The sequence below is a fragment of the Marinobacter sp. V34 genome (assembly GCF_055524115.1).
The window spans coordinates 229,615-344,957 of the sequence record NZ_JBUPZY010000003.1; the positions used below are offsets into that span (position 1 = coordinate 229,615).

Genomic DNA, 115,343 nt, shown 5'->3' on the forward strand with positions numbered 1-115,343 from the left:
TCCCATGTTGCCGATATGGGTAATGGCAAAATCAGTTTCAGGGTCAGAGCCTTTTACATAGGCTCCGACACTGATCAGGTCCCTGGCCTGCTGATAACGCGAGTAGACCTGCTTGAAGCGCTGGGCGCGGGTAAAATGTTCTGCCTCGGTCACCTGCGGCATCACTCGGCTGATGGATGCCTCAACGTCAATGGCGGGGTAGTGCCCTTCTTCCGCCAATCGCCGGGACAGCACAATGTGGCCATCCAGGATCGCCCGCGCGGCATCCGCGATCGGATCCTGCTGGTCATCGCCCTCCGTCAGTACGGTATAAAACGCGGTAATGGAACCGCCACCAGGCCGGCCGTTACCAGTACGTTCCACCAGTTGTGGCAGTTTGGCAAACACCGAAGGCGGGTAGCCTTTGGTCGCCGGAGGCTCGCCCACGGCCAGGGCAATTTCCCGCTGGGCCTGTGCATAGCGGGTCAATGAGTCCATCAGCAGCAATACCCGCTTGCCCTGGTCCCGGTAGTATTCAGCAATTCGGGTGGTCAGCATGGCGGCACGCAGGCGCATCAGTGGTGAATCATCGGCGGGGGAGGCAACCACGACAGATCGGGCGAGCCCCTCATCGCCGAGAATGTCCTCAATGAACTCCTTCACTTCACGGCCCCGCTCGCCGATCAGGCCCACCACGGTGATATCCGCGTTGGTGAAGCGAGTCATCATGCCCAGCAACACACTCTTACCAACGCCGCTGCCTGCAAACAGACCCAGCCGCTGCCCCTGGCCAACAGTCATCAGTGAGTTAATGGCCCTGATCCCCACGTCCATGGACTGACGCACCGGCGCACGGTCCAGCGGGTTGATGATATCGCCACTGAGAGACACCCGGGCTTCCGCCTGTAACGGGCCCTTGCCATCCAGCGGCTCGCCGTTGCCGTTGACCACTCGTCCCAACAACTCGGGCCCTACCGGAACGCGGCTAGCCACCGACAACGGCACCACCCTGGCACCAGGGCGCAGCCCCTCTATGGCCGTGAGCGGCATGAGGTAGACACGGTCATCCTCGAAACCCACCACTTCCGCTTCCACGGTGCCGGCGCCCTGCCCGGTAATGACACAGCGGTCACCGACCACCATAGGGCAGCCCACACACTCCAGGGTAAGACCTACCATGCGCGTCAGACGGCCGGAAAGCTCCGGCAGGGGTTCATCGCTGAAATAGTCCTGCAGCCTTGTCAGGCGTTCAGCCAGGTGTGCTGTCATGGCCTTCATCCTCGTCGGAGTCAAGCACATCGTGCCGGAAGTCGGTAAGGTCGCCCATCATGGCGTCCAATTCTTCTCCTTCGCCGGCGGTTTCGGTATCCAGTTGTCGGTCCAGCATGCCCTGAACGGCCTTCTGGAATCGTTTCTCCACCGTGAAGTCAACCAGGCTGTGGCGGGTTTCCAGCTTACAGCCACCCCTGAGAACAGAAGCATCTTCAACAATGGAGGTGGCTGCCTCGAACCTATCGGCAACCTCACTCACCCATTGATAGTCGTCAGGGTGAATGTGAATACGCACGTTCTCAGACGTGGATGGTAGTGCAGTCATGGCTCGCCGAACCACATCGGTGATGTGGGACGAATCCAGAGAAAGCTCCCGGAACACCACTGAGCGAGCCAGAACGGTAGTCAGGTTGACCAGCGCGGTTTCCACCTCGTCTTCATGACGCTTGATCGGTTCCAGTAATTCACCAAGCAAATGCTCCAGCCGACCCAGCTTGGCATCCACCTCCTTGCGCGTGTCCGCCAGGCCTTCCTCGGCGCCCTGCCCGCGGCCCTCGGCAAGCCCTGCTTCCAAACCTTCCCGGTGCCCCTGTTCACGACCTTCATCAAGACCCGCCTGATACCCTGCGTCACGACCTTCTGCATGGCCGTCGTCACGGGCCGCCTGGCGGATCTCCTCAATATCAGCAGCGGTCAGCGGCTTAACGTCGCGATCTTCTTCCTGCGCCACTTCGTTCCCGCGCGCATCCAATAGCGGAAGCTCCCAACGCTCGTAGGCCGTAAGGTTTTCCTTGGGAATGCGATCGAGGTTACGACGGGGATCTTTCATCACATCATTTCTTCGCCAGCACCGCCAAGGGTGATCTCACCGGCTTCAGCCATACGACGGGCAACGGTGATGATGTCCTTCTGGGCGGACTCCACTTCACTGACCCGTACCGGCCCCTTGGCCTCCAGATCATCCTGCAGAAGTTCGGCGGCCCGCTTGGACATGTTCTTGAAGATCTTCTCCTGAACGGCGTCATCGGCGCCCTTGAGCGCGACAACCAGAACCTCGGAAGAGACTTCCCGCAGCAACGCCTGGATACCACGGTCATCAATGTCCTTGAGGTTATCGAAGACAAACATCAAATCCTCGATCGTTGAGGCCAGATCCGGGTCCATATCCTTGATGGAATCCATCAGGCCGCCTTCGATGCTGCGGTCCATGAAATTCATGATATCCGCTGCCCGCTTGACCCCGCCGATACGGCTGGTCTGGGCAGCCGAGCCACCAGAGAACTGCTTCTCGAGAATATCGTTGAGCTCCTGCAGTGCCTGTGGCTGGATACTTTCCAGTGAGGCCACCCGCATCATCACGTCCAGGCGCACCTTGTCGTCCAGCGTGCCGAGGATCTCCGCGGCCTGGTCCGGATCGAGATAGGAAATAACAATGGCCTGAATCTGGGGGTGTTCGTAGCGGATTATATCGCCCACCGCACGGGGTTCCATCCACTTCAGGGTATCCAGGCCGGTGGTGTTGCCACCGATGAGGATACGGTCGATCAGGCTGGAGGCCTTGTCGTCCCCCAGGGCCTGGGTGAGCATGGTGCGAATATAGTCGTCATTGCCAACCCCCAGACCGGTCTGACCGCCAACGGCCTCAACAAACTGGTTCAGGACATAGGTAACGTCGTCCTTGCTGACGTCTTTCATCTGGGCCATGGCCACGCCAACCCGCTGGACCTCTTTCGGCCCCATGTGCTTGAGCACTTCGGCAGCGTCGTTCTCGCCCAGTGACATCAGCAGGATCGCAGCCTGCTCCACCCGCGGAATCTTGCGCTGGGGCTTTTGCGGCGCATCTGGCTGGCGGTTGTTCTCATCAGTCATCGACATTCACCCACTGGCGCATCACCTGGGAGACCCGCGCGGGGTCTTCCGCAATCAGGCCTTTCAGTGCATTCAATTGCCTATCATAGCTGTCTGTCGCGCCGGGCAAAAGCAGATCGTCCTGTGAATGCATGGCCTCCCGCAAGGCGTCTCCGCCTTCAATGCCATCAAGCCCGTCATAGCCGTCATCGCCGGAGTCGCTCCTGCGCTCGCTGCGGCCACCGCCAGAAAGGCTTTTCAGGGTTGGTCGCAACAGGCCCAGAACCAGAACCAGAATAACCAGGCCTGCGAGAACCTGCTTCATCAGATCCCAGAACCACGGCTGTTCCCAGAACGCCGGTGCTTCAAACTCAATCTGCTCTTCGGCGGCAAACGCGGTATTCATCACCGTAACACTGTCACCCCGGGCTGCCGAATACCCCACGGCATCGCGTACCAGCATGGTCAGGCGCTGCAGTTCCTGTTCGGGCCAGGGTTCATAGCTGACTTCGCCGGTCTGGGGATCCACCACTTTCATGTCATCAACCGCCAGGGCCACCGACAAACGTTTTATGCGCCCAAGTTCCTGGCGGATATAGCTCACGGTGCGGTCCATTTCGTAGTTTCGGGTCGACTCTTCACGCACATTCACAGGTGGCGCCTGGACGTTGCCCTCGTCATCGGCCGTTGCCTGTTCCGGAACCGTCGGCTGAGCGGGCGGCTGGTTAGACAGCGCGCCGGGAATACCACTGGCGCCGCCACCGGCACGCCGCTCGGACATCTGGCGCTCGCTGCGCACGGCTTGCTGTTCGGGATTGAACAGCTCCTCAGCCTGTTCCACCGAAGAGAAATCAAGATCCGCCGTCACTTCCGCGCGAAAACGACCGTCGCCCACCACCGGCCTAACCATGGAGGCAACCCGGCGGGCCAGGCGGTCCTCTACACGGGAAGTGTAATCGTACTGGTCTTCAATCTGCTGGCTGTCACCGCCATCGTCACGACCGGTGAGCAGGTTGCCGCTCTGATCGACCACGGTCACGTTGTCCTTGCTCATTTCCGGAATGCTGCCGGCGACCAGGTTAACAATCGAGGCAATCTGCTCCTGCTCCAGGCGACGACCCGCAATCACTTCGAGGAACACAGACGCTGTCGGCGTGCGCGCATCCCGGACGAACACCGAGCGCTCCGGAATCGCCAGATGAACCCGAGCAGCGCGAACCGTGCGCATGCTGCCAATCGTTCGTGCCAGCTCGCCTTCCAGTCCCCGACGGAAACTGATGGTTTCCATAAACTGAGAGGTTCCAAGGCCCCTGTCCTGATCCAGCAGTTCATAGCCCATGGTCTGTTCGTCCGTGACGCCCTCCGCCGCGAGTTTCAGACGGGCGTTGTAAACCTCATCGGAGGGCACCAGCAATGCGCCCGTGCGTGGGTCCATACGGTAGTCGATACTGTTGGCGTCAAGAATGGTTGTGACATCCTGTGGATTGTAGCCGGACATATCCCCCACCACAGGCTGGTAATTAGGCTCCTGGGCCCAGAGAACCACGGCAACGCCAAGGGCGACACTGGCGGCAAGCCCTACCATCAAGCCCACCTGTCGCAGCAGGTTCAGCCGGTTGAAGCCGAATATCAGGTCGCTACGGCTTTCGCCGGTATCGTCTCCCCGCGACGCGGGCATGTTCGAGGATGAGGTTTCAGCAGGTACGCTGGCCATGGGTCCGCTCCGCTATCAAACCGGCATATTCATGATGTCTTCGTAGGCTTTCACCACCCGGTTACGAACCTGGGTCAATGCCTCGAAGGAGATGGATGCTTTTTCCGACGCGATCATGACGCGGGAGATATCCATGTTGGGGTCTCCCATTTCATACGCCGTCTTCATATCACTTGATGTCTGCTGGAGTTCATTCACAGAGCCCACAGCCTGGCTGAGCATGTCGCTGAATTTGGGAGTGTCCGAGGTTTCCTGGACCTTGGAAGGACCGTCCATCCGTCCCCGGATGTTGTTGTCCTGTTCAACCCGCTGATTCTCCATCATCTGCGAGCGCATATTGCGGATTTCTGAAAGGACACTGTTGATGTCAGCACGCTGAACCATGATTCACTCTCCCGGCCCGCCGTATAAATGGGCAAGCCATTGACCTGGACATATCTGAACAGGTCAAAGCAAACCACAGGCCAACATACATTAACTCTTGTTTTTCATAATGTTAATGAACAATCGGAGAGAAAGGCGAATGACAGCGACGATCTTTTGACGTGGGCACAAAAAACGGCACCCTTAGGTGCCGAACGAAGGAGCCGGTTGGCTGTGGTCAGGCAGCGGCCAGTTCTGCATCCAGATCGATGCCGGCATCGCGCATCTGGGCCAGTTTGTATCGGAGCGTGCGCGGGCTGATCCCCAACTGTTCCGCCGCCCGGTTGCGTCGACCACGCTCTTTTTTCAACGTTTGGATGATAATTCGGAATTCACGCTGTCGGACTTCATCACCCAGCGACGTGGAAGAGAGCGCTCCGAGGCCTGAAGAGCTTTCCTCGGTATAGGCATCCTGAGCATCCAGGCCAAGGGATTCGGCCCCGGATTCGGATACGACCGGATGTGTCGAGGATGGAGATGTCGTGCTGGCTGTGCCACTTTCCATACGCCCGGTGATTCCGAGTTCCAGGCAAAGGTCGCCAGCATGGACGACATTTCCCTGGTGCAACACCAGAGCCCGCTGTATCGCGTTGTCCAGCTCGCGAACGTTGCCCGGCCATTGATGGGCCATCAGCGCATCCCTGGCATCGGGCGCGAAGGTCACGCCGGTCAGTTTCATCTTGCGGCAATGATTTTTCAGCAACGCGTTCGCCAGCGGCATGATATCCAGTGTGCGTTCGCGCAGGGGCTGCCAGTGCATGGGAAAGACCGTCAGCCGGTAGTACAGGTCTTCGCGGAATTTATTTTCCCGCACGTAATCGGACAGATCTCGGTTGGTGGTGGCAATAACCCGCACATCCAGGGCAATGGTCTTGCGACCACCGACCCGTTCAACCTCACGCTCCTGCAACACCCGCAACAGCTTGGATTGCAGGCCGAGATCCATTTCCGAAATTTCATCCAGCAGGATGGTGCCACCGTTGGCCTGCTCGAACTTGCCCGGAGAGGATGCAACCGCGCCGGTAAAGGCGCCCTTTTCGTGGCCGAAGAGGATGGCCTCCAGCATATTCTCGGGAATTGCCGCACAGTTGATCGCCACGAACGCCTGGTCTGACCTGGGAGACTGCTGGTGAATATAGCGCGCCAACACCTCTTTACCGGTTCCACTTTCCCCGGAAATCATCACCGTTGAGTCACTGGCTGCCACTTTGGCCGCCAGCTGGAACATCCGCTTACTGATCGGATCCTCCGCGACGGGTTGATCGACATTTTTCTGGCGACCGCCGCCGACGACTCTCGTCACAGCATCCACGAGCACGGAGGGCTCGAACGGTTTGACCAGGTAATCGATGGCACCGGACTGCATCGCGGACACCGCATGGCTGATCTGGCCATAGGCGGTGATCAGCATGGTAGGCAGGCCGGGATACCGTCTTTGTACTTCATGCAGCAGTTCATGGCCGGACATTCCAGGCATGTTCACATCACTGACAACCATATCCACCGGCGACTCGGCCAGTTGCGCCAGGGCCTGCTCCGCATCAGCGGCTTCACGGACACGAAATTTTGCCAACTCAAGGGTCGTCACCAGGGCTTCTCGAAGATCCTGGTCATCCTCAACAATCAGAATTTGGGCTTTGGCCATAGTAGCCTCCGATCAGTCATTCTTTGGTGGCTGCTGCCGACGGTCACCTGTCGACAACGAACGCACCAATGGCAGGGAAATGATGGCAACAGCACCTCCGGCGGCAGGCGCATCAATCGCAAACCGACCCTGGTGCGCTTTGACCACTGCCTGGACCACGGCAAGGCCCAAGCCGGTGCCATGGGATTTTGTGGTATAGAACGCTTCCAGCAATTGACCCGCCTGCTCCCTGGTAAACCCGGGGCCGTTATCACTCACGCGCACCACCAGTTCCTCGTCGACGGACACAACAGCAACCTCAACCTTGGTCGCCCCGGCCTCAACGCTGTTGTTCACAAGATTGGTACAGGCGCCCACCAGAGCATCGCGATTGCACATCAGCGCTGCGCTATTGATCTGGTCGTTCAGCTCCACCGACACACCGGCAGGGAGTTTCAATCCTTCCAGTGCAGAAGCCAGCGCCTGGACCAGGGTGTCGGCAGACAACTCCTCGGCTAAGCGCGTCTCGCCTCGGGCGAAAATAAGCATGTCACGCACCTGTTGCTCCAGGTGCGTCAAACGGGACATCAATCGTGAGGCACAACGCTGACGCATCTCTTCGTCCAGATCTTCCTGGCTGAGGTGCCCGCCATAGAGAATGGCGGCCGACAGCGGGGTGCGAATCTGATGAGCCAGGGAAGCCACCATCTTGCCCATAGCGGAAAGACGCTGGGCATGGGCGAGCTGAGACTGCAGATGACGGGTTTCTGTCAAATCAGTTAACAGGATCAACTGCCCTGGCTGGTTTTCCATGGTACGAATTTCAATACTGACACGACGGCCGTCCTTGAGTGACACTTCGTGGCCATCATCACGGCGGGGTGCGAAACAACGGCGAATGACATCCACCCACCGCTCTCCATCAAGGGGCTCACCCAATAGCGTGATCGCCGCCGGATTGGTCTGGGTCACCACCCCCTGGCTGTCGAGCACCACAACCCCGGCCGGCAGCGCATGCAGAAGCGTCGAAAGCCGGTCTGCCAGCTCCTCCTTCTGCTCCAACTCCGCCTGGCGCTGCTGCGATTCCGCGGACAGTTCCCCGGACAACTGATTAACACGGGACTCAAGGGTGCGGTAGGAGTCAGTAATCTGCCGGGACATCTGATTAAACAGTTCCAACGCCGTACCCACAGCCTCATCGTCCTGCTCCGGGAACAACGCCGTCACCTTGTCATTGACATCCGCGGCCGCATTGGCCGACGCCTTCGCCGATGACAAACCCACAAATTGCAACTGACTCATAAACTCGCCCTCTGACCGGACTAACCCCCGGCCCGTACCAATCGGATGGATCGTTTGGACGAGACCAAGCCAGCACTGTGCCAACTTTAAATTTTGTTTATTTTTCAACAGGAAGGAAAAACAGAAGAAAGGGATGCGACGGGTTTCCGTCGCCTAAAAACAGCGACGGCGCCGAAGGTTACGAACCTTTGACGCCATCAGAAACCGGCTCTTTGGGGATTGATCAGCTCTCCTCGGACTCCTCATCCCGAAGCCCATACTTCCGAACCTTTTCAACCAGTGTCGTCCGACGAATCCGAAGCTTCTCGGCGGCCCGGGCCACCACACCCCCGGCTTCATCCAGCGCCTGCTGAATCAACTGTTTTTCAAGATTGGAGAGGTAATCCTTCAAGTCGATGCCGTTTACCGGCAGCAGAGCCGGCGCATCCAGCCCCACCAGCCCGGGTATACCAGAGGGCATTCCTGAATCTTCCACTGGACGGTTCTCATCGTAATCGTCCACGTAGCGGAACTTCTTGGGCAACTCCTGAACGCCGATGACGCCGTAGGGGTGCATAATCGCCAACCGCTCCACCAGATTTGCCAGTTCGCGAACATTCCCGGGCCAGTCGTGGCGGCAAAGGCTCATAATCGCCGCCGAGTTCAGCCTGAGTGAGCCGCGCTTTTCCTTTTCCATCCGCGATATCAGCTCATTGATCAGCAGCGGAATGTCTTCCACCCGTTCACGTAAAGCGGGCATTTCGATGGGGAAAACGTTCAGACGATAATAAAGATCTTCCCGGAAGTCGCCCGTTTCTATCATGTCTTCGAGGTGTTTGTGAGTCGCGGCAATGACCCTGACATCAGCTGACTGGGTCCGATTACTGCCAACACGTTCATACGTTCGTTCCTGCAGAACCCGCAGAATCTTCACTTGCATGTTCAACGGCATGTCGCCGATCTCATCCAGGAACAGAGTGCCACCCTCGGCCATTTCAAACCGACCTACCCGTGACGTGATCGCGCCGGTGAACGCGCCTTTCTCGTGCCCGAACAATTCACTCTCCAGCAGTTCCGCTGGAATGGCACCGCAGTTGACCGGCACGAAGGGCTTGTCGCGGCGGGAGGAATGGTAATGGAGGTTTCGCGCCACCACTTCCTTACCCGTCCCCGACTCGCCGGTAATCAGCACACTCACGTCCTTGTCGGCCACCTGCTCCATCAGTTGGCGTACCGATTGCACTTTCCGGCTCGTGCCCACAAGGCTGCGGAAAAGTTGCAAACCACGCTGCTGGCCCCGTTCACGGGAACGTGCAAACTGATCCCGGTAGATCTGTGCACGATAGAGAGAGTCCACGAACTTGGTATAGTTGAGCGGCCATTCCATGCGGGCGATCACCCGGCTGATCTCGTCATCGGACAGGCCGGCCAAATCAGGATCGCCAACCAACAGCAGAGGCACACCCTTTGCAGCGGCACACACCGTAGAAACAGCGGTGGCCGCACCATCATCCTCACCGTTGACAACAGCAACGGAAATCGACTCCATATCGTCCGTATCACCGTTGTTCAGCAGCGAATAGGCTTCGGCTCCAACGACAATGCCCTCTTCGCCGATAAACTCAAGAATGGTGGAAATGTCACGTCTTATCGCATCGTCCTCGCTGAGCACCAGCACCTTATTATTCTTCGACATCCAAACGAATCTCTTGCGGGGATTTGTGCGGTATTTAAGACTGTAAGTGCGCTCGAGTCAATTTTATGACGCTATTTCGGGCGATTTAACGAGACGTTTTGATAGGCTTTTGCCGCGCTGCGGTTCTGATTCACCCCTTTAAGCGCTTTCTGGGCTTCCGCCTTGGCTTCATTTGCCGAAATATTGGCACGATCACAGAATGTCTGCAGAGCTGCCAAACGCTCCCTCACCGGCTCAGGGCTCAGCTCGCCGGCCTCAAGGGCCGCCATAACCGGTTCGATCGTTGGTTTGACCAGCTCATTCAGACGGGACAGTTCGTCCCAGTTCTTCTCCGCAAGCGCGGTTTTTAGATGGTCAACCAGGGTATCCACTGCCTCAAGCTGTTCCGGTACCGACATAACTGCATCTCCTTGAAAACGGTCCGGTAATGCCCCGTGCCTCAACCGGCCCGGGGCTGCCGGTCATCAGCGGCGGGCTGCTCTCCGGGCTGCCGAGGCAGAGAACTGATTGCCGCGGAAGCCCGGCTCGAAATCATAGGCAGGGAAGCCGTTGTCCAGACCATCGATGTAATAGCGCTGAGCGTTCAGATCGTAAGTCATCTCCATGGTAGTCCAGAATACCGGCTCACTGTAATAGCTGATGTTGTGAGCTTCAGACACACGCCAGAGTTCATCGTCACCGTCGTACTCCTCCGTGGCAAGAATCTGCCAGCTATCTTCATCGACGTAGAACACCCGACGGGAATAGATATGACTAATACCGGTTCGCAGTTTCGCTTCAACCACCCATACCCGATGCAGCTCATATCGGGCCAATTCCTGGTTGATGTGCCGGGGCCGGATAACATCGTCCGGCTGGACATCCGCGTCGTGAAGCTCGTAGGCATTGTAGGGTACGAAGATTTCCCGCTTGCCTTTCAGCTCCCAGTCGTACTGGTTAGGGGCACCGTTGTACATGTCTTTCTGATCAACCGAGCGTAGGGATGAGGAGTTCGGCAGATCGGTTTCATAGGCCAGGTTTGGTGACCGACGCAGTCGCCTTGAGCCGGCATCGTATCGCCATGCCAGCCGGGGTGAGCGGATCTGGTCCAGGGTCTCGTGTACCAGAGTGATGGTGCCCGCGAGACTGGATGGCGCGATGGTGTCAGTTTTCAGGTAAAAAATCTTGTTATCAATATCGGCGAGATTCGTGCCGCGGCGACTGTAGGCAAAGAAATAGTCGTACTGGTTAACAACCTGGTTGTAGGAACCATTCACCTGAGGCGTCGCTGACGAGCTACGGAACGACAGCTCCTCGCCGCGATAGCGCAGGATGTGGTTCCAGATCACCTCCAGGCCATTCTTTGGAATCGGGAAGGGGCTGGTCATGATGGTGTCACGTACACCGTTACCGTTGGCCAGAAGTTCCGCGCTGTGGGCATTTTCCCGGGACTTTTCGTACACATCCTCCGGGAAGGCCGCGGTTCGGCGAGTCTGGTACACCGGCATCACAAATTCCGGGCCATATTGCTCAAGCATACGGATATGCCCGTCAGTCAGCTTGTCGCGGTACAAATCCACGTTGTCGCCGGTGATAACGAACAGCGGCTCGTCCTCGGGAAACGGGTTGGTTTCCACCTGCCCAGGTTTCCAATCAGCGGGCGGTTTGGTTAGCCCGCCTGTCCACGCCGGAATGCTGCCAGAGACATTGCCCTGGCGCTCAGCGCCAACCGGGGTCAGCTCGTTACCCAACCGCTGAGCTTCGGATTCACTGACCTTTGCCAGCGCAACGCCTGAAAACCCAAACAATGCCACTGTCAAACCTGCGACCCATTGGTTCCGCATTCCCTTCTACCTCCAAGGTAACCGATCAACCCATGTGTCATTCACCGTTTGGCATGCCTACGCCGGAAACAACAACAGGCGATCAAATGTTATTCAATCGGGGCGCCTTTTTGCCAAATTCAAACGACCGTTTCAAGTGAATATTTGTAGTTTCTTGTCAAAACCACCAAACCAACGGGGGGAGGAGAAATTCACAATGGAAAATGTTATAGTTGGCGATTAATTCATCGCACAGCAGTGAAATCACCCTCAGGTACTACCATGGCGTCACAGTGGCACTCATTGGTTTCCCAGAAAATATTCCTGGCTCGCAACCTGTTGGGGCAACTGGAGCACAGCGACAGCGTTCCGGCGAAAGAAGCGCTGTTGCAAGGCACCATTGAGCTGGGACTGAGGGCTCGAAAACTGGCGCTGATGATGATCGCCAGGGTGTATCAGCACAAGCATAGCCAGCCTGATGACCTCGAGGCATTGGGAGAGCTGATCGGAACCCACAGCCCGGAAATGGCCGAACTGAAGCAGCTGGCGAGTGACGGACGAAGTTGGTGGAGTCATCTCGAACAGCTTGAGCGGCATCAGGGCAACCCACCGGTGACCCGAAAAACGGTCAACAATGACAACGTGATTGCCGTTGCAGCTGACACCGGTCCCGAGCGCTCAAAACAGGCCCTGGAAACCACTCTGGGTGCGATGAAACACTTTATCGATATCCTCGAGGATCGGCACAGCGAGTGGTAATAAACCACGTAATTGCCGAAACCAACGGGAATGAACTGAAAGGCTAGCTTAATGTCACCATCGTTTTTCGAGATCGTACAACTGAGCAACGGAGACTATGCGCTTCGCCGCATCGACGACGACAGTGCACCACTGGTGCAGATATCATTTTCGACGGAAGCCAGGGAAATGATGGAAGACCGGGACATGAATGTCGCCAAGGCCATGATTGCAGCCGGTATCGAGGCTGTCGGTAACGTTGCCCATGATATCGACTGGGAAGACGAAGAGCCGGACACCCAGGACATCCGGCCCTCCTACACACTTCACTGACGATCAACGCTGGCGCAGCACCACACCATGACTGTTACCCCGGGCCGAGGCCTGCTCCAGTGACGCGAGCGCTTCGCGCCCGAGTTTACGGGTCCACATAACCACTGCGTGACAAGTGCCTGCGCTCAGCGCTCGCTCGGCAAGCTCCCCGGCTGGGTAGTCAGGGGTGGACCTCAACACCAACAGCTCGCCTGCAACGATGCCACGCATGGTCTGCCACTTACTGACAAGGCTTTGAGGCGGATCAATCCAGGCTAACCAACGCTTTTCCTGGTTCAACTGCGTGAGCATAGGCAGCAATAGCTGGAAGTTTTCAACCTGCCCTTCGGGCAGAATGATCTCGGTGACATTACCTGCCGGTTTGGCTGGGCGACTCCTGACAGTCGGCGCCCTGACGGTATCATGGCTGCTTATACCGGCAACCTCTGAACCGACAAACCTGCCGCCTCCGTGAGCATAAGCCAGATTCTGATTAAAGCTGAGTTGTTCCATGATAAGCCTCACCTGCCGTTAAGCCGCGCCCGTGGTGTTCAACACTCAACGAAACACGGCCGGATATGTCCGGACACCCCGGGGGGGGGGTATCAGTGAAGATCCGAGCGCCGTATGACACCGACGCCTAGCCCCTCAATGAAGAGTTCCTGTTCTGTCAGGTCCACTTCTATGGGTTCAAATTCTTCATTCTCGGCGATCAAATACACTTTTGAGCCTTCCTTACGGAACCGCTTGACCGTAACTTCCTCGCCCACCCTCGCCACAACCACCTGACCGTTGTGAACATCGTGGGTGCGGTGCACCGCAAGCAGATCGCCGTCAAGAATGCCAATATCCTTCATGCTCATGCCGCGTACCCTGAGCAAGTAATCCGCCGAGGGCGAAAAAAATTCAGGCTGCAGGGTGCAATGGTCTTCGATATGCTCCTGGGCCAGTATGGGACTGCCGGCTGCCACCTGACCGATCACCGGCAAACCAAGGTCAGCCTCCACATCGGGAAGACGTATTCCCCGACTGGCTCCCGGCACCATCTCGATCGCTCCTTTTCGGGCCAGCGCACGCAGATGTTCTTCCGCAGCGTTGGCAGAACGGAATCCAAGTTCTGCCGCAATTTCCGCACGGGTCGGCGGATACCCGGTCTCGTCAAGGTAGCGACGAATAATGTCCAGTACCTGTGTCTGCCTTGCTGTCAGCTTCATTTAGGTTGCCCCGGTTAGCCCTGTTTTTATATACAGTTATTTGACTATATACAGTGTTTTATCCAGTGTAAACCCTGTAAATGCAATTTTTCCTTAATCCGGACGCGGTGGCTGCCCACAGCGCCCTGACGTATGACTGTGTTAAGGTAATCTCAACCAAATAGGGAGTCGCCTGAATGAGCAACAGATGTAGATTACCGGACATCCTCAAGACGGATGACGGCAAGGAACGAAGAGTTGGCGTTGAAATTGAACTGTCCGGCCTCGGTTACGAAGATCTTGTCTCACTGTCCGCAAAGTTGCTGGGAGGTACTGGAAGGTCTGTTGCGCGCTATGTGTCCGAGGTTGAAACAGAATTCGGCGACTTTACCATCGAGCTCGATTCAGACCCGATAAAGGACCTTGATCTGGCAGACGAGCGCCTTCCCGAATCTTTCAGGGAACTCGGCGGCCAGGCCATGAGCGTGATCGACGCTGCGGCTGAAAAATTCGTCCCCCTGGAAATAGTCAGCCCTCCGCTGGCTTTCAGTAAGCTTGAGCGCATAGAGACACTTTGCGATGAACTCCGTAAAGCGGGCGCACTGGGCAGTCGGGAGGCGCTCTACTACGCCTTTGGCTTGCAACTGAACCCAGAGCTACCGGATCTCAGAGCGACAACGCTGGTTCGCTACCTGCAGGCCTTCGCTGCGCTCTACGAATGGCTGAAAGCGCGCCACCAGCTTGATCTCAGCCGTAAGCTGACCAGCTATATTGAGCCCTGGAGCAGCACCTACATTGATCTTCTTATTTCCGAGGATTATGCGCCAGACATGGAGCAATTGATGCGGGACTACCTGCATTACAATCCAACCCGGAATAAGGCGCTGGACCTGCTCCCGCTGTTCGCCCACCTGAACAGCAGTCTACTGGCAGAATACGTTGAGGATGCGCGCATCAAAAGCCGGCCAACACTGCACTATCGGCTGCCTGACTGCGACATCGATAATCCTGACTGGCACTTTTCCACGGTGTGGAATGACTGGATTGTACTGGAACAACTGGTGGCCAACGCTGACGACCTGTCGATACTGGTAACGGAGTTTCGCAATAGTCGCAAACTGAGCCTCCATAACCTGACCCACAGCTGGATAGACACGTCTGACCAGTGGCTTCGGTCCGGGAACTATGTCTGAAAGCCCGGTAGAAAAGCCTGAACACCCGGGCCTTACGATTGGCATCAGCGGCCCGGCACGCCGCAGTCTTGCCCACCGGCTGATCACCTTTGCCCTGCGCCTCCATGGCGCGCGCACCCATTTTATCCGCCCGGGGTCAAAGGTCGACGTCTCGCTGCTCGACGGCCTTGTGCTCTCCGGTGGCACCCACGTACATCCTTCACGGTACGGTCAGACTCCCCAGGTAACCGCACGGTATGATCTGCGCCGAGACGAAACTGATGTTCGTCTGCTGTCCCGTGCTGAAGAATTGAATATCCCGGTACTGGGTATCTGCCGTGGCGCCCAGTTCATCAATATTTTCCGCGGTGGGTCCCTGTGCCAGAACGTGACCCCCCTGCGGGTAAACACCCGCCACCGCCCGCTACTTTTACCATTACAGACTGTTCGGGTCGTCAGTGACAGCCGCCTGGGACACGTGATGCGCAGCCCGGTCATTGGCGCGAACCGCATCCACAGCCAGAGCATCAAAAAGCTGGGCACGCACCTACGCGTTGTCGCCGTGGACAACGACTCGTTTGTTCAAGCGATAGAAAATACCCGCGGGCAATGGTTGATGGGCATCCAGTGGCATCCGGAATACCTGCTTTATCACGGCGGCCACCGGCGCATTTTCAGCCATTTCGTACAAGCAGCGGAGAACAGGAAGCTGGTTCGGCTGGATGAACCTGTCGAAGCCGGGGAAGACGATGAAAATGCGGCTCAAAACGGCAGGTAACGCTGCAACACGGCCTTGATTTCACGAATTTCCCGAGCGTCATCGGGCAGAGCCGTCAAATAACGGGCCGCCCACTCTTTTAGTTGCTGGCGAGTGGTCACATAATGGGGGTCGCTCCCGGTCAGCCTGAACAGGATATCGCGCTCCCGGGGCGTCAATCTGACCTGATTCTCGTGCAATAACATGGAGATCCAACTATGTTCCACAACGTCCGTCGATACCTGCTGGCCTCCACGGCCCTGATTCTGTTTCCTTTAGGCGCATCAGCAGCAGAAGTCAGCCTGAGCGGTCAGGCCTCGGTCAAGTATACGCCAGACAGCGCACGGCTGCAGTTTACCGCTCGTGCCGAGCACAAACTTCCCGAGACGGCCACTCAGGAAGTCAACGAGCAGATGGAAAAGTGGCGGGAGAGCATCGAGGATTTCCGCGACCAACTCAAATCCTACAGCGACGCTTCATTGAACCTCTACAGCCGTTCGATTCCATCACCAGAGCGTCACGAGGAACCCCGGCGAGTGGCCGTTGCCTCGCAAACAGTCAGCTTCACCATCGACGACCTCTCGCTGCTCAACCCAATTCTTGCACAGGCGCAATCGCTGGGTATGGACTACAACGTCGGCCCCCATCAGTTTTTTCATTCCGATGAAGTCGGTTTGCGTAAACAAGCGCTGGCAGGCGCCATTGCGGATGCAAAATCACGCTGCGAATTTGTTGCCCGGGAACTGGACAAACAGTGCGGCGAGGTGATGACCATCAACGTCAATGGTGGCCATCAATCCCCGATGCCAATGATGGCGGAAATGCGAGGCACCTCGGACGCTGTCTCCGAAGTCGGTTCCCGTGAACTGGAGGCCCGGGTAAGCGCGACCTTTGAATTAGAGTAAATCATCCGATCAGAAGTCCCGCGTATAAAATATATCCAGGGAGGCTGCCAATCCACTGGCGGCCTCCAGATAGAAGTAGCGGCCGATATCGTAGCGTAGCGCCACAGTGGTGATGGGCTGAAAGATTCCGACACCGTACCGGATGCTGAGTTCATCCGTCAGGTAACCACTGGCAACGACCGCCGATTCATCTCCTGAGCCTTCCGCCTCCAGCGTCAGATTGCGTATCCCGAATTCCTCACCAATGCCCTGGGTAACCTTGTTAGCCTGGGTCAACCCCAGCGATATGGCTGCCCTGCTCATCTGCCCCTCATCACCGCGACTTTGCGGTGCCCGACCCAGAATCACGTACGAAAGCGCGTCGGTCTGGGGCATTTCAGGCTCGGAGAAGACTTCAGTCTGAGGCGAACTGACCGGGCCACTGAGCCGGATGCCTGCCACAACGTTGTCCACGGTCCGCACCGCCTCGATGTCCAGATAAGGTTCTGACAGGGGGCCCACAAACACCAGCCTCGCGCGACGCAGATCGAGTTCCTGCCCATAGGCTTCGTAACGTCCATCAACCAGTTGCAGGGCGCCCCTGGTATCCAGATTGTTGCCAATACGCAGCGTACCCTCAAGGTTGCCTGTCAGGCCAAAGCCGCTAAAACTCACTTCATCTTCACCCACCACCACGGTGACGTCCATATTCAGGGTGCGGAGCCCACCTTCCTGTTCCTCCACGCCGACGACGACCTCATCCTCGGATACGGAAATCGCCTGGGCGGGTAATTCGCGGATTTCGATCGTGCCCCTGGGTACGTTCAGGTTGCCGGAAACCGACAGGTTGCCGCCTTCGTAGGCAATTGTGATATCCGGCACTAATTCCACCTGGGCGTACGGTTCGTAGCTGAAGGGCAACCGGTCACCGGTCAGCCGTACCTCTACCGAAGGCTCTTCCTCCCAGGCCAACGACCCTGCTATGTTGCCGCTTCCACGTTCATTACTGCGCCAGCGACCGGACAAATCCGCGCTATAACCCTGCAACTCCAGGCTAATTACCAGATCTTCAAGCGGAATTGGTAACCGTGGGTCGGCAATGTGACCTCTGGAGAGTGCAAGCTCACCGTTCACCGCTGGTTTCATTAGCGGCCCAGACAGAGTCCCTTCGCCGTTGAGCTCCCCTTCAACAACCTCCAGCCCGGCAAATATACCGGCCATGGCGATATCCAGACCCGCGATGTTGAACTGCCCATCGACTTCACGAGCATCGCTGTTGGGGTCGACCGACATGCCAACAGAGAGATCGCCTATATCAGGCCCCTGTAACTGCAGGTCCAGCTCCGCCACCTCCGGTTTCAAGCTCAGGCGGGTGGTGAAGGTATTATAGCTCAGGCTCTCCCATTCGTCCCTCACCAGCACCTCAAACTCGCCGGAACCGGCGTCAATGGATACTTCGCCGTCCGGCCCGTCTTCCGTCATGACCACCTGCAGGTCGGCGTTCAATATTGCGTCCCAGCGCAGGGCTTCCGGCAACAGCGGGGATAGCGCCGTGGTCGGGAAATTCTCAATGCGGTAGGCGATGTCCTGAGTCGGCAGCAGAGTCTGGTCCTCGGCACAGACGGAGGCCTGTTGCCATTGCCAGCAGTGCCGTCCCAACGTGAGCCTACCGGCTTCGGTATACTCAAGGGCTGCGGACTCTGACAGGGTCCATTGTTGGCTTTGGGCCGGCACACTGATCTGCCCCTGTTCAAGCCCGCCCGTCCAGGCATTCCAGCTTTCCGAAGCATCTCCGGCCAGCAGCAGCGACAGTTCTGCTTCCTCGTGGCGGGCATTGAGCCTGAGCTGGTGATCATCCCGCGTTCCCGTCAGTGCCAGCGACAGTTCTTCCAGTAACTGTTCGCCATAGCGGGCTTCCGTTCCCCTAAGATCCGCCTGGATGTTGAACCCTTCGCGCAGCGTGGCCGTCAGGTCCAGGCTGGCCAGGCTCAACTGGTCCTGCCATGCCAGGTCGGTGCCGTTGAGCGCCACCTTGCCCCGCGGTTGGTCCACGGTGCCGGAAACCGATGCTGTACCGTTGACGGAACCTGCCAGCCCCGGCAGGAAAGTTTCCGGTGCTGGCAGTTTCAGCTCCAGGTTGCCGTCAATCTGTTGTCCCCAACGGCCCTGGCCGGTCACCCGGTTGTCGCCCACCTCAAGCTCCAGGTCAGACAATGTCCAGTTGCCGGCATCACTGTCCAGCGCGCCCCGTACCAGCGCCTCGTTGGCCTGCCAACTTCCGGAAATGTCCCATTGCGCCTGCAGTGTGGGCGCCCCCTGTTCCTGCAAGCGACCGCTGGTATCCACGTCGCCACTGAGGTCCGCCTCAAGCTCGGGGAGCCAAAAGCCAGGGTTAAAGCTATCCAGCGTCAGGCTTGCATCCCAGGACAACTGATCAGCGAACGCCACATCCGCACGACCGCCCAGGAAACCCGCGCCGGTATTGACTCGCAGATTGGTCAGCGTGACGGCCTCCAGGTCACCCTCAAGATCTCCCGCCATATCGGCATCACCCATAGGGCCACTAACATTGGCGTCGATACTCGCCTGATACTCGCCCCCCTGGTAGCGAACATCGCCATTGAACTGGCGCAAAGTGACCGGTGGCCGCTCAAAATCCGGAATCAGGCTGTACCACGGAAAAGCGTCGAGACTTACCTTGGCGTCTACCTGAAGCGCTTGCTCCCAGCTCACGTTGCCGGTAACCATGAGGCGGCCCGTCTCGGCCTCAGTGGTGCCGGGACCGGTCAGCGCGAGCGCCAACCCATCGAGGCCGTCGGTGGTCACCAATCCCTTTAGCGACACGGGGATATCGCCTGTGGATCCGGGCAGAACTGTGCGTGAGTCCGAACGGAACCCCTTTTCAAGGCTGCCCTTCAGAGCAATCACGGTGTCGGTCAACACCAGGGTTTTCGGCAGCCCCTCCGCCGGGACGAACCGGCTGGAACGGACGGTCAGTTCCGCCGGCAGGGTGCTGTCCAGCGGCGCTACCCTGCCGGCCAGTGTGGCATCAAGATAACCGCTGCTCTGTCCCTTAATTCTGAGATCTGCTGCGCTTCCGGTCAGATTGAGTGCCAGTTGCCAATCAGCGCCATAGGGGGGAGGAAGTGTCAGGCCAACGTCCAGATCCAGTGGCCAGTCACCCCGAGTCTGGACCCTGCCGGAGGCATCGATGCTGATATCATCACGAACAAAGGCCAGGTTCTGCAGATGCCAATCCGAACCGGATCCCTGAGCCTTGAACTGGAGCCGGTCCCAGACCTTGGCATCGTTGAGCGTAAAGGGACCAAGATTCACGTCCCGGACCACCAGCCCCAGCGGTAGATCAACACTGGGAAGGCTGATATCACCGCTGTCTTCTTTGGGCTCGCCGGATGGCTGCAGAGTCAGATCAATGCTGTCTGCCAGGAGTCGCTCCAGACAGAGCTGTTTGTTGAACAGGCAGGTGGGCGACCAGTCAACAACTGGCGACTCTACCTTTAGTCCAACACCGTAGCCTTGCCATGTCAGGGAGGCTGCCTGCCACTGCCCCAGCAACGAACCCTGCCCCTGCTCAACCTCGAGGCCGGGAACCTGATCAATCACCCAGGCTGTACCGGTTTCCGAACGCAGCGCCAGCACCAACAACCCAAGCAGTAACAGCGGTAGCAGGACAATAACGGCCAGCGCTATCAACAACCCGTTTCTCAGGCGTTTTGACCGTTTTGGTGTTGGAGTTTTCGCTTCCTCGCTCATAACTCCGGCCCCATGGAAAAGTGAATGCGCCACTCACCGCCAAACTCGGGATCCAGGCCCTTGGCGACGTCCAGGCGCAGCGGCCCGACCGGGCTGATCCAGCGAATGCCCACGCCGGCACCCGTCGCCAGAGGGTCCGACAGGTCATCCATGGCATTGCCTTCATCAACAAACGCCGCTACCCGCCAGTTTTCAGCAAACTGGTACTGATATTCGAGACTTCCCACCATCAGGTAACGGCCACCAATCGCCACATCCTCGCTGTTCCGGGGTGACAGCGTTTCATAGCCATACCCCCGCACCGTCTGGTCGCCACCGGCAAAAAACCGCAATGACGGCGGCACATCCGAGAACCGATTGGTGGCCACGCCACCAAACTGGAACCGGGATAGGAAACGGTGGTTGTCCGCCAGAGTGTAGAGCCCCTTTACAAGAACATTAGCATGGAGAATATCCACATCGGAGATGACGGCACGGTGGGAGCCAGTCACATCGAACTGGATACGGTATCCCCGTGATGGGTCCAACGGCGAATCCGCCTGTAGTTTTGAGTACCCCAGTCCTGGCAGCAACAGACTGCTCTGCTCGGGCTCATCATCGCCGATGCGAAAACGCTCACCTTCCCAGCGAATCGAGGCAACCTGCAACCAGCCGTTATCGAGCTGATGTTTCCACTGTTGGCCAAGAGTAAGCAGCTCGGACTCCACGTCTTCAATATCCTCCCGCTGATAACCGGCAGAAAGGCGAATGGAGTCTGTCATGGGAGGATCAAGGGGCAGTTCGTACCAGGCGCCCACGTTTTGTCGCGGCACCGAGAGTTCCGTCTGCGCGCCGCGGCGATGGCCCATGGGGTTGATCCAGTGCTCCCGCCAGTTACCGCTGAAGCGCGGCCCCACATCTGTGGAGAAACCCACACCGGCGGCGACGGAGCGCGGAGGACGAGTGGTCAGGTCCACCGATACGGGTATCACTCCCTCCTCGGCTTTACCAGGCGAAGCGTCGATGTCCACTCCGGAAAAGTAGCCGCTATTGGAGAGATCGCCGCTGAGCCTCGCTACTTTGTCGGCGTGATAAATCTCACCGGGCTCAAAACGCACGAACTGTTCAAGCAACTGTTCTTCGAAGCCATGCCCCTCCTTGAAACTCACCTCCCCCAGGCGATATCTCAAACCACTGCGAAAGACCAGGGAGATATCCGCAGTGCGCTGTTCCGGGTTGACTTCCAGTCGGCGGGTGGTGAACTCGCCATCAAAATACCCCAGTCGGCTGGCTCGGTTCTGGATAGTCTGCCGCAACGTGCTGTACTGACCGTGATTCAGCACATCCCCCTCTGATGGCTTTTCCGGTAGGGTTCCCACGAAATCGGGATCCCGACTGGCTGGGCCTTCGATGGACACTTGTCGGGAACGGACGCGAATGGGTTCGCCGGGCTGCACGGTTAATACCAGGCGAGCGGGTGTTTCGTCATCGCCGGGCTGTTCGACCACTTCCCACTGAATCATCGGGCTGTAGTAGCCCAGCGCACGGAGCGCCTCTTCGACTTGTGCTTCGGCGGTGCTGGCGTATCGCCTAAGGCTTCCGGCACTGCGGCCCTCAACCTCACCCAGAAAGGCTTCCGCATTATCCTGAAGCTGCGGATAGTCCCCCTCCACGTTGACCTCCACCTGCTGCGCCCAGGTCAATCCCGGCGTTGCCAGCATCATCAGCCAGACGATCCCGACAGGGCGTAGAAACAGAGATCTAATGTGGGAACACATCAAGCAGCATTACTTCAGTGAAAGTGGGTGAAAAGGCGTATTGACAGTATGAGTGTACCGGGTAGCGGTCCGTTTAATCCATGGCAATTGACCATCTTGCCTGTCTGTAATGCGCTCTATGCCAATGGCGAGGATGCCCGTTGCCCCCATGATCGCGTAACACCCACTGCATCGGACCGCCAGACAACCGGAAACGGGCGGCGCCAGCCAGGAGAGAACGTATGGCCAGGAGAGAACGTATGACACGCACCCCCGTCGGCCTCGCCCTGTCGATGATGAATCGGCTTGCGGCCAACCCCATGCTGGACCGGCTGGGACTGCGTCAGTCTTTGGAAAGAACCGCCTATCATGGCACCCGCGCCGGATTTCGCACCCTTGCCTACGCTGGCCGGGAGTTCAAGCGCGTGAACAACTGGCTGCCCCGCAAGCAATTGCCGAATCGCAACCCCGGGGATTTGTTCGACCTCTCGCTGACGGACGACCAACAGATGATCACCGATATGCTCCGCCGGCTGGTAGAGGATCGGATCAGGCCAGCAGCCTCGGAGGCGGATGAAACCGGAAAGCTACCTGAAACCGTCAGAACGGCCACATCCGAGCTGGGCCTTGGCCTGTACGCAGTACCGGAAGCATTCGGTGGTGTGGCGGAACACCAATCTCCTGTCACAAGCGTGCTGATTGCCGAACAACTGGCCTGGGGCGACATGGGCATTGCTACCGCACTCCTGTCGCCATTCAGTGTCGCCCAGGCCCTCACCCGCTGGGGAACCGGGGAACAACAGAGCCGCTACCTGCCTGCGTTCTGCGATGATACGCCGCCGATAGCCACCATTGCCATCGACGAGCCAGTGCCCCTGTTTGACCCGACCAGGCTGAAGACCACTGCCTGCGAAACAGCAACCGGCTACACCCTCAACGGGCTGAAAAGCAGTGTAATCCTGGGTGCCAGCGCCGACCTGCTATTGATCGCCGCCGAGCTGCATGGCCGACCGCGCCTGTTTATCGTCGAAGCCGGCGCCACAGGCATCCAGATCAAGCCCGATCCGGGCATGGGACTGAATGTCTCCGCACCGGTCCAATTGCAGCTCAGTAACGTCGAACTGTCACCCGACGCGCTGATGGGCGGTGACGATTTCGACTACCAGGCATTTCTGGATTGCGGATCGTTACTCCGCTGCGGGCTTGCCATCGGCACATCACAGGCCGTTCTCGATTATGTCATTCCCTATTGCAACGAACGGGAGGCGTTTGGAGAACCCATCAGCCATCGCCAGTCCGTCGCGTTCATGATTAGCAACATCGCCATCGAAACCGACAGCATGCGCATGCTCACCTGGCGTGCCGCCAGCCGACTCGAGCAAGGCCTGCCAGCGCACCGCGAAACATCCCTGGCCCGGCTGCTGTGCAATGAAAAAGCCATGGAGATCGGCACCAACGGGGTCCAACTGCTGGGCGGGCACGGCTTCGTCAAGGAACATCCAGTCGAGCGCTGGTACCGCGATCTCCGCTCCGTCGCCACACTATACGGCGGCCTGCACGCCTGAGCATCGTTTCCCTTATCCGATCACCGCCAGGACACCGACATGAACCTTGAAATACCGAGAAAATTTACCCCGTTAATTGAGCAGGCACAGCAGGTCGCCCGGGAAGTCTTCCGCCCCATCTCCCGCAAATACGACCTGGGGGAACACCAGTACCCCAAAGAACTTGACCTGTTTGCCTCCATCATGGATGGCATGAACGAGGGCGCGGCCGATGGCGGCACCGGCGCCGGGAAACTCGCCCGCTCTGACAGCAACGGAGGCGCCGGTAACCGAAACGGCACCAACATGAAAACCGTACTCGGCCTGACCGAACTGTGCTGGGGCGATGTCGGCCTGGCGCTGTCCATCCCCCGCCAGGGCCTGGGCAACTCAGCCATTGCCGCCGTTGCCAACGAAGAACAACTGGCCCGCCTGGGCGACACCTGGGCCGCCATGGCCATCACCGAACCTGCTGCCGGCTCCGACTCCGCAGCCATCCGCACCACCGCCACCGAAGACGGCGACGAATACGTCATCAACGGCGAAAAAATCTACGTCACCGCCGGCGAACGCGCCGACGCCGTCGTGGTTTGGGCCACCCTCGACCGCAATAAAGGCCGCGCCGCCATTAAATCCTTCGTGGTGGAAAAAGGCACCCCCGGCATGACCGTCGAACGCCTGGAGAAAAAACTCGGCATCCGCGCCTCCGATACCGCCGCCATCCGCTTCGACAACTGCCGAATCCCCAGGGAAAACCTCCTGGGCGACCCGGACGTCAGCGTCGAAAAAGGCTTCGCCGGCGCCATGCAAACCTTCGACAACACCCGCCCCGTCGTTGCCGGAATGGCCATCGGCGTCGCCAGCGCCGCCCTCCAGAAAACCCGAGAACTCATCTCAACCACCGACATCGACCTCGGCTACCGCACCCAAACCTGGACCCAACCCGCCGTCACCCGCGAACTGCAATTGATGGAAGCCGAACTCGAAGCCGCACGGCTCCTAACCCTCCGTGCCGCCTGGATGGCCGACAACGGCCTGCCCAACTCCAAGGAAGCCTCCATCGCCAAAGCCAAAGCCGGCCGCGTGGGCAACATGGTCACCCTCCGCTGCGTCGAACTCTGCGGCAGCCTCGGCTACGGCGAAACCGAACTGCTGGAAAAATGGGCCAGGGACTCCAAAATCCTCGACATCTTCGAAGGCACCCAACAGATCCAGCTACTGATCATCGCCAGGAGACTACTCGGTAAGTCGTCGGCAGAGCTGAAATAAGCTAACCTGTGTGAAAGCGTTGAAAATCAGGCAGGTGCAACAAGTCCAGCCGAGACGGCGAACAGCACAGAGCCTGACGCAAGTTCCGGGTGGAGCCTCCCCAGACCGTGCATTGCCAAGGATGGCAATGCCGAGCCCCCATGGATGGGTTAACGGCGTGTCTGGGGAGGCTCCATTCGGAACTTGCCAGCACCCAAACATGCAGACTTCAAACAAGCAGTCCCGGACCACTGAATGCTAAAGATAAACCGAGAAAACCTGAAAACCAGCCACCAACTCATCTGGTTCATCATAGACTTCCTGATGCTCGGCCTGCTCATCATCAACCTGGCCTTCATCATCTTCGACTCCATCTACAACCTCACCGGCGTCCAGAACCTGCTGGCCGAACACGCACCGCTCATCAAAGAAATCTACCACCCCATCCACGAAAACTTCCTCTTCTACGACCTCATCTTCGTCAGCATCTTCCTGACCGAATTCGTCGTGCGCTGGGGTTACGCCATCAAGGCCAAAGTCTACGACCGCTGGTACTTCTACCCGTTCATTCACTGGTACGACATCATCGGCTGCATTCCCGTTGGCAGTTTCCGCTTCCTGCGGATACTGCGGGTTATCTCCATCGTCTACCGCCTGCACCAATACAAAGTCATCGACGTCACCCAGACCCGAGCCTTCCAGTTCTTCAATTTTTACTACGAAGCCTTCATGGAAGAACTCTCCGACCGCATCGTCATCAAAGTGCTCACCGGTGCTCAAGACGAAATTCGCAAGGGCTCACCCTTGTTCGAGCGCATCCAGAACGACATCCTCTATCCGCGGCGGGAAATGCTGTCCGACTGGGTTTCACAAAGGGTCGCGGACGCAGCCCGGGAAGGCTATATCCCGAATCGCGGCGCCCTACGGAGCTACCTGGAAACCCGCGTAGACAACGCCCTGAAACAGAACCTCGAACTGTCACGACTGAAATACCTGCCCGTCGTCGGTCCCACCATCCAGGAAACCCTGGAAGAAGCCGTTGGCGACATTGTCGCCAACGTGATTCACCAGATTCTGGAAGACCTTGCCTCCGCGTCCAACCACGCGTTTATCGAAGACATCGTCAATGTATTCCTGCCATCGCCCGATAACGAAGACGATAACGACGAACACAACGAAGCGCTGATTAACCTGATTGTCGAAGTGCTCGATGCAGTCAAAAGCCAGGTCAGGGTCAAACACTGGCGTAGCGAACTGACCTGAGCTGAACCTGCCAACAACATCGAGGTTTTCATGGAACCACTGCACTACCGTTCTGCCGCCGAATTGATTAGCGACCTTAAAAACGGGGAGCTAACCAGTGTGGACGTCACTCAGGCCTTCCTGAACAGAATTCGCCAGTGCAATGACACCATCAATGCAGTGGTGACGCTGGATGAAGAGAAAGCCCTGGAGAAAGCCCGGGAAGCCGATGAGGTACGGGCGCGAGGTGAGACATTGGGCGCTTTGCATGGGCTACCACTCACCCTGAAGGACACCTGGGAGGTTGCCGGTATGGCCTGTACCGCCGGTGCTCCTGCGTTGAAAGACCATGTTCCGACAAAACACGCTGATGTGGTCCAGCGCCTGGAAGACGCCGGTGCCATCATCCTGGGCAAAACCAACGTGCCGATTTATGCCACCGACCTCCAGAGTTACAACAAACTCTTCGGTGTCACCAACAACCCGCACAACCTGGCCCATACCCCCGGTGGCTCGTCCGGCGGCGCGGCTGCGGCGCTGACAGCGGGCATGACACCCCTCGAGGTTGGCAGCGACCTGGCTGGCTCTATCCGCACACCGGCACATTTCTGCGGCGTATTCGGTCACAAGCCTTCCCGAGCCCTGGTCTCCTTCCGCGGGCATATTCCGGGGCCTCCGGGTACTGAGTCGCGGCCGGATCTGGCCGAAGGCGGGCCGCTAGCGCGCTCGGCGAAGGATCTGGAACTGCTGCTGAGCGTGATTGCCGGTCCCGCTGAACGGGAACGCAACAGCTGGCAACTGGCCATGACACCGGCCACCATCCATTCTCTGGAACAGGCACGCGTGGGCCTTTGGCTAAAAGACCCACTGTGCCCCATCGACGACGAACTACTGAACGGCTACCAACAGCTCGGGCGAGAACTGGAAAGCAAGGGAGCGCTGGTTGCCGAAGCCCGGCACCAACTGCTCAACCTCGAACACATCCTGCCCGCCTATTTCAATTTACTCGGCAGTCTGCTCGGCACCTCCATGAAACCGGCCCAACGCCGGCAAATGATGTGGATTTCCAGGCTTGAACGTTGGCTTCACCTGTTTGGCCCGGTCACGGCTTTCATCGGAGAATACGGCCGCGGTGTAAACCAGCCGGTCTACCAGTGGATGGCCTGGAGCGAAATGCGGGAGAAGATGCGGGCGGAAATTACCACCCTGTTTGACGAATTCGACGTGTTGTTAACTCCGATCACCCCGACCACCGCTATCCGGCACGATCACAGCAACCCGGTGTTCAAGCGTAAAATCACCGTTGCCGGCCAGCCCAGGGCCTATATGGACCAGTTCTGCTGGATCGCCCTGGCCACCCTGCTGGGGCTGCCGGCAACCTCCGTGCCTATTGGAAAAACGGCGGACGGGTTACCGTTCAATGTACAGGTCATCGGTGCGCCGGGGATGGACCTGACGACCATTCGGTTTGCCGATTTGCTGGAATCTGCGGGACTTGCCGGCTTCCAGCGCCCACCTGAGCTCAGCCGTTGACCAGAAAATGCACCCAGATACTGGCGCCGTAACCCAACGCAATGGCCGGTGTCCATTTCAGGTGACTGAGAAAGGTATACTGCCCCCTGGCCTGCCCCATCAGTGCGACGCCCGCAGCAGAACCTATGGAGAGCAGGCTGCCGCCAACGCCTGCCGTCAGCGTAACCAGCAACCATTGATAGTCCGGCATCGCCGGATTCATGGTCAGTACCGCAAACATCACCGGAATGTTGTCCACCAATGCGGAAATCACCCCAATCATGACATTGGCTAAAGTCGGTCCCAGGTCGCCGTATAGCGTGGCCGAAATCATGCCCAGATAGCCAATAAACCCAAGGCCGCCGACGGCCATAATAACGCCATAGAAAAAGAACAGAGTGTCCCACTCCGACCGGGCGATATGGGAGAACACGTCAAAAGCGCGACGCCCCTGCCTGCGGTCCCCGGAACTGTCTCCCGGTGGGGATTCGAAACCCTCATTCCAATGGTATTCCTCATGGCGTTTGAGGTAATAACCAAAAATTTTCAGGTAGCCGAGCCCGGTCATCATGCCAAACACCGGCGGAATGTGCAGGAATTGGTGGAAGCTGATGGCGGTGGCAATGGTCAGCAGGAACAAACCGCAGATCACCAAACCTCCCGGCCGAATGACGTTGTCGAATGACTCCGGTGATGACGGCTGGCCCTTTGGCAGAGCCAGATGCATCAGCGCCGCTGGCACCAGGAAGTTGACGATGGAAGGCAGCAACAGCTGGAAGAAGTCCTGGAACGGGAGTATGCCTTTCTGCCAGACCATCAGTGTAGTGATGTCTCCAAACGGGCTGAACGCACCGCCCGCGTTGGCACCCACTACAATATTGATACAGGACAAGGACACAAACTTGGCGCTGTCGCGGCCCACGGCCATCACCACCGCACACATGATCAGTGCCGTGGTCAGGTTGTCGGCGACCGGTGACAGAAAGAATGCCAGGGTACCGGTGATCCAGAACAGACGTCGGTAACCAAAGCCCTTGCCAAGCAGCCATATCCGCAACTGGTCGAAAACACCCCGCTCCAGCATGGCGTTGATATAGGTCATCGCCACGAGGAGGAAGAAAAATAACTCCGCGTACTCCAGGAAGTTGTGCCGTATGGCCTCTTCGACTTCACCATTGGCGCCCGCAGCGCGGTAGGCCAGGGCCACGAGTATCCAGATCAACCCTGCCGCAATCAGCATGGGCTTGGATTTGGCCAGGTGAATCCGTTCTTCCAGAATGACCAAAAGGTACGCGATTACAAAAATCGCGATCGCAATGTAGCCCACAGGGTGGGAAATAAGATCCACGGCCCGATCGGCATCTGCCCACACCAGTCCGGGCGCCAACGACAACATGGCCGCTAACGACAACAAGATCGACTTCATTCGAGGAGGTACTCCCAACGGCAATGGAATGCCCGGGACAATCGTCCCGGGGGGCTTGGTTATTCGATTTCGATCAGACTCTCACCGGGCGCAACCCGATCGCCCTTGGAAATGCTTACCGCTTTCACGGTACCGGACTTGGTGGCCTTGACCTCGGTTTCCATTTTCATGGCCTCGATGATCAGCACCGGGTCGCCGGCGGAGACCTTGTCACCCTCGCTCACCAGCACATCAACAATGTTGCCTGGCATCGTGGTGGTCACGTGGCCTTCCCCGGAGGCTCTGGCACGGCCACCCTTGCGGGTATTTTCAGACGCTTCGCCCTGGGATTCGAGGTGAATTTCCTCGGGTACGCCATCCACCGTCATGTAGAACCGGCGCTCAGTCTCGCTCACCGGGTTGGCGCCTGTCACGTGGATATCGTAACTTTCACCGTGGACCGTAATGCGGAACTCGGTGGACACGCTGCCCCCGCTTTTACCCGTAGCGATAGGCTCAAGAGCTTCCGGCTGCAAGGTGCCGTCGCGGCGCTGTTGCAGGTAGACGCGCGCCTGGTCCGGGAACATAGCGTAGGTGAGTACGTCCTCCTCGCTTTCCGCGAGATCACCCACCTCTTTGCGCAGCTCCGACAGCTCCCTGGGAATCAGGTTGGCCGGGCGTTCTTCGATCAACTCTTCCTCGCCAACGGCTCGCCGTTGCAGCTGTGTGTCCACCTCTGCCGGAGCCTTGCCATACCAGCCCTGCATGTATTTCTTCACTTCATTGGTAATAGTGTCGTAACGCTTGCCGCCCAGCACATTGATGACTGCCTGGGTGCCGACGATCTGAGAGGTGGGCGTCACCAGCGGAGGGTATCCCAAATCCTTACGCACCCGCGGAATTTCCTCGAATACGTCCTGAATCCGGTCGAGGGTGCCCTGTTCCTTGAGCTGATTGGCCAGGTTGGACATCATTCCGCCGGGAACCTGGGAGAGCAGTACCGAGGTATCTACCCCTTTGTAGTCGCTCTCGAACTGATGGTATTTCTTGCGGACTTCACGGAAATGCCGGGTGGCCTTGTCCAGCAATTCAAGGTTGAGGCCGGTTTCACAGCCGGCATCGTGCAACGCAGCCACCAACGATTCGGTCGGCGGATGGCTGGTACCGCCCGCGAACGCCGACAGCGCGGTATCGATATGATCCACGCCAGCCTCCAGTGCCGCCCACTGGCACATGGGCGCCATGCCCGAAGTGGCATGGGAGTGCAGGAATACCGGCAGTTTGAGGTTCTTCTTCAGGCCGCTGACCAGCTCGGCGGTCACCGCTGGCGTCAGCAGGCCCGCCATATCCTTGATGGCGATGCTGTCAGCACCCATATCCGCCATGGTCTCGGCCTGAGTCAGGAAGGTTTTCACATCGTGCACCGGGCTGACCGTGTAGCACAGTGTACCCTGGGCATGCTTGCCGGCCTTCTTCACGGCTTTAATGCTGGTTTCCAGATTGCGCACGTCGTTCAACGCATCAAAAATCCGGAACACGTCGATGCCGTTTTCCGCAGCCTTTTCAACAAACGCCTCCACCACATCGTCGCCATAATGGCGGTACCCGAGCAGATTCTGGCCGCGCAACAGCATTTGCAAGCGGGTGTTGGGCAGAGCCTTACGCAGGGTGCGCAGGCGCTCCCATGGGTCTTCCTTCAGGAACCGCACACAGGCGTCGAATGTAGCCCCGCCCCAGCACTCCAGTGACCAGTAGCCGGCCTCATCCAGCCATTCACAGGCCGGCAGCATGTCTTCGGTGCGCATACGCGTTGCGATCAGGGACTGATGGGCGTCCCGCAGGATCACGTCGGTGATGTGAATTTTTCTCTTACTCATGGTGCTCTCCAATGTTCGTTTTACAGGCCTGCCTGGGCTGCGATGGCGGCAGCAACGGCCGTGGCAATGGATTCCGGTCGGGACTTGTCGCTGTACTCCAACAACTGGGGATTGCGTTCCACAAATCCGGTGTTAAACGTGCCGGCCTGAAAATCCGGGTGGTTCAGGATCTGCTGGTAGTAAGGAATGGTGGTGTGTACGCCGTAGATGGCCATGTCGCTAAGCGCCCTGCGAGACCGGGCCACCAGTTCCGGCCATTCCCGCGCCCACACAATCAGTTTGGCGCACATGGAGTCGTAGTAAGGCGGAATCTCGTAGCCGGTGTACATGGCGGCATCCGTACGCACACCTGGGCCGCCGGCGGAGTAATAGCGACTGATACGACCGAAGCTGGGCAGAAAGCCATTCTTCGGGTCTTCCGCATTGATCCGGAACTGGGCAGCAAAGCCACGATAACTGATGTCGGCCTGGGAAAACTCCAGGGGCTCACCTGAGGCAATGCGTATCTGCGCTTTGATGATATCAATGCCGGTGATTTCCTCGGTGATGGTGTGCTCCACCTGAACCCGCGTGTTCATCTCCATGAAGTAGAAGCTGTCGTCGTGATCCAGCAGGAACTCCACCGTACCAGCATTCACGTAACCGCATTGGCGGGTGACCTGGATGGCCAGATTACCAATGGTTTCCCGCTGCTCCTCACTTAACTGTGGCGATGGTGCCACTTCGATCAGTTTCTGGTTGCGGCGCTGAATGGAGCAGTCACGCTCATACAGATGCACCACATTGTCGTGATGGTCGGCCAGGACCTGCACTTCGATATGGCGAGGCTCAATGATGCATTTCTCAAGGAAAACCTCGGCACTGCCAAAGGCCTTGGTAGCCTCGGAAATCACCCGCTCGTAGTTCTGCCGCAACTCTTTCTCATTATCGCAACGACGAATGCCCCGACCACCACCACCAGACGTGGCTTTGAGCATAACCGGGTAGCCAACGTCCTCCGCCTGGCGTACGGCATCTTCCACGTCATCCAGGTTGCCTTCGGAGCCCGGTGTAACGGGGACCCCCGCGGCAATGGCGGTCTTGCGAGCCTGGGTCTTGTCGCCCATGGCGCTGATCGCCTCGGATGACGGGCCGATAAACCTTACCCCCCGCTTCTGGCAAATGGCTGCCAACTCGGCGTTCTCGGAGAGAAAGCCGTAACCCGGGTGCAGGGCATCACAGCCGGTTTCGACCGCCAGGTTCACGAGATGATGGGGATTCAGATAACCGCTGAGCGGGTCCTTACTGATCTGATAGGACTCATCCGCTTTCTTGACGTGCAAGGAGTACTGGTCCGCTTCTGAATAGACAGCGACGGAACGAATGCCCAATTCCTTGCAGGCCCGCGCAATGCGAACGGCAATTTCGCCGCGATTGGCGATGAGCACTTTTTTAATGGCCATGGAAGCTTCCTTTAAGTTCTGGTCATTAACGGAAGTAGGCTGCAGCCCGCAACGGCAGGCTGCAGCGTTGCGACGTTTTACCCCGGGGTTTTTCGCACCGCGTGAACGATATCGGAGAAAGATCCCGGGCCGGGATCGGGGTTCACTCGAATACCAAGGCGCCGACTGAGATCGTCAACGGACAGCAGCCCGTGGATGACCCGCTCTTCTGCCCCGACAGCGACAGTGTCCATTACCAAAAGATAGTCCGAATGAAGTCCCTTGAAAATGGCGATTAATTCATTAACTTTCAGCCCCTGAAGTCTACCGATCTCTATCGTTGGCAAGCTCCAGACCGGCCGCATGACGTCCCGCGCAACAATGTCGGCGATGGTGCTTCCCCGCTGGCTGGCAAGGCTCATGGGCCACGAGCCGATCAGGTCCTTCAGGGTCAGTATCCCGACCATCTCATCATTTCGATTGATAACCACACAAAAGGTTTCTCCGGAAACATCCAGAGTCTTTTTGACCTCCTGGATCTCCCGCGATGACCGGACTATCACCGGAGCTTGCCTGGTGAAGTCCTTCAACAGCTCCGACGCGGCGGCGTCATTGGTAAGGGTGTCCTCGTCATCCTTTGAAACAAGCCGGTATCTGGCTCTGGCAGACAGGGACGCTTGAACGTTTGGTTGATTGCTCATGGCAACTCTCCTGGCTAAAGACCATTTCTTCAGGCGCGGGGCACCCACGCAGGGGCAGCAGCGCCTGAATCAGTTCGAATGTCTATAGCTGGGAGGGAGGGGCCTGTGACTGGCCTGGGTAACTGAGAATTCTTCTGGGGGGGCCGTCAAAGGCCAACTGGTGAAGGGCGCGAGACGTCAACGCCGACGGTGGATAAACAAATGTGGGCGACAGCGACGACACATCGCCGGGTGACGAGCCCCCTTCTGAGGATTCGGAACTGCCTTGCCAATCGCTCAGCGCAACCGTGGTGGCAACGGGATCATCCTGAGCGGGAAGCGCAACGGTAACCGATGTCCAGACAACAAATATCAGTGACAGCAACGCAACGAGCTTGCCAGACAGACTGAATGTGTGTTCGGAGCGACGGGGCATCATTTCACCGTGTTGGTAGTTGCCTAACTAATGCAAAGGCGACGGCTAATGATAACCCCAGGGGATGGTGGCAATGCAAGTTTTAGTGCCTAATACGGAAAAGCTTTTCCTGAAACGAATAAGGGCCGGTCAAAGACCGGCCCTTATTGATATGGTAGCGGGGGCAGGATTCGAACCTACGACCTTCGGGTTATGAGCCCGACGAGCTACCAGACTGCTCCACCCCGCATCAAACTGGTGGTTAATCGGGTAAGGCCCCGATCAACGAGGTGCGCATAGTACGGGGCACTGGAGCATCTGTCAAAGGGAAAAATGAATTTTTCCGCCAACTTACCGCTCGAGTATGGCCGTCACCCCCTGTCCGCCTGCGGCGCAGATGGAGATGAGACCACGGCCGCTGCCCTTCTCTTCAAGCAGTTTCGCCAGGGTGGCCACGATACGCCCACCGGTCGCCGCGAAGGGGTGGCCGGTTGCAAGGCTGCTGCCCTTAACGTTCAGTTTGTTTCGATCAATGCTTCCCAGCGGCTTTTCCAGACCCAACCGATCCTTGCAGAATGCCGGATCTTCCCAGGCCTTCAGGGTGGAGAGCACCTGGGCGGCGAACGCTTCATGGATTTCGTAGAAGTCGAAATCCTGCAGCGTCAGCCCGGCTTTTTCCAGCATGCGTGGCACAGCGTAGGCCGGTGCCATCAGCAGCCCCTCCTTCTTGTCGACGAAGTCCACCGCAGCCACCTCGGAGAACGTCAGGTACGCCTTGATCTCCATGTTGTTGGCCTTTGCCCACTCTTCACTGGCCAGCAGCACACATGAGGCACCATCCGTCAGAGCGGTGCTGTTGGCGGCGGTCATGGTGCCGTTCTCACGATCAAATACGGGCTTGAGCGTCGCCAGCTTTTCAAGGGTCGTGTCCGGGCGCAGAATGTTGTCTTTCTCCAGGCCTGCCAGCGGGGTCACCAGGTCCTTGAAAAAGCCTTCATCATACGCGGATGCCAGTTTCTGATGGCTCTCATAAGCCAGCTTGTCCTGCTCGTCGCGAGGGATGGACCACTCGTGGGCGGTGATCTGGCAGTGCCCCCCCATGGACAACCCCGTTCTGGGTTCACCGTTTTGCGGAATTTCCGGTTTCAGATGGCTCGGACGAAAACGACTGAGCACTTTCAGGCGCTCTCCGGCTGTCTTGGCCCGATTCAGATCCAGAAGGATTTCACGCAGGCCCTCGCCCACACCAATCGGCGCATCCGAAGTGGTATCGGTGCCGCCAGCGATACCGCACTCGATCTGCCCCAACGCAATCTTGTTGGCCACCAGAATGGCCGCTTCGAGGCCCGTGCCGCAGGCCTGCTGGATATCATAGGCAGGCGTTTCCGGTGCCAGACCGCTACTCAGCGCAGATTCCCGGGTCAGGTTAAAATCCCTGGAGTGTTTGATAACCGCGCCAGCAACAACCTCTCCAAGACGCTGCCCCTGCAGTCCGAAGCGGTCAACCAGCCCCCGAAGGGCGCTGGTCAGCAATTCCTGGTTGCTGACCTTGCTATACGCAGTGTTGGAGCGGGCAAAAGGAACCCGGTTGCCGCCAATAATGGCAACCCGACGGATATCGCTTTTAGCGGCCGTGGTCTTTTTTGCCGTCGACGTTTTCTTTTGAGTGCTTTTCGGTGCCTGTGCCATGATGATGTCCTGTTTAAACGAGTGTATCCGTTGCGTTGCAGTCTAGCGCCAACCGGGCCCGGCTCATTGGCATCCCTGACAACCGTAACAGGGCATTGAGTCAATTCAAAAACGGTCTGATTCTTTAATCTGTACGCCGATATTCGTTTCGCAAAAGGAAAATGCCATGTCTGATCGTTATCTCAAGTTCGTTAATACTTCGCTTGGCAAGACCGCTGCCCAGTCCCTGGGGCTGCCCGCCCCGGTCCCTCTGAAACGCTGGAAGCGCGCTGACCAGCCGTTCATTGAGGGCGACGTGCTGATCGGCGCCGCCAACAGTAGCAAAGCTATCTCGACGATTGGAGAAGTGCTGGGCGCCAGCGCCGCAAAACTCTTTCATGCCAGCGCCATGGATACTCTGAACGATTCTGCCAAAAGCGGCAACAAAGCCGAAGCCTTGCCCCTGAACGCAGACATTGATCGTAAATTCTCCGCCCTGGTGTTTGATGCCACGGGCATGAAAGACACCACCGATCTGAAAGCGGTTTACGATTTCTTTCACCCCACCATCCGCAAGCTGGCCGCCAACGGCCGAATACTGGTCATCGGACAGGACCCAGCCACCTGTCGCCAACCCGCCAAAGCCGCCGCCCACCAGGCACTGGAAGGCTTTGTACGCAGTGTTGGCAAGGAAGTCGGCAAGAAAGGTTCCACTGCGAACCTGCTCTGGATGGCACCCAACGCCGAACAGCAGCTGGAATCCAGCGTACGGTTCTTCCTGTCACCACGTTCGGCCTATGTCTCTGGCCAGGTAACCCGAATCAGCAAGGGAGCGACCGCTCACGCCACCAACCCAGTCGCACCGCTGGCCGGAAAAGTCGCATTGGTAACCGGTGCCTCCCGGGGTATTGGTGCGTCTATCGCTGAAACCCTCTCGCGGGACGGCGCCACTGTCATTGGTTTGGATATCCCACCAGCCATGGAAGACCTGCAGAAGGTTATGACCCCTATCAAGGGCAAGGCGATGGCGTGCGACATTACAGACGAAAAGGCGCCAAAGCAGATTGCAGACTTTGTGAAGGAACACTTCGAAGGCATTGACCTGGTCATCCACAACGCCGGCATCACTCGCGACAAAACCCTGGGGAATATGCCCGAGCATTTCTGGGACATGACCATTGCAGTGAACCTGACCGCCGAGGAACTGATCGACGAAGAGCTGATGCACCGGGAACTGCTGCGTGAGAACGGACGAATCGTCTGCATTTCCTCCATCAGCGGCATTGCCGGCAACTTTGGCCAGACCAACTACTCCACCGCCAAGTGCGGCGTGATCGGTTATGTGGAGGCGATGGCAAAACAGCTGAAGAACGGCGTGACCATCAACGCCATAGCGCCCGGCTTCATCGAAACCCAGATGACGGCCGCCATGCCGATCACCATTCGCGAGGCCGGCCGGCGCATGAACAGCTTGTCTCAGGGCGGCTTACCCGTTGACGTGGCCGAAGCTATCGCGTGGTACTGCAATCCTGCATCGAACGGGGTAAACGGAAACGTTGTTCGGGTATGTGGACAGTCGCTGATTGGTAAGTAACAGGGGAAAATGGTGGGTGGTACTGGGATCGAACCAGTGACCCTCGCCTTGTAAGGGCGATGCTCTCCCAGCTGAGCTAACCACCCGGGATCTGGAATCAAAAAATGGCGGAGCGGACGGGACTCGAACCCGCGACCCCCGGCGTGACAGGCCGGTATTCTAACCAGCTGAACTACCGCTCCGCATCAATCCCGACCTGGACGGCCTTAGGGACCTGAAACCGGGCGGGGTAGCCCGGTGATGCTGTAAAAATGGTGGGCGGTACTGGGATCGAACCAGTGACCCTCGCCTTGTAAGGGCGATGCTCTCCCAGCTGAGCTAACCGCCCACTTTCACAGCACACTTGCTGATTCAGCGCTGCTGTCTCAATCAAGTGAGACGCGCATTTTAAGCATTTGTCTGGCGGTGTCAAATTTTTTCCAGAATTTTTCTAAAAAAACCCGCAACTCACTAAAAAACGTACAATTTTCAATCAGAGCTCTTCGTCACTCCCGTTTTTTTTCCGCCTTCACAGCCTTCAGCCGAGCGGCTTTCTGTCCCGCCTGCCTCGCTTTGTGCTCGAGTGACAGCTCGCTCACGCGCGACTTTCGATCCGCCGGCAACGCCCGTTCCGCCAGCGAGCAATTGATGTGATCGAGGCGTTTTCTAAGGTCAGATATCCGATGGCCTGCGTTTTCCAGTACCTCGGGAAGTAATTCCCCGGAAAATCGGCGAAACGTTTGTTGCAATGAATCTCTCAGCGACATGATCCGGTAACCTTCTGAATACGGACACTCCACAGTCTAGTAACCGAAACCGGAAACAACAATTCAGTGTGCGCCAAATCGACAACGCTAGAATATCCACCAACCGCCACCGGATTCCGCCTCTTCCCGGCGCTCCCGTTCCTGCTCCAACGCCGCGTAATCGCGCTCCAGCTCTCGCAATCGACGATCGCTTTCAAGAGGTACCGTAGGGCCATCGCCAAAGGGCCAGTACCAAGGCGTTTCGGCATACTTTCCCTGCTCTCTCAAGTGCTCAATTTCAGCCGCCCTCTCCTCTTCCAGGAGTACCAGATTGCGCTCATAGTCTGCGTCCTCGTTCACCTCAACAATGGAGGTCGCAGCGTGGTTGGGAGCGAGCAAATCGCTATTCAGAAAACGGGTGGAAACAATTTCTTCCGCCTGCATGGCGTAATCGCGAGCAACCAGTTGCAAGTCGCCAGACCTCAGGGGGTGATCCTCAGCGAGCTCCGGATGGTTACTTTCAGGCTCTTGCAATTCGTTGTAACGAAGGTAATACACCCTTCCGGGTTCGACCTCCAGCGTGGCGTCTGCAATCAGGCTCAGACTGAACGAATTGAGCCCCTCCAGCCCCAGCAGTGGCCGGCGGATGGCGATATGGCGCTCCCCGGGGGCGACTTCAAGCCAGGTAAAACTGTCGTTTCGAATATTGAAATAGTGATGGTCGTCGATGTATACGCTTGGCGCCTCGATTTCGTCCGCAGCCCACTGGGAATGGGTGCGGTAGAAATAGAGAACCGCATTGCTGCGATCCCATTCATCATTGCCGATATGGACAAAGTCATGCCCGGATACCGGGTGCAAAAACGAACCAACGCTTTTACCAATGGACTGGTATACCGTGCAGCCGGAGCCAGAAACCAACAGCAAAGCCACGAATACGGCCGCCAGTGGCCGGGGAAAACCGGGAAAAAGAAATCGGGTTGTCATTGTTGTGCACTCTTCATCCTTTCGCGAGTTGTCCCGATCATAACAACTGCAATCTCGCGGAACTGAGAGCTACCGCAAGGGATGAATACAAACTGTTACAAAGCACAGCAAGCCCTGCTTGCGTTGCTGTGCCGAGGTGCCCGATCGCACCCCCTTATTGGCCAGACATCCGCGAACGCAGATCATTGACCTCTTCCGACAAGCGAACCAGCCTTGAGGTCAATTGCGCCCGCGAAGAGTCAATTGAGGACACGGTTTCCCTCAGCCCCGCCAGGTCTTTGCGAACAGCATCCACTTGACTGCTGCTGGACCGGTTATTGGCGGCTTTTTCCAACGCTGAAATACGGCTTTCCAGACCATCAATGGTGAGGTTCTGCTCGCGCTCGAAACGCAGCAACTGGCGCTCAACCAACTGGTCGACTCCGGCCAGGGATTCATCCAGCTTCGTCAATCGTGAGGCATTCTCCTGGCCGGTTTCGCGAACAGCGGTAAGCTGCCGCTCGAGGTCCGATTGAACGGTGTCCAGCCTGGAGGACACGGTTGCCTCCAACTTTTTGACCGAGGCAGATAAGGCTTCCCGCTTGCTGTTACCGCTGCCCAAATCTTCTCGCAAAGATTCGAGTTCGGTTTCGTGTTCATCCAGCCGCTTGCGGTTGCGGTCGTTGGCAACACCCCACAGTTTGGCGATTTCGCTGTCAGCCGTATTGAGTCGTTCCTCTTGAGACGCCAGAGTCTCTTCAATGGATTGCCCTTTCTCCTGCAAGTTCTCGCCAGTCTCGGAAAGCTCCCCCTCAAATCGTGCCAGCGCCAGTTTGCTTTGGCGCGCCCAATAATCAGCCTCCTCCAACTGTCCTTCCAGCGCTTGTATACGCTGCTCTTGTTGATACCAGCCTGCGCCCGCCGCTCCGGCGACAACCAACAACGCAACCACCAGAACTGCACTGCGGCCCGAGCCACCGCCACCAGATGCTTTCCGGCTTTTCCCGGCAGGCTTGTCTGGGCCGCCATTGCCGGCCGACTCTCGCATGGGTGCTTCGCGTTTTTTGCGCTCTTCCACTTTATTGCCGGGCACGCCGGTACGTACTTCATCATCATCTGGACGGATTGGTTCCATAACAGCTCCGGTATATGGACGGTAACGTTAATAAAGCACGATAATACCCGTACCTTGCGACTCAGCAAAATGAAGGCCAGGAGAGCATAACAGTATGCGCACCTTCACCATCGACCGTTTGCATGGCCACGGGGCCTTACATACAATGTCCGGCTTTCTCACATATCAGGACTGTTGCATATGCAGCCGCTTGTAGGACTCATCATGGGCTCGAAGTCTGACTGGCCCACCATGGAGCACGCCGCCGAGATGCTGAACAAGCTGGGCGTGCCTTACGAGACGAAGGTTGTCTCTGCCCACCGCACGCCGGACTTACTGTTTGATTATGCCAAGACTGCCTCTGATCGGGGCCTGAAGGTAATCATTGCCGGCGCGGGCGGTGCTGCTCACCTGCCTGGTATGGTCGCGTCACAAACGTCACTGCCGGTCCTTGGTGTTCCCGTCCAGTCCAAAGCACTCAACGGTCTTGATTCGCTGTTGTCCATCGTACAAATGCCCGGCGGCATTGCGGTTGGCACCCTGGCAATTGGTAAAGCCGGGGCCACTAACGCTGGCCTGCTGGCGGCTCAGATTATCGGTACATTCAAGGACGATGTCCGTATAGCGGTCGATGAGTTTCGCGCTAAACAGACACAGACAATCCTGGATAATCCTGATCCCAGCGATCAATAATCAGGCATCGGACTTTGGTGTACGAGCGGGTGGGGGATGCTTTCCAAAACACGCTCCTTGCGGCACATCCACGTGGCGCTTGGGCTGCGCCATTCATGGCTCCGCACAGTTTTGGAAAGCATCCCCCACCCACTCCCCGAACTAATGCAGATGCCTACTAATTAAAGGCAGGAGACAACGAATGAGAATTGGTGTTTTAGGGGCCGGTCAGCTTGGCCGGATGTTGGCTCTGGCTGGCTACCCGTTGGCCAAGACGTTTGTTTTCTATGACATGTCAGGTAATCCCAGTGCCGGGCTGGGTGAAGTCATTATTGATCGAGACGGTCAATACCTGGACGACCTCATTTCCCGGGTAGATCGGGTCACCTATGAGTTCGAACACTTGCCGGTGGACGTAGCAGAGCGAATTGCCAAAGAAAAGCCGGTCCACCCCTGCCCCCGAGCGCTGCAGGTTTGCCAGAATCGAGAAGCTGAAAAGACGCTCTTTGGCGAGCTTGGCATACCCACACCAGAATGGAGAATTGCAGACAGCGCAGAGTCATTGCAGGTCGCTGCCGAAGAACTCGGTTGCCCGGTGGTTGCCAAATCCAATACCGAAGGTTACGACGGCAAGGGACAGGCAGTTCTCCGTTCACCGGAAGACGCGGCAGAAGCCTGGAAATCCATTGGTCATCCGCGCTTGATCGTCGAGAAATTCGTCGAGTTTCGCCGCGAAGTGTCCATTATTGCCGTTCGTGCCGAAGACGGTGAACTGGCGTTCTATCCGATGGCGGAAAACGCCCACCACGAAGGTATCCTGCGTTATTCCATTGCCCCAGCTCCAAAGCTGGAAAAACATGTCCAGGAAGACGCAGAACGCTATATCAAGGCGCTTCTGAACGAACTGAATTACGTCGGTGTGCTAACGCTTGAACTCTTTGAAACCGCCGAAGGTCTGGTCGCCAACGAAATGGCACCGCGGGTGCACAACTCTGGCCACTGGACCATCGAGGGCGCGCTGACCAGCCAGTTCGAGAACCACATCCGTGCCGTTAGCGGCCACCCTCTGGGAAGCACCGATGCTCGCGGTGTCAGTTGCATGATCAATATTATTGCCGCGCACGGCGACATTGAACGAATCCTCGAACTGCCTTACGCTCATGTACACCTCTACAATAAAGGCGAGCGCCCGGGCCGGAAACTTGGCCATGTGACCGTTCTGGCGGACAGCTACGAAGAATTGGTCTGGCGGGTAAAAAACTGCGCCCAGTTTTTACCCGGTTGTCCAGAGTTTAAAAGCACCCTGTCTGTACAGTCGGCAGGAAGCACCAAGGGGTTGATATAGCTCAAAGCGCCCCTATATTTAATAATGGCTTACATACACATAAACAGAGAGAATCAGGGAGAACGACCTCATGGCATTTGAACTTCCCGCACTGCCCTATGAAAAAAACGCACTGGAACCACACATCTCTCAGGAGACTCTTGAGTACCATTACGGCAAGCACCACAACACTTACGTAACCAAGCTCAACGGCCTGGTCGAAGGTACCGACAACGCCAACAAGTCGCTCGAAGACATTATCAAGAGCGCCAGCGGCCCGCTGTTCAACAACGCTGCCCAAGTCTGGAACCACACCTTTTACTGGCACTGCCTGAGCCCGAACGGTGGTGGTGAGCCTACAGGCGCGGCCAAGGACGCTATCGAAAAGGCCTTTGGCTCTTTCGAGGACTTCAAGAAAGAATTTAACGACAAAGCCGCCAACAACTTCGGCTCAGGCTGGACCTGGTTGGTGAAGAAGGCAGACGGTAGCGTTGCCATTGTTAATACCAGCAATGCCGAGACGCCACTGACGACCGCCGATAAGCCGGTACTGACGGTCGACGTCTGGGAACATGCGTACTACATCGACTATCGCAACTCCCGTCCGAACTATCTGGAAGCGTTCTGGAAACTGGTTAACTGGGATTTCGTCAACGAAAACCTGGCGTAACAGCGCTTCGGATACCTTGCAGGCAACAATCTGCACGTACAAACGCCCGCGCATTCGCGGGCGTTTTCGTATCTGTGATACAAACGATCTTACAAATTGATACACCCGCAGCCTGAATTATCTGGAAGAATTGCCGATACTGGATACAGTAAGTGAAAACTGAACCATACTTGAAAAAGAAAACGTCAGCCGAGCCCCCTTTGCCCCAGGTGAGCGGTACCGGGTCTCATTCAGTTGGAACGAATCAAACAGGCCTCCATGCAAAATTCTTTTGAGGTAGAACATCGCCTGGGGTACCGGGTGCTGCGATGGGTACTCGCCGTGGCGTTAATTAGCGGGATTATCGTCAGCACTGTCCAGGTCATCCTTGATGCCGGACGGGTATCACAGTCCCTCGACGATCAGGCGCGGCAAACCATGGCACTGGTCAAGGACGCATCGACCCAGGCCGTTTTCAGTATCGATGCTGACCTTGCCCAACAGGTGGTTGATGGCCTGTTTGCCCAGGAAGCCATGCGTGTCGCACGCATCACCCATCCCGATGGCGAACCTCTCGGCAGCCGTGACCGCCCCCTAAAGAAAAGCACCTCCCGCCAGATTACGGACCCAATTTTCGAATCTGAACGTTACTATCGCAAAGAGCTTTCCCGGGACACTAGCGCCGACAATGTTTACGGTTACCTTGAGCTAAAATACGATACCGGTCCGGCTGCCCGAACCTGGCTTGAGCGCGCCTCCATCACCTTCGCCTCCGGCATCGCCATCGCCATCATTCTCGGAATGGTGCTGTTTGTGGTTTTCCATCTATTGCTGACACGCCCCCTGCTACGAATCGTACGCTCTGTTAAACAGGTCAACCCGGATCACCCCGACGATAACCTGATCCACCTGCCTCACGGCCACCAGAAAGATGAATTGGGCCTTTGGGTCAACGCCACCAACAACCTCCTGGTTGCCATTGGCGACAGTCAGACCCGCCACCGGGAAGCAGAAGATCGTGTTACACGGCTTTCAAGGTACGATCAGCTAACAGGCCTGCCCAGCCGTGACACCTTCATGGAGTTGTTCCAGGCCGATATTGCGGACGCCAGTGAGGACAACATGGTCCTGTCACTGATCTGTTGCGGCATTGATGACTTCAAGTCCATCAACGAGCAGTGCGGTTTCCGCACGGGCGACATGATCCTGCAAACCGTAGCCGATCGCCTTACACAGAAGCTCGGCGGTACGCGCTTTACCATTGCTCGACTGGGCAGCGACCAGTTTGTTGTGGTGGAGAAGGGGTTGAGGGACGGATTCCAGGCAGCGGACACTGCCGACCGTATATTGGCATCGCTCAGCAAGCCGATGATCTTCGATGACCAGACCATTACCATGACCGCCACGCTCGGCATCGCCCTATTCCCCGGAGATGCGAGTAAAGCCGACAGGTTACTGCAAAACGCCGAACAAACCATGGCCTTGGCCAAGGAAGGCGGACACAACTATTTCCAGTTCTACGTTGCCAGCGTTGACCAGGAAATTCGTGAACGCAAACAGCTTGAGAAAGACCTCTCCATCGCTCTCCACAACCAACAGTTCCACTTGGTCTACCAACCGCAGGTCAACCTGGAAACCCACCGAATTATTGGGGCGGAAGCGCTGATTCGCTGGGAACATCCGGAGAAGGGCCTTGTGCCACCTGATCACTTCATACCGGTGGCCGAGATGAACGGCAGCATCGTGGAAATCGGCCAGTGGGTTCTGGATCAGGCCTGCTGGCAGGCGGCGCGCTGGGCCAGCGATGGCATGCCTCTGCGCATAGCGATCAACCTTTCAGCGGTACAATTACGCCAGAACAACATCGTGGACGAGATTCTGGATACCCTGAAACGCCACAACATCCCCGCCGGGCGTCTTGAGCTGGAAGTGACCGAGACCAGCTTCATGACCAATCTGGAAGACGCCGTGAACAAGCTGAAACGTCTGCATAAAGCCGGCATCAGCATAGCCGTGGATGATTTCGGTACCGGCTACTCTTCACTGACCTACCTCAAGCGTATGCCGGTTCAGCATCTTAAAATCGATAAGCAGTTCATTCATGACCTGCTTATCAACGAGGAAGATACCCGAATTGCCAACACCATCATCGACCTTGGCAAGAGCCTGAATCTGACGGTGGTGGCTGAAGGCGTTGAGACCGCCGAGCAGGAATACTACCTCGCGCAACGTGGCTGTAAACTGGCCCAGGGTTACTACTTCAGCAAGCCACTCAAGCCCCACGATTTCGTGGCATTTGTTGATGGCTTTCACAGCAGAATTGTCGAAAATAATGCCTGACCACTGAGTCACCCCACCTGGAACGCAAGGAACCGCCCATGGGAACCACACTGATCGGCCTGATTGTTATTGCAGTCGTTGTTGTCTACATCGTGTTTATCTACAACCGCCTGGTATCCCTGAGAAACCAGTTCAAGAACGGATTTGCCCAGATTGATGTCCAGCTCCAGCGCCGCCATGACTTGATTCCCAACCTGGTGGAATCGGCCAAGGCCTACCTTTCCCACGAACGCAACACCCTCACCGAAGTGATGGAAGCCCGAAATAATGCCGTCAGTGCTCAGAAGGACGCTGCGGGCGATCCAGCGGATGGGGGGAAAATCCAGCGTCTGGGAAGTGCCGAGAACATGCTCTCCAAAGCACTCGCCAATTTTTACGCTGTGGCAGAAAACTACCCGGAACTGAAAGCCAACGAGACTATCCAGCAGTTGATGGAAGAGCTGTCCAGCACAGAGAACCGTGTTTCTTTTGCCCGCCAGTCCTACAACGATGGTGTCATGAGCTATAACATCTTCCGGGAACAGTTCCCCAATAACATCGTGGCCGGGTTGTTTGCCTTCAAGCCATCGTCACAGCTGGAGCTGGAATCTCCCGAGGCCCGCCAGGCGCCGAAAGTCGCCTTCTGAGGCCTGCTGTCATGGCACATCCCGGTTTTTTCCAGCGCCAGGCCAGCGCCCGCCGCAACACGGGCCTGCTGGTGGTTCTGTTTTTGGCAGCCGTGGTGATCATCACACTCTTGGTTTGCCTGGTGGGTTATCTGGTAATTCGCAGCGAATACACTGGATTGGCGTTTACTGACTGGCTAATGAGCCGCCATGGGCTGTATACAACGATGGCGGTAGTGGCCTTGATCGGCATTGGCTCCCTGATCCGTTGGGCGGACCTGTCAGGTGGCGGCGAACGGGTTGCAAAAATGGTCGGTGCTCGGGCTATTGACCCCGCCACTAGGGACACCGACGAGCGCAGGCTTCGCAACGTCGTGGAGGAAATGTCCATCGCCAGCGGTATCAGCGTGCCCGATCTTTACGTGATGGACCACGAGACCGGCATCAACGCCTTTGTGGCCGGCTACACGCCCGGCGAAGCGGTCATGGTCGTTACCCACGGGACCCTGACACAACTCACCCGTGATGAGCTCCAGGGCGTTGTTGGCCACGAGTTCAGCCACGTTCTCAACGGCGATATGCGCCTGAACGTCCGTTTGATCGCTATCCTGGCAGGCATCCTGATGATCGGACAGATTGGCGCCTTCCTGCTCAGAGCATCCTTCCACCGCTCTCATGTATCCAGCCACTCATCCCGTGATCGACGGGGCCAGGCGGTTTTCGGGCTGGTAGGGCTGGCGCTGCTGATTATCGGCTATGTCGGCGTATTCTTCGGAAGACTGATTCAGTCCGCAGTATCACGGCAACGGGAAATGTTGGCAGATGCCTCTTCGGTTCAGTTTACCCGCAACCCCGAAGGCATTGCCGGCGCGCTGTTCAAGATCGGCCTCAAAGGGGGCTACCTGGACACCACGAGCCATGCCAGTGACATGAACCACATGTGTTTTGGCGAAAGCGCACGCATGAAATTCGCAGCATTGCTTGCGTCCCACCCCCCGGTGCAGGAACGTATCGAGGCCATCCAGCCGGGCATGTTTGCCCGCCTTCGCAGCAGGCTGAGAGACAGTGAGCCGGGGAGCGCTCTGCGATCCGTGGGCTCCTCGGCCCCGTCAACCAGTGCTGTGCCGTCCAGTGGTGCAGTTTCCGGCTTCAGCGCGGGTGGCCGCGGTGCCTCAACGTCCCCCCTGAATAACCGGTCATCGAATAATCTCTCCGCCGCCGTGGGTACCGTCAACAAACGTAGCGAAGACTACGCCATGGACCTGCTCAATCGGTTGCCCTCAACGTTTCGCAACCTGCTCTATACTCGCGCGGGTGCTATCCAACTGTGCTACGCACTGCTAATTTATCAGCTGCCGCCGCCATCACAGCAAAAACGTCTGGCACTTGTGACCTCCGGCTCCCTGTTTGCCCCGAATACCGAACTGCTGGAGAAACTGTTGCCCGCCCTGAACTCGCTGGGCGATGCGGTACGATTTCCGGCGCTGGAATTGGCCATGCCGGCCCTGAGAAAATTAGACCCGGACGAGCGCAACCAGTTGATATCCTGTACGGAGGTATTGATCAGGGCTGACAACCGCCTGAGCCTCTTCGAACTGGCGATGCATACGTTTCTTCGTCGTCACCTGGCCGTGGACTCGGGCCGCGTGGTTCCGGTGAGGCACCGTGGCTACCGGCCCGTCGTTGGCCATTTACAGGTGTTGTTCAGTCTGATGGCGCGTGCAGGTGCCCAAGAGGGCACCGACAGCAAGACGTTGTTTGCGGAGGCAATGGCAGGCTTTACAACCGGGCGAGAACATCCAGAGATGCTGGAGACGACATCCATCAAGCATCTGCGCGATGCGCTGTTGGTGCTGAACACCCTGTCGCCACTGCTAAAGCCCGCCATTCTCGATGCCTGCGGCCATTGCGTGCTTGCGGATGGGGAGATCAAGACCACGGAATACGAGCTGATCCGCCTGGTGGCGGATCAGCTGGACTGCCCGATGCCGCCACTGGCGGCCTGAGATCAGGCCCTTAGGCGATCAGTTAGACTGGGGCCGAAACAGGGAGTCTTTCGTTGGTGGCCTTTCCGGATCTGGCAGGCCCAGCTTCTTGCGCACACCGAGATTGATCTCCCAAAGGCTCTGGAACTTCTCATCCGTGGCGGCAACGGCATCGGCCTTACCCAGCATGATCGTCGGGCGCAGGAATACCAGGAGGTTGCGTTTCACCCGGCGCTCGGATTCGGAGGAAAACAGACGCCCCAACACCGGGATATCACCCAGCAGGGGAACCTTGCTCTTGTTTACCTGCAAGTCATCGGTCGTCAAACCACCCAGAACGATGGTTTCTCCATCATCAGCCAGGACCGTGGTCTTGATTTCCCGCTTATTAGTAATGATATCGGAGGCGGACTCCACGCTGTCGCCAATATTCTCGGTGGTCTGTTCCACTACCAGGCGTACAAGACCATCGGCGCTGATGGTAGGCGTCACCTTCAGGGTGAGACCGATATCGCGGCGCTCAATAGTGGTAAATGGGTTGGTTGTACCGTCACCCGTGACGGTGGATTGACCGGTACGGAAGGGTACATTCTGACCAACGATGATTTCAGATTCCTGGTTATCCAGGGTAATGATGCTGGGAGTGGACAGCAGATTTGCCGCCGCCGAGGTCGACAAAGCCTGCAGCAACACACCCCAAGACACGCCGTTCTCATTCCGCTGGCCGGCGCCAATGGTAATACCGCCGGTGGCCGGCGCAATCACCGAATCGGAAAGGATAGCACCCAAAACGTCGCCAAGGCTTCGGCCGACGTTATTGAAGTTGGTACCGGCGACTGGCGTGGACCCGCCAGACTCATCGCCAACGGCCAACTGGACACCAAGGTCCTGCCCCAGTTCATCGCTGATCTCGACGATGGCCGCTTCAATCATTACCTGGGCGCGACGAACATCCAGCGCCTTAACGATCATTTCAGCTTCCTGCATCATCGACGGTTCACCACGTACCACAAGCGCGTTCAGACCCTCGTCGGCGAACACTGAAAAGCTGGTATTCCGCCCGCTTCCGGTACTGCCGCCAGCACCGCCTGAACCTCCAGAGGATTCCTTGGCCACCTCACCCATCACGCCCTTGAGAATCTCGGTAAGATTCTCCGCGTCCGCGTGGCTCAGGCGAATGACTTTGGTTGTGCCGCCAGTGGCTGAGGGTTGGTCCAGCTTCCTGATCAACTCCCGCATCTTGTCACGGAAGGTTTCATCGCCCCTCAGGATAAGTCGGTTACTGCGCTCATCAGCCGTTACGCTGTACTTGCGAGCAGCGTTGTCGCCACCACCCTGACCCAATTCCGCCGGGGCCAGTTCCTGCAGCAACTCGACCATATCGCCCACCCAGGCCTCCTCAAGCTGGATCACCTCCACCTCGTATTTGGAAGGACTGTCGAGCTCTCTCACAATCTGTTCGATGCGCTGGATATTGGAAGAGTGGTCACTGACGATCAGGGCGTTGGCGGCCGCCACACCAGCCAGGTGGCCATATTTGGCCACGAGCGGCCGCAGGATGGGCACCAGTTCAAGGGCATTGGCATTATCAATCTGGATAACACGGGTAATCAGCTGCTCTGAGGGTACCTTCGTAAACCGCTCCAGAGACTCAGCGGATTGTTTTGCATCCACTTGCTGAACCACTTTGATCACTTCCTCACCGGGAATGGCCGTGAAGCCATGGACCTGCAATACAGCCAGGAACAGATCGTAAATCTCGTCCTTGTTCATGGGGGCGCTGGACAGAACGGTCACCTTACCCTTCACCCTTGGATCCACCACAAAGCTGTAACCGGTGATATCCGCCACCTGGGTTACAAAGGCACGAATGTCAGCGTCCTTGAGGTTCAGTCGCCAGGTTTCCGTTTCCTGCCCGTAAACAACAGACATCAGGGGCATCAGTAGGGCCAGAACAAAGGCCCGGAATAGTTTGGATCTGTGGTTAAGCATCTGGCGTTATTGTCCTGTATCGTTAAATCCGTTCATCGCCACTGTTCAGGTATGGCATAGCTTACGGTCAGAATGGATCCGTCCCGTTCAATTTCTATTTCCAGCTGCGGCTCAGACCGCCAATTTTCAAAAAGCATCATATCCTGCTCAAGGTCGCCCAGCCGCTGCCCATTAACGGCAGTGATCACATCGCCGGCCCGTAGGTTGACAGCATTGAGCATGGCATTGGAACCATCGTACACATAACCGGACGTGCCTCCCTCCCCGGTCGGGCTCAGCCCATATGGTGCCAGCGCCGCGACCCCCTGGGAATCAAGCTGTTCACGTGCGTCACTCAGGAACTGCTCTGGCGAGGACGCCGGTTCCGCCAAATCTTCTTCCACGTCTTCAAGCAGGCCTGTCGTCAATTGTTCTTCAAACGTCAGGGTTTCGTATTGCCCATTCCTGCGAATCAGCACCCTGCCCGGCTCCACTTCCGCAAGCTCGGCGTTACCGGGCAAGACATCCCCCACACGATAGTGCTCTGTCACTCCATTGCTTCCCGCAACTATAGCACCGGAGTCCTCCGGGCGCTCTGCCACCAGCACACCTTCAAGCCTGAGGTTGAGCCTGGTTTCCGGTGCCGATCGGCGCACCACTTCCGCGACACGGGTTTGTTCTTCAGCCCTGCCAAACACCTGGTGGGCCGCCAGTGGCTGTAATCGACCGCCACCTGAAACGCTCGCGTTGCTATCAGAGGTGGGCGAGATGGCGACCGGACGGTCATCCCAGGCGATGAGCCATGTTGTCTGCGCCAATACCAGGGCAACATAAACCACGAGGCCCGCCAGTAACAAATTGGCCAGCAACCGGGGAAATCGCCCGCTACCGATGACAGCCGCCATTGCCGTCACAGCGCACCTCCCGGAATCAAAGGCTGCTTGACCCTAAACACGACATCGCTGGGGTTTGCGGAATCTGGCCAGGGTTGGTCGGCCAGGTCGATCATGCGCTTATAGATTCGCAACTCCATCATACCGTTCCAGCGAATCTCGGCATCCGCCGCCGGGCCTTCGCCGTCCTGCTCTGAAATGACCAGCGCAACGCCATCGGCCGTACTGTCCATAGTCGCCCGCATGGGCGGGAAATCCGCCTGGCCAACGTTGTTCCCCATTGGCCAGGTAACCTGGCCTCCAGCCCAGCGGCCAACACCATCTGCCTGGGTCACGCGGTTGTCCCGCCAGGACAACACCAATCGATCAATGGTGACGTCACCTTCGATGACAGCCCCACCGCTGCTCCGGATCAGGTCCTCAAATTCAGCGACTGCCAGATGGCCACTGGCGCTGAGGGTGCCTGCCCCCTGCCACCCGAGGCTAACATTGCCATTCACGGAAGACTGTGACGACGACAGTGAAAAATCGACGGGTAACGATAATCCAGGAACGGACGGCATGCCCAGCCGCCACCCAAGCCTCACAGGATAACCGGCGACCACCACACCGGCAGCGCCTGACCAAACCCTACCAGACACCTGACTGACCTGAACTTCCGGAGGCAGCGCAATGTAGCTGGACGCCTGATGCCAGAGCCATCCGGCCGGTACGAGAACCACCAGTGCCACCAGATAAATCAGCACGCCGGCCAAGGTCAGCAGGAACACCTTGCCGGGTCTGAGAAAGGCTTTTGTAGGGGTTTCGCTCATACAGTGTCACAAAGATGAATGGCCGGTTGCCGAGTCTAGCAAAGCCATTTCGCAAGTTCATGACAAAAAAACAAAAAACCCCGCATCGGTGTGAACCAACGCGGGGTTTTTCGGGTTTATGGGGCCATTCCTCAAAAATTGAGAATTGGTCCGGGTCAGGCCGGCATTACATCATGCCGCCCATACCTCCCATTCCGCCCATACCACCCATGTCCGGCATACCGCCGCCGGCACCTTCTTCTTCCGGCTCGTCCGCGATCATCGCCTCGGTGGTGATGATCAGGGAAGCCACGGAAGCGGCAGCCTGCAGTGCGGAGCGGGTCACTTTGGCGGGGTCAAGGATACCCATCTCCAGCATGTCGCCGAACGCTTCAGTGGAGGCGTTGTAACCATAGGAACCTTCACCTTCCAGAATCTTGTTCACAACAACGGAGGCTTCGCCACCGGCGTTGGTCACGATCTGGCGCAGCGGGGCTTCCATGGCACGGCGCAGGATGTTCACACCAGCCTTCTGCTCTTCGTTGATGGCGTCAACCTTGTCCAGGGCTGCAATGGCACGGATCAGGGTCACACCGCCGCCCGGCACAATGCCTTCTTCAACCGCAGCACGGGTGGAGTGAAGGGCGTCTTCAACGCGGGCCTTCTTCTCTTTCATTTCCACTTCGGAACCGGCGCCAACTTTGATGACGGCTACACCGCCAGCCAGCTTAGCAACACGCTCCTGGAGCTTTTCCTTGTCGTAGTCGGAAGAGCTGTCTTCGATCTGCTTACGAATCTGCTCTACGCGAGCTTCGATATCACCCTCTGCACCGGCGCCATCGATGATGGTGGTGTTTTCCTTGGTGATGTTGACACGCTTGGCAGTACCCAGATCGTCCAGGGAGGTGTTCTCCAGGGTCAGGCCAACTTCTTCGGAAATAACAGTACCACCGCTCAGAATCGCGATGTCCTGCAGCATTTCCTTACGACGGTCACCGAAACCAGGCGCCTTAACGGCCGCCACTTTCACGATACCGCGCATGTTGTTGACAACCAGCGTTGCCAACGCTTCGCCTTCGATGTCTTCAGCGATAATCATCAGCGGCTTGCCAGCTTTGGCAACGGATTCCAGCACCGGCAACAGTTCACGGATGTTGGAGATCTTTTTGTCGACCAGCAGGATGTACGGGTCATCCAGTTCGGTGGACATGTTTTCCTGGTTGTTGATGAAGTACGGAGACAGGAAACCACGGTCGAACTGCATGCCTTCAACCACGTCCAGCTCGTCTTCCAGGCCTCGGCCTTCCTCAACGGTGATAACGCCTTCTTTACCAACCTTCTCCATCGCATCTGCGATCAGCTTGCCGATGGTCTCATCGCCATTGGCGGAGATGGTGCCTACCTGAGCAATGTTGCGGCTGTCATCACAGGGCTTGGACAGGTCGCGAATAGCCTGTACGGCAACCGTTGTCGCCTTGTCGATGCCACGTTTGAGATCCATCGGGTTCATACCGGCCGTAACGGCCTTGATGCCTTCCCTAACGATCGCTTGCGCCAGAACGGTCGCAGTGGTGGTGCCATCACCGGCAGTGTCGTTGGTCTGGGAAGCTACTTCCTTGACCATCTGCGCACCCATGTTCTCGAACTTGTCTTTCAGCTCGATTTCCTTGGCGACGGATACGCCGTCTTTGGTGACGGTCGGCGCGCCGAAGGACTTGTCCAGAACCACGTTGCGGCCTTTCGGGCCCAAAGTTACCTTTACTGCGTCCGCCAGAGTGTTTACACCCTGAACCATACGTTTGCGGGCGCTGTCACCGAATCTAACGTCTTTAGCTGCCATGTCTTCTATTCCTGTTCGTTAAACCCAATTTAATCGTTCAATCGGATTGCTGTGTAACCGAGTGCTTACTCGAGAACACCGAAAATGTCGTTTTCGCTCATGATGAGCAGGTCCTCACCGTCAACCTTTACGGTGTTCCCGGCATACTGGCCAAAGACCACGGTGTCACCTACCTTTACCGCCAGCGCGCGGGTTTCGCCATTGTCGAGAATACGGCCATTACCTACGGCGACAACCTCGCCCTGGGATGGCTTCTCTTTGGCATTACCCGGCAGCACGATGCCACCAGCTGTTTTCTCTTCTTCTTCCTTACGGCGCACGACAACACGATCGTGTAGCGGACGAATTTTCATTGCTCGATATCTCCAATGTCAGGTTAGGTTTGGCAATGATGGTTGCGTTAAAAGCCGAGGCCTTTAACCAACTGTTTTACAGCGGTTATTAGCCCGCAGCGAACTTGTGAATCCTATGTGGGGGTGGCCGGTGCGTTTTCAACACTTCGCCGAAAAAAATTTTCAGTTTTTTTTCGGTCTATCATCCTCTTGATTGCTACCCGCTCGGCCATCGGTGTTCTGGTTCAGGCGATCGTAGTCTCGCTCGGTCTCGTCGCGGTATTCCCCTTCAATAATATCGTCGTTCCGATCGAACGGGCTCTGACGCCCGAACGGTCCCTCGCTCCCCCCAAAGGGCCCCTGCCCTTGGAACGGCTCACGTTGGCCTGCGGTAAATGTGAAACTGCCGGATTTGCCAGCCACCATCATCCGTTTCATAGCCTGGGCGGCAAACCAGTGGCGGGTTCCCGGAATCAGACAAAGGAAGCCTATGGTGTCGGTGACGAACCCCGGCGTCAGTAACAAGGCACCGCCAACGGCCAGGATCAGGCCTTCCGCCACTTCTTTTGCCGGCAGTTCACCGCTGTTCAGTCGCTGGTTCGCTTTTAGCAGGGTTGCTAACCCCTGTTGCCGCAGCAGGGCGGCACCAATGATGGCCGTCAAGAGCACAAGGCCAATGGTATTCAGGGCGCCAATTATGGTGCCGACTTTGATCAGTATCGTCATTTCGACGATGGGCATAACGATGAATAAAAACAGAAAAATGCCCAAGGGAGCCTCCGTAGATGAGCGTTGGTCTGGTTGCTGCGACCGTAAAAACCTCTGATATACTCGCCGCTTTCGCTAATGCTTAACCTTAGGGCAAAACATGAAACTTCAAGATTCCGTGATTGCAATTACTGGCGGAGGCCAGGGTTTGGGCCGAGCCATGGCCGAGTACCTGGCGGCCAAAGGAGCTCGCCTGGCGCTGATTGACCTGATGCCGGAGAAGCTGGAAGAGGCTGCAGCCGCCTGCAAGAAAGTCGGTGGCGATGCCCGAATCTATATCTGCAATGTTGCCAAGGAAGATGATGTCGAGAAGACGTTTGAGGCGATCGTGGCGGATTTTGGTCAGCTTAACGGGTTGATTAACAATGCGGGTATTCTGCGTGACGGGCTAATGGTGAAGGTGAAGGACGGCCAGGTTGAGAAGCGCATGGAGCTGTCGCAGTGGCAGTCTGTGATTGATGTGAACCTGACGGGAGTTTTCCTGTGCGGCCGCGAGGCGTCCACGCAGATGATCAAGAATGGCGATCAGGGTGTGATCATTAACATTGCTTCGATTTCCCGCGCTGGAAATATGGGCCAGAGTAACTATTCCGCGGCCAAGGCCGGTGTTTCCGCTCTGGTGCCGGTTTGGGCCAAGGAGCTTGCCCGTTATGGCATTCGTTGTATGGGGATTGCACCGGGCTTTATCGAGACTGAGATGACGGCCTCGATGAAACCGGAAGCCCTTGAGAAGATGACCGCTGGTATTCCTCTGAAGCGTATGGGTAAGCCGGAGGAGATTGCGTCTGCGGCGGCGTTTATTTTTGAGAATGACTATATGTCGGGGCGGATGATTGAGGTTGATGGGGCTTTGCGGCTCTAGGGTTTGAGCTTTGCCCCACCCTGTCCCCTAGCCTGAGGGGGCGGGGGCTGGCTAGGGGGTGGTGCTGAATTTTTCTTTGAAAAAGAACTCGCTTTGCTCAGACATCTTTTTCTGGCAGAAAAATTCAGCACCACCCCCTGCCCGACTGGACTTTTGGTGGGATCGCCACATGACGCTATCCGACACAACACTAGAGTTTATGGGCGCCACTGGAACTGCTTCATCGAGATCCTGCCATCAACGACGACAACTCCCTCCTCACGCAAACTCTGGGCCTGCACCTCAAACACCTCGCTGCCGATGGGAAACGCGATCTGGCCATTGCTTCTGATCACGCGATACCAGGGAATGGCATGCCCTTCAGGGAGTTTTCCCAAAGCTTTACCGATGTACCGGGCCTGCCGGCCAAGGCCAGCCATATCCGCAACCTGACCGTAGCTGGCTACTTGGCCAGCGGGAATGGCGGCGACGACCTGCCAGATTTTCTGGTCTTTGCTGGGTTCGGTCATGACGACTCAGCAACTTCGTTCCGCGGTGCCAGGGCGTCCAGGCGTTCGCCTTTTCGCATCATGTAGATGGCCAGCACTATGGCGGGAACCCCCATTATGCCGGCGACCAGGAAGAACTCCGCGTAACCGAATCCGGCAACGACGATGCCGGAGAATCCACCGATGAATTTTCCGGGCAGTGTCATCAGGGAGCTGAACAGGGCGTACTGGGTGGCGGTGAAGGCCGCGCTGGTCATGCTGGACAACCAGGCTATTAATGCCACATTGGCGATGCCACCACTGAGGTTGTCGGCGCTGACCACCAGTGCCAATGTGACGATGTTGGGTGGGTATTGCGCCAGAACGACGAACAGCAGGTTAGTGGCGGCGGTCATGATGGCGCCCGCCAGCAGGATGCGACGTACGCCGTAACGCACCACGAGCACGCCACCTACAAGAGAGCCGGCGATGGTCATGAAGAAGCCGAAGATTTTGGTGACGTCGGCCACCTGGGTTTTTGAGAAGCCCATGAAATCCAGATAGAAGGGGTTTGCCATAACCCCCATAGCGATGTCGGAGATGCGATACACCGCGACCATCACCAGGATCAGGATGGCGAGTTCCTTGTAGCGACGGAAGAAATCCAGGAAGGGCCCTGCGATGGCAGCGTAGAACCATCCGATGAATCGAGCCAGGCGGGGGTTGAGGTGAGTGCGCTTACTCGCCTCATGCTCAATTTTGTCGGCGATGTCCTGGGCGGCGGCGTAGTGATTGACGCTGGGTTCCCGCACGATGAGTACCGTCACCACGCCTACGCCAACGAGTAGCGCCATCACTTCGTAAGACACCTGCCAGGACCAGAATTCCGCAAGATATAAGGCACCGGCTCCGGCGACCAACAAAGCTAGTCGATAGCCGAAGATATAAGTGGCCGCCAGCGCCGCCTGCAACCGCTCTTCTGCCACTTCAATCCGGTAGGCATCAATCGCCACGTCCTGGGTGGCAGACGAGAAGGCCACCAGCAAACCGCAGAATGCCATCATCTCCGGTGCCACGGTGGCGTCTACGTGGGCCATGAGGTACAAGCCCGTTGCGATGCCCGCCTGGGCCAACAATATCCAACTTCGGCGCTTGCCAAGCAGTCTGTCGAGAAGTGGCAGTTTCAACCGGTCCACCATCGGCGCCCAGAACACTTTGATGGAATAGGTTATACCCAGCCAACTGAAAAAACCGATGGTGGCCGTTTCCACCCCGACATCCGCCAGCCTTGCGTTCAGTGTGGAGAACACCAGCAGGAACGGCAGGCCGGCCGAAAACCCCAGAAACAGAAGCGCAATGACCTGCCAACGTGTGTAGGTTTGGAGGGTTTCCTTAAGTAACGCCAGGGTGTTGCCGGATAAAATAGTGTGACTCCCGGTTCAGTCGCGGAAATTATTGAACTGCAGAGGAATATCCAGCTCGGCTTCCTTCAACAGCGCAATCGCCGTTTGCAGGTCATCACGCTTTTTGCCTTTTACCCGCACTTTTTCGCCCTCGATGCTGGCCTGCACTTTGAGCTTTCCGTCCTTGATCATCTTGACGATCTTCTTGGCCATGTCGGTTTCGATCCCCTGCTTCAGTTGCAGGTGTTGCTTAACCAGCTTGCCGGCTTTACTTTCGCCGTCTTCAGACAGCGCCCGGGAATCGATATTGCGCTTGGCGAAGGCCATTCGCAGCATGTCCATCAGCTGTTCCAGCTGAAACTCCTGTTCGGCACTGATGGTAATGCCTTTGTCGTCCAGTTCGATGTCCGCGTCCACGTTCTTGAAGTCCCAGCGATTGCCCAGCTCGCGCTTGGCCTGGTCCACGGCGTTGGTCACTTCGTGCATGTCGATTTCAGAAACGATGTCAAAAGAAGGCATGATGTGTTCTCACTTTTTACAATTATCCACGTCAGGGCACGCACAAAACGCTATACTGGTGCCCTTCTGATTGCGCAAGGTGCCAAAGCATACCAAGACAGGGGCGGCACCGCATCTGACAATGGACTGGTGAGTAGTAGATAACAATGCCGAACCTTGATCTTCCCATCCTCGTGGTAGACGACGCCAAATTCAGCAGCATGGTGGTGGGGCGAACCCTCCGCAATGCAGGGTATCGCGACGTACGAATCGCCAACAATGCCCCTGCCGCGCTTGAGTTTATCGACCAGCGCCCAGTCAGTGTGTTGATTGCCGACTGGCTGATGCCGGAGATGGACGGGCTGGAGCTGACCGACCAGGTGCGCCAGCAGGATGAGCAGAACAACCACTATACCTACGTGATACTGCTCACCGCCCGTGAGAGTGTGGAGGCCCTGTCAGAAGCGTTCGACCGGGGCGTCGACGACTTCATCTATAAGTCGGACATGACCAAGCAGCTGATTCCTCGGATTTTCGCGGCTGACCGCATGGCAGACCGCCAGAACACCCTCTTGCGCGCTAATTCCCTGTTGATTGAGAACAACCGCGAACTGGAAAGCAGTAACATCATTGACCTTGAAACGGGCCTCTGCAACAACCGCTACGCCCGGGATAAGCTCGGCAAATGCCTGCGCCAGGCGGAGTCCCGTGGCGGCGCCTCTGCCTATGTGTTGTGCGGCATCCGTAACTGGCAGGAGCTCAAGCGCAAGCATGCGCCCTCGGTGATGAGTGAGCTGGCCGTTGGCATCGCCCGCCGCCTGAGCCACCTGATCCGCCCCATGGACTCCCTGTGCCGCGTGGGCGACAACCAGTACGCGATTATTGCGCACTTTCCAAACAGCGATCATTGTTCCGCAACGGCTTTTCGCCGCGTATTTGACGGCATTAACCACAAAGCCCTGAAAACCACGGCTGGTTATATCTCGGTAGAGGCGGGTATGGTGCTTTGCAGTGCGGACGCCCAAAACGGCACACCCTCGGTCCAGGAGATGGAGCGTGCGGCAGTTCAGGGCTTGGTCGATGCGTATGAGACCCGGCGGTTTACCGCGACGAGACCGGAGCTGGAGAAGGCCTGAGAAAAGAGTGTCGGATTACGCTACGTAACACTGCGACACACATCACAAACAGACTTCCAGGAGCGAAAGCCCTATTCTGAAATTGTGGATTTAAGCAGTATCCCCCATGGCGGAGGAGCCGAGTAGTACCTCCGCCGCCAAATGGGGAAAATCCGCAGAATTAACGAATTTTTCAGGCACTTTCGTTCTTTCCTTGTTTTTAAGCCAGCTTTTTAGCTGGCTTTTTTCTTTTCAGCTTCCGTTATACTGATGGCAACAATAACCCCAAGACGTTGCCGTAACCATGAAGACCCTCGGAACCGCCTCCGTAGCAGCCCTCAGACAATACGTTCGTGCCGCCGATGCCTGTAACATCGACATCTCTGCGCTGTTCCACCAAGCAGGACTTGAGTCATCCGTTCTTCAAACCGACGACGGGCGCATAGACGGGGAACAGTTCCAGACATTCATCAGATTGCTCTGCAAACAAAGAGACAACCCCATCCTCGGCCTTGAAACCGGTGACTTCGTGCAACCGGGGTCCTACAGTGTTCTCGGGTACATCACCATGAGCTCCGCCACGCTGGGAGAAGCAGTCGTTCGCATTGCCCCGTTCGAGAAACTGGTCGGCGACATGGGAACGACGCAAATTGCGGGTAGCGGCGATCACATCAAACTGATCTGGGCCTGCAACTACACCGACCCGGTCGTTCGCCCCCATATGGTCGATAACGTCTTCGCCTCCTGGATCAACTACGCCCGCTGGCTGGCCGACAACAACATCGCGTCGCCGGTGGAGGTACACCTGGAACACCCCTCCCCCGGGCCGGAGTTGGAGAGCGCCTACACGGAACGCTGGGGGTGCCCCGTCAGGTTTGGCTCTGGTGAAAATGCCATTGTTTTGCACAAGGACTTACTGAATACACCCTTGCGCCAGCCAGATCCCCTACTCCGAAAAACTCTGGAAGCCCACGCCCTGAGCCAGCTAGCCACTCTGGAAACCGATACTGCCCTCACCAACCGGGTAAAGCACAGCATCCGCAAACAATTGATGCACGGCATAACAAGGCAAGACATGGTGGCCGACAACCTCGGCATGACCAGCCGAACCTTGCAGCGGAAACTCAGTCAAGAAGGGGTTGCATATCAGCAGTTGTTGGACGAAGTCCGGCAGGCGATGGCGGAAGATTTTTTAATAAATAGTGAACTGGGAATTCCGGAGATAGCATTGAGGTTGGGGTATAGCGAAACAACGTCGTTCCACAGAAAATTCAAGGCTGTGAAAGGCAAGACGCCCGGAGAATTCCGGGCGTCTCAGGATACCACTTAAAGCTTGCGGCCTTTACCAGCAGCAATCCGCAACCGAAGGGCGTTCAGCTTGATGAAGCCTTCCGCATCCTTCTGGTCATAGGCACCCTGGTCTTCCTCGAAGGTCGCAATCTTTTCATCGAACAGCGAATCGTCCGACTTGCGGCCAACCACATCCACATTGCCCTTGTAGAGCTTCAGACGCACCGTGCCATTCACATAGGTCTGGGTCTGGTCGATCAGCGCTTGCAGCGCCTCCCGCTCCGGTGACCACCAGTAACCGTTGTAAACCACCTCCGCGTAACGCGGCATGATGCTGTCCTTCAGGTGCGCCACTTCGCGGTCCAGGGTAATGGACTCAATGGCCCGGTGGGCGCGCAGCATGATCGTACCACCCGGAGTTTCGTAACAACCGCGGGACTTCATGCCCACATAACGGTTCTCAACAATATCCAGACGCCCAATGCCGTTCTCGCCGGCCACCTTGTTCAGGTGCTCAAGCACCTCGTGGGGCTTCATGGTCTGACCATCGATGGCGACGATATCGCCCTTCTCATAAGTCACTTCGATATAGGAAGGCGTGTCAGGAGCCGCTTCCGGAGAGACACTCCAGCGCCACATATCTTCCTCGGCTTCCGCCCAGGGATCTTCCAGGTTGATGCCTTCGTAAGAAATGTGGAGCAAGTTGGCATCCATGGAGTACGGGCTCTTGCCCTTCTTCTTCTCCACCGGAATGTTGCGCTCGTCGCAGTAGGCCAGCAACTTCTCGCGGGAATTCAGATCCCACTCGCGCCAGGGGGCAATCACCTTCACACCCGGCTTAAGCGCGTAGGCGCCCAATTCGAAACGGACCTGGTCGTTGCCTTTCCCGGTGGCACCATGAGAAATGGCATCTGCGCCGGTCTCATTGGCAATCTCGATCAGACGGCGGGAGATCAGCGGGCGTGCGATGGAAGTACCCAGCAGGTACTCCCCTTCGTAGATGGTGTTGGCGCGGAACATCGGGAACACGTAGTCACGAACGAATTCCTCGCGCAGGTCCTCAATGTAGATTTCCTTTACGCCCAGCGCTTTTGCTTTCTCACGCGCCGGTTCCACTTCCTCGCCCTGGCCGATGTCGGCGGTGAACGTCACCACCTCACACTCATAGGTATCCTGCAACCAGCGAACGATTACCGAGGTATCCAGGCCACCGGAATACGCCAGAACCACCTTTTTAATATCAGACATGCCCTTGCTCCAGACTGAACAGAATGGATGTATCAAAAATAAGGAGCGTATTGTACGGGACAGCGGGGGGAATGGCTATTGGTGGGGGCGGGCCACGTCAGGCCCGCCTAATGCCCGTGTTCAGACAGCTTGCTGCTGCAAAGAGGTGGCCTCTTCGCGGATACCGTCCCAACCGTCTTTAACCTGGCGAAGCAGATTCGCAACTTCATCAAGCCTTTCGACATCGTTCCTTGCGTTGGCTTCCCACAACGCCTGCTCCATGTAGCCATAGAGGGCATCTAGTCGCTCCGCAAGGTCGCCGCCCTTCTCCCTGTCCAGGAAGCTACGCAGGCCAGCGACAATATCGATGGTCTTGATGATGAGTTTGCCCTTGCCATCGAAGTCCTTTGCCTGCATGCGCGCCTTCGCCATGTTGATTCGCTCAAGCGCCCCATCGTACAGAAGCTGGATCAGTTTGTGAGGATCCGCATCTGTAATGCTGGTCTGGGTGTTGATTCTCTGGTATTGCTGAAGACCATTCATTGTATAACCCTCTCTATCGGTCCAGCTTGGACTAGCTCTGCTGATTTGTCTGTGGTGCGATGGCTGCCAGTTGTTGGCTCACGTAGTCACCTGTGCTGTTCAGGCGCGATATCAGTGAGTCAGCGGCTGAAAACTGGCTGACCAGCCGCTCCTCAAGTGACTGAATTCGACGCTCAAGGTCTGCCCGCTGCTCCTGGATGCCTTCAAGATCACCGTTCAAACCATCCGTCCGCGTGGCCAGAACGCCATCGCTCGCGAGGAAGCCACTCACAACTTCCAGAGTTCGATCAGCGACACCCTCCACACCGTCTTTTTCCGCGAACAACGCCGTTACGGCATCGGGATTCTCCGCAAGTTGCTCCTTAAAAACATCTTGATCGAACTCAAGCTTTCCTGTGCTGGGATCGGTCGAAATACCCACATCGGCCATCATTCGAACCGGTGAATCCTCCAACCCCGATGGGATCGTCGTCAGCATGCGCCTCAACTCTCCCTGAACGCTCCGTATCGCGGAGTCACCCGTAAGCACAGCTGCCTGCCCGGATTCCACGTTATAGCCGGATACTTTTTCAATAACATCCTGAAGCGCATTGAACTTGTCGACGAATTCCTGAACGCGGCCGGCAACGGCATCTGCATCCTGATTAACCGTAATGGTCGATGCGCCAGTGGACTTCAGGTCGAATGTAACACCATCAATCACACCTTCAACGGAATTCGAGGAACGGCTAATGGCAATACCGTTAACTTCCAGCTCGGCATTCTTCGCAGCAACCGTTTCTTCAAGATTGGACGTAGTGCCATCGAATACGAACTGGGAAAGACCGGACGTATCCGAACTGTTTCCATCATCATCAGTCACGGAGACCTGAACGGCATTATCAAGTCCGCTTTCCTCAGAGGTCATCACCAGCCTGAAACCGGAACCGGTATCGACCACACCTGCGGTCACACCTGCATTCGCTTCATTGATGGAGGCGGCCAGCCCTTCCAGCGTGTTGTTGCTACTGTCAACCGTAATATCAGTGGTGTTGCCGCCAACCGTCAGACTCAACGTGCCTGTTCCAACCGTGGTCGAGTCCCTGTCCGCAAAGGAGCCAGACGCAAGTGACTGAGACTGAGCCAGGCTGGTCACATTCAGACTGTAGGAGCCTTTCGACGCGCTGGATGCATCGATGGATACGCCGGTAACATCTTCATTGGAGGTATTGGCGGTAAAAGCCTTCAGGCCCTCCGCACTGCTAAGCGCCTCCATGGGCGAGCGTAGTGCCTCCAGAGCGCTCCTGATCGCGCCGTAAGCCGAAATCTTGGATTCAGTTCGCTGCTGCCGCTGATCCAGACGCACTTCCGTCGGCTTGCGCTCTGCGTTGAGCAACTGGTCGACAAGATCGGAACTGAAAATGCCAGACCCTGCTCCCAGTGATGTAATTGATGCCATGGTCGTGCCTCCATAAAGGCTGCTATATCTACTATAACTCTGTATCGGCTGACTGCGGCAAAACTTTGCCAGTTCTCAAGCTCATTTTGTAACGACTTGTAACTAACGAGCCCACAAGGCAGAACACCGCCGGCCCCTCACGGGTGCGGCGGTGCTGAAATACCGTCATTTACATCAAAGCAAAAGCGGCAATAAACTACACTTTTGCGTTAAACAACGTCAGCGGTTCATCCTGCTGCAAGTTCTCTGCCAACCTCAACGCAACCTCATCCGGAATTTGTCTGATGACTTCCTGGGTTTCCTGATCAACCACACGAACAATGGTTTTTCCCAGATCGTTATCCACTTCAAACTGCAAATCCCGCTGCACGGTCTGAACGAAATCATTCAGCTTTGACACTGCCTGATCCAGTTGTTCCCTTTGTTCTTCACTGCGATTTTCCAACCGTTCTGCCTTGGAGGTATCAGAAACCCCGACTGCGGGCTGCACAGTGACTGACCGACTAACTGATGAAGGTGCAAACTGAGCGGAGGCATTGCTGCCTTCGTTCTGAGGTGACGTAGAGGCCCGAGCCGGAGCTTGCGCACTGGAGCGAACCAGTTTCAAATCCGGGCTGTTCAGGTTTACGTCATTCATAGCTCACCTCGCTATCCTCTAACGGCATAACGCTGGCTCTCCACTCTCGGAGAGCCAGCTGTTAGCCGAACCGTCCCTGTTACTGCAGGAGAGACAGAACCTGGTTCGGGCGAGCATTGGCCTGGGCAAGAACCGAGATACCGGCCTGCTGCAGAACGTTCGCCTTGGCGAGCTTCGCGGTTTCAGCAGCGAAGTCAGCGTCGATAATTCGGCTGTTCGCGGCGCTTGCGCTCTCGATGTTGGTCGCCAGGTTGTTGATGGTGCTTTCAAAGCGGTTCTGAACCGCACCCAGGTCTGAACGGAATTCGTTTACCGTATCCAGGGCGTCAGACAGGGTATCCAGGGCGGCAGACGCACCGGAAGCTGTGCTGATATCCACGGCGTCAACACCGAGACCACTGGCAGACATATCTTCGCTCAGGTCCACAGTGATGGTCTGACCGCTCTCGGAACCGACCTGGAAGCTAACCGCGCTACCAAGACTAGCGTCCAGAACATTCTGACCGTTAAACTGGGTTTCGCTGCTGATACGACCGATCTCTTCCAGACGCTGGCTGACCTCTGCCTGAAGCAGTTCACGGTCTTCGTTAGTCAGGGAACCGTTGGCTGCCTGTACCGCCAGCTCACGAACACGCTGCAAGTTGTTGACGGTCTCGTTCAGACCACCTTCTGCGGTTTGTGCCAGAGAAATACCGTCGTTTGCGTTACGCTGGGCAACGGTAAGGCCGCGAATCTGGGTGTCAAAGCGGGTGGAAATTGCCAGACCAGCCGCGTCGTCTTTTGCAGAGTTGATGCGCAGGCCAGAAGACAGACGCTGAAGCGCCTGGTCAGAAAGGTTCTGACTCTTGCCAAGCTGATTCTGAGCACTGATTGATGCAACGTTAGTGTTAATACCGAGAGCCATAATGCTTCCCCTTCAAACCGTAAAGTTTTTCTCTTTGATAGAGGCTTGGCTCCCGTTTACTACCGGGATGCCCCGCCCTGTTATTTCATCTAACGGCCCCCCGTCAGATATCTTTAGGGCATGAGGCAAACAATTTGTAAGCAATTGTTAAAGAGCCTGACTAGACCTCCAAGCCTGGCTCCGGCTCTATCAGCATCGTGGTCACCCAGGGATCTTTCTCCAGCCGAGGGCGGTTTACCATGACGGTCTGAAAATGGTCCGGCACTTGGAGGAGAAAGTTGAGAAACCCCTGCCGCCAGGTTTTAAGAAACGCTTTCATGTCCTCATCGTCGTCGCACCCCATCCCATGGCAAAGACCGACATAGATAAAGTGAAGGATGGACCCTCTGATGAGCTGGTAAACGAATGCCTGTACTGCAGTTGGTTTGCTCATCCCTTTTGGAGGGCGAACTGCATTAATATGTGCACGAGCCCGATTCACCAATACAGCAAGGTCTTTGCGGCCTTCCAGCCTCGCCTCTTTAACGATCTTCCTCATCCCCTGACAACGCTCTTTCAATTCTTTGAGCAAGGCTGGTACCTGCTTCTCCAGTTGGTCGGAGGGCATAAGCTCGATCAAATCACCGGGAAGCTGCCAATTATCAACTTTTGGGGCACCCAGGATTTCTGCTTTAAAGCTTTCTTGAGAAAGCCAATCTGTACCATCGATAACCGCACCGTCCGAACAATTAGATACGCGGAATCTATCAGAGGCAGCGTTCGTCTCCAGACAAAATTTCTCGACAGACCGTTTGGCAGAATAATAAGCCGCCACCGTGAGAACCGTTCCGCCATCCACACTTGGAACAGAAAATTCATTTTTGGTCTTTGAACTATACCGTCGCTGCTGAACCTTACGGGCAAACTCAGTATTCACGTTCTTACCGTATACGGAATAAGCGGAGTGATCCTCTTCCTTAACGCGATAGCCAAAATCGGTTCCAAAGAGATAGATGTTCCTGAAGCCCAACCCATACCCCAATGACAACGCCGTATTCGTGCAGGTTGGGTTGCAGTGAGAGAAAGCATAGGGACTGCCCCCAAGAAGGTGGCTTTGGTAATTGTCGGTTTTGAAGAAATGAACTGTCTCACCAAACAATGAGCTCACCAACGGATTGACCTCATTCACCGCGACCAGTGTGACGTCTTTCAACGCGTCTGATTCGATGTCGGCCAAGTATTGATACACCAGGTAATCCGGGTCCAGCTCAACGTGAAAATCCGGATGAATACCGGCAGCGATCAATGCCCGTATGCCGGTACCGGCACTAACGATTACAACCCGATCCTGCACCGCTTTAAGCCCCTCAATACGACTATCGATAGAAGGCCCGCTGCCTACAACCACCATCGGCGTATCGCGCTCCTGCTGAGGCTTGTTTTTAAGAAATCTAAATTCAGATCTGAGGTTATGGGACAGATGATGAAGGCGGCGAACTTCATTATCGTAGTTGCTCCAGTTCGAAGTAATAACCGAAAGATCCTTGCTCACATCAATGGCGACCTTTGCTAACTCAATATCCGCGAGATGGTTATAGTAGATCGTAAAGAACGGATATAAAGGAACCAGGTTTTCAACATTTCGGTACAGAAGCCCCCGCATGCTGGCCTCATTGTCAGCCGAACCGATGGCGAACGTCAGGGAATAACCTTTACGCTGGAATCGGGAACATATTCTGGCCCAATCAACGGTAAACAGGCTAAGCGCGAATTTCTCAGGTTCACGCTCAACAACCAATGCGTTGATAACGTCCGCTTTTTCCAGCAAAGCTTCTATGTGATAGCCAAGACCACAACCCAGGAACACAATGGATGGATAGGCGGTTCCACGATCATAACCAGCAAAGCTACTATGTTTAACCGGGCTGCTTTCTATCAATTGCCTGGCGGCAAGGGTTGCGAATCTTGGGTGCTTGTAACTTTCAGCTGAGGGCGGCGAGAACGTTTGAATTTTTTTTCCTCTGGGATTCTCGCTGAGAAAACGTTCAACTTCCGATAACGAATACTCCTTCGCCAGTCCCCTGTAGCAGGACCTACCGTTGAGCGTCATATCAACATCCGTTTTCCCCGGCGTAACAACAAGCTCTGCTTTATTCAGCATCAGGTTTGAAAACATCTGGTAGATGCTTGGATGGTGTTGCTTGAAGTAATTCAGGTTCCTTTCTTTCTGCCTTAGAAATGATTCAGCCGAAGAATCCGGTTGTTTTGCCACAAGCTTCCTCCATCGCAACTCTGGAACGGGTCATAGATCTACCGCAACAAAAATAACACATGACGAGGTGAATCGCGCAGCGGGCTTTTGCAACTTGAAAAAGCGGCAAATAGCTTCCTCCCTCTCAAAAGCCAGCCTACCGAAAGCTCCTCATACCCAAACCCGATTTAAATTATTTAATCAATATTATCAAATAGTTAAATTGACATTTTAGAACTAAAACCAAAGTTGGCATCAAATTCGCTGACCATCAACAAAACGGCAAATCCATGAATTTCACCGGCAATTCCGTTTGGCCACCAACAACGGCTTTGCCAACACCTCTGAGCAGGGAGAAACCAAAATGCCTCAGATCATCAACACCAACATTGCGTCGCTGAATGCGCAGCGCAATCTGAACGCAACACAGAGTGATGCCGACACAGCGCTCCAACGCCTGTCATCGGGCCTCCGTATCAATTCAGCGAAAGATGATGCTGCGGGCCTGGCGATCTCTGAACGTTTCCAATCACAGATTACCGGCCTCGGCATGGCCCAGAGAAATGCGAACGACGGCATCTCCCTGGCGCAGACCGCCGAGGGCGCCCTCGACGAAGTCACGGCAAACCTGCAACGGATTCGCGAGCTGGCGGTACAATCCGCCAACGCCTCCAACAGCAACTCGGACCGTGATGCCCTGAACCAGGAAGTCCAGCAGCGAATCGCTGAAATCAGCCGAATCGCCAGCCAGACGTCCTTCAACGGCCTTCGCGTATTGGATGGTTCTCTGCCAACACAAACCTTCCAGGTCGGCGCGAATACCGGTGAAACCATCTCCGTAAGTGGCCTGGACGCGAGGGGAAGCGCCCTTGGTTCTGTCATCGGCGCAACGTCAGGTTTGTCGACAGCATTGGTCAGCGGCCAGAGCGTAGCAGATATCTTTGAAGCCGGCGGCACCGTGGACTTCTCGGTTGAACTTCCGCTACTGGATGCCTCCGGCACAACCGTTGTCAACATCAGCGGCGCCAGCTCCCTCGAAGACATTCTGGGACAAGTCAACGCACAAACCCAGCAAACCGGCGTGACGGCATTCCTCGACCGGGAGAATGACGACATCATATTCTCATCGGAATTCGAGCAGGCGTTCACCGTCGATGTTACGGTCGCCAGCGGCACAACCTTCAACGTCGCCACAACGATACCGGACGATCAGGTTTCCGTGAACACGATAGATGTGTCGTCACAGGATGGCGCGGACCAGGCGATGATCGCCACAGACTACGCGATTGACCAGATTAACGGATTGAGAGCAGAACTGGGTGCGGTTCAAAACCGGTTCGAGTCGACGATCACAAACCTGAGCACCACATCCGAAAACCTGTCGGCAGCCAACAGTCGTATCAGGGACGCTGATTTCGCGGCAGAAACTGCGGAATTGGCACGAACCCAGGTACTGCAACAGGCCGGCCTATCGGTTCTGTCCCAGGCCAACGCCCGGCCCCAGCAGGTCCTTCAGTTGCTGCAGGGATAAGGCAGTCACGCAGGAAGTCCAGCCCCCGGTGACGAACCGGTGGGCTGGAAAGTCAGGAACTCGGCCAGATCAAGCGAGCTCAGACTGGTCCAGCATACCAACCGCTATATCAACGTACGCATTCGCCCGAATTTTCGCGTCACTAACGTTTACCTCCAGCGCCTTCGCAACGTCCTCTTTGTTGGTCATCAATACACCGGCCAACGCAATCAGCTTGTCGCTATCGACATCCCATGAAAGGCACCACTCCGACATATTTGTTTGCCTGAAGAACCCGGAGACCTTGCTTTCATAGGCGAGCCCAATGACCGGCACTCCCATCATGGCGGAAAACACGGCTCCGTGTAGTCGTGTAGCAACGCTAATGTCTGCAAGACTGTAAAAAGATTGAATATCCTTGTAGAAGTACTGCCCCTTAACGACAAAACAACCATCGGTTTTGGACAACTTGTTCAAAATCTCGTGCGCCATATAGCGATCGTCCGTCCTCGGATCCTCAACATGATATGTGCACTGTGGAATGAATATCGCCGAGCCCCCGACAGTGTTCAGCCAATGCTCCAGAAACGCCGTTATCGTCCGCACATACTCCTCATTGCCATTCATCCAGGATAAATCCCTGAGCGAGATTGCAACGACAGGACGGTCACCAAGCTTTATGCCCTCCTCAGCAGCCAGTTCCAATCCTCTGGTGGCATTACCGGTTGGTGCACCCAAGGCCGGGTCCGGAAGCAACGTATAGGGAGGAAGGGAGATGCTGCTGTCGACAAGGTTCTCGACGGCAAAGGGCTCTCTGAAGGTAACGGCAGAGGCTGAGCGCAACATACGTTGAACCGCCAACCTGGTCCATTTATCACTAATTTTATTGGCACTCAACCCGTAGAAGTAAAGTGGGGTTCCACACAGTTCTGCGATATAGGTCAAAACCAGAAACTGCGAAAGGTGTCCTCTAAGCACATCAAAAGACACTTCGGTAATAAAATTTCCAGCGCCCAAAACCAAAAGGCTTGCGGAATCGATTTCCTCGGCAATCCGCAGCAACTCAGAACGATCATCAGAAAAGTTAAGCCCGCGCATCCATTTCCCCTCGGACATAGCTTTGCTGTCGTACTCAAAATTTTTAACGGTGCGAACCCCGAAATGCTCATCAAATAACTTGTCGGGATGGCGGCAAAAAACAACATATTCCGTCGATTCGGGAAGCTGTTTTTTTAACGCTTGAACCATAAATGCCAGCGGGGCGTCATCTCCGGCACTCCAGAGCGTATACCCCCCATAGAATGCAATTTTACCGGCCATTACAGCTCCCTGTGAGCGTTGGTTTTTCTGGCAATCATTATAATTTCCCGGCCTACACCCGTTTCGGCCATATGCTCGTAAAACCCTTGTTTAAGATCATTCAATCCTGATTCCCACAAAAATCTTTCCAGGTGCTTTCTCTTGGCATGACATTCTCGGCCTAGTTGATCATTACCAACATAGTTATCACCCATCATGAGGAATAGTTCCATGGGGAATGAACAGGACTTATAGACCACCTCGAAACCCGTATTCGACAGCAGGTTTTCAAGTGATGCATAGTTGAAATAGTTTATATGATGAGGTGGAGCTACCCACCAAGGTGCAAAGCCGGCTTTGTCCTGTAAAGCTACCTGGAACGCATTATAGTCGTTAGGCACAACTATAAACGTAAGCCCATCCTCCTTGAGAATATCATGCACCAATCCGAGTGTTTTCCCGGGATGAGGCAAATGCTCCAGCACGTTACACATATGGACGACATCGACACCCGAAAACCCCGCTGCTATTTCCGAATCGAATGTAGACTGGTGGATTGTCAATCCAAGAGACCTGGAGTATTCAGCAGCCTGCTCTGACGGCTCCAGCCCCACAACATCCCACCCGCGCGCGCTTCCTGCCTGGAGAAAGTATCCCGGCCCCGAACCAATATCCAGGATTTTGGGCTTGCCGCTGGGTTCACCAACAATATGCCTCTCTATGAGCTCATAACGCTCGTTGTAGGTCTCTAACCACCAATCCAGGTCTTCAATGTATTGGTCGATGTATAGCGGCTTTTCCGTGGAGTAATAGTCCTCTTTATAGACTGATTCAAGCTCTTCTTCGCTCGGTATGGGAACAACATGGCGGAACCCGCAAACCTCGCAATCAATTACGTCGAAGTCGTTTTTTGTGTCCAGCAAATTTCCCCGGTGCCCCGGAGTTTCCCTGTACGAATTTTTTTCATTAGTCATACGTCACCGTACCTTGAACGAGCTCTTTCATCTTTTTAACAACATCACCCACCCGGGACCCTACCGGAGACTGTGACAATGACGGGCACGGGAAAAAAAGACGCGGAGAGTCACATACCTGTCGAAAGACTTCGCCAACGGTCTGGGGCGTCACATCAGGCCAGGCCCCCACCAAAAACGCACCTCCGTACCTGGAAACATATGCCCGGGCGACCGTGGCGTTAAAACGGGAGTTGGCAACAATCAATGCTGGAAGCCGCTGATACGCCATCTCATAAGTCGTCAGGCCCAGACCGGTAAACCCGATATCAGCCACTTCAATTCGCTTCGGCATATCATCAACATTACTGCTTACGGATCCGTTCAGCTCCAATGACTGTAACACTGATCCAACAGCGTTTCCCGAGTCGGAATGACCCACTACGACGTCGACATATCCACGAAAGCCCGCCCACCCCAAGCCTTCAAGCACTCGTAACGTCAGAGCCGTAACCTCTCCACCACCCATTGCAACGAGCACACGCTCGACGTTTGTCTCGCGCCTTATGTCATTCTTGTTGGCGTTCAACCACACCGACTCCGCTGGTATGAAGTGCTCAAGCCCATCCAGGCAAAAGGGGTGACTCTCGGGCTCGTAACCCGGATAATCCGGGTGTGGCAACGCATTTATCAGCAATTCTGCCTCGTAGCAGTATGGCGCGACAGGGTTGTCCATAAAGACCAGCTTCACACCCGCCTGACGAAAGCGCGTGAATTGGTCCCGATACCGGTACAGGTCATCCTTCCCGAAGTTTATCACCACCGCGGACCAATCCGATTCAGAGGCCTTGTTCAACAAACGCGTCACGTCGTCTTCCGGAGACGTGTCCGCTGGGAGCTGCTCAACTGCAAACCCTTTTGCATGAACGGCCGAAAGGACGTTCTTCTCATCCCGACAGACAAACTCCGCCCCCCAGCCCAATTGGTCCGCCAGCAGCCTGGCAAGCCGAAGACTGCCGACAACATGCCCCATGCCAAGACCTGCGCCACCATCACATCGGAAACCCATCCGCACCGACTCATGCAGGCTGCTTTTCCGGCCAGCTCCGGCGTTGATCCTCGACAGTTCAGGATGCTCTCCAAGAACCATCAGCACGTCGGATAAAGACGTATCGATCAACGAATCCGGCATCTGCCGGGCAAGCGCCCGGAAGAACGCCAGATCATCCTCAGTATCAATCGTCAGGCGGAGGTCGGCACGGCGGAGCTCTGGCTTACTGTCAACGTAATGGGTGAGGTACCGGTCGCTATCCCGGTAGAGGGCACTGGTAACGTGTTCTCGATCGTGGTCGGACAAAGCCTGATCTCGGGCCAACTTCAGGAGGGCGCCCGCCGATACGACCTCAATTCCCTTGTCGACATATTCGTAACCAGGCCGATAATTAACCACATCCGCGCCAAAGGCAGACTGCGCATCCAGCATCTGCCGGACCGCTTTCATATTAACCAGAGGGCAATCACCCGTAACACGGACAACAACCTCAGCGTCAGTCTGACGAGCCGCTTCCGCAAAACGCGAGAGCACATCTGTTTCATGGCCTCGAATTACTCGAATGTTTGGCCACTCATTCAGAACATGATCCACCAGAGAGTCGTTCTCCCGGCTCTTCGACGTGGCGACAACTACAGCGCTAAACAACTCTCCAGGTCCACAATCTGATGTGAGCCTGGCAAGAACATAATCGACAAGCGGGCGGCCACCAATATCCGCCAGCATTTTTCCCGGCAGGCGCGTTGAGCCCATTCGTGCCTGAACGACGGCAACCACCTTTGTCATACTGGGCTCCTCCCGCTCTCTGAGCGGTTGGCCTCTTCAAAAACATAGCCCATACAGTAGTGCGTCAGCCCCCACCAATGTTGCGGATGCACGCCTTCACAGGAAAAGCCGCACTTCTCATAGAACCGCTTTCCCTGTTCGGTTTCGGAGTACAGGACCACCTTATGGGCACCGGTATTGCGGTACTCCGAAAGACAGGTATGCACCAATCGATGACCTACCCCCTGGCCCTGGTAACCGGGAGACACCACCACCCAATCCAGTGATGCCACGCCGCCATTGGGAACGCCACCAATTACGAGTGCAATCATTGCATTGCCATTGAATGCAGCGGCCAGTGCGGCCTTTTTGTCGGCGGCTCGACGTTCGAACACCTCATGACTGTACTTGTTGCGATAGGCGTCCAGGGCCGATTCCGAGAAGGTCAAAGAAAACTGTTCTGCGAGCATTTTCGAGAAGAACTGATACGCCATCGTGGCGTCCTGTCCCGGCGCCACAACACGGAAGGTTATGTCAGTGTCGTCGGGACGACCCGATCTGTTCGGGCTATCAGAATTCATATCAGGCTCCGGCTTTCCGGTGGGAACCCAAGTCTTCCTTCATCACTGGGTAGCCCTCTTCGATATCTCTCGCGGCAACAGCCCCTACGGCCATTTCAACAGCAGAGGCCGGTAATCCCTGCGCCGGCCTGAGTACGGCAACATCCTCTCGGCGGATAATCTCACCAGCCGATATTTTCCGGTTGGCCCAAAGCCCCCGTCTGACCCAGTAGCGCTCATCTTCCTCCGCGTCCACCCAGTGCTTTCGGTCTCCCGCCAGGGACATTTCCGCGTGCCTCAAGTCGGTCACCAACTGGGTAAACTCAGACATTTCCATGGCAAAGTGATGATCAAGGCCCGGCTGGCTGCGGTCCAGCGTAACGTGTTTTTCAAGCAGGCAGCAGCCAAACGCCAGGCTAGCCACCGGCAATACCGAGCCGGGAGAATGATCCGACAGCCCGACCGGTACGCAAAAATGCTCAGCTAAAACGCGGATGGCCCGCAGGTTTGCATCCTCCCAGCGCGGTGGGTAGTTGGACACGCAATGCAACAACACGACCTGCCGACCACCGGCAGCCCTAACGGCTCCAAGCGCCTCATCCACCTCGTCGAGACTGGACGCACCGGTGGAAATGATCAGCGGTTTGCTGGTTCGGGCTGCGTGCCCGATCAACTCGTGCCAGGTAATGTCCCCGGATGCGATCTTCCAGGCAGGCACACCAACCCGGTCCAGGCGCTCAACCGCATCCAGGCTGAAGGGGGAGCACAGAAAAACAACGCCCTCCTCACGCGCAACCTCAGCAAGGGCGGGCCACCAACTCGGATCGGCAGAAAAGCCTGGAAGAATATCCCAGCGCTTGGACAACAGGGTTTGGCGTGACTCCCACTCGTGAGTGGCATGTTGAGGTAACCGTGGAATGAACAGATCTTCCCTCGAAAAGTCCTGAAACTTCACGGCATCGGCACCTGCCCTGGCACTTTGCCGGATTAACTCTGCCGCCGTTTCATAGTCCCCATTGTGATTCGAGCCAATCTCGGCAATAACGAAGCAGGGCTCGCCTGGCGCAACCCTTCGTTGCCCCAGTCTGACCTCATTTTGAAAGGCACTTTCGGATGTCATAGAACTGACCTGGCTTCAATTACAGAGAATGTTACGTGACCAGAGTGGTCGGCGGCTTCTGAACCCATACCTCCCGCCCCTGGTCGCAGGATTCCTTGACCGCCTGCGCTAGCGCAGACGCCCACCAGGCATCGTTCAGATCCGGCATGGGGGTACTTGTTTCATAGCCCTTCACTAAAAGCGAAAGCGTGGCTTCTTCCAGAAAACCGGCCCCGTATCCGGTCAGTCGATTTCCTGTTTGCTGCATGAAGTAAGGATTCACATCCCGGAACTGGCCCTGGCCATACTCGGAAAACCCACGCCGAGTGCCATCCAGGTCCAGCTCGCCATACTCAAAATGCAATTGCATGGCCTGTTTGGTCAGCGCGGTGGAGGGGTTAGGCAGATTCCAGGACAGCATCACAGACACCGAAGCAAGCGGCCCCTCGCTGTTATCACCAAAGAAGATATCCGCCTTTACTGCGTCAAGCGTGTCCACACCCTGCTCAGGCAGCACCTTGGAATAGGCGGTAGCGTTTACTTTGACGGGGTCGAGCCCGGTCATATACCGGAGCAGGTCGTAAAAATGGGTACCAAGAAACCAGTTCGGGTCACTACTGGCGGCGAGCGGAGAACTGAAATATCCGCCTGCCGGCACGCTCAACGGGTTCTGGATACTGGCCATACCCATCTGCAATGCCCCGTACTGGCCTGATCGAATTCTCTGCCTGGCTTCGTGCCAGAGTGGATCAGCCCGCTTATGAAACAGCGTGATCACTTTCCGGCCGGAGGTCTCCGCAGCTTGTATAATCCGCTCACAATCCGCGAGGCTGGTCGCCAAGGGTTTCTCGACCAGCACGTCACAACCATGCTCAAGTGCGCTCACCACATAGTCGGTGTGTGCCGAATCCGGGGTTGTTACAGCCACCAGGTCAGGCTTGGCGGTTTCCAGCATATTTGTGAAATCATCGAACGCCCCGCCAATTCCGAAGCGATCACACCATTGCTTCGCCTTCGACAAATCCCGGCTGCATAGGGCAACCACCTCCACGTGGGGCCGAAGCATGGGCCCCTGATAAACGGGAAGATGGCCCTGTTCTGCCCAGGTGCCCAATCCGACGAGCGCCAACCGACGAGTCATGACAATCGTCCGCTTGGCTGCAGGACCGCATGCACAAAATAAGCGGCCATATCGAGAATGTCCTGCAACTCTATGGCCTCGTCATCACTGTGGGCTACCTCAAGGGCGCCGGGGCCGAAAGTCGTCACGTCGGGGCACTGGCGGGCAAAGATACGGGCGTCGCAACTGGCTTTCCAGCCACGGAGCTCAGGCATGCCCGAGTCATCCAGAGCTTCAATAGCGCGGCCCAGGCGCTCCCCACCAGGCGCATCACTGGCACTGCAAAAAGCCGCATTATGGAGTTTGTCGAACGTGATTGTCGCGTTGATCGAACCGCGCTCAATACCAAACACGCGGCAAGCTTCATCAACGCCGTCGTCGAACGCATGGGTCATTCTCTGTTGCAGGTTTTCCAGGGGTCGATCCGGCAGGAACCCCTGCCCGCCCTCAAGCGTAAATGCTGACTCGGCCCCCGGCCAGGCGGGACAACCAAAGCCAGCCTGGTTCATCGCAAGGATCAGTTCTGCAGCTTTGGCAAGCGCATCGCTGTCCCGCTCATGGGAGCCCATGTGGCCTCCCTTGGCCGTTACTCGAACATCAATCTCCGGCGTTTCCTTTGAGCCCGAGAGTGTTACTTCTGGATCGTTTGTCGCATGAACCAGGCGACCGCCTTCAATAGCGGCTTTCATAGCCATATCGATAACGGAGCATGCCCGCTCCAGAAGGGACTGGGCGGATTCCCCCGCCCCTCCTTCGAGGGGCCAACGAAGCCGAACCTCACTGCAGGCCGAGGATGGATGCGACCCAAATGGTCCGAGGATGCCAAAACAGGTTTGCGCATCCTTGGGTGCGTGGAACATCGGATGATCGCTCTCTTCCCGTATCCGGCGGCCCTCGGCCATCAAGGCTTCTGAAATCACCGCATAAAGCCCATACAGATCTGCACGACGCGTCTTATCGGTCACCGACAGGCTAGCAGCGAACCAGACTGCACCGCGATTGGCGGGATAAGGCAATAGGCTGGAAGGTTCGGCAACCACAATATGGCTTTGTGCAAGGTCCAGGTGGGTGACCGCGCCTAATGTGCCGTTGCCTCCCATTTCTTCGTCGATAGAGACAAGGTATCGAACCGGCCACTCAGGTTTTTCGCCCGTTACCTGTTCCCATTCATTCAACAGACGCTGAACCAGTACCATCGTCACCAGGCCGTTCTTATCATCCGCGGTTCCTCTGCCGGCGATGCGACACTCACTGACTCGTTGAGGCGGAATGTGAGGCGGAACCGTATCCACATGCGCATTCAACAACCAATGCTCGCCTGGTTCCGACGGCAACGGGTCCAGAAGCCAGTTGAAACGCCCGCGATAGACGGCCTCCACATCATCAGCGCTGGCGCCTGCGTAATAAGGTTTGGTGAAATAGGGATCGTCTTCAATCTGCCTGGGAACATTCAGCGGACGGGCCTCCGAAACGGCGTCCAGGTACGGGGTCATTGCCTCCGTCAACCTCTGAAAACAGGCCTGCTCGTTGGCGCGTAGGCGCTCAAGGTCACTGCCAAGCGAGGTGTCCACCTCACACAATGTCATGAGCAGATCTCCCGCCCAGTCACGTAGACCGGTGTCCCGGCGCTTTTGTTGTAACCACTGCTCCAGATCAGGATTCATGAGCACCTTTTTGTTCCCGCGATGCCTTGCCGGGCGCTTCGTTCATGATTGGCCCTGCATTATGGTTTGCGGTATGCCGTTGTAAAACGAAGGCCTCTGCGGCCTTCACACCACTTCGTCGCCCCCAGTGGGCCGCCAGGTCCCGAATCGCCTCCAGCGATCTTGGATGGGGCTCGGGGCGTAATTCCGATCCATATTCCTCCAGCAGCTCCAGTTTGTCATCAAGGGTGCTGTCGACCGGCTCAAACCAGTTTGGCACAAAAGCCGGCCTTCCCAATGACTGCCCCCAATCCGTAGAGGATGGCGTTTCCATGCTGAAGATGGTCTTGACGGAGCCCTTCTGCTGCGGCCGCGAGGCGGTCATTACCGCATCAAAACAGAGGCGGTGATCCACGTTCATATCACCGGGGTGATGGGTATAAATGGTGTGGGGCTGGTGGCGATCGATCACCGTTTCCACAACCTTCACAAGCTCCAGGAGATCGTGGCGATCAAAACGATTGTCCTCGAACCGGTAGTAATACCATGCATGCAGCCCCGAGCGATCCACAACACGTTGCAATGCGGAGGTAATAGAATGCCTCGCATCCTGCTTTTCACCGTCGTGTTCTTCGCCGCTCCATCGGCTTGCCACCCCTTCGCCCAGCACAACCAGACCGACTTTCATTCCCTGCCTGACAAGACGAAGCATCGTGGCACCCGCCCCCAGCAATTCGTCACCGGGGTGAGCGACGACAAAAAGCACATCCAGCTCGCGCTGTTGCGTTTCCATACCGTAGGTCTCCAATATATCAGCCACCCGAGAGGCGCCATTACCATCGATAAGCGTCGGGCCAAGCCGCGCCAAGCCACCGAGTGCCGGCTCGTCTTCCAGCCATCGCTGCAGGCGGAAACCGATCCGCGAGGCCTCTAGCCCGGCTTCACCGCAACCGAGATAATGGAGGGCCCCGAGCCGATCGAAGAGGCCGGCCGACGCCTCCTGCCAACGATAATGCGTAAACACAAAGGCAGGGCGGCCCAACGCCATCATTTCATACGCCGTTGTTCCAAACGCAACGATACCCAGGCGGCACTGTTTCATCAGCAGCGCCATGTCAGAAGCGCCCAGTTCGCGGTGAATCCGCAACCGGAATCCCGCTTGGTCTGCCAAGACCATCAACGCCGCCTCGTCACCTGTATAGGCAGCACCAAGTACCAAGGCGACGTCACCTTGGTATCCCGCCCTGGCAAGCGACTCGATGGCGCAACGTGTCAGGTCAAAAGGATCACTGCCACCCATCGAAACCAGCAACGGCCCCGTATCCGGCCGGGACACCCGCTTTCCGGCAAACTCCGTGCGCAGGATAAGGTATTCCGGGCCCTCAAAATAGTTCACCGCGTGCACAGTCTGCGACGGATAGAGATCGATCACCGCGCGAAAACTGCCGCTGTTGGAGGACACGTGGCCGAGTGAAATGACGGTTGTGCCGTCGCTGTCCAGCGAACGGAGGCTACGCGCCCACTCAGGATGCATCGCCAACTGGTCATCGGTGACCGGCATGTCCACCACAAACACTGTCGGAGGCGCCTGCGATACAGTCATCAGCACATCCTCGGGAACATACTCAACCGATACCAGTTTTTGCAGCCGCCCCACCGCACGGGACGTCTGGTTATCGTCCGCCAGAACCATAACCTGCCAACCACGATCAGCCATGTGTTGGGCTAGTGTCAGGCAACGCCGGAGATGCCCCGTACCCTGGGCACGGCTGCAGGCCGCCCGAAACACAACGATGAAGGCTGTCATCTCAGGCTTCTCCATGGCTCGAAGTACGGTCTTCGTCTGGGCGCGTTTCAATATGAATCGTGTCGACAGCCCTGCAAGCGCGCGCAACCGCCTCCTCGCGATCAGAGCCCCATGCCATCACCGACATGACTCGCTCACCCATTGAGCTGGCAGGGGCAATACAGTCCCCCGGCGCCAGGTCCGCCCAGTGGGGCTCCAGTCGAACAAAATGGATACCCGCCTGAGCCCTGGCATCTTCTATGCCACGAATAGTCGTAACCACTCCGGGTTCGGGCCATACGTACCTCAAAGCTACGCCATGGTGCCTTGACGGTTTCAACCTCGACGGATCAACGGCATGGCCGACCGCCATATCCATCACCACCGCCAGCAAATCGATGCCATTGTGCAAAGGGATGGTCTCGTAGCAGAAGTAATCCCCGGAAAGCCGGGCGGCCATTTCAAGGACCCGAGTCCCATCCCGGGTAACGATGATATCCCCTTTTACAGGCCCCCAGTTAATACCCAGCGCCCGAACGGCCTGCGCTGAGACCGAACGGATCTCCTCGGCAACCGCTTCGCCAACCAGCGAAGGCAATGTATCGCCATCCTCGAGGAAATAAGGTGGATACCGATGCTTGTCATCGTAGTTCCGGTCGGAGATTGCCGCCCAGAATACCTCGCCATTCAGCACCACACCCTCGATACTGTGCTCCGTGCCTTCAAGATATTCTTCCACCAGGAACTCGACCTGGCCACTGACGCCGCGAATTTCATCAACGGCTGAGGCCATGCCCTGCCGGTCGCGGACCAGGCGCACCCCCCGGGACCCCGCACTATCGGCGGGCTTAACGACCACGGGCCAGCCCAATCCGTCTGCGGCAGCAACGCCATTCTCCAACGAACTAGCCGCCTGATAGCCAGGTGCCGGTATATCTGCCATGGCAAACGCACGCTGCCGGTCGACCTTATGGGTTGCCAGCCAGGCAGAACCCTTTGAGATACCGGGCAAGCCCAGCTCTGCGGCAACCGAGGCAACGGCAACGGCGCTCTCAGACGCAAGCGTCATCACGCCGTCCAGCGGTTCTTTGTCGTGCAGAGCACGTGCAAACGCCACTGTGGCGTCGGCATCACGGGTGCTGACAACGCCATAGTGATCGGCCTCAACAAATCCCACGGCATTGGGATCATAATCGGTAACCGTCACCCGGTAGCCCTTGCGACGGGCCATGCGGATGGCGGGCATCTGGTTTGGGCCCGCGCCGATGATCATCAGGTGTTTTGACATACAGAGCGTTCCTGCCAACCTTCAGTTGCTGTTGCCAGCAGCACTGGCCTCACTGTAGATAACCGCCTCAATAACCCGGCGCTGATCGTCTGACGTCAACCGCGTATGCAACGGAATAGTGATTACCTGACGGTAGAACGCCTCGGCGGCGGGGCAATAACCCTCCTCAAAGCCCCGTTGACGATAATAAGGCTGGAGGTAAATGGGCATGTAGTGAACGTTCACGCCTATATTGGCCGCCCTGAGCGAACGGAACACCTCACTGCGGATATCCGGTGAGACCTGAACAACCATCAGGTGCCAACTACTGTCGCCATCAGGAGACTGCCATAAGGTGCCGACAGGCGTATCCCTGAATGCATCGATGTACTCCTCGGCACGCTGACGCCTGGTGAGGACAAATTCATCAAGACGGCCAAGCTGGGACTGGCCCAAAGCGGCTTCCAGGTCAGTCATGCGGTAGTTGAACCCCAGGTCCACCTGCTCATAACGCCAGGGTTCCCGGTCAATGTCACGAACCCTGTCAGGCGCACGCGTAATTCCGTGGGTACGCAGCGCCCTTGCACGTTCTGCCAGGCCAGGGTCATTGGTAACCAGCGCCCCACCCTCGCCGGTTGTAATCATTTTCACGGGATGAAAACTGAACACCGTGATATCACTGAACTGGCAGCCCCCGACAGGGCTACCTTCGAAGGTAGCCCCCAGCGCATGGGACGCGTCTTCAATCACGCGCACCCCATACCCGCGGGCCAACTGCCCAATCGCACGCATGTCGCAAGGCTGCCCAGCATAATGAACCGGGATAATAACCTTGGGCAGGGTTCCTTCCTGATCCGCCCCGGCCAATTGTTCGGCGAGTACCTCCACGTCCATATTCCCGGAATGGGGGTCCACATCCACAAAGTCTACATCCGCTCCGCAATAGATGGCGCAATTGGCCGAGGCCACAAAGCTGATGGGCGAGGTCCACACCCGGTCGCCGGGGCCCACGCCTAACAGGAGACAGGCCAAGTGCAATGCCGATGTTCCACTGTTTACCGCAACAGCCTCTGCCGCGCTACAGCGCGACGCCAGCGCTCTCTCGAAAGCCGGAACTTCCGGGCCTTGGGTCAAAAAATCCGAGTGCAATACACGAAGCACTGAACGGATATCGTCATCGTTCAGGTCCTGGCAGCTGTAAGGAATCAAAACCCAGCCTCTCGATTCCACTCAAGAATTTCGTCGTTGCTCAGGAACCAGGGGTTATTACCGGAGTTGTAGGCAAAGCCCTGTTGGACCGGTTTGCCCTTTTCCCCTTCCAGGTTCTGGCTGTAATCAAGGTTGCCACCATAGAAACGGATGGCAGGCTTAATCACGAAATGATCATCAAACTCCAGGGAAACATGGCTGTCGTCCCTTGGGCACATGGTTTCGTGCAGTTTTTCACCAGGGCGTATTCCAACGAGCTTCTGCGGCAAATCCGGCGCCATCGCCGTCGCAACATCTGCAATACGAACGGAAGGAATCTTGGGTACAAAAATCTCCCCGCCCTGCATTCTCGCGAAGCTGTTCAGGACAAACTCCACACCGCCTTGCAACGTGATCCAGAACCGGGTCATCTGGGGGTCGGTGATCGGCAAAGACTCCGCTCCCTCGGCGATCAGCTTATTGAAGAAGGGAACCACAGAACCGCGAGAACCCAGGACATTGCCATAGCGCACAACGGAAAAACGCGTCTGTCGCTTACCCACAATGTTATTGGCCGCCACAAACAGCTTGTCCGACGCCAATTTGGTGGCACCGTAGAGATTGACCGGGTTGGCTGCCTTGTCTGTCGATAACGCAATAACTCGGCTCACCGAGTTGGCAACACAGGCGTGGGTGACATTCTCAGCCCCATGTATGTTGGTCTTTATACACTCCATGGGGTTGTATTCAGCGGCGGGAACCTGCTTGAGTGCGGCGGCATGAACCACAATATCCACATCCCTGAGAGCGAACTCCAGGCGTTCACGATCCCGTACATCGCCCAGGAAATACCGCATGCTGGAGTTACGGAATCGCTCCTGCATTTCGAACTGCTTCAGTTCGTCCCTAGAGTACACGATAATCCTGGAGGGGCGGTATCGTTCCAGGAGGGTTTTCACGAACTGCTGCCCAAAGGAACCAGTACCACCAGTGATCAGAACTGTTTTGCCATCAAACATTTAATTCCGCCAAGAGTCAGGGAACGTAACAGGGAACCAAAGCCCTACAGGACTAGAGGATAGTACACACACCCCCTTATTTCACCAAGGTCAAACCGCTTGCAAGCGCTTCTTCATAAAACTGGCACGCCTTTCGCTGTACTTCTCCCATAACACTGCAAACCGTCAAAAAAACTGCAGACCTTTGCCGCTTTAATGCCGCGACAGGTTAACGAGGTGTCCCATGCAAGCACAGCACAACATCCATGCCACAGACGCACAAAAAGCACACATCGCGCGGCTCCTGCTGCAGGCAAACCTGGCCTACGCTGAATCCAACAGCCCGACGTCGCTGGTTCAGCGACTCAAAGCGCGGCAAGAATGCCGTGACTATCTGAAAGAGGTTCTGGCGCAGGAGCCGGGCAACGCTGGCGCGCTGGGCATGATGGGACGCGTGGAAATGGACGACGGTGCGCTTGATAAGGCACACACCCTGTTCACCGACAGCCTGAGCCATGACCCGGCACAGCCCCAACAATTCACCAACCTGGGCTACTGGGCGATCAAGTCCGAGCGCCCGGCCCTGGCGGAGCAGTATTTCATCCAAGCCCTGGAAATGGACCGGCAATCCGCCGCCGCCTTCGGCGGTGTTGCCCATGCCAAGCGCCTGCAGGGCCAGTTCGATGTGGCTTACCTACACTACCGCAAGTTGCTGGAAATGGGCCTGGATTGGCCATCTATCTATAGCGGTATGCTGACCTGCGCCGAACACCTGGATGTAAACAGGGCAGACACCAAACTGGCCCGCGACGCCATCCTGCTGCTGCGCCACGACGGCCTGCCCCACCAGGAAATCGGCCGATTCGTGGGCGCCATCATCCGCCAGCAATACGATCTGGAAAACCCGAATGCCGAGGTGGCCCTGGACGCCGCCAGCGAAGACGAACTGCTAATCCTGGCCCTGGAGAAAACCCTGATGCCGGACCCGGCCGTGGAAGAGCTGGTCACCCTGCTGCGCCGGGCAATCATCGCCGAAGTCGCACAGACGGTTGAACTACGGGACGAACTCCAGCCACTGGCACTGGCACTGGCAGTATACGCCGATCGCACCGGTTACGCCCTGACCGCGGAAGACGATGAAGAACGACTGGCGTCCGCCATCAACAACAGCGTCTGCGCGCAACTCGCCATGGGTGAGGAACAGGACGGCATGATCGGATCGTTGATCATCAGCGCTATGTACGGCGCACTGTTCCATCAGAAGTTCGCCATGCAACTTGGCCGCTGGAACCTGGTGGACTGGCCGGTCAACATGCAAGCGATGATGGCGGCCAGCTACTATAACCGCGCGTCGGAAGAAGCCATAAAACAGAACTTTGCCGAAAAATCGGCCGAGCTTTGCCTTGAGAAAACCGACGTACCGCAGGCCTGGCCCAACTGGTCAAAACTCGCCTACCGCTCCGAAACCAGCCTGAAAACCATGATGGCCACGGAACTGGGCATGAATACCGAGCAACTGCCGGAAACACTCCGGATCATGGTGTGTGGCGCCCAGTCCGGCCAGCGCGCCATGGAACTGGCGCACTACCTGAAAGACGTGGAAGTAATCGCCGTGGACGAATCCCTGGCCAATATTGCCAAGGCAACGCGGCTCGCGGACGAGATGGGCATTAGCAACATCGTGTTCTGGCCCTGGTCCATCGCCCAGCAATTTGTCGCCGATGACCACAAGGTGCACTGGATCGAAATCGGCCGCCTGCCATCGACGAACATGACCGACGTATCCCTGGCCGCCCTTGTCAGTTCAGCGACCGGCAACGGCGCGGTCGTCCATATGCACACTGCTGTCAACGAACAGACCGACGGCGACAGACAGATCCGCCGCCTGATCGCCCAACACGGCCTGAAACCTACACGCACTGCCTTGCGCCAACTCCGACGCATGGTACTGACAAACCGGCAGGATCCGATGTGGCAGTCTCTGGTTGCAGAAACCGACTTCTACGGCCTGGGCGGCTGCCGCGACCGTTGGTTCAGTGAGCAGAACACCGCCCAACTGAAAGAGTTAATGGCGATGGTGAGCAATGAAGTGGAATGGAAGCTCGTCAAGGCGCGTGATACCGACGGTCACAGTCTGGCCACCAAGCCTGTGCAGAAGCAGATCCAGGCCGAAGCATTGGGCAGCGAGGTGCAGAGTTTGATGGGGCAAGGATTGTCCGTATATTTCCAGCGCCGCCGTTAAACATAGGGAATAAGGGATTCACCGTAAAGGTGAAGCTCCTCCAGAACGTGCCGCTTTTCCGGCGTGAGTTCCGGATCGGCGGCCAGGCGCTGCAACTCATGCCCAAACGCCTCCAATGAGCGCCACCCCCTCTTCGGGTTCATCAAGCGCTGGCTGCGAAACGCTTCCCAGCGCTCCATCTCTTCACCAATCAGCGTGCTGGGGTAGTTCCTGGCACGGTAGCGGAATAGCATCTCATCAAGTCGCCCATCCTCAAAACGCACCTCCTGCTCACCGAGGGTTCCCACCGGCTGCTGCAATAGCCAGTTGAGCTTTTCACGGTCGGTTTTACTGATAAAGCCTCCAGCGTAGAGCTGTTCGTCGGGATCGGTCAGATCCCCTTCGTGGGGCTGATCGAAGGCCTGGGCGATTCGGGTCGGCAGGTCCGGGGCCTTGCGGAGGATGGCCAGATGTTCCCGAAGTTTGCCGCCGTCCAGCTCCAGCTCTGCCAGCCGCTCTTCGGACAGTGACTTCAGCATGGTGGCCGGAGCCAGCACAGGGCACTTATTCAGTTGCACACCTTTCAGAGCAAAACGACTCACGCCCTCCCCTAACTCCGCCTGGGAAGTGAATACGCGCTCGCGGATCTGCTCAGGGGTGGCGTGGATCAGCTCACTGGGGTCTTCACGCAGGTCGTAAACGATCACCAGGTTCTTGTTGGTGGGATGATCGGCGACCGGCGCTACCATCGCGCAGCAGCCACGAGTTGCTGGGTACTTGGCAGAAATGTGGAACACTGGCTTCATGCTGGGGGTGTCCAGCATGGCGCGAGCAGAGTGTTTGTCCTTATTTTGCAGCACAAACTCAAACAGCTTGGGCTGCTTTTCTTTGATCAGCTTTGCCACTGCGATAGTGGCCTCTACATCCGATAGGGCGTCGTGGGCGGCTTCATGGGCAATGCCATTGGCGACGGTGAGTTCTTCCAACTTGAAACTGGGGCTACCGTCTTCCTTCTTTGGCCAGTGAATGCCCTCCGGCCTCAGCGCGTATGTCAGTCGCACCATGTCGATGATGTCCCAGCGGGAATTGCCGTTCTGCCATTCCCGGGCATAAGGGTCGCGAAGGTTGCGGTACAGGGTGTGGCGGGACACTTCGTCATCGAAACGCAGGCTGTTGTAGCCCACGGCGCAGGTGCCAGGCTGGCTGAACGCCTCGTTAATCTGTGCGATAAACTCCGCTTCGGGGAAGCCATTTTCCAGCGCCTTCTGCGGAGTAATGCCGGTAATCAGGCATGCCTCCGGCGAGGGCACGTAGTCGTCTGCAGGCGCGCAGTAGATGATCAGCGGGTCTTCGATGATGTTCAGGTCAAGATCTGTGCGCACACCAGCAAACTGGGACGGACGATCATGTATGGGGTCGACACCAAAGGTTTCATAGTCGTGCCAGTAGAAAGAACGGATCACCGAGAGAGCTCCTGCATTACGTGAATCAGTCGAATGCAGGGTAGTGTAATCAAAACATCCCGGTACCGCGATCCACGTAATGCGTGCGCTCCCGCTGAACACCATTCTGCAGGGCCTGCATATCCAGCGTCATGCTAGTGGGCAGATTCAGGAACACACCTTCAGGCCCCTGGATGGCGGCGCCCCCCAGGTCCTGCCAGTCCACGGACTCGCGCTGAAAGGCCAGGAAAAGGTCCTCCGTAAAGCCAACAGTGCCATCGCCGTTGTCCACACCAATATCCATGGATAGCAGATTGGTCAACGGCACACATTGACTGCAGGTACCGTCTTCACCCGCCAGACCTATCTGGGTGGCCCGATGATTGGTGGCCACTCCGGCGTCATCAAACAGCATGGCGTCCACCGGGTTGCCGTCTGCATCGTTGATTTTCAGATCCAGGTTGCCACTGAAGCTGGCAAACTCGCCAGACAGCGTGCCCCGCGCCTGATTCAGCCCAAAGCGGAAACCGGATAGCTGGCCATCCCTTTCAGCCAACTCAAGGTAGGGTTCAACACCCTCGAACGGAACCACGTCGTCCACGTTGTAGGTGTTGCCGTCAATCTGCACACGGGTATCGTCGCGCACATAGTGGCCTAGCGCGAAATTCTTGATGTCGAGATCGGCACCGGTGGCATCACCGCCCATCACCACATCATCGGCGTTCAGCCGGGTTTCTGCGTCCACACCCAGCGTCACGCGGGTAAACCGGTGGTTAACTCCATCCACATGGTCTACCGTCATCATTGCCTGCCCTTGCACCTGGCTCATTTCCCGCTCGGAAATAGGCTCCAACTCTGCCAGGGCAACAGGCGACATACCCAGGCAGATGGTGAGAGGGACAGCACACCAACAAGCATCCTGTCTCATAGTATTGTGTCTCTGAATCAATTCTTATTATGACCGCAGAAGCACTATATCCCAGGCAACCAGGCCAATAGAGTGAGATAGGTCACAGGGCATAGAATTCACTTCAAGCACTGCTATACTGGAAATAAATAATAAACGGAGCCCCCATGACCATCCGCGTTCTTATCTGCGACGATTCCTCTCTGGCCCGAAAACAAATGGCTCGCGCTTTACCCAAAAACTGGAACGCTGAAGTTACCTTCGCATTTGATGGCCGCAACGCGCTGGAAAAACTCCGCGCCGGGGCCGGCGAATTGATGTTTCTAGACCTCAATATGCCGGAAATGGATGGCTATCAGGTATTGGACGCCATTCGGAAAGAGGATCTTCCGGTGATGACGATCGTCGTTTCCGGCGATATCCAACCAGAAGCACGGGCCCGGGTTCGTAAACTTGGCGCCATCGAGTTCATAAAAAAGCCCACAGACACCGACCTGGTTTTAAAGCTGCTTCAGGACTACGGTTTTCTGCGCCCGGAAGATCTGGTGGAAGATCACGAGCAGAGCCCTGCAGCCGATACCAACAGCACCGCTTCCACCGGCGCACCGATTGGCCTGAACGACTATCTCCAGGAAATCGCCAACGTTGCCATGGGCCGCTCGTCCGACCTGCTGGCAAGATTGCTGCGGGTATTCGTCAAACAGCCCATTCCCCGAGTGGAAATGATTGCCCGCTCGGAGCTCAGCATGGCGATCTCAGCTGCCCAGGCCGACAGCAGCTATTCCGCCGTCTGCCAGGGCTTTACCGGTGCAGGCATTGCAGGTGAAGCGCTTCTTTTGTTTGCAGACGCCAGCTTCAACGACATGGCCGAATTGCTCCATTACGACGATTTGGACACCGAAAGCATTCAGATAGAGGTGCTGATGGACATGTCCAGCATCCTGTTTGGCGCCTTCCTCAAAGGCATCGGCGACCAGCTGGATCTCAAACTCGGCCTTGGTCATCCGACCGTCCTGGGACAGCATCGACAGATCGGAGACCTTCTGGAACACCACAGCACACGCCAGGAAAAGCTGCTGTGCATTGAAATCAGTTATGAACTGGAAGACCGGGAGATCAGTTGCGACATGCTGGTACTACTCACAGAAGATTCAGTGCCCTTCCTTGAACACCGACTACAGTACCTGGTGGATTAACTATGGCCATAGATGAGATAGGAGCAAGTACTTTCCATTGGCTGGTGGACATGCTGGAGTCGGTGGAAGTCGGCCTGGTGGTCTTGGACCTGGACTTCCGCGTTCAGGCCTGGAACGGCTTTATGGAACATCACAGCGGCATCACCGCCAGCAAAATTCGCGAGCAGGTTCTGTTTGATGTGTTCCCGGACATCCCCAAAGCCTGGCTGACCCGCAAGGTAGATTCAGTCGCAATGTTAAACACCAGGGCATTCACCTCATGGGAACAGCGGCCCTATCTGTTCCGCTTTCGCAACACGCGCCCGATTACCGGCACTGAAGACTTCATGTTCCAGAACCTGACCATCAGCCCCCTTTCCGGGCCCGATGGTCAAGTCGAAAAAATCTGCCTGATGGTCTATGACGTCACCGACATTGCCACCAGCAAACGGGCACTGGAAACCGCCAACGAACAACTGGCCAAGCTGAGCATGACCGACCGCCTGACCGGCCTGCTCAACCGCGGTACCTGGGAAAACCTGATTGACGCTGAATACGGACGCTACCGCCGCTATGGCCACAGCACCTGCCTGGTTATGTTCGACATAGACCACTTCAAACCGGTGAACGACACCTACGGACACCTGGCCGGTGACGAAGTCATCAAGTACACCGCCAAAGTCATGAAGGACAACCTGCGCCAGTCAGACAGCCCCGGCCGCTATGGTGGCGAAGAATTTGGCATCATCCTGCCTGAAACCGATGTTGAAGGTGCCACGGTGATTTGCGAACGTATACGGGAAGTCATCCAGAACAGCACGGTTCAAACCACGGCGGCGCCGATCCAGTACACCGTCAGCATTGGTATCGCACCTTTAACGGATGGCCCGGAGAATTATATGCAGTGGTTACAGCAGGCAGATGAAGCGTTGTATGCCGCTAAGGAAGGGGGGAGGAATCGGGTCGTGGTGTTTGGGGATGGTGGAAAAGGTTGATACCCCCTCTCACTTGGCGCGAGAGGGGGAAATATAATCAATCCTGCTGCCAGCTCTGCACAGTTTCCTTACCATGCTTCTGGCGCCACTCATTCAACACCTTGTGGTTGCCACCACGTGTCTTGACCACTTCACCAGTGTTCGGGTTCTTGTAGGTCTTCATTGGGCGCTTGGGGCGGCTGCCGGTAGATGTATCAGCCTTGGCGCCGGAAATAGAAGGATCAATGGCGCCCAGGATCTGAAGAACGTCTTTCGGCGACTTGTCGTATTTCTTCATCAGATCGCGAACCTTGTTTTCAAACTCAAGCTCACTTTTCAGCGCCTGATCCTGTTCCAGTTTTGCCAGTTCTTCAGAGAGCTTTTCCATAAGCTGTTTTTTCTGGTAGTAATCGTTAATCTTTGCCATGGATATAAACCCTTATTAGTTTTACTACAATTGATATGACCGAAAAGTCAAAATCGATAATAAGCCATAAATTGAAACTTGGCAAAGTAATTCATTTACAAAACAGTAATCCATAAAAAAACCAGCCCGAAAGCTGGTTTTATTTAAATAGCGAACACAATCATAACCGCAAATCGGCCTCACCCAATGGCAATACACCTTTCAGATCAAACAACACTCCATTATCTTTCATGTATTCGCGCAGATCACCGGAAGAACGCTCCACATATTCCCGATGCGGAACCGCCAGGAGAACCGCCTCATATTGGGCTTTTTCCGGATTCTGATGCAACGTAATTCCATATTCATGCTCGGCTTCATCATTGTCTGCCCAACAGTCGGTTACATCCACACGGCAACCAAATTCAGACAACTCTTTAACCACATCAATAACACGGGTATTACGCAAATCCGGGCAGTTTTCTTTAAACGTAAAGCCCATGATCAACACGCGAGCGTTGGCTACCGTATGCCCAGCCTTAATCATAGCCTTCACCAATTCAGACGCCGCATACGGACCCATATTGTCGTTCACGCGACGGCCAGACAGGATAATTTCCGGATGATAGCCAATGGCCTGGGCCTTGTGGGTCAGGTAGTACGGATCCACACCAATGCAGTGTCCGCCAACCAGTCCCGGTTTGAATGGTAGGAAATTCCACTTCGTCGAGGCGGCGGCGATCACTTCGTGAGTATCAATTTTAAGCTTGGAAAAAATCATTGATAACTCATTCATCAACGCAATGTTCAAATCGCGCTGGGTGTTTTCAATCACCTTGGCGGCCTCAGCTACCTTGATCGAACTGGCCTTGTGAGTGCCAGCGGTAATAATACTGGCGTAAAGCGCATCCACTTCCTCCGCAATTTCAGGAGTAGAGCCAGAAGTCACCTTTTTAATCGTCGTTACACGGTGCTCTTTATCGCCGGGATTAATTCGCTCCGGGCTGTAACCGGCATGAAAATCCTGATTGAAAACAAGGCCAGATATTTTCTCAAGGATGGGAACACAAACCTCTTCCGTGGCACCGGGATATACCGTGGATTCATAAATAACAATATCGCCACGCTTGAGCACACTACCCACGCTCTCACTGGCTTTAACCAGTGGCGTCAAATCCGGGGATTTAAATTCATCAATCGGCGTGGGCACCGTCACAATGAAAACCTGGCAATCGCGAATGCCTTCCAGAGAATCCGTAAATGACAGCCCTTTTGACGCCGCCAACTCATCCCGGGATACCTCACGGGTGAAATCCACGCCATCCTTCAGTTCCGCGATTCGCTTCACGTTAATGTCAAAGCCGACAATTTCGCGCTTCTCTCCAAAAGCTGCTGCCAATGGCAGGCCGACATATCCAAGGCCGACTACGGCGATCTTTTTCATGATTCCCACAATCCTTTAATAACAAATAACAGGCTCACGCCAAACCAGGGATCATTATCCCCGTTAGTCCGGCGTAATGAAATTGGCTTTTCAACGATTCTTTGGCTTGCGCATCCCCATGCACAATCCGGATTTCCGAGGGTGGTGATTCAATACCACTCACAAACCGTATCAGATCCGACTGGCCCGCGTGGGCCGAGTAACCACCCACCTGGTGAACCCGGGCGTGGATCTCATAACGCCCACCATCCAGTTCCACCCAGCCACCTCGTGGCCCATAGGTCAGAATATCCCGGCCCGGAGTGCCCTTGGCCTGGTAGCCAACAAACAACACGTCATTGCGCTTATCCGCCAACATGGCCTTTAGGTAATTCACCACCCTGCCCCCGGCACACATACCTGAGCCAGCCAGTACCACACAGGGGCGATGGGATTTAGCCAGGTAGTCGACGGCATTGAGGTGGTCTTCATGGCCGTTGCTCACCGTGAGTTGTTCGAACGACAGCGGGTGCCGACCCTGGCTGACCAATTCGGTGGCTTCGGCGTCCCAGAAAGGTTTAAGGTCCCGGTAGATACGGGTAAAGGTAGCGGCCAGCGGCGAGTCCACCACAATCTCGAGATCCCGCCATGGCAAGTCCGGCGTAACATCATCACTACCGAACTCATGGATCAGGCTTTCAATCTCGTACAGCAACTCCTGCGTTCGCCCAATGCTAAACGCGGGCACCAGCACCGTGCCACCATCTTCAAGGGCATGCTCCAGCACTGCCTTCAGCCGATAGCGACGCTCTTCCCGGCTCTCATGATCCTTGTCACCGTAGGTACTCTCAATCACCACCCGGTCCGCCCGCTCTGGAGGCTGAGGTTCTGGTAATAACGGCGCATGGGGTGCGCCCAGGTCTCCACTGAACACAATCCGCTCGAAGTCGCCCTCATAATCGGCTTCGCACTCTACGTAAGCCGACCCCAAAATGTGCCCCGCCCGCTGTAACCGCACGGAAAGCGATGCTCCCTCGCCGTCAAACACAGAATGCCACTGCCCATAAGGTACTGGCACAAGGCGAGATCGAATCAGCCCAAGCACTCTTTCAATCAGCGCCCGGTCCCGGGTAAAGCCAATCTTCAGGGCATCCTCAAGAATTTCCGGCAACATAATGGCCGAAGGTTCCGAACAGATAATCGGCCCCTCAAATCCGGCGGCAAGAAGATAGGGAATACGACCGACATGGTCGATATGTACGTGGGTGACCACCAACGCACGAATGTGGTCGACGGGAAAATCAATGGACAGATTCGAGGCACTGGCGCCGTTACTCGAATCTTCGCCCTGGAACAGGCCACAATCAATCAGAATGCCAGAACTACCAACAAGCAATTCGTGGCAGGATCCAGTTACGCCGGTCACAGCTCCGTGGTGTTTTATCTCGATCATCAAACACGTCCTTGTTGTTCATAATCCGCTTTTGTCAGTATATTCCCAATCCGATCAAAACCCCCAGACAAAGGGGATTAAACCGATTGCGGTCGACCCTACGAGAAGGCTCAACGGAAAGCCCAAACGCACATAATCCATGAACTGATATCGGCCAGGACCATAAACCATCAGATTGGTCTGGTATCCCAGCGGCGTAATAAACGAGGCAGAGGCGGCGAACATCACGGCCACCGCAAACGGCAGGAAATCAACGCCCAATTGTTCAGACACCGCCAGCGCGATGGGAAACATCAGCACCGCCGCCGCGTTATTGGTGATGGCTTCGGTAAACGCCGCCGTAAGGATATAAACCAACGCCAGCGCCAGCCAGGGCGTCAGGGGGCCGAACAGGCCAAGCAGGCTGGTGGCCACCCATTCGGCTCCGCCGGTTTCCGTCATCGCATTGCCCAGCGCAAAGGAGGCCGCAATCACCACCAGTACCGGCAAATCCACACTGCGGCGGGCGCGACTGGCCGTAATGCAGCCGGTTAAAATCATTGCGCCGGCAGCCAGGAACGCAGCTTCGATGATCTGCAGCAACCCCGTCGCACTGGCCACAACCATCAGCAACAGGATTCCGAGCGCGCGGGGCGCCTTATGAAAATCCGGTGGTGTGGAATCGTTGAGAGCGCTGACCAACAGAAAGTCCCGGCGGAAGCGGTACTGCTCGACAAACTGGTGGCTGGCTTCCAGTAACAGGGTATCCCCCATCTTGAAGGTGATATCCCCCAGCTTACCCGGCACCCGTTTTCCCTCACGGGAAATCGACAAAATCGCCGCATTAAAGCGAGTACGGAAACGGCTCTCCCGCACCGTCTTCCCCAATGCCGTAAATTCCTGGCCCAATACCACTTCCACCAGGCAACGCTGATGATTCGCCAGGTCCAGCTTCTGGATACTGGCCTGGGCCGGCTTCAGGCCCTGAATTCGGCGCAGTTCGCTGGCGCACTCCGGCGCCCCCACAAAATACAGCTTGTCGCCGGGCTGCAGCATTCGGTCCGGCTCCACCGCTGTAATCAGTCGCCCGCCCCGGTCGATTTCCGTCAGGTAGCCATAGCTGAGTGCTCGCAAACCCGCTTGGGCAACGGTTTTTCCCACAAGAGGGCCTGTGGCGTCCACTTCCACTTCGACCCCATACTCCCGAACCTGTTCAAGCTCCTCCTTCATGCCTCCACGGTCCGGCAGCACACGGGAGGCCACCAGCACCAGATAACATCCGCCCACCAACAACAGGGGCACACCCACCCAGGCCAGTTCAAATAACCCCAGGTTAATGCCCAACCGCGCCTGCAGCATGCCATCCACCACCAGGTTGGTGCTGGTGCCGATCAACGTACAGGTACCGCCCAGGATGGCGGCGTAGCTCAGGGGTAGCAGAAGGCGAGAGGCAGGAATACCCAGGCGTTGAGCCCAGTCCTGAATGGCGGGGATAAACATGGCTACAACAGCGGTGTTGTTCATAAAACCGCTGAGAATGCCAGTGGGCGCCAACATCCGCAGCTGGGCACCTTTTTCAGTCTTAGGATGCCCCAGAAGTAAACGGGCAATCCATTGCACAGCCCCAGTTTCCTTCAGACCGGCAGCCACCACATACAACGTGGCAATGGTAATCACACCCGGGTTGGCAAACCCGGCCAAGGCATCAACCGGCCCAAGAATGCCGGTAATCAGCAGAAACGCCAAGGCCGCCATCAACACCAGATCGGCTGATACCCGTGTAATCACCAGTGCTGCGAGAACCGAGAACAAGGTAAGCAGGGTAACAATGGCTTCCCACGCCATAGACGCTTACGCTCCGGTGGCTTGTGGCGACGTAAAGATCAATTGCCGGTCCAGCAGATAGCTGACCAGCCGATTTACACAATCATCCACCGACATCTGTGATGTATCCAGCCGCACTTCCGGGCGTTCAGGCGCCTCATAGGGAGAATCGATCCCCGTAAAGTGTTTGATCTTTCCGGCCCGAGCCTTTTCGTAAAGGCCCTTTGGATCCCGCTCCTCGCAAGTCTGAAGCGGCGTATCCATAAACACTTCGATAAATTCACCGGCCGGGAACAAGTTGCGCACCAAGCGCCTGTCACTGGTGAACGGGGAAATAAACGCACTGAGCACAATCACCCCGGAATCCGTAAACAACTTGCTCACCTCGCCAATACGGCGGATATTTTCAACTCGATCTTCATCGGAAAACCCGAGATCCTTGTTCAAACCATGGCGCACGTTATCGCCGTCCAAAAGGAAGGTGTGATAACCACGCTCAAACAGCGCCACATCCAGCGCATTGGCAATCGTGGATTTGCCCGAACCACTCAAACCAGTAAACCACAGCAAACAAGGGCTTTGGTTTTTGATGGAGGCCCGGTCCGCCCGGGTGACTTTCTGGTGATGCCAGACGATATTCTCAGACATTAAACAGCAACCTTGCTCGTGAAACCTTCGCTTTTCCTACACCGACAACCGGTGCACTTTATCGCCCTGGCGATCTGCAGCCACCGCATCGGACTGGCCATTACACCACACCAGATCCTCTAGGTTGCCATTGGGCGCGTACCCCGTTTTGGCACTCTTCAGCACCTCGATAATTGCGCCACAATCAAACGACTGGCTGGCCCGCTGTAACTGGCTAAGGAAATCCTCTATCTGCTCCCACGGCAGGGAGACTTCCCGTGCCATCATGATCCGTGGGTGCGAAGTCCCCTGTGGGTCATCACCAATCAGCAACTCCTCATACAGCTTCTCACCCGGACGCAGGCCGCTGAACACCACCTCAATATCGCCGGTGGGATGACTATCGGTTTTCTCTTCCTGGCCCATCAGATGAATCATCTTCCGGGCCAAGTCTGCAATCCTAACCGGCTCGCCCATATCCAGCACAAACACCTCGCCGCCCATGCCAATGCTGCCGGCCTGAAGCACTAACTGGCTGGCCTCCGGGATCGTCATGAAGTAACGGATAATATCCGGATGGGTAACGGTAATCGGGCCACCGTCGCGAATCTGGTCCCGGAACAAGGGAACAACTGAGCCTGAAGAGCCAAGCACGTTGCCGAAACGCACCATGGAAAAAACCGTCTTCTGCTGCCGTTGAGCCAGAGCCTGTAGCACGAGCTCCGCCAGTCGCTTGCTGGCCCCCATCACGTTGGTGGGACGAACCGCCTTGTCCGTGGAGATCAGCACAAATCGCTCAACACCGGCGGCGATTGCGGCTTCGGCCGTATGCCAGGTGCCGAACACGTTGTTCTGCACTCCCTCTATCACGTTGTGCTCAACCAGCGGTACGTGCTTATAAGCGGCAGCGTGGTAAACCGTCTGCACGTCAAACGCCCTCATGGCTGACTCGCAGCGCCGTCGATGGCTCACATTGCCAAGCAGCGGGTGCAGCTCAACCCCAAGCCCCTCAACCTGATTGATGGAACTCAACTCCCGCTCAATGGCGTATAGCGAGAACTCAGACTGTTCAAACAGCACCAGCACGCGTGGGCGATGTCGAATAATCTGGCGACACAGCTCGGAACCAATCGAGCCACCCGCACCAGTGACCATGACAGACTTTTGATACAGGGTCTTGGCAACGATAGCCGAATCTGGCCGCACTGGGTCTCGCCCCAGCAAGTCTTCAATCTCCAGATCCCGAATGTCGTTAATCCGCGCCTGGCCGGCCACCAATTCCGACATGGAGGGAACGGTCTGTACCGGGATTGACAATGGTTCCAACTGCTTCAGCAGTTTCTTGCGGTCAATCAGCGTACCTTCATCCAGCGCCAGCAAAATTCGCTGCACGTGGTGCTTCGGCAAATGCTTGGCGATGTGGTTAATGCTGACGACAGGTAAACCATTGATCATGGATTTATGATTGGCCCGATCAAGTGATACAAAAACGACCGGTCGGTACTCGGTGCCCTGCTCCAGAGCCGATGCCAATTGCATACCGGTTTCGCCCGCACCAACGATGGCAACCGCCTCTTTCGCCATCTGTTTGGGATGATTAACGATCATCCGCACACCTAGGCGGGTGCCACTCACAAACAGGAATGCCAGGGCGCCATAAATGATGGGCACGGAACGGGGCACAAATACCTGTAACAGATAGCCCAGCGTAATAAGCGCTAAGCTGGAGGCAATCACCCCATAGATAATGGTAAGAAAAGCCCGATCACCCAGATAGCGAATAACTGCCCTGTAGAGCCCGAGACGAATAAACACCCCGATGGTAAATACCACCGTAATAGCCGCGATCGTTAGTTGATCACGGGTAGGCAGCCAAAAGTGCTGCTCCAGACGCAAAGCAAACGCAGCCCATATTGCAAAGAACAGAAAAAACGCATCCGACAGGACTGAAACTACCCGTTTGTGGAATCTGGGAAGACTCAGGAATGACCTGATCATAAGGTTGCCATCTCTACGTTTCGTCAACTTGTCCCTGTTCAAACGGTTGCCTCCTCCATAACCCGAGCGAGTACCTCGCACGTGAGCTTGATTTCATCGGCAGTCAAAGTGGGGTGCACCAGAAACATCAGACTGGTACCACCCAGTTCCCTGGCTATCGGCAAGCGTTCTGCCGGAGCCATACCTGCGTTCTGTATGGCTTTTTCATAATACACTTCCGAGCACGAGCCAGAAAAACAGGGTACGCCAGCGCGGACAATCTCTGAAATTATCCTGTCCCGACCCCAACCCGCTTTTAGGGCTGCAGGCTCCACAAAAACATAACACTTATAGCCGCCGTGGCCGATATCTTCCGGAACACCCGGCACCCGCAACCCCTGGCACTCTCTAGCTGTCTGCCAGATAGCTTCACAGTTGGCCAGGCGACGCTCGGTCCAGTTCGGCATACGCCGCAACTGAATCCGGCCAATGGCAGCCTGCATCTCCGTCATCCGCCAATTGGTACCAAAACTCTCATGGAGCCAGCGAAAGCCGGGCGGATGCTCGCGCTCGTAAACCGCTTCCCAGCTCTTGCCATGATCCTTGTAGGACCACATGCGCGACCATAGTTCACGATCATGGGTAGTAACCATGCCACCCTCGCCACCGGTGGTCATAATCTTATCCTGGCAGAAGGACCAGGCAGCAACGTGCCCCAACGATCCAACTGGTTTCCCCTTGTAAGTTGCTCCATGGGCCTGGGCACAATCCTCAATTACTGACAAACCGTGACGGCCGGCCAGTGCGTTCAAGCCATCCATGTCACAGGGCCAGCCGGCCAGGTGAACCGTAATGATTGCCTTGGTGCTCTCGTTTATCAGCGGAGCAACCGTCTCGGCCGAAACCCCCTGAGAATCCGCATCCACGTCCGCAAACACAGGCCAAGCCCCTGTATTAACAATACACGTTACCGAGGCCAGGAAGGTTCGGGAAGTGACAATTACTTCATCACCAGGGCCAATGCACAGTGCGTTCAAGGCAAGATCCAGAGCCACCGTGCCGTTGGCCACAGCCACGGCATAGTCGGTGCCGGAAAACTCCGCGAATTCCCGCTCAAATTCGCGGCATTCCTGGCCTGTCCAGTAGTTGACTCGATTGGAGAGCAGTACTCGGGAAACTGCATCGGCCTCTTCCTGAGTATAGGAGGGCCAGGGAGCAAATGATGTGTTAAGCATTAAAACGCCTTTTAAATCTACAAGAACGACTAAAAACTACAGCGGCATGGCAGGATTACCGACTACAACCTGGCCGGCGATTACGTTCCGGAGCACAACACTTCCCATCCCTACGACCGCTTCATCACCGATGGAGACCTGTTGCTTAACGCACGCATTAGCACCTACCCACACTAATTGGCCAAGCATCGCTCCACCCGCCAACGTGGCGTTGGGACTTACATGCGCGCACTCACCCAAGAGACAATCGTGCTCTATTACAGACCCGGTATTAATAATGGCCCCTGGCCCAATCTCCGCGTCAGCATTGATTACTGAATTCGCGAAGACAACGGAGCCCACTCCCAGCCTTGCATACGGACTGACCATTGCAGAAGGGTGGATAACAGAAACAATGTTAGCGCCGGCGGCATCGAGTTCCTGAAGTTTCTGGCGACGAATTAGGTTGTTACCAATACCCACCACAACGTAATCATACTTTTCCAGATTCGCCAGAAGTTCAGCACTACTTCCAACAACAGGCCAACTACTGTTCGAAGTCAGCTCAGGCCAGGCATCGTCGAAAAAGAGGATGCTATCCCAGCCACTTTGCTCTGCCGCATCCGCGACAACTTTTCCATGACCACTCGCACCCAGGATAGCGAGGCGTTTCATTTGTCTGAGTTTCCGGTAAATTTCGACATGGTCGCCTCTCCCCCACCGCTAATGCCATCACGAACCAGCACCTTCTTGACAGTAAGGAACAGAATCTTCAAATCGAGCCAGAATGAGCGATTATCCACATACCACACATCAAGCCTGAACTTATCTTCCCACGAAATTGCATTGCGACCATTTACCTGTGCCCAGCCGGTCACACCGGGCCGAACCTCATGGCGTCGATACTGTTCTTCCGAGTACAGTGGCAAATATTCCATTAGTAGGGGCCTGGGGCCTACCAGGCTCATATCGCCTTTCAGCACGTTCCAGAGCTCAGGCAGTTCATCCAGACTAGTTGCACGCAAAAACTGGCCGAAGGAGGTCATTCGCTCTGAATCCGGTAACGGGTCGCCTTCTGTATCCACCGCATCTTTCATTGTGCGAAACTTAACCATCTCAAAGGACTTACCGTTCATGCCCGGGCGAGTTTGGCGAAAGAATACAGGGGAACCAATTTTGCGGCGAAGCAGAAAGCCCACAACTACAATGACTGGGCACAGTATTAGAAGACCAAGAGCAGAAGCGACAATATCAAACAACCTTGTGAACATACTTAACAAACCTGCATTCAGGCAGAAAGAATTTACCGATAAAGAAATTATTCAAAGAGTACATTCGACAACCTATCTGCCAGTTGCCCATATTCATATTGCTCTAGAGCGGCATTGCGCCCATTTTCTCCCATGGTCGCCCTCTCCTCTGGAGCCATAGAGTAGAGCTTTAGTACGGCCTCAGCCAACTGTTCTGCATTCTCTGCAGGAATCTGGATGCCCGCACCTATGTCTTCAACCGGTCTGTATCGGCCAGATTCAATTCCGTAAATAATTGGCTTTCCCGAATACAGATAATCGAATAGCTTATTAGGGGACACCCCAAAGCGGAACAATGGATCCTTTGACAGGCCGATGTAACACCCATCGAAACGCGCCAACATAGCCTGTATTTCAACCTTTGGAATTGGATCGACAAAATGGACATTGGTTAGCCCTTTTTCAGAGACCAACTGCCGCAAACCAGGCTTCTCCTTACCGTCGCCGACCAGCACAAAGCAGATATCAGTATGATTCTTCAACTGCTCTGCTGCGTATACCAAAGTATTCAGCGCATTCGCCAACCCGAGTGTACCAGTGTAACCAATAGTAAATTTACCTTCCGGCACTTGACTGAGCGCCTTAGAATTCAACGGACTCTTCAGACTGACTTCATCAATGGAAAAGCCGTTGGGGACCCAAGTGAACTTCTCGCGGGCCATGCCACGACTCACCATGTGTTCAACGGAGTTTCTGAGATTGGATACCACTGCGTTTGAATCGCGGTAGGCTCGATCCTCAACCCATTGCATCAACCGAATCAAAGGGTTTTTAGGAGAATGCCCACCTAGCTCGGTAAGAGTCAATGGCCATATATCACGTACTTCGAAAACCAACCTGGCATTAAATTTCTTTGCCAGCGATTGGGCGCCCAGAAACGACAGTGGCGAAGGCGAGGAGCAAAGTATTGCATTCGGCTTATCCGGTATTACTTGTCCGAGTTTGCGCAACCGCCATGGAAACAGAAGCCAATTAAGCACGCGCTTTTTACTGTGCGCATGACCATAAGATGGCATTTTGACCCAAACAAATTTAAAGCCATCAACCTCTTCCAACTGAAAAGTCCCATCAAAAACTGGCTTTTCTCGCAGCAGATGATGAGAGGCAGAGCCTATGAGATAGACCTTATACCCTTTCTTTGCCATCTCGCGGGCCATGTAGTAATGCCTCCCTCCCAGAGCTGTGGCCGGAGTGGAGGCATACTGATTAATAACCCATACGGTCTTGCTCATGAGTTCGCCTTCACCAACTCATCTACAATCCGTTGCGAGGCTTCTCCGCCCCCGTACAACTGATCAGTATCTTTAACCATACGCCCAAGGTTGTTGGTCGTCGCATTAACAATTTTCTGCTGATCTGCACCAACTAATTCATTAGCACCTACCTCAACAAGTTCCACCCATTCGGTCTGGTCGCGCATGGTTACGCATGCTTTGCCAAAGAAAAACGCCTCTTTCTGCACACCGCCGCTATCTGTCAACACCAACTGACAATGGTCGAGCAACCAAACCATTTCGAAATAACCAACGGGGTCTATCAGATGAACATCAAGTTTCAGGCCCTGCTCCGCGATAAGCTTCCGGGTACGCGGATGAAGAGGCAGAACGACAGGCGCTACGGTATTATGTATTTGGTTCAGAGCGTGAATGATATTCGACAGCCTCTGAGGGTTGTCCGTATTTTCAGCTCGATGCAGTGTCGCCAGAACAAACTCTCCTGGCAGTTCATCGCCAACAGGGGCAGCCGCCTTTTCTGCAAACAACAGCGCCGCATCCTGCATAACATCCCCTACCTGAATCACCTTTGTAGGCTTACTGGCAAATCCCTCACTTTCAAGGTTCCGAACTGACGTGTTTGTTGGGCAAAAAAGCAGATCACTAATCTGATCAGTAAGAATGCGGTTTATCTCTTCAGGCATTTGCATATTGAAACTGCGCAGTCCCGCTTCAACGTGAGCGACAGGAATGTGCAACTTAGCCGCCGCCAAAGCCCCAGCCAACGTGGAGTTTGTATCCCCATACACAAGAACCCGATCAGGCTTATGCTCCATAAGCGCCTTTTCAATCTCGGCCAGCATCCTTCCCGTCATTTCACCATGGCTGCCGCCATGGATATCTAACTGAATATCCGGCCTTGGGATCGCCAATTGATTGAAAAAGATGTCTGACATGTTCGCATCAAAATGTTGGCCTGTGTGCAACATTATCTCTTCGATGCCATCGGTCTGCTGAACAGCCCGGGAAACTACGCTGGCTTTGATGAATTGAGGGCGTGCGCCAATAATGGTGAGAATTCGAAACATAACATTTCTTTACTTGCCAAGGGATTGATAAAAATCGAGCAGCTTACGCTCCTCGATACTCCAATTGTAACGTTCCATCACTGCCTTCTGGCCATTCCGGCCCATTTGTTCTGCCTCCGCCGGATGCGTAACCAGGTAATCGACTGCATCTGCAATCGCCCCAGGGTCAAGGGGATCGACGCAAATGCCGCATTGATTACCCTCGATGATTTGCTTCCAGAGAGCAAAATGTGACCCAATGACAGGGACACCTGCACTCATGTACTCAAACATCTTATTGGGTTGTGCATCCTGGTGATTCGGCACAGGTAAAAAAGTAACCAAACCACCAACACTCTTCCCGAGCACATCACGGACTTCTTCGCGGCCAACAAACCCTAATGCGTCTACCTTTTTCCAGCCTGGCAGAATGTGGACTCTCTGCTCTACCGAAGGCTCTCCGAACCCGCCCGCCAACTTCAAGCGCGCTCCTGAGGTTACCTGACCCATAGCCTCAACAACCTGTTCAACACCTCGGATTGCCCCAACACCACCAACATACGCCACTTGGGACGCCTTTTGTGTCCAATCAATCTGTTCCCCAGAAAGCTCTCCAATTAACGGAAAGTTATTAATATTGACCGAGCGAATTCCCATCGCACTGAATTTGTCACTTATAAAAGGCGTGGCCGCCACAACAGCATCCAGTCGGCGACACGCCCAACGCTCATAGACAGAGAATACCTTCGAAAGGAGCCATCGAGAGGGTTTATTTAAATATGGCTTACTTAGTAGTTGCTTTGGTAAATCCTCATGAGCGTCAAAAATGACGGTCTTGCCAAGTTTTTTAAGTTTCAGACCGATGGGGATAAGCTCGGGATCATGTAGGTGATAGACATCGGCATCGAGTTCCAGTGCCTTCCGCAACACCCTCCCAGGAGCGTTTCGTATCCGGCCCAACCGTCCAGCAGAGCTCCCCACATCGTGAATGGCAACTCCATCTTTGGTCTCGTCGCCTTTTCCATCAGCAACTACCAAGGAAACAGATAAACCGGAATTACTGAGAGACCTACATTCTTTGAGGAAAATTCGGGTGTCGTATCTGCCGTGAACACTTGTTAAATGAGAAACTGAAATCATCTCTGCGTCCGGTTTAACAATCTGAATAGCACCTTACCTAAAAGGGCACGTATCCTTACTGGTAAGCAATTTAGTCCCCGCTCCCAAGAAGAAATAACTCTTCGAATCTCAGGCATTTCATTGCGCGCACATACCCATGCCAACTGAGAAATATGCAAATTATGATACGAAGGAGTACAGAAATTCTTTCCTCCTGCAACAGCTGGGTCCTCATATAAGGACCAACTACCATTGCACCATAAGTGGATATTATTCTTCAGCGTTTCAATGAGTTGCATATAAAGTGAAATATGCCTGTTACTCTCGCTAACGTCGCTAAACTCCGCAAGACCAATCATTGCGTAAAGGAAGCCATTCATTACATGGGTGGGTTTTCTTGAGGGGTACTCTTCCAAAAACAAGGAGCCACAATCAAATTTTGATTGAACACCGCCTTCAGGTATGGATAAAAAGAAAGGCCTCAGTGATTTTTCTGCATGCTCAAGATAGGCACTATTATTGGTAATCCTGTAGGCGCGGACTAGTACACTGGCAGCCTCACCTTGAGCCATACATGAAATCCAGGGCGCTTTGATATCGTTCCAATCAAATTGGTATTCATACCTCGCTTCATCAAAACCTATAAACCAATCTGCACACTTGAGAAAAGTGTCTCTGTTGCGCTCGGAACCGGTCTCAACAAAGTTGCTGTAATTTGCAAGAGCATAAGCAGCTACTCTAGTTGGGTTATATTGCTTACCAACTGACTGGTATATTTTGTAAGGTATTCCTTGGCCATCAATTGGTTTGTAATAGAACCCGAAATCATCCAAGGTAAAAGCCAGAGAAATTGGATATAGATTTGCGTTTGGATCATCGTTAAATGAAAACTCATCGGTTCCAACCAAATATTTTTGTAGATCACGCAGGATTTTCCTAGATATTTTCATAAACAGCCTTCAGAACCTTCTCCTGCTCTTCCCAGCAATATTTTTTGCGAGCCTTAAAAACATTCCTTTGGATCGCAGCATAATTCTGTCCCAAGGAATCGATAACAGCTTGGCGAAAGCTTTCAACGGTATTTTCCTGAGCAACAATACCGACTCCTTCGCTTTCTACAAGCCTACGAACTTCGTACAAATTAGATGTCAAAATAGGAAGGCCAGCCATTAAATACTCGAATATTTTATTTGGGGAGCAGTATCGATGGTTCAAACATGTATCTTCGTAGAAGAGTATTCCATAATCTGCAGAGCTCGTATACCTTAGCAGAACCTCTTGCCTAACGGCGGGATGGAAGAAGATGGTTTTATATTCACTTGCCTTATTCCTAATAGCGCCCTCCAGTGGTCCGTATCCCATGCAAACCAGAACATTCTCATCCCTATCAAGATTAGAAAAGGCATCCAGAATCGTTTCTATACCCCTTCCTCCTTTAAGCCCTCCCTGATACAGAAAAATTTTCTGATCAGGCCTAATACCCAAGCTTTCTCGAAACAGGTTCTCTTTAACCTGATTAACAAACATCGGGCAATTCAAAACCAGGTGGGGCTTTTTAATTCCATAATCTTGACTGTAGCACTGTGCAATCGAATCACTCACTGTTAATACAGAATCAGAAAATTTAACGAGATACCTTTCAAAAAATTTTAGTATCTTTTTCTCAAAACCGGACATGGAGTCCCGCTCCGTTTCATACTCATGGCAATCATAAATTACCGCCACGTCGTTCTTAGAAATTCGCTTCAAAAAATAACCGATCGGCAAAGCGCTAAGATCGTTGCAGTGGACGATGTCTACTCTATTTCGATACCTTATTAAAGCCCGAACCAAAAACTCGAAATACTTGAGTAACTGAACGACTCTAGTCTTGGGCAGCTTCTTTGTTATGAGTTTAATTCGTGAAACTTTAAAACCATTAAAACTCTCACTCTCTGGAAGGTCATCCATGTGAAGAGCAGCCACTTCTAGTGAGTGCCCTCTGTTCACTAGACTTCGTGTAGTTTTAAATACCCTCACGTCATTGGTGAAGTTATTGAGAACAACATTCAGAACTTTTTTTGTATACATTTAAAATCATCTTCCAAACAAAGTATAAAAACAAAACAGCGAAAACCCAGAAGTCAATAACCCCAAATGGATCACGGACGGAAAAACTATACGTTGAAACCGCGAGATAGACCCAAATCACAAATCCTAAAGGATTTCTGTTCTTCTTTAAAATTAAATGCAACAAAATAAAATAACTAAAAACAATTATTGAATTTAAAAGTAACCCAATAAACCCAAAGTTTGCGTATAAGAATCCAACAGAAGGTGCCGGAACGGTTCCATCAGGCTTACCGGCAATAAGGTTCATTAACAAATTCGAAAGGTAAACCGTCTCAAATTCAAACAGACCTTTGGGGTTAGGCAGCGATGCGCCCATCAAAAAGGGAATTTCGGATCCGAAATTGTTTAATACAAAATCTAACGAGGTGATATATGGCACCAAAACTCTCTGGAAAATCATCGCCAATAGCTCGATCAAGCTATACTTTTCAACTCCAATATAAAAAACATAGGTAGCTAACAGAAGACCTAATGAGACAAAAAATGGCAGAATAAAAACTTGAGCAACTGTCTTCCTCGAAAAAAAATAAAATATTAGGAATAATGACAATATAAAAACAACCATGTGAGATTTGTGTAAAAAAGAAAAACTCAACAAACAATATATAAATACTGAAGCCCAAAACACAGATTTAGGGAATATAGTTACTTTATATAAAAAAGCGCCTAGAAGCGTGGCTATACCAGGCAGAAGAATAAAGAAAACATCATACCTCTTATAGTCATCTCCATATGTTACGGACATCCTCAATGAATATAAATCAGAAGATCTTCCCGACAAGCCCAATGAGTCAAACAAAGGCGGCAAACCAAACAGAGAAACATACGCAAACACACCCAAACTTGAGGCAATCCATAAAAGATAAAAGAAACCTAAAGCTCCCCTCGTGTCCAAAGTCCTTATTAGTTGATCTTTTCTCTCCTTACCATTAGCGACGACACAGAACATTATGACAGGAAAAACCATCATTAAAAGCGCAACAAGATAACTAAGGCTATATGAAAAGGAATAGTTCCCTAACACCAGAACATCATTAACCAAAGGAATACCGGCAACAAGAAAAAGCCAGACGAAGAAAAGATATATCAGCACCGGAATATAAATAATCCCTTTCCTCATCAAGAGATAAAATATCGGGACCACCGTAATTATATTCGCTACAAAATAATATGCTGCCTCACCAATACCCATCAAATCTCTATACTCAATTCATAAAACATCAAAGCATTACTCCATTGAACCATTTCAGCTTTATTTTTTTAGAAAATTTCGGAAATTATCTTTGCGTTATTGATAATAGTACTTCAAATAAACGTATAAAATATCAGTTGTTTTTCTGATCGAATTTGACATCTTTTATTGATTTTTCACATGAACTTTATGATTAAATACCTTATACATTAATGCTACCCAAGCCAAACATTGTTACTGGAGCATTTCCTCATACTCAACAACATACCCATCAGAAACGGAACTATCAATATAAACATTAAAAGCTCGGGGATTTCGTAACCTATGGAAACCTTAAGCGCCTGTCCAACCAAGACAACAATTTCATTTAACGAACGTGACAAATATACCTAAGTAAAAACAACGAAATACCCGAAGCCTTGAATAGCAGAGAATGAAGCAGTTTCTATACCTGGCGCTCAGAGAAAAGAGGCAAGAGAATAGAGTGGGTAGGCAACCACGGTCATAAAAAATAAAGACAATTGCCACCTATCCACCGCTCATAAGGCATATCGTAACCAACCATCAGCACCAAGAATATAATAAACAACCCCATGAATGCCGAAACGCCAACAACGGACAGATTAGTTGGCACGCCAAGCTCTACAACTGCAGCCGACCATATAGCCACAATTAGTAATTTCATACTGATAACGAAAGTATTGAATAAAACATCCAAGCCCAAGCCCAACGCGGCATCGGTGTCGTATTCCGCCAAACATACTGATCCCCCACTACTCGAACTTCGCTATCAAATTGCAGGAATCTTTCATTCCATAGGCACTGGACTGATTTTCCGATACTTTCCCGATACTTTACCGCGTCCGGCGCTGGAATCTGGTCCTTGAATTGACTATAGACGAGCGAAGCTTCAGCCACCGAGTGTGCCTGAATATGGTGGTTTGAATTTGCGAACTTAGGTACGCCGTGCGATTTGATGAACATGCTCTGATATTGCCCAAGCCCTGCATTAACCCACCGACGTGCTCTCGACTCTAGATTTTGATCAGTAATATACGGCACCAGTTGGTCCAGTGCTCTAAGGACAAACCCCGAATGGTAGTTGTCCACCGTATTGTTGGGAGTCGGAGGACCGGCGTATCGGAGCACACCCACTTTGTCAAAATCGTTCAAAGTGTAGCTCACGCATTTTGTAACGATGTCGTTGTAGGCCTCCAACGTCGGCTCAATCCAGGCAGCCCGAGACAACAGTAACGCAACGAAAATATTGGCATTGTGAACATAATATCGGGCAGCAGGGTTATAACTGAAGCAACACTCCAAATCGTTCTCAAGGCGAGGGAGGTTTTCCAAACAGGCCCTAGCGGCAGAGCAAATCATACCGTCTGCTGACGTAAATTGGTCGCGCCACTGCCATAGCGCTTCACAGCAGAATACAGTATTAATCGTACCCAGGACCGTTTGGGGGATAGGCGTTCCATGGATCTCGTACTGAAAATCGGGTGTCCAGGCCCCTAGTTCCTGGTTTTGGCGCTCGACCAACCAATCAAAGAGTGCCCGCGCGGTTTCTTCCAATTCCACTGGGTCACAAATGTCTGGCCTGTTTCTCAGATGAGCCAGACCCGATAACGTTAAAGCAGCGGCTTTGGTGCTTGTGATTTCCGGAAGGGCAAAAAGATTCACAATGTATCCCCCTCCCCAGCCTATCGCGATGCTGAAGGCCTTGTTCCAAGCCCGGTGGACAACCCCATTCCCTCGGGCACGAAATCGCCGCAGGTTGGATGAGTAGTACGAACCAGGATCGATGCCACGAAATTCACTGTCAAGCAACATGTCGAGTGTCCGTTGCAGCATGTCAGAAATGTCGCGTTGAAGAGCAAAATGCTCCAAAGGCCCCTTGATTCTAAGTCTTGGAAACCTACCCATCAATAAGCTCCACGGAATGCTTGACGATTGTTTCGTATACACGCTCCCACCCTGACCAATCACCGTGAAGCGATGAATTGTGCCAAAGTAAGCTGAAGGTGCCGCCATACTTTTTACAGAGGTTTGCCAGGTAAATCGCCTTGTCAGCGGCTTGGTCGGGCTCGAGAGCTTCATTGAAGCCCGCTTTCAGAGCCCCATCCATCACGATCAATGGCGTTTCCCTCACATTGATTTCACAACGGTTTTCTAGGTCGAAAAGGGGGTACGTGTGGCAGGTTCCCGCCCTGAACCCATTGCGATCAGGGAAGCCTAGAGTACCATCGCCCAAAATGCAGTTCTGTTGCCAGATCCGCCATGTGGATGGCACTTCCATGCGCAGGTAATGTTGTCTTATCTGATAAACCTTTACACCTAAACTGTCTTCCACATATCGCTTTTCAGTTGCAAACCGATCGGAATCATTATATGTATGATATCCCGGATGGAATCCGATTCTATGGCCCCTTTCCTCCGCTGCCGATAGCATCAAGCGCAGCGGTTTTTTGCCGGCATCATAGCCATCGTCGTGTAATCCACCCATTGACCCCATGACGTTTATTTGACTGCGTAACCCGTACTTTTCCGTAGTGCTCAGTAGTGTTTCCATCCCAGCGAAAAACGGATCGAATCGAGGCCCCCTTGTACGCCGCAGGCCCTGTATTAACCACTCGGTGGCCAATCGACAATCACGACGTTTCAGCAAGTGCGCCAAAAAGCCCTTAATGAAGAGAGGGAAACTGACAAAGCGAAAGGGGCGATCCAAGTCATGAGTAACATTCACTGAGTAGACATTGCGCTTGCATATTATTGACGGGTCGAGTTTCTGAATGAGCCCGCGAAGCAAGGCTACGTATTCATCAACCAACGGACGCATTTCAAACCCATTTATCACAGCCAATGAGCTGCGGCTGTCATATCGTTGATGGTTATCGAAATTAGGAGAGGCCGCTTCTTCGTAACGTGAAAGCATAAAAAAGATGGCACCCAGTAAATCAAAGTAGACCTCTAGACTCTCTGGGTTGTTTTGCCCCCATGATCGGCTGTGCCGGCGTACCGTTTCTCCCGCAAAAAGTATGGGCAGCTCCGAATCTGTGAGGGCCTCACTCAAAACTTCGTCGTTAATCACTACTCTAGGTAGTGGACACACAGGAATTACACTTCTCGCCAACCAGTCATTCTCTGGAGTCTGGAATAGGATGTCCTCAACGACAATAAAGTGATTGTTGGGTAAGGTGATAAAAGTAACAGAAGCATCGTTGTCGGTTCGGAAAACAGGCTCATACTCCAGTCCCAGAACCTGCTTGAACACAAAATCTAAAACATAACACCTTTCGCGCCGGTAGGTATCCGGCATGTGGACAACGATCATCGACGGCCCCCAACAAGCCTTGCCAATTCCTTGATAAGACGTCTCAATGCTGCCTTACGGCTTTCCTTGGATATTCGAAGATACGGAACCTGTCTACCCCCGAAAGCCCTGAAAAAACGCTCAATGCCCTCAACCATTGAACCTTCGAAATTAAACGGAAGCCCCTTCTCAACTGCAGCCTGAATTCCATGCCATAGCAACAGTGAAGTAGCGCCACTATTCCTTAAATCAGGGTCGCCCCCGCCCAGGAGATAGTGCATAGCATCCTCATTCCACACAAAATAGGCGGCGGCATGGACTCTTCCTTCGTCATCTTCAGCCACCAGAAGAAGGCGCTGAGAACGATCTACCAGAGCTTTGTCCAACCTGATAACAGTTTCGTTGGAATAAGCCTTTGTCTTATTTTGACGCTGGAATGTCTTATCGATCTGATTCAATAGTATCGACACATCGTCATGTTCGCTGACCTTTACCGTCCGCTCGGCCTTTTTTATATCGGTCCGAATTTTCGGCAGAAGCCCTTTCCATACTTCCTCAATGTCGCTTCCCGATTGCAAGACATAGGTATAGCCAACCGAGACGTCAAAGCCATGCCAAATAAATGGCAATCCATTCATAAATGATGGATCAAGGTTCAATGTCAGAGTGTCATATTTTGGAAGCTGCTCTAGTAGCCCTTCCACGATATCCTTCTGCTGGGAAAGCTGCTTGGCATATTTTGCATTGCTCGGTTCGATCCAGGGACCGATAAATTGTGATAGAGGTGGCATTACGCCTCTTCGCAGTCCCCCTGATTGTTTTACGACATAGGCCATCCTGGCCTTTTCCTTTTTGTCGGCACAGATGGTTGCCAATCCGTGGGAAGACCCGGCCACTGCCTCCAGCCACCAAGGCTCTATAAAGATCGAACCGATCATCAAGCTTCCTCGCTTCGTGAATGGTAAACAGCAAGAGCCTTGCTGAGCGCTATATAGTCGGCGTTTGAAACAGATTTTGCCGGCCCTGGTTCGAACGATGAGGGAGGCTTTTGTTGCCAGGTAACACGAATGTCTCTACTCTCCAGAAAGCTCCTAACAGTATGCAGTGCCCGTTCAGGTTCACGACACAATGATGTATAATCCAAATCAAAAAAGCGTTCACGTCCTTTGGCAACACGTTGCTCATCGATCTCACAGTACACGTCTTCAACTTGTCTTATTATTTGCTCGGCCCAATGCATATTGTCTGGAATTCCATAAGGCGGGGGAAGGGGTAGAGACCACCACTTTGCACGCCCTCCTCCAGTTTTTTCCCTTGCTCGCAATATGGATTGAGCAACTTCTAGAGGCGCACGTCGGATAACAATAAATACCGCATCTGGAAATACTTCTTTCAAAATGCCAATGCGCGCACAGTGATATACGTTCTTAAAAAGAATTGGTTTATTCTTAACTGTTTCAAGAAATAATAAAAACTTTCTCATTTCTTTGCTACGCGAAGCCCCAAGCCCACCACCTCGGACATATACGCAATCACCAGCAGGGAACCATCGATACCAAAATCGTCCTGCTTCATGAGGGCCAAACCGTCCAGGCGTTTTTCCGTACTTCGACGAGAACTGCATAGCCTGGGAAGAGCTCCTATCAAGAAACCTAGCTATAACTGCTGATAATCCCGGGGCATAGGAACGTTGGGCTTCAAAATTTGTGATATAACCAAAATCAAAACAGGCTGTTAACAGCTGATATGCGAGCGTTGTTCCCGATCGTGGCGGACCAATGATAAATATGGGGCCACCGAAATGAAGCCCTGATCGTGTTCTGCTTAAATTCACCAGCTGCTTATCAAGGCAGGTGATCGTTTTTTTGACAATTTGCTTCATACTATTTTCATTCACTCAAAAATCAATAAATCAATTTAATTCACGCAATAAAAGGCTATGTTGCAGTGCGTACCCCAATGCCAATCCCAAGGAAAATCCCGCTGCAATGCCCTCAGCCCCCAAGAACCAAAAACCGACGCCCATTCCGGAAAACAGCAGAACCAGTCGAACGATACTAAGCCCCAAAAACAAGCTATTTCTTTTCAAGATCCAAAAAACGGGCCCAAAAGGTGATACAGAAAACTGAATCCAAAGGCCAGGAATTAATAACTGAGCGAACCTTCCGGCAGCTTTCCATTCCTCTCCAAATACAACTGGATAAATAAAGGGAGACACTAAAAATGCCACTAAAAATGGCCCCGTTCCCCAATAAATGAGGCGCTTAACACGACTTAAATAAATGTGTCGAATTCTGGACACATCCATTTCAGAAAATTCTTTGAAATTCACATCTGAAACACTACGTGTCAGCAAGCTCATTGGTAAAACCAGCATACGGTGGGCAAGATAAAGTTGGCCAACGACAGCAGCAGAAGCAAGTGCTCCCCCCAGAACCATCAGCCCCTGGCTAATCAAGGAAGTACATAGCGAAGCGGCAATCATGTACTTGGGAAAGTCTTTGTTCCTTCGCCAGGCGACTCTTACACTGGCCAAGCTAGTTCGGAATGCTAGCTTTAAATCTCTTGAGAGCGCATAAGCTAACCAACAGACCCTAAAAGCAAGGGAAAAAACTGCGCCCAAGGTTAGACCCATCTGCCACCCCGCCAGCCCCATTGCTGCTTGTCCACCTCCCTGCACGCCAGAATGCCCCACGCGAGAGGCTGCCATGAAGCCAAAATAGCCGCGCTTTAACGCCAGATGACGAAGCGCTATCTCCAACCCCGTTAATGTGACTGCAACCCCAATAATCCCTCCCCAATTTCTTAGCACTGTTAAATGTGTAGAGGCGTTACCGCTCAGCCATTCCAGCGGAATACCGAGAGATATAACTGTTAGAACACCGCCCGCCACAGCTGACAATACACTTATCATCAGTAAAAGAGAGCGCTGTTCTCTTGCGCTACCAGCGACCACAACTCCTCGCTCGAAACGCAATGTCGCAAAGACACTTAAAATAGCCACTAAGGACAAAAATATCCCAAACTGACCAAAAGCTTCAGGGGTATATAGCCTGGTTAATATCGGGGAAATGGCTACGGTAATTACCTGACCAGCAGTGTTTCCAGACATCAAAGTTAAAAGACGTTTCTTATAAAGAGACATTATTTTTCTTGGTGCTAAAGTTGGTATGAAATTAGTAGTACTTGACTTAATTTGGGCATTATTTCAAAAGCCAACTTATACTAATAGTAGATAACTATTTTCACTCACACCCATGCATACTTCCCTCCCTATTTCATTGGAATTTCATGTCTGCTTTCACAGTAAAATTATTTAGCTGGCAGAAGTTAAATTTACGAGCCTGGATAAAAAGTAACGGCCTATGCGGGTTTGAAGTAAAAAGCCATCACAGCGTACACAGTGATGGCTCTTAATCGTTGAATATGGCGCAAGCAGGTAGCTTCACTCATGACATGAACGCCCCCACTACCCTCATCTGGTCCTCTTCGTTCAAATAAGGGTGCATAGGCAGACTTAACACCTGCTCAGCCATCTTGTCACCAACCGGAAGATTTGCCGCTACATCTGCCACCGCAGGCTGTTTGTTCAGTGGAATGGGGTAGTGAACGGCGGTGGGTATACCTGCTTTCTTCAGTTTAACCTGAACGGTTTCGCGATTGTCTGCCCGGATAGTATATTGCGCCCAGGCAGATAAGTTGTGTTCATCCACGAACGGTGCGGTAACGATACCGGCTTCGTTCAGGCGGCGATTATATTCGTCTGCCACCTTGTTACGCAGTTGGATTTCTTCTTCCAGCAACTCCAGCTTGGGCAGCAGAATCGCGGCTTGCAGGGTATCTAAGCGACTGTTCACCCCTACACGGATGTGGTGATAGCGCCTATCCTGGCCATGACGCGCAATCTGGCGCAATACGATGGCTAATTCATCATCGTTGGTGAAAATCGCCCCACCGTCGCCATAGCACCCCAAGGGTTTGCTCGGGAAGAAACTGGTGCAGCCAATGGCGGTCAGGTTGCAGGATTTCTTGCCCTTGTAGCTGGCGCCGAAGCTTTGAGCACCGTCTTCAATCACCGGTATACCGTGTTTCCCGGCTATAGCGTTGATGGTGTCGAAATCTGCACACTGGCCGTAGAGGGAGACCGGGATAATAGCCTTGGTGCGCGGTGTGATAGCCGCTTCAAGCAGTTCCGGATTCAGGTTGTAGGTTCTCGGATCTATATCTACGTAAACGGGTTTGGCGCCCAGAACGGCGGGGGTTTCGGCAGTGGCGATGTAGCTGAAGCCGGGGACAATCACTTCGTCGCCAGGGACAACGCCAACAGCCATCTGGGCGATTTGCAGAGCGTCTGTGCCGTTGGCTACCGTTATGCAGTGTTTGGCACCGCAGTAAAGGGCAAGCTTTTCTTCAAGTTCCGCCACTTCTGGGCCGAGGATGTACTTACCGTGGGATAGAACTTTTTTTATGTTGGCGTCTATCTTGTCCTTAATTCTGGCTTGCTGGGCTGCCAAGTCTACAAACTGCATACAGAATCAACCTTTAGAAATAACAATAGATTTAACCGAAACGGCCTGGGTCAGGCTTTTGAAAGTAGGCCATTGTTTAGCAAGTAAGTAGAGCCAGTATGGGCGCAAACAGCTTCCCCGTCACCGGAAACCGGCAAGTCCAGTTGCTCGCCAAACTCGCTCATCCAGCCAATCTGTCGGGCAGGAACACCCACCATTAACGCATACGCAGGTACATCTTTATTCACCACAGCACCAGCACCGATAAAGGAATAGGCCTCAATGGTAATACCACAGACAATTGTGCAATTGGCACCCAGTGTCGCGCCTTTCTTAACGATGGTATCCCGATACTCATCTTTCCGTTCTATTAGCGAGCGGGGGTTGTAGACGTTAGTAAACACCATGCTTGGTCCGCAGAATACGCCTTCTTCAAGGTGGACATTGTCGTACACAGAGACGTTGTTCTGAATTTTGCAATTGTCGCCAACGGTGACCTTGTTACCAACGAATACGCCCTGGCCCATGGAGACGTTCTTGCCGATTTTGGCTCCGCCGCAAACATGTACGAAATGCCAGACCCGGGAACCGTCTCCAATTTGGGCGCCTTCGTCTACGATGGCACTTGGGTGGATAGTAACGGACATGGGTGCTCCTTTTACTTTTAGAGTTGGGGGCCCTATCCTCCTTCCCCTCTCGTGCGAGGAGAAAAGGAGGCCTAATGATCAACCTTTGTTGAGGAAGGGGTGGTAATTACCCTTCAGGCCGATTGGATCGGCGTTGCGAATATTAGCAACGGTTTCGATAGCTACGCGATTATCTTCAAGGCCATAGCCGCGGCCCGCCAGAATCTCTTCGTAGCTGCGGGTATGGAGATCGGCAAAGCCACCGGAGAATTCCAGCTCTTCTCCATCAACAGTGATGGAGCGATACGTTCTTTGGCCTTGGGCTTTGGCACTCTCAGGGACATACTTGTAGTCTACTGACAGAAACCAGCGAACGCGGGCCTTTTCGTATTCAAGGTAGCCTGCCGCCATGGTGTCGCTGCTATGATGAACAACGTTTTCCTGAAGTTCACCGAAGATGAAGTGCAGCATGTCGTAGAAGTGCACCCCAATATTGGTCGCGATTCCACCGGATTTCTTTTCATCGCCCTTCCAGGACTGCATGTACCAGTGGCCGCGTGAGGTGATGTATGTCAGGTCGACTTCGTGCTTGGTATCTTTTTGCTCGCGTTTTACTTTTTCACGGAGTTCGATGATTGAGGGATGCACTCTGAGCTGGAGGATAGTATTTACCTTCTGCCCGGTGTCATTTTCTATCTCCTTAAGGCCGTCGATGTTCCAGGGATTCAACACCAGGGGTTTTTCACAGATCGCATCCGCACCTGAACGGAGTGCGAAGCGCATGTGGCTATCGTGCAGGTAGTTCGGAGAACAGATGGAGATATAATCGACTGCCCGCCCGCCGTTTGCGCGATGAAGCTTGTCAATATGGCGATCAAAGCGCTCAAACTCGGTGAAAAAGTCCGCATCTGGAAAAAAGCTGTCAATGATGCCAACGGAGTCATTTCTATCCAGTGCAGCAACCAACTCGTTGCCGGTGTCTTTGATGGCTTTCATATGACGGGGGGCGATATAGCCGGCGGCACCGATGAGGGCGAATGTCTTTTGCATTTTTGGTCCTTTCAACGAATATGAGATGGTCTGCGAATGGATTGTATTTCAAGTAAAAAGTTCAAAAGTAGCGAGTCGGAAGGTAACCGAGGGCTACTCTTTTTCTTCAGTTGTTTCCTCCTTACCCGAGCGAATGAAGGCTCGAACAAAGACGATGACGAGGCCCAGCATTCCGCCAAGCATAGTGGCAACTACAGCTATGAGTGCCCGTTTTGGTTCACTTTTTTCCTGGGGAATTACGGCCGGGTCTACCGTTTTAAAAACATACTCATTTTGGGCATTGGCCAGCATTACGGTTCGGGTTTCGCTTTCTATTAGTTGGTAAAACACCTGCTGCATGCCGGCTATATTGGTTTCATTGAGCTTTTCTTCCAGATAAGCAATGCGGGCTTCGGCATCCTGTACATCTTGCCGCCGCATGTGTTCGTTGATGTCTTTGATCAGCAGGTCTGCCCATTCTTTTGCCACGGGTGGAGAGAGGCTTTTTAGCCTTACTGTGAGCATCCCGGTTTCTTTGTCTTCAGATAGGCTGAGATGACCGTCCCTGAACTTCTTGACCATGTCCCAGTCA

At 55.0% G+C, this 115,343-nt stretch carries 100 protein-coding genes and 4 tRNA genes (2 of these 104 only partly in view); 24 read left to right on the forward strand and 80 right to left on the reverse strand.

What is annotated here, in order from left to right; all coding sequences use genetic code 11:
• The 10 genes from fliI to AC0B60_RS06600 all read right to left on the reverse strand — a co-directional run.
• On the reverse strand, window positions 1-1,257 hold the 5' portion of the coding sequence (gene fliI, locus AC0B60_RS06555; protein WP_465084960.1) for a flagellar protein export ATPase FliI. The gene continues 135 nt to the left of window position 1, outside the view; 1,257 of the gene's 1,392 nt are visible here — the first part of the coding sequence; the start codon lies at window positions 1,255-1,257; its stop codon lies beyond the left edge, outside the window.
• Entirely contained in the window at window positions 1,229-2,080 is an 852-nt protein-coding gene (locus tag AC0B60_RS06560) for a flagellar assembly protein FliH (protein ID WP_465084961.1), read from the reverse strand. Before AC0B60_RS06560 ends, fliI begins: the two co-directional genes overlap by 29 nt.
• The gene (gene fliG / locus AC0B60_RS06565) at window positions 2,080-3,120 is read right to left on the reverse strand and encodes a flagellar motor switch protein FliG (protein WP_465084962.1); all 1,041 of its coding nucleotides are present in this window, start codon (window positions 3,118-3,120) and stop codon (window positions 2,080-2,082) included. The genes AC0B60_RS06560 and fliG overlap by 1 nt, the downstream gene beginning before the upstream one ends.
• Window positions 3,113-4,813 carry a flagellar basal-body MS-ring/collar protein FliF gene (fliF, locus tag AC0B60_RS06570; RefSeq protein ID WP_465084963.1) on the reverse strand — a complete coding sequence of 567 codons (1,701 nt, stop codon included), beginning with the start codon at window positions 4,811-4,813 and terminating at the stop codon, window positions 3,113-3,115. The genes fliG and fliF overlap by 8 nt, the downstream gene beginning before the upstream one ends.
• A 15-nt stretch (window positions 4,814-4,828) precedes the next feature.
• Window positions 4,829-5,197, reverse strand: a complete 369-nt coding sequence (fliE, locus tag AC0B60_RS06575) for a flagellar hook-basal body complex protein FliE (RefSeq protein WP_036204822.1) — start codon at window positions 5,195-5,197, stop codon at window positions 4,829-4,831.
• Window positions 5,198-5,414: 217 nt separating this feature from the next.
• Window positions 5,415-6,881, reverse strand: a complete 1,467-nt coding sequence (locus AC0B60_RS06580) for a sigma-54-dependent transcriptional regulator (protein ID WP_465084964.1) — start codon at window positions 6,879-6,881, stop codon at window positions 5,415-5,417.
• A 12-nt stretch (window positions 6,882-6,893) separates the two neighbouring features.
• Window positions 6,894-8,162 carry a sensor histidine kinase gene (locus tag AC0B60_RS06585; RefSeq protein ID WP_465084965.1) on the reverse strand — a complete coding sequence of 423 codons (1,269 nt, stop codon included), beginning with the start codon at window positions 8,160-8,162 and terminating at the stop codon, window positions 6,894-6,896.
• Window positions 8,163-8,385: 223 nt separating this feature from the next.
• Window positions 8,386-9,837 carry a sigma-54 dependent transcriptional regulator gene (locus tag AC0B60_RS06590; protein ID WP_465084966.1) on the reverse strand — a complete coding sequence of 484 codons (1,452 nt, stop codon included), beginning with the start codon at window positions 9,835-9,837 and terminating at the stop codon, window positions 8,386-8,388.
• A gap of 71 nt (window positions 9,838-9,908) precedes the next feature.
• Window positions 9,909-10,235, reverse strand: a complete 327-nt coding sequence (locus AC0B60_RS06595; RefSeq protein ID WP_465084967.1) for an SOS cell division inhibitor — start codon at window positions 10,233-10,235, stop codon at window positions 9,909-9,911.
• 66 nt (window positions 10,236-10,301) lie between these two features.
• Complete coding sequence (locus tag AC0B60_RS06600) at window positions 10,302-11,660, reverse strand: DUF1329 domain-containing protein (RefSeq protein WP_465084968.1); 1,359 nt, start codon at window positions 11,658-11,660, stop codon at window positions 10,302-10,304.
• A gap of 261 nt (window positions 11,661-11,921) precedes the next feature.
• Between AC0B60_RS06600 and AC0B60_RS06605 the strand changes: the two genes are divergently transcribed.
• Both AC0B60_RS06605 and AC0B60_RS06610 read left to right on the forward strand, forming a co-directional pair.
• Entirely contained in the window at window positions 11,922-12,398 is a 477-nt protein-coding gene (locus AC0B60_RS06605) for a DUF6586 family protein (RefSeq protein WP_465084969.1), read from the forward strand.
• A gap of 51 nt (window positions 12,399-12,449) precedes the next feature.
• Window positions 12,450-12,710, forward strand: a complete 261-nt coding sequence (locus AC0B60_RS06610) for a hypothetical protein (protein WP_007155189.1) — start codon at window positions 12,450-12,452, stop codon at window positions 12,708-12,710.
• 3 nt (window positions 12,711-12,713) lie between these two features.
• Here the strand turns inward: AC0B60_RS06610 and AC0B60_RS06615 are convergent, their stop codons facing one another.
• Both AC0B60_RS06615 and lexA read right to left on the reverse strand, forming a co-directional pair.
• Window positions 12,714-13,202, reverse strand: a complete 489-nt coding sequence (locus AC0B60_RS06615; RefSeq protein WP_465084970.1) for a cell division inhibitor SulA — start codon at window positions 13,200-13,202, stop codon at window positions 12,714-12,716.
• A 92-nt stretch (window positions 13,203-13,294) separates the two neighbouring features.
• Window positions 13,295-13,903: a transcriptional repressor LexA gene (lexA, locus tag AC0B60_RS06620; RefSeq protein WP_036204787.1), complete on the reverse strand. Its 609-nt coding sequence runs from the start codon at window positions 13,901-13,903 to the stop codon at window positions 13,295-13,297.
• Between the two features lie 176 nt (window positions 13,904-14,079).
• Between lexA and AC0B60_RS06625 the strand changes: the two genes are divergently transcribed.
• Window positions 14,080-15,075: an amidoligase family protein gene (locus AC0B60_RS06625; RefSeq protein ID WP_465084971.1), complete on the forward strand. Its 996-nt coding sequence runs from the start codon at window positions 14,080-14,082 to the stop codon at window positions 15,073-15,075.
• Window positions 15,068-15,832 carry a gamma-glutamyl-gamma-aminobutyrate hydrolase family protein gene (locus AC0B60_RS06630; RefSeq protein ID WP_465084972.1) on the forward strand — a complete coding sequence of 255 codons (765 nt, stop codon included), beginning with the start codon at window positions 15,068-15,070 and terminating at the stop codon, window positions 15,830-15,832. Before AC0B60_RS06625 ends, AC0B60_RS06630 begins: the two co-directional genes overlap by 8 nt.
• On the opposite strand, the gene AC0B60_RS06635 is transcribed toward AC0B60_RS06630, so the two are convergent.
• Window positions 15,817-16,017 carry a hypothetical protein gene (locus AC0B60_RS06635; RefSeq protein ID WP_465084973.1) on the reverse strand — a complete coding sequence of 67 codons (201 nt, stop codon included), beginning with the start codon at window positions 16,015-16,017 and terminating at the stop codon, window positions 15,817-15,819. The genes AC0B60_RS06630 and AC0B60_RS06635 overlap by 16 nt on opposite strands.
• A 12-nt stretch (window positions 16,018-16,029) precedes the next feature.
• On the opposite strand from AC0B60_RS06635, the gene AC0B60_RS06640 reads away from it, so the two are divergent.
• Window positions 16,030-16,716: an SIMPL domain-containing protein gene (locus tag AC0B60_RS06640; protein ID WP_465084974.1), complete on the forward strand. Its 687-nt coding sequence runs from the start codon at window positions 16,030-16,032 to the stop codon at window positions 16,714-16,716.
• A gap of 9 nt (window positions 16,717-16,725) precedes the next feature.
• Here the strand turns inward: AC0B60_RS06640 and AC0B60_RS06645 are convergent, their stop codons facing one another.
• Window positions 16,726-20,469, reverse strand: a complete 3,744-nt coding sequence (locus tag AC0B60_RS06645; protein WP_465084975.1) for a translocation/assembly module TamB domain-containing protein — start codon at window positions 20,467-20,469, stop codon at window positions 16,726-16,728.
• A complete protein-coding gene (locus AC0B60_RS06650) occupies window positions 20,466-22,172 on the reverse strand; it encodes an autotransporter assembly complex protein TamA (protein WP_465084976.1) in 1,707 nt (568 codons plus the stop codon). The genes AC0B60_RS06645 and AC0B60_RS06650 overlap by 4 nt, the downstream gene beginning before the upstream one ends.
• Window positions 22,173-22,274: 102 nt before the next feature.
• Here AC0B60_RS06650 and AC0B60_RS06655 point away from each other — a divergent pair, with 102 nt between their 5' ends.
• From AC0B60_RS06655 to AC0B60_RS06675, 5 genes are all read left to right on the forward strand, one after another.
• Window positions 22,275-22,469: a hypothetical protein gene (locus AC0B60_RS06655; RefSeq protein WP_465084977.1), complete on the forward strand. Its 195-nt coding sequence runs from the start codon at window positions 22,275-22,277 to the stop codon at window positions 22,467-22,469.
• Window positions 22,466-23,770, forward strand: coding sequence for an acyl-CoA dehydrogenase family protein (locus tag AC0B60_RS06660; protein ID WP_465084978.1), 1,305 nt, complete (start codon window positions 22,466-22,468; stop codon window positions 23,768-23,770). Before AC0B60_RS06655 ends, AC0B60_RS06660 begins: the two co-directional genes overlap by 4 nt.
• A gap of 39 nt (window positions 23,771-23,809) precedes the next feature.
• Window positions 23,810-25,018, forward strand: a complete 1,209-nt coding sequence (locus tag AC0B60_RS06665) for an acyl-CoA dehydrogenase family protein (protein ID WP_465084979.1) — start codon at window positions 23,810-23,812, stop codon at window positions 25,016-25,018.
• Window positions 25,019-25,252: 234 nt separating this feature from the next.
• Window positions 25,253-26,260: a hypothetical protein gene (locus tag AC0B60_RS06670; RefSeq protein ID WP_465084980.1), complete on the forward strand. Its 1,008-nt coding sequence runs from the start codon at window positions 25,253-25,255 to the stop codon at window positions 26,258-26,260.
• 30 nt (window positions 26,261-26,290) lie between these two features.
• On the forward strand, window positions 26,291-27,772 hold the full coding sequence (locus tag AC0B60_RS06675; RefSeq protein ID WP_465084981.1) for an amidase: 1,482 nt from the start codon (window positions 26,291-26,293) through the stop codon (window positions 27,770-27,772).
• Here AC0B60_RS06675 and nhaD read toward each other — a convergent pair.
• From nhaD to AC0B60_RS06710, 7 genes are all read right to left on the reverse strand, one after another.
• Entirely contained in the window at window positions 27,762-29,177 is a 1,416-nt protein-coding gene (nhaD, locus tag AC0B60_RS06680) for a sodium:proton antiporter NhaD (RefSeq protein ID WP_465084982.1), read from the reverse strand. The two genes, AC0B60_RS06675 and nhaD, sit on opposite strands and share 11 nt — an antisense overlap.
• A 59-nt stretch (window positions 29,178-29,236) precedes the next feature.
• Window positions 29,237-31,033 carry a sodium-extruding oxaloacetate decarboxylase subunit alpha gene (oadA, locus tag AC0B60_RS06685; protein WP_465084983.1) on the reverse strand — a complete coding sequence of 599 codons (1,797 nt, stop codon included), beginning with the start codon at window positions 31,031-31,033 and terminating at the stop codon, window positions 29,237-29,239.
• A 20-nt stretch (window positions 31,034-31,053) separates the two neighbouring features.
• Window positions 31,054-32,475, reverse strand: coding sequence for an acetyl-CoA carboxylase biotin carboxylase subunit (locus tag AC0B60_RS06690; RefSeq protein ID WP_465084984.1), 1,422 nt, complete (start codon window positions 32,473-32,475; stop codon window positions 31,054-31,056).
• Between the two features lie 77 nt (window positions 32,476-32,552).
• Window positions 32,553-33,155 carry a CBS domain-containing protein gene (locus AC0B60_RS06695; RefSeq protein ID WP_465084985.1) on the reverse strand — a complete coding sequence of 201 codons (603 nt, stop codon included), beginning with the start codon at window positions 33,153-33,155 and terminating at the stop codon, window positions 32,553-32,555.
• An 82-nt stretch (window positions 33,156-33,237) separates the two neighbouring features.
• Window positions 33,238-33,570 (reverse strand): hypothetical protein, encoded by a 333-nt coding sequence (locus AC0B60_RS06700; RefSeq protein ID WP_465084986.1) that lies wholly within the window; start codon window positions 33,568-33,570, stop codon window positions 33,238-33,240.
• A gap of 152 nt (window positions 33,571-33,722) precedes the next feature.
• A tRNA-Met gene (locus tag AC0B60_RS06705) sits at window positions 33,723-33,799 on the reverse strand.
• Between the two features lie 101 nt (window positions 33,800-33,900).
• A complete protein-coding gene (locus AC0B60_RS06710) occupies window positions 33,901-35,238 on the reverse strand; it encodes an acetyl-CoA C-acetyltransferase (protein ID WP_465084987.1) in 1,338 nt (445 codons plus the stop codon).
• A 166-nt stretch (window positions 35,239-35,404) separates the two neighbouring features.
• Here AC0B60_RS06710 and AC0B60_RS06715 point away from each other — a divergent pair, with 166 nt between their 5' ends.
• Entirely contained in the window at window positions 35,405-36,811 is a 1,407-nt protein-coding gene (locus AC0B60_RS06715; RefSeq protein WP_465084988.1) for a 3-oxoacyl-ACP reductase, read from the forward strand.
• Between the two features lie 10 nt (window positions 36,812-36,821).
• Here the strand turns inward: AC0B60_RS06715 and AC0B60_RS06720 are convergent.
• The 6 genes from AC0B60_RS06720 to AC0B60_RS06745 all read right to left on the reverse strand — a co-directional run bounded on the left by AC0B60_RS06720 (window position 36,822) and on the right by AC0B60_RS06745 (window position 39,637).
• Window positions 36,822-36,897 (reverse strand) — tRNA-Val (locus AC0B60_RS06720).
• Window positions 36,898-36,916: 19 nt separating this feature from the next.
• Window positions 36,917-36,993, reverse strand: a tRNA-Asp gene (locus AC0B60_RS06725).
• Window positions 36,994-37,063: 70 nt separating this feature from the next.
• Window positions 37,064-37,139, reverse strand: a tRNA-Val gene (locus AC0B60_RS06730).
• A 157-nt stretch (window positions 37,140-37,296) separates the two neighbouring features.
• Window positions 37,297-37,557, reverse strand: coding sequence for a hypothetical protein (locus AC0B60_RS06735; RefSeq protein WP_465084989.1), 261 nt, complete (start codon window positions 37,555-37,557; stop codon window positions 37,297-37,299).
• An 87-nt stretch (window positions 37,558-37,644) separates the two neighbouring features.
• Window positions 37,645-38,523, reverse strand: coding sequence for a DUF2846 domain-containing protein (locus tag AC0B60_RS06740; protein ID WP_465084990.1), 879 nt, complete (start codon window positions 38,521-38,523; stop codon window positions 37,645-37,647).
• Between the two features lie 154 nt (window positions 38,524-38,677).
• Window positions 38,678-39,637: a hypothetical protein gene (locus tag AC0B60_RS06745; RefSeq protein WP_465084991.1), complete on the reverse strand. Its 960-nt coding sequence runs from the start codon at window positions 39,635-39,637 to the stop codon at window positions 38,678-38,680.
• A gap of 180 nt (window positions 39,638-39,817) precedes the next feature.
• Between AC0B60_RS06745 and purE the strand changes: the two genes are divergently transcribed.
• The 6 genes from purE (at window position 39,818) to AC0B60_RS06775 (ending at window position 47,212) form a co-directional block, all read left to right on the forward strand.
• Window positions 39,818-40,309, forward strand: coding sequence for a 5-(carboxyamino)imidazole ribonucleotide mutase (gene purE, locus AC0B60_RS06750; RefSeq protein WP_465084992.1), 492 nt, complete (start codon window positions 39,818-39,820; stop codon window positions 40,307-40,309).
• A 181-nt stretch (window positions 40,310-40,490) separates the two neighbouring features.
• Entirely contained in the window at window positions 40,491-41,633 is a 1,143-nt protein-coding gene (locus tag AC0B60_RS06755; protein ID WP_465084993.1) for a 5-(carboxyamino)imidazole ribonucleotide synthase, read from the forward strand.
• A 70-nt stretch (window positions 41,634-41,703) separates the two neighbouring features.
• The gene (sodB, locus tag AC0B60_RS06760) at window positions 41,704-42,282 is read left to right on the forward strand and encodes a superoxide dismutase [Fe] (protein ID WP_036210113.1); all 579 of its coding nucleotides are present in this window, start codon (window positions 41,704-41,706) and stop codon (window positions 42,280-42,282) included.
• 258 nt (window positions 42,283-42,540) lie between these two features.
• The gene (locus AC0B60_RS06765) at window positions 42,541-44,601 is read left to right on the forward strand and encodes a putative bifunctional diguanylate cyclase/phosphodiesterase (RefSeq protein ID WP_465084994.1); all 2,061 of its coding nucleotides are present in this window, start codon (window positions 42,541-42,543) and stop codon (window positions 44,599-44,601) included.
• A 38-nt stretch (window positions 44,602-44,639) separates the two neighbouring features.
• Window positions 44,640-45,227, forward strand: a complete 588-nt coding sequence (locus AC0B60_RS06770) for a LemA family protein (RefSeq protein WP_465084995.1) — start codon at window positions 44,640-44,642, stop codon at window positions 45,225-45,227.
• Between the two features lie 11 nt (window positions 45,228-45,238).
• The gene (locus tag AC0B60_RS06775; protein ID WP_465084996.1) at window positions 45,239-47,212 is read left to right on the forward strand and encodes a M48 family metallopeptidase; all 1,974 of its coding nucleotides are present in this window, start codon (window positions 45,239-45,241) and stop codon (window positions 47,210-47,212) included.
• A gap of 18 nt (window positions 47,213-47,230) precedes the next feature.
• Here the strand turns inward: AC0B60_RS06775 and gspD are convergent, their stop codons facing one another.
• The 6 genes from gspD to AC0B60_RS06805 all read right to left on the reverse strand — a co-directional run bounded on the left by gspD (window position 47,231) and on the right by AC0B60_RS06805 (window position 53,789).
• Window positions 47,231-49,183, reverse strand: a complete 1,953-nt coding sequence (gene gspD / locus AC0B60_RS06780; protein ID WP_465084997.1) for a type II secretion system secretin GspD — start codon at window positions 49,181-49,183, stop codon at window positions 47,231-47,233.
• Between the two features lie 32 nt (window positions 49,184-49,215).
• Window positions 49,216-50,067: a type II secretion system protein N gene (locus AC0B60_RS06785; protein WP_465085174.1), complete on the reverse strand. Its 852-nt coding sequence runs from the start codon at window positions 50,065-50,067 to the stop codon at window positions 49,216-49,218.
• 5 nt (window positions 50,068-50,072) lie between these two features.
• Window positions 50,073-50,867 carry a type II secretion system protein N gene (gspN, locus tag AC0B60_RS06790; protein WP_465084998.1) on the reverse strand — a complete coding sequence of 265 codons (795 nt, stop codon included), beginning with the start codon at window positions 50,865-50,867 and terminating at the stop codon, window positions 50,073-50,075.
• Between the two features lie 166 nt (window positions 50,868-51,033).
• The gene (gene groL / locus AC0B60_RS06795; protein ID WP_465084999.1) at window positions 51,034-52,686 is read right to left on the reverse strand and encodes a chaperonin GroEL; all 1,653 of its coding nucleotides are present in this window, start codon (window positions 52,684-52,686) and stop codon (window positions 51,034-51,036) included.
• Window positions 52,687-52,751: 65 nt separating this feature from the next.
• On the reverse strand, window positions 52,752-53,039 hold the full coding sequence (gene groES, locus AC0B60_RS06800; RefSeq protein ID WP_465085000.1) for a co-chaperone GroES: 288 nt from the start codon (window positions 53,037-53,039) through the stop codon (window positions 52,752-52,754).
• 162 nt (window positions 53,040-53,201) lie between these two features.
• A complete protein-coding gene (locus tag AC0B60_RS06805; protein WP_465085001.1) occupies window positions 53,202-53,789 on the reverse strand; it encodes an FxsA family protein in 588 nt (195 codons plus the stop codon).
• A 97-nt stretch (window positions 53,790-53,886) separates the two neighbouring features.
• Between AC0B60_RS06805 and AC0B60_RS06810 the strand changes: the two genes are divergently transcribed.
• On the forward strand, window positions 53,887-54,648 hold the full coding sequence (locus AC0B60_RS06810) for an SDR family oxidoreductase (RefSeq protein WP_465085002.1): 762 nt from the start codon (window positions 53,887-53,889) through the stop codon (window positions 54,646-54,648).
• Window positions 54,649-54,845: 197 nt separating this feature from the next.
• Here AC0B60_RS06810 and AC0B60_RS06815 read toward each other — a convergent pair whose 3' ends face one another.
• From AC0B60_RS06815 to AC0B60_RS06825, 3 genes are read right to left on the reverse strand one after another with little or no spacing between them, the layout of a single operon-like run.
• A complete protein-coding gene (locus AC0B60_RS06815) occupies window positions 54,846-55,157 on the reverse strand; it encodes an MGMT family protein (RefSeq protein WP_465085003.1) in 312 nt (103 codons plus the stop codon).
• Window positions 55,154-56,539 carry an AmpG family muropeptide MFS transporter gene (locus AC0B60_RS06820; protein ID WP_465085175.1) on the reverse strand — a complete coding sequence of 462 codons (1,386 nt, stop codon included), beginning with the start codon at window positions 56,537-56,539 and terminating at the stop codon, window positions 55,154-55,156. Before AC0B60_RS06820 ends, AC0B60_RS06815 begins: the two co-directional genes overlap by 4 nt.
• Window positions 56,540-56,554: 15 nt before the next feature.
• Window positions 56,555-57,037, reverse strand: coding sequence for a YajQ family cyclic di-GMP-binding protein (locus AC0B60_RS06825; protein WP_007155699.1), 483 nt, complete (start codon window positions 57,035-57,037; stop codon window positions 56,555-56,557).
• Between the two features lie 146 nt (window positions 57,038-57,183).
• Here AC0B60_RS06825 and AC0B60_RS06830 point away from each other — a divergent pair, with 146 nt between their 5' ends.
• Window positions 57,184-58,152, forward strand: coding sequence for a response regulator (locus AC0B60_RS06830; RefSeq protein WP_465085004.1), 969 nt, complete (start codon window positions 57,184-57,186; stop codon window positions 58,150-58,152).
• A gap of 283 nt (window positions 58,153-58,435) precedes the next feature.
• A complete protein-coding gene (locus AC0B60_RS06835; protein ID WP_465085005.1) occupies window positions 58,436-59,461 on the forward strand; it encodes an AraC family transcriptional regulator in 1,026 nt (341 codons plus the stop codon).
• On the opposite strand, the gene AC0B60_RS06840 is transcribed toward AC0B60_RS06835, so the two are convergent.
• From AC0B60_RS06840 to AC0B60_RS06865, 6 genes are all read right to left on the reverse strand, one after another.
• Complete coding sequence (locus tag AC0B60_RS06840) at window positions 59,458-60,669, reverse strand: argininosuccinate synthase (protein ID WP_465085006.1); 1,212 nt, start codon at window positions 60,667-60,669, stop codon at window positions 59,458-59,460. The two genes, AC0B60_RS06835 and AC0B60_RS06840, sit on opposite strands and share 4 nt — an antisense overlap.
• Before the next feature lie 120 nt (window positions 60,670-60,789).
• Window positions 60,790-61,191, reverse strand: coding sequence for a flagellar export chaperone FliS (gene fliS, locus AC0B60_RS06845; RefSeq protein WP_465085007.1), 402 nt, complete (start codon window positions 61,189-61,191; stop codon window positions 60,790-60,792).
• A 31-nt stretch (window positions 61,192-61,222) separates the two neighbouring features.
• A complete protein-coding gene (gene fliD / locus AC0B60_RS06850; protein ID WP_465085008.1) occupies window positions 61,223-62,629 on the reverse strand; it encodes a flagellar filament capping protein FliD in 1,407 nt (468 codons plus the stop codon).
• Window positions 62,630-62,825: 196 nt separating this feature from the next.
• Window positions 62,826-63,266, reverse strand: coding sequence for a flagellar protein FlaG (locus AC0B60_RS06855; RefSeq protein ID WP_465085009.1), 441 nt, complete (start codon window positions 63,264-63,266; stop codon window positions 62,826-62,828).
• A 79-nt stretch (window positions 63,267-63,345) separates the two neighbouring features.
• Window positions 63,346-64,170, reverse strand: a complete 825-nt coding sequence (locus tag AC0B60_RS06860) for a flagellin domain-containing protein (RefSeq protein ID WP_465085010.1) — start codon at window positions 64,168-64,170, stop codon at window positions 63,346-63,348.
• Between the two features lie 160 nt (window positions 64,171-64,330).
• A complete protein-coding gene (locus AC0B60_RS06865) occupies window positions 64,331-66,421 on the reverse strand; it encodes a motility associated factor glycosyltransferase family protein (RefSeq protein ID WP_465085011.1) in 2,091 nt (696 codons plus the stop codon).
• A gap of 343 nt (window positions 66,422-66,764) precedes the next feature.
• Here AC0B60_RS06865 and AC0B60_RS06870 point away from each other — a divergent pair, with 343 nt between their 5' ends.
• The gene (locus tag AC0B60_RS06870) at window positions 66,765-67,931 is read left to right on the forward strand and encodes a flagellin (protein ID WP_465085012.1); all 1,167 of its coding nucleotides are present in this window, start codon (window positions 66,765-66,767) and stop codon (window positions 67,929-67,931) included.
• A 69-nt stretch (window positions 67,932-68,000) separates the two neighbouring features.
• Here the strand turns inward: AC0B60_RS06870 and AC0B60_RS06875 are convergent, their stop codons facing one another.
• Genes AC0B60_RS06875 through pseB form a run of 11 tightly spaced genes read right to left on the reverse strand, consistent with a single transcriptional unit; the run spans window position 68,001 to window position 81,660 of the window.
• Entirely contained in the window at window positions 68,001-69,230 is a 1,230-nt protein-coding gene (locus AC0B60_RS06875; protein WP_465085013.1) for a polysaccharide pyruvyl transferase family protein, read from the reverse strand.
• Window positions 69,230-70,183 carry a class I SAM-dependent methyltransferase gene (locus tag AC0B60_RS06880; protein WP_465085014.1) on the reverse strand — a complete coding sequence of 318 codons (954 nt, stop codon included), beginning with the start codon at window positions 70,181-70,183 and terminating at the stop codon, window positions 69,230-69,232. Before AC0B60_RS06880 ends, AC0B60_RS06875 begins: the two co-directional genes overlap by 1 nt.
• Window positions 70,176-71,999, reverse strand: a complete 1,824-nt coding sequence (locus AC0B60_RS06885; RefSeq protein ID WP_465085015.1) for a cytidylyltransferase domain-containing protein — start codon at window positions 71,997-71,999, stop codon at window positions 70,176-70,178. The genes AC0B60_RS06880 and AC0B60_RS06885 overlap by 8 nt, the downstream gene beginning before the upstream one ends.
• Window positions 71,996-72,559: a GNAT family N-acetyltransferase gene (locus tag AC0B60_RS06890; RefSeq protein ID WP_465085016.1), complete on the reverse strand. Its 564-nt coding sequence runs from the start codon at window positions 72,557-72,559 to the stop codon at window positions 71,996-71,998. Before AC0B60_RS06890 ends, AC0B60_RS06885 begins: the two co-directional genes overlap by 4 nt.
• 1 nt (window position 72,560) lies before the next feature.
• A complete protein-coding gene (locus AC0B60_RS06895) occupies window positions 72,561-73,658 on the reverse strand; it encodes an N-acetylneuraminate synthase family protein (protein WP_465085017.1) in 1,098 nt (365 codons plus the stop codon).
• A gap of 31 nt (window positions 73,659-73,689) precedes the next feature.
• On the reverse strand, window positions 73,690-74,778 hold the full coding sequence (locus AC0B60_RS06900) for a Gfo/Idh/MocA family protein (RefSeq protein ID WP_465085018.1): 1,089 nt from the start codon (window positions 74,776-74,778) through the stop codon (window positions 73,690-73,692).
• Window positions 74,775-76,421 (reverse strand): M20/M25/M40 family metallo-hydrolase, encoded by a 1,647-nt coding sequence (locus AC0B60_RS06905; protein ID WP_465085019.1) that lies wholly within the window; start codon window positions 76,419-76,421, stop codon window positions 74,775-74,777. Before AC0B60_RS06905 ends, AC0B60_RS06900 begins: the two co-directional genes overlap by 4 nt.
• Window positions 76,411-78,207, reverse strand: a complete 1,797-nt coding sequence (locus AC0B60_RS06910) for a PIG-L family deacetylase (RefSeq protein ID WP_465085020.1) — start codon at window positions 78,205-78,207, stop codon at window positions 76,411-76,413. Before AC0B60_RS06910 ends, AC0B60_RS06905 begins: the two co-directional genes overlap by 11 nt.
• A gap of 1 nt (window position 78,208) precedes the next feature.
• Window positions 78,209-79,474 (reverse strand): ATP-grasp domain-containing protein, encoded by a 1,266-nt coding sequence (locus AC0B60_RS06915; RefSeq protein ID WP_465085021.1) that lies wholly within the window; start codon window positions 79,472-79,474, stop codon window positions 78,209-78,211.
• Between the two features lie 21 nt (window positions 79,475-79,495).
• Window positions 79,496-80,662, reverse strand: coding sequence for a UDP-4-amino-4,6-dideoxy-N-acetyl-beta-L-altrosamine transaminase (pseC, locus tag AC0B60_RS06920; protein ID WP_465085022.1), 1,167 nt, complete (start codon window positions 80,660-80,662; stop codon window positions 79,496-79,498).
• Window positions 80,659-81,660 (reverse strand): UDP-N-acetylglucosamine 4,6-dehydratase (inverting), encoded by a 1,002-nt coding sequence (gene pseB / locus AC0B60_RS06925; protein ID WP_465085023.1) that lies wholly within the window; start codon window positions 81,658-81,660, stop codon window positions 80,659-80,661. Before pseB ends, pseC begins: the two co-directional genes overlap by 4 nt.
• A gap of 223 nt (window positions 81,661-81,883) precedes the next feature.
• Between pseB and AC0B60_RS06930 the strand changes: the two genes are divergently transcribed.
• Window positions 81,884-83,881 (forward strand): tetratricopeptide repeat protein, encoded by a 1,998-nt coding sequence (locus AC0B60_RS06930; protein WP_465085024.1) that lies wholly within the window; start codon window positions 81,884-81,886, stop codon window positions 83,879-83,881.
• Here AC0B60_RS06930 and sbcB read toward each other — a convergent pair.
• A complete protein-coding gene (gene sbcB, locus AC0B60_RS06935) occupies window positions 83,878-85,323 on the reverse strand; it encodes an exodeoxyribonuclease I (protein WP_465085025.1) in 1,446 nt (481 codons plus the stop codon). The genes AC0B60_RS06930 and sbcB overlap by 4 nt on opposite strands.
• A gap of 49 nt (window positions 85,324-85,372) precedes the next feature.
• A complete protein-coding gene (locus AC0B60_RS06940; protein ID WP_465085026.1) occupies window positions 85,373-86,230 on the reverse strand; it encodes a hypothetical protein in 858 nt (285 codons plus the stop codon).
• Between the two features lie 146 nt (window positions 86,231-86,376).
• Here AC0B60_RS06940 and AC0B60_RS06945 point away from each other — a divergent pair, with 146 nt between their 5' ends.
• Window positions 86,377-87,405, forward strand: coding sequence for a response regulator (locus tag AC0B60_RS06945; RefSeq protein WP_465085027.1), 1,029 nt, complete (start codon window positions 86,377-86,379; stop codon window positions 87,403-87,405).
• A 2-nt stretch (window positions 87,406-87,407) separates the two neighbouring features.
• Complete coding sequence (locus tag AC0B60_RS06950) at window positions 87,408-88,379, forward strand: GGDEF domain-containing protein (protein WP_465085028.1); 972 nt, start codon at window positions 87,408-87,410, stop codon at window positions 88,377-88,379.
• A 37-nt stretch (window positions 88,380-88,416) separates the two neighbouring features.
• Here the strand turns inward: AC0B60_RS06950 and AC0B60_RS06955 are convergent, their stop codons facing one another.
• From AC0B60_RS06955 to AC0B60_RS07070, 24 genes are all read right to left on the reverse strand, one after another.
• Window positions 88,417-88,785: a histone-like nucleoid-structuring protein, MvaT/MvaU family gene (locus AC0B60_RS06955; RefSeq protein ID WP_286931499.1), complete on the reverse strand. Its 369-nt coding sequence runs from the start codon at window positions 88,783-88,785 to the stop codon at window positions 88,417-88,419.
• 160 nt (window positions 88,786-88,945) lie between these two features.
• Window positions 88,946-90,208 carry a Vi polysaccharide biosynthesis UDP-N-acetylglucosamine C-6 dehydrogenase TviB gene (tviB, locus tag AC0B60_RS06960; RefSeq protein WP_465085029.1) on the reverse strand — a complete coding sequence of 421 codons (1,263 nt, stop codon included), beginning with the start codon at window positions 90,206-90,208 and terminating at the stop codon, window positions 88,946-88,948.
• A gap of 34 nt (window positions 90,209-90,242) precedes the next feature.
• Window positions 90,243-91,640 carry an MBL fold metallo-hydrolase gene (locus AC0B60_RS06965; protein WP_465085030.1) on the reverse strand — a complete coding sequence of 466 codons (1,398 nt, stop codon included), beginning with the start codon at window positions 91,638-91,640 and terminating at the stop codon, window positions 90,243-90,245.
• Between the two features lie 54 nt (window positions 91,641-91,694).
• Window positions 91,695-93,464: an SLC13 family permease gene (locus AC0B60_RS06970; protein WP_465085031.1), complete on the reverse strand. Its 1,770-nt coding sequence runs from the start codon at window positions 93,462-93,464 to the stop codon at window positions 91,695-91,697.
• A 6-nt stretch (window positions 93,465-93,470) separates the two neighbouring features.
• A complete protein-coding gene (gene cysC / locus AC0B60_RS06975) occupies window positions 93,471-94,091 on the reverse strand; it encodes an adenylyl-sulfate kinase (RefSeq protein WP_465085032.1) in 621 nt (206 codons plus the stop codon).
• A gap of 36 nt (window positions 94,092-94,127) precedes the next feature.
• Window positions 94,128-96,068 carry a polysaccharide biosynthesis protein gene (locus AC0B60_RS06980; protein ID WP_465085033.1) on the reverse strand — a complete coding sequence of 647 codons (1,941 nt, stop codon included), beginning with the start codon at window positions 96,066-96,068 and terminating at the stop codon, window positions 94,128-94,130.
• A gap of 38 nt (window positions 96,069-96,106) precedes the next feature.
• The gene (locus AC0B60_RS06985; RefSeq protein ID WP_465085034.1) at window positions 96,107-97,282 is read right to left on the reverse strand and encodes a DegT/DnrJ/EryC1/StrS family aminotransferase; all 1,176 of its coding nucleotides are present in this window, start codon (window positions 97,280-97,282) and stop codon (window positions 96,107-96,109) included.
• A gap of 36 nt (window positions 97,283-97,318) precedes the next feature.
• Window positions 97,319-97,936 carry an acetyltransferase gene (locus tag AC0B60_RS06990; protein WP_465085035.1) on the reverse strand — a complete coding sequence of 206 codons (618 nt, stop codon included), beginning with the start codon at window positions 97,934-97,936 and terminating at the stop codon, window positions 97,319-97,321.
• The gene (locus tag AC0B60_RS06995) at window positions 97,933-98,532 is read right to left on the reverse strand and encodes a sugar transferase (RefSeq protein WP_465085036.1); all 600 of its coding nucleotides are present in this window, start codon (window positions 98,530-98,532) and stop codon (window positions 97,933-97,935) included. Before AC0B60_RS06995 ends, AC0B60_RS06990 begins: the two co-directional genes overlap by 4 nt.
• Before the next feature lie 47 nt (window positions 98,533-98,579).
• Window positions 98,580-99,803: a glycosyltransferase family 4 protein gene (locus AC0B60_RS07000; protein WP_465085037.1), complete on the reverse strand. Its 1,224-nt coding sequence runs from the start codon at window positions 99,801-99,803 to the stop codon at window positions 98,580-98,582.
• The gene (gene wecB, locus AC0B60_RS07005; protein ID WP_465085038.1) at window positions 99,800-100,873 is read right to left on the reverse strand and encodes a non-hydrolyzing UDP-N-acetylglucosamine 2-epimerase; all 1,074 of its coding nucleotides are present in this window, start codon (window positions 100,871-100,873) and stop codon (window positions 99,800-99,802) included. Before wecB ends, AC0B60_RS07000 begins: the two co-directional genes overlap by 4 nt.
• Before the next feature lie 9 nt (window positions 100,874-100,882).
• Window positions 100,883-101,992 (reverse strand): glycosyltransferase family 4 protein, encoded by a 1,110-nt coding sequence (locus AC0B60_RS07010; protein WP_465085039.1) that lies wholly within the window; start codon window positions 101,990-101,992, stop codon window positions 100,883-100,885.
• Window positions 101,989-102,921, reverse strand: coding sequence for a D-glucuronyl C5-epimerase family protein (locus tag AC0B60_RS07015; RefSeq protein WP_465085040.1), 933 nt, complete (start codon window positions 102,919-102,921; stop codon window positions 101,989-101,991). Before AC0B60_RS07015 ends, AC0B60_RS07010 begins: the two co-directional genes overlap by 4 nt.
• Window positions 102,908-104,041, reverse strand: coding sequence for a glycosyltransferase (locus AC0B60_RS07020; protein ID WP_465085041.1), 1,134 nt, complete (start codon window positions 104,039-104,041; stop codon window positions 102,908-102,910). The genes AC0B60_RS07015 and AC0B60_RS07020 overlap by 14 nt, the downstream gene beginning before the upstream one ends.
• The gene (locus AC0B60_RS07025) at window positions 104,004-105,275 is read right to left on the reverse strand and encodes an O-antigen polymerase (RefSeq protein WP_465085042.1); all 1,272 of its coding nucleotides are present in this window, start codon (window positions 105,273-105,275) and stop codon (window positions 104,004-104,006) included. The genes AC0B60_RS07020 and AC0B60_RS07025 overlap by 38 nt, the downstream gene beginning before the upstream one ends.
• 681 nt (window positions 105,276-105,956) lie before the next feature.
• Complete coding sequence (locus AC0B60_RS07030; protein WP_465085043.1) at window positions 105,957-107,201, reverse strand: hypothetical protein; 1,245 nt, start codon at window positions 107,199-107,201, stop codon at window positions 105,957-105,959.
• On the reverse strand, window positions 107,194-108,609 hold the full coding sequence (locus tag AC0B60_RS07035; protein ID WP_465085044.1) for a polysaccharide deacetylase family protein: 1,416 nt from the start codon (window positions 108,607-108,609) through the stop codon (window positions 107,194-107,196). The genes AC0B60_RS07030 and AC0B60_RS07035 overlap by 8 nt, the downstream gene beginning before the upstream one ends.
• Window positions 108,606-109,526 (reverse strand): GNAT family N-acetyltransferase, encoded by a 921-nt coding sequence (locus tag AC0B60_RS07040; protein ID WP_465085045.1) that lies wholly within the window; start codon window positions 109,524-109,526, stop codon window positions 108,606-108,608. The genes AC0B60_RS07035 and AC0B60_RS07040 overlap by 4 nt, the downstream gene beginning before the upstream one ends.
• The gene (locus AC0B60_RS07045; protein WP_465085046.1) at window positions 109,526-110,470 is read right to left on the reverse strand and encodes a sulfotransferase family protein; all 945 of its coding nucleotides are present in this window, start codon (window positions 110,468-110,470) and stop codon (window positions 109,526-109,528) included. Before AC0B60_RS07045 ends, AC0B60_RS07040 begins: the two co-directional genes overlap by 1 nt.
• Window positions 110,471-110,500: 30 nt before the next feature.
• A complete protein-coding gene (locus tag AC0B60_RS07050) occupies window positions 110,501-111,733 on the reverse strand; it encodes an oligosaccharide flippase family protein (protein ID WP_465085047.1) in 1,233 nt (410 codons plus the stop codon).
• 304 nt (window positions 111,734-112,037) lie between these two features.
• A complete protein-coding gene (locus tag AC0B60_RS07055) occupies window positions 112,038-113,117 on the reverse strand; it encodes a DegT/DnrJ/EryC1/StrS family aminotransferase (protein WP_465085048.1) in 1,080 nt (359 codons plus the stop codon).
• A gap of 50 nt (window positions 113,118-113,167) precedes the next feature.
• Window positions 113,168-113,743: an acyltransferase gene (locus tag AC0B60_RS07060; RefSeq protein WP_465085049.1), complete on the reverse strand. Its 576-nt coding sequence runs from the start codon at window positions 113,741-113,743 to the stop codon at window positions 113,168-113,170.
• Between the two features lie 78 nt (window positions 113,744-113,821).
• On the reverse strand, window positions 113,822-114,772 hold the full coding sequence (locus AC0B60_RS07065) for a Gfo/Idh/MocA family protein (protein WP_465085050.1): 951 nt from the start codon (window positions 114,770-114,772) through the stop codon (window positions 113,822-113,824).
• Between the two features lie 93 nt (window positions 114,773-114,865).
• Window positions 114,866-115,343, reverse strand: partial view of a Wzz/FepE/Etk N-terminal domain-containing protein gene (locus tag AC0B60_RS07070; RefSeq protein WP_465085051.1) — the final stretch only. 494 nt of this gene lie beyond the right edge of the window; the window shows 478 of its 972 coding nt (coding positions 495-972); its start codon lies off the right edge, out of view — the gene reads right to left on this strand; the stop codon is at window positions 114,866-114,868.

Coding starts and splice junctions, on each gene's coding strand:
- AC0B60_RS07035 (WP_465085044.1), bottom strand. CDS start 108,609: ATGATCGTTGTCCACATGCCGGATACCTACCGGCGCGAAAGGTGTTAT.
- groES (WP_465085000.1), bottom strand. CDS start 53,039: ATGAAAATTCGTCCGCTACACGATCGTGTTGTCGTGCGCCGTAAGGAA.
- AC0B60_RS07050 (WP_465085047.1), bottom strand. CDS start 111,733: ATGTCTCTTTATAAGAAACGTCTTTTAACTTTGATGTCTGGAAACACT.
- AC0B60_RS06585 (WP_465084965.1), bottom strand. CDS start 8,162: ATGAGTCAGTTGCAATTTGTGGGTTTGTCATCGGCGAAGGCGTCGGCC.
- AC0B60_RS06880 (WP_465085014.1), bottom strand. CDS start 70,183: ATGACTAATGAAAAAAATTCGTACAGGGAAACTCCGGGGCACCGGGGA.
- AC0B60_RS06560 (WP_465084961.1), bottom strand. CDS start 2,080: ATGAAAGATCCCCGTCGTAACCTCGATCGCATTCCCAAGGAAAACCTT.
- AC0B60_RS06985 (WP_465085034.1), bottom strand. CDS start 97,282: ATGCTTAACACATCATTTGCTCCCTGGCCCTCCTATACTCAGGAAGAG.
- AC0B60_RS06875 (WP_465085013.1), bottom strand. CDS start 69,230: ATGGCCGGTAAAATTGCATTCTATGGGGGGTATACGCTCTGGAGTGCC.
- AC0B60_RS06980 (WP_465085033.1), bottom strand. CDS start 96,068: ATGATCAGGTCATTCCTGAGTCTTCCCAGATTCCACAAACGGGTAGTT.
- AC0B60_RS06610 (WP_007155189.1), top strand. CDS start 12,450: ATGTCACCATCGTTTTTCGAGATCGTACAACTGAGCAACGGAGACTAT.
- AC0B60_RS06860 (WP_465085010.1), bottom strand. CDS start 64,170: ATGGCTCTCGGTATTAACACTAACGTTGCATCAATCAGTGCTCAGAAT.
- gspN (WP_465084998.1), bottom strand. CDS start 50,867: ATGAGCGAAACCCCTACAAAAGCCTTTCTCAGACCCGGCAAGGTGTTC.
- AC0B60_RS06675 (WP_465084981.1), top strand. CDS start 26,291: ATGGAACCACTGCACTACCGTTCTGCCGCCGAATTGATTAGCGACCTT.
- AC0B60_RS07020 (WP_465085041.1), bottom strand. CDS start 104,041: ATGTATACAAAAAAAGTTCTGAATGTTGTTCTCAATAACTTCACCAAT.
- groL (WP_465084999.1), bottom strand. CDS start 52,686: ATGGCAGCTAAAGACGTTAGATTCGGTGACAGCGCCCGCAAACGTATG.
- AC0B60_RS07000 (WP_465085037.1), bottom strand. CDS start 99,803: ATGAGCAAGACCGTATGGGTTATTAATCAGTATGCCTCCACTCCGGCC.
- AC0B60_RS06950 (WP_465085028.1), top strand. CDS start 87,408: ATGGCCATAGATGAGATAGGAGCAAGTACTTTCCATTGGCTGGTGGAC.
- AC0B60_RS06770 (WP_465084995.1), top strand. CDS start 44,640: ATGGGAACCACACTGATCGGCCTGATTGTTATTGCAGTCGTTGTTGTC.
- AC0B60_RS06645 (WP_465084975.1), bottom strand. CDS start 20,469: ATGAGCGAGGAAGCGAAAACTCCAACACCAAAACGGTCAAAACGCCTG.
- cysC (WP_465085032.1), bottom strand. CDS start 94,091: ATGTCTGAGAATATCGTCTGGCATCACCAGAAAGTCACCCGGGCGGAC.
- AC0B60_RS06915 (WP_465085021.1), bottom strand. CDS start 79,474: ATGTCAAAACACCTGATGATCATCGGCGCGGGCCCAAACCAGATGCCC.
- AC0B60_RS06900 (WP_465085018.1), bottom strand. CDS start 74,778: ATGACTCGTCGGTTGGCGCTCGTCGGATTGGGCACCTGGGCAGAACAG.
- AC0B60_RS06785 (WP_465085174.1), bottom strand. CDS start 50,067: ATGGCGGCTGTCATCGGTAGCGGGCGATTTCCCCGGTTGCTGGCCAAT.
- AC0B60_RS06775 (WP_465084996.1), top strand. CDS start 45,239: ATGGCACATCCCGGTTTTTTCCAGCGCCAGGCCAGCGCCCGCCGCAAC.
- AC0B60_RS06630 (WP_465084972.1), top strand. CDS start 15,068: ATGTCTGAAAGCCCGGTAGAAAAGCCTGAACACCCGGGCCTTACGATT.
- AC0B60_RS06995 (WP_465085036.1), bottom strand. CDS start 98,532: ATGTTCACAAGGTTGTTTGATATTGTCGCTTCTGCTCTTGGTCTTCTA.
- AC0B60_RS06835 (WP_465085005.1), top strand. CDS start 58,436: ATGAAGACCCTCGGAACCGCCTCCGTAGCAGCCCTCAGACAATACGTT.
- AC0B60_RS06930 (WP_465085024.1), top strand. CDS start 81,884: ATGCAAGCACAGCACAACATCCATGCCACAGACGCACAAAAAGCACAC.
- oadA (WP_465084983.1), bottom strand. CDS start 31,033: ATGAGTAAGAGAAAAATTCACATCACCGACGTGATCCTGCGGGACGCC.
- AC0B60_RS06755 (WP_465084993.1), top strand. CDS start 40,491: ATGAGAATTGGTGTTTTAGGGGCCGGTCAGCTTGGCCGGATGTTGGCT.
- AC0B60_RS07015 (WP_465085040.1), bottom strand. CDS start 102,921: ATGAAAATATCTAGGAAAATCCTGCGTGATCTACAAAAATATTTGGTT.
- AC0B60_RS06905 (WP_465085019.1), bottom strand. CDS start 76,421: ATGAATCCTGATCTGGAGCAGTGGTTACAACAAAAGCGCCGGGACACC.
- lexA (WP_036204787.1), bottom strand. CDS start 13,903: ATGAAGCTGACAGCAAGGCAGACACAGGTACTGGACATTATTCGTCGC.
- AC0B60_RS06810 (WP_465085002.1), top strand. CDS start 53,887: ATGAAACTTCAAGATTCCGTGATTGCAATTACTGGCGGAGGCCAGGGT.
- AC0B60_RS07040 (WP_465085045.1), bottom strand. CDS start 109,526: ATGATCGGTTCGATCTTTATAGAGCCTTGGTGGCTGGAGGCAGTGGCC.
- AC0B60_RS06745 (WP_465084991.1), bottom strand. CDS start 39,637: ATGGAACCAATCCGTCCAGATGATGATGAAGTACGTACCGGCGTGCCC.
- AC0B60_RS06700 (WP_465084986.1), bottom strand. CDS start 33,570: ATGCCCCGTCGCTCCGAACACACATTCAGTCTGTCTGGCAAGCTCGTT.
- purE (WP_465084992.1), top strand. CDS start 39,818: ATGCAGCCGCTTGTAGGACTCATCATGGGCTCGAAGTCTGACTGGCCC.
- AC0B60_RS06590 (WP_465084966.1), bottom strand. CDS start 9,837: ATGTCGAAGAATAATAAGGTGCTGGTGCTCAGCGAGGACGATGCGATA.
- tviB (WP_465085029.1), bottom strand. CDS start 90,208: ATGAAAAAGATCGCCGTAGTCGGCCTTGGATATGTCGGCCTGCCATTG.
- fliS (WP_465085007.1), bottom strand. CDS start 61,191: ATGAATGGTCTTCAGCAATACCAGAGAATCAACACCCAGACCAGCATT.
- AC0B60_RS06615 (WP_465084970.1), bottom strand. CDS start 13,202: ATGGAACAACTCAGCTTTAATCAGAATCTGGCTTATGCTCACGGAGGC.
- AC0B60_RS06840 (WP_465085006.1), bottom strand. CDS start 60,669: ATGTCTGATATTAAAAAGGTGGTTCTGGCGTATTCCGGTGGCCTGGAT.
- AC0B60_RS06910 (WP_465085020.1), bottom strand. CDS start 78,207: ATGACAGCCTTCATCGTTGTGTTTCGGGCGGCCTGCAGCCGTGCCCAG.
- AC0B60_RS06895 (WP_465085017.1), bottom strand. CDS start 73,658: ATGACATCCGAAAGTGCCTTTCAAAATGAGGTCAGACTGGGGCAACGA.
- AC0B60_RS06955 (WP_286931499.1), bottom strand. CDS start 88,785: ATGGCAAAGATTAACGATTACTACCAGAAAAAACAGCTTATGGAAAAG.
- AC0B60_RS06855 (WP_465085009.1), bottom strand. CDS start 63,266: ATGAATGACGTAAACCTGAACAGCCCGGATTTGAAACTGGTTCGCTCC.
- fliF (WP_465084963.1), bottom strand. CDS start 4,813: ATGGCCAGCGTACCTGCTGAAACCTCATCCTCGAACATGCCCGCGTCG.
- AC0B60_RS06695 (WP_465084985.1), bottom strand. CDS start 33,155: ATGAGCAATCAACCAAACGTTCAAGCGTCCCTGTCTGCCAGAGCCAGA.
- AC0B60_RS07030 (WP_465085043.1), bottom strand. CDS start 107,201: ATGGGTAGGTTTCCAAGACTTAGAATCAAGGGGCCTTTGGAGCATTTT.
- AC0B60_RS06825 (WP_007155699.1), bottom strand. CDS start 57,037: ATGCCTTCTTTTGACATCGTTTCTGAAATCGACATGCACGAAGTGACC.
- AC0B60_RS06890 (WP_465085016.1), bottom strand. CDS start 72,559: ATGAATTCTGATAGCCCGAACAGATCGGGTCGTCCCGACGACACTGAC.
- wecB (WP_465085038.1), bottom strand. CDS start 100,873: ATGTTTCGAATTCTCACCATTATTGGCGCACGCCCTCAATTCATCAAA.
- AC0B60_RS06870 (WP_465085012.1), top strand. CDS start 66,765: ATGCCTCAGATCATCAACACCAACATTGCGTCGCTGAATGCGCAGCGC.
- sodB (WP_036210113.1), top strand. CDS start 41,704: ATGGCATTTGAACTTCCCGCACTGCCCTATGAAAAAAACGCACTGGAA.
- AC0B60_RS06595 (WP_465084967.1), bottom strand. CDS start 10,235: ATGTCGGTACCGGAACAGCTTGAGGCAGTGGATACCCTGGTTGACCAT.
- AC0B60_RS07025 (WP_465085042.1), bottom strand. CDS start 105,275: ATGGGTATTGGTGAGGCAGCATATTATTTTGTAGCGAATATAATTACG.
- AC0B60_RS07055 (WP_465085048.1), bottom strand. CDS start 113,117: ATGCAGTTTGTAGACTTGGCAGCCCAGCAAGCCAGAATTAAGGACAAG.
- AC0B60_RS06710 (WP_465084987.1), bottom strand. CDS start 35,238: ATGGCACAGGCACCGAAAAGCACTCAAAAGAAAACGTCGACGGCAAAA.
- AC0B60_RS06600 (WP_465084968.1), bottom strand. CDS start 11,660: ATGCGGAACCAATGGGTCGCAGGTTTGACAGTGGCATTGTTTGGGTTT.
- AC0B60_RS06640 (WP_465084974.1), top strand. CDS start 16,030: ATGTTCCACAACGTCCGTCGATACCTGCTGGCCTCCACGGCCCTGATT.
- AC0B60_RS06990 (WP_465085035.1), bottom strand. CDS start 97,936: ATGAAACGCCTCGCTATCCTGGGTGCGAGTGGTCATGGAAAAGTTGTC.
- AC0B60_RS06815 (WP_465085003.1), bottom strand. CDS start 55,157: ATGACCGAACCCAGCAAAGACCAGAAAATCTGGCAGGTCGTCGCCGCC.
- AC0B60_RS06970 (WP_465085031.1), bottom strand. CDS start 93,464: ATGGCGTGGGAAGCCATTGTTACCCTGCTTACCTTGTTCTCGGTTCTC.
- AC0B60_RS06885 (WP_465085015.1), bottom strand. CDS start 71,999: ATGACAAAGGTGGTTGCCGTCGTTCAGGCACGAATGGGCTCAACGCGC.
- AC0B60_RS06580 (WP_465084964.1), bottom strand. CDS start 6,881: ATGGCCAAAGCCCAAATTCTGATTGTTGAGGATGACCAGGATCTTCGA.
- AC0B60_RS07010 (WP_465085039.1), bottom strand. CDS start 101,992: ATGATTTCAGTTTCTCATTTAACAAGTGTTCACGGCAGATACGACACC.
- fliD (WP_465085008.1), bottom strand. CDS start 62,629: ATGGCATCAATTACATCACTGGGAGCAGGGTCTGGCATTTTCAGTTCC.
- AC0B60_RS07060 (WP_465085049.1), bottom strand. CDS start 113,743: ATGTCCGTTACTATCCACCCAAGTGCCATCGTAGACGAAGGCGCCCAA.
- fliE (WP_036204822.1), bottom strand. CDS start 5,197: ATGGTTCAGCGTGCTGACATCAACAGTGTCCTTTCAGAAATCCGCAAT.
- AC0B60_RS06765 (WP_465084994.1), top strand. CDS start 42,541: ATGCAAAATTCTTTTGAGGTAGAACATCGCCTGGGGTACCGGGTGCTG.
- AC0B60_RS06635 (WP_465084973.1), bottom strand. CDS start 16,017: ATGTTATTGCACGAGAATCAGGTCAGATTGACGCCCCGGGAGCGCGAT.
- AC0B60_RS06740 (WP_465084990.1), bottom strand. CDS start 38,523: ATGACAACCCGATTTCTTTTTCCCGGTTTTCCCCGGCCACTGGCGGCC.
- AC0B60_RS06655 (WP_465084977.1), top strand. CDS start 22,275: ATGAGTGTACCGGGTAGCGGTCCGTTTAATCCATGGCAATTGACCATC.
- pseB (WP_465085023.1), bottom strand. CDS start 81,660: ATGTTTGATGGCAAAACAGTTCTGATCACTGGTGGTACTGGTTCCTTT.
- gspD (WP_465084997.1), bottom strand. CDS start 49,183: ATGCTTAACCACAGATCCAAACTATTCCGGGCCTTTGTTCTGGCCCTA.
- AC0B60_RS06665 (WP_465084979.1), top strand. CDS start 23,810: ATGAACCTTGAAATACCGAGAAAATTTACCCCGTTAATTGAGCAGGCA.
- AC0B60_RS06940 (WP_465085026.1), bottom strand. CDS start 86,230: ATGAGACAGGATGCTTGTTGGTGTGCTGTCCCTCTCACCATCTGCCTG.
- AC0B60_RS06650 (WP_465084976.1), bottom strand. CDS start 22,172: ATGATGCTGGCAACGCCGGGATTGACCTGGGCGCAGCAGGTGGAGGTC.
- AC0B60_RS07045 (WP_465085046.1), bottom strand. CDS start 110,470: ATGAAGCAAATTGTCAAAAAAACGATCACCTGCCTTGATAAGCAGCTG.
- AC0B60_RS07065 (WP_465085050.1), bottom strand. CDS start 114,772: ATGCAAAAGACATTCGCCCTCATCGGTGCCGCCGGCTATATCGCCCCC.
- AC0B60_RS06735 (WP_465084989.1), bottom strand. CDS start 37,557: ATGTCGCTGAGAGATTCATTGCAACAAACGTTTCGCCGATTTTCCGGG.
- AC0B60_RS06660 (WP_465084978.1), top strand. CDS start 22,466: ATGACACGCACCCCCGTCGGCCTCGCCCTGTCGATGATGAATCGGCTT.
- AC0B60_RS06625 (WP_465084971.1), top strand. CDS start 14,080: ATGAGCAACAGATGTAGATTACCGGACATCCTCAAGACGGATGACGGC.
- AC0B60_RS06605 (WP_465084969.1), top strand. CDS start 11,922: ATGGCGTCACAGTGGCACTCATTGGTTTCCCAGAAAATATTCCTGGCT.
- fliG (WP_465084962.1), bottom strand. CDS start 3,120: ATGACTGATGAGAACAACCGCCAGCCAGATGCGCCGCAAAAGCCCCAG.
- AC0B60_RS06965 (WP_465085030.1), bottom strand. CDS start 91,640: ATGATCGAGATAAAACACCACGGAGCTGTGACCGGCGTAACTGGATCC.
- AC0B60_RS06670 (WP_465084980.1), top strand. CDS start 25,253: ATGCTAAAGATAAACCGAGAAAACCTGAAAACCAGCCACCAACTCATC.
- AC0B60_RS06715 (WP_465084988.1), top strand. CDS start 35,405: ATGTCTGATCGTTATCTCAAGTTCGTTAATACTTCGCTTGGCAAGACC.
- AC0B60_RS06830 (WP_465085004.1), top strand. CDS start 57,184: ATGCCGAACCTTGATCTTCCCATCCTCGTGGTAGACGACGCCAAATTC.
- AC0B60_RS06945 (WP_465085027.1), top strand. CDS start 86,377: ATGACCATCCGCGTTCTTATCTGCGACGATTCCTCTCTGGCCCGAAAA.
- nhaD (WP_465084982.1), bottom strand. CDS start 29,177: ATGAAGTCGATCTTGTTGTCGTTAGCGGCCATGTTGTCGTTGGCGCCC.
- AC0B60_RS06690 (WP_465084984.1), bottom strand. CDS start 32,475: ATGGCCATTAAAAAAGTGCTCATCGCCAATCGCGGCGAAATTGCCGTT.